This is a genomic window from Paenibacillus sp. FSL R5-0473 (assembly GCF_038004565.1).
Taxonomy (GTDB): domain Bacteria; phylum Bacillota; class Bacilli; order Paenibacillales; family Paenibacillaceae; genus Paenibacillus; species Paenibacillus amylolyticus.
Genome location: NZ_JBBORL010000001.1, coordinates 4,036,998 through 4,152,340 on the forward strand (window position 1 = coordinate 4,036,998; position 115,343 = coordinate 4,152,340).

The 115,343-nt window shown below is 43.5% G+C and carries 132 protein-coding genes, 1 pseudogene and 1 riboswitch (2 of these 134 cut by a window edge); of the genes and pseudogenes, 11 read left to right on the forward strand and 122 right to left on the reverse strand.

Annotated elements, in window-relative coordinates; genetic code table 11:
• The 5 genes from MKY28_RS17560 to MKY28_RS17580 form a co-directional block, all read right to left on the reverse strand.
• Positions 1 to 956, reverse strand: the 5' portion of a protein-coding gene (locus MKY28_RS17560; protein WP_340936485.1) for an NHL repeat-containing protein. The gene continues 511 nt to the left of window position 1, outside the view; 956 of the gene's 1,467 nt are visible here — the first part of the coding sequence; it begins with the start codon at positions 954 to 956; the stop codon falls past the left edge of the window.
• An 11-nt stretch (positions 957 to 967) separates the two neighbouring features.
• Positions 968 to 1,831 carry a carbohydrate ABC transporter permease gene (locus MKY28_RS17565; RefSeq protein ID WP_017689719.1) on the reverse strand — a complete coding sequence of 288 codons (864 nt, stop codon included), beginning with the start codon at positions 1,829 to 1,831 and terminating at the stop codon, positions 968 to 970.
• Positions 1,832 to 1,833: 2 nt separating this feature from the next.
• A complete protein-coding gene (locus MKY28_RS17570) occupies positions 1,834 to 2,745 on the reverse strand; it encodes a carbohydrate ABC transporter permease (RefSeq protein ID WP_047842211.1) in 912 nt (303 codons plus the stop codon).
• Between the two features lie 75 nt (positions 2,746 to 2,820).
• The gene (locus tag MKY28_RS17575) at positions 2,821 to 5,748 is read right to left on the reverse strand and encodes an extracellular solute-binding protein (RefSeq protein ID WP_340936486.1); all 2,928 of its coding nucleotides are present in this window, start codon (positions 5,746 to 5,748) and stop codon (positions 2,821 to 2,823) included.
• Between the two features lie 125 nt (positions 5,749 to 5,873).
• Positions 5,874 to 7,253, reverse strand: coding sequence for an ABC transporter substrate-binding protein (locus MKY28_RS17580; RefSeq protein WP_340937961.1), 1,380 nt, complete (start codon positions 7,251 to 7,253; stop codon positions 5,874 to 5,876).
• 693 nt (positions 7,254 to 7,946) lie between these two features.
• Between MKY28_RS17580 and MKY28_RS17585 the strand changes: the two genes are divergently transcribed.
• Positions 7,947 to 8,984, forward strand: a complete 1,038-nt coding sequence (locus MKY28_RS17585) for a LacI family DNA-binding transcriptional regulator (RefSeq protein ID WP_017689723.1) — start codon at positions 7,947 to 7,949, stop codon at positions 8,982 to 8,984.
• A 118-nt stretch (positions 8,985 to 9,102) separates the two neighbouring features.
• On the opposite strand, the gene MKY28_RS17590 is transcribed toward MKY28_RS17585, so the two are convergent.
• From MKY28_RS17590 to MKY28_RS17695, 22 genes are all read right to left on the reverse strand, one after another.
• Entirely contained in the window at positions 9,103 to 10,281 is a 1,179-nt protein-coding gene (locus MKY28_RS17590; RefSeq protein ID WP_340936487.1) for a DUF4272 domain-containing protein, read from the reverse strand.
• A gap of 21 nt (positions 10,282 to 10,302) precedes the next feature.
• Complete coding sequence (locus MKY28_RS17595) at positions 10,303 to 11,523, reverse strand: RtcB family protein (protein ID WP_340936488.1); 1,221 nt, start codon at positions 11,521 to 11,523, stop codon at positions 10,303 to 10,305.
• Between the two features lie 178 nt (positions 11,524 to 11,701).
• Positions 11,702 to 12,124, reverse strand: coding sequence for a hypothetical protein (locus tag MKY28_RS17600; RefSeq protein ID WP_243391476.1), 423 nt, complete (start codon positions 12,122 to 12,124; stop codon positions 11,702 to 11,704).
• Between the two features lie 108 nt (positions 12,125 to 12,232).
• Complete coding sequence (locus MKY28_RS17605; RefSeq protein WP_074094238.1) at positions 12,233 to 12,667, reverse strand: GNAT family N-acetyltransferase; 435 nt, start codon at positions 12,665 to 12,667, stop codon at positions 12,233 to 12,235.
• Positions 12,668 to 12,706: 39 nt separating this feature from the next.
• A complete protein-coding gene (locus MKY28_RS17610) occupies positions 12,707 to 13,132 on the reverse strand; it encodes a GNAT family N-acetyltransferase (RefSeq protein ID WP_340936489.1) in 426 nt (141 codons plus the stop codon).
• Between the two features lie 16 nt (positions 13,133 to 13,148).
• Complete coding sequence (gene pgsA / locus MKY28_RS17615) at positions 13,149 to 13,679, reverse strand: CDP-diacylglycerol--glycerol-3-phosphate 3-phosphatidyltransferase (RefSeq protein ID WP_315373376.1); 531 nt, start codon at positions 13,677 to 13,679, stop codon at positions 13,149 to 13,151.
• A complete protein-coding gene (locus MKY28_RS17620) occupies positions 13,679 to 14,248 on the reverse strand; it encodes a ClbS/DfsB family four-helix bundle protein (protein ID WP_340936490.1) in 570 nt (189 codons plus the stop codon). Before MKY28_RS17620 ends, pgsA begins: the two co-directional genes overlap by 1 nt.
• A 174-nt stretch (positions 14,249 to 14,422) precedes the next feature.
• Positions 14,423 to 16,348 carry an ABC transporter permease gene (locus MKY28_RS17625; protein ID WP_340936491.1) on the reverse strand — a complete coding sequence of 642 codons (1,926 nt, stop codon included), beginning with the start codon at positions 16,346 to 16,348 and terminating at the stop codon, positions 14,423 to 14,425.
• Positions 16,345 to 17,100, reverse strand: coding sequence for an ABC transporter ATP-binding protein (locus tag MKY28_RS17630; RefSeq protein ID WP_127544580.1), 756 nt, complete (start codon positions 17,098 to 17,100; stop codon positions 16,345 to 16,347). Before MKY28_RS17630 ends, MKY28_RS17625 begins: the two co-directional genes overlap by 4 nt.
• Positions 17,101 to 17,216: 116 nt before the next feature.
• On the reverse strand, positions 17,217 to 18,221 hold the full coding sequence (locus MKY28_RS17635) for a sensor histidine kinase (RefSeq protein ID WP_340936492.1): 1,005 nt from the start codon (positions 18,219 to 18,221) through the stop codon (positions 17,217 to 17,219).
• On the reverse strand, positions 18,218 to 18,907 hold the full coding sequence (locus tag MKY28_RS17640; protein ID WP_036610298.1) for a response regulator transcription factor: 690 nt from the start codon (positions 18,905 to 18,907) through the stop codon (positions 18,218 to 18,220). Before MKY28_RS17640 ends, MKY28_RS17635 begins: the two co-directional genes overlap by 4 nt.
• A 194-nt stretch (positions 18,908 to 19,101) precedes the next feature.
• On the reverse strand, positions 19,102 to 19,866 hold the full coding sequence (locus MKY28_RS17645; RefSeq protein WP_100529564.1) for an SDR family NAD(P)-dependent oxidoreductase: 765 nt from the start codon (positions 19,864 to 19,866) through the stop codon (positions 19,102 to 19,104).
• 49 nt (positions 19,867 to 19,915) lie between these two features.
• Positions 19,916 to 20,662 (reverse strand): class I SAM-dependent methyltransferase, encoded by a 747-nt coding sequence (locus tag MKY28_RS17650; RefSeq protein ID WP_445670899.1) that lies wholly within the window; start codon positions 20,660 to 20,662, stop codon positions 19,916 to 19,918.
• Positions 20,663 to 20,852: 190 nt separating this feature from the next.
• A complete protein-coding gene (locus MKY28_RS17655; RefSeq protein ID WP_036610305.1) occupies positions 20,853 to 21,236 on the reverse strand; it encodes a VOC family protein in 384 nt (127 codons plus the stop codon).
• A 175-nt stretch (positions 21,237 to 21,411) separates the two neighbouring features.
• The gene (locus MKY28_RS17660) at positions 21,412 to 21,885 is read right to left on the reverse strand and encodes a GNAT family N-acetyltransferase (RefSeq protein WP_340936495.1); all 474 of its coding nucleotides are present in this window, start codon (positions 21,883 to 21,885) and stop codon (positions 21,412 to 21,414) included.
• A gap of 4 nt (positions 21,886 to 21,889) precedes the next feature.
• Positions 21,890 to 22,498 (reverse strand): DJ-1/PfpI family protein, encoded by a 609-nt coding sequence (locus MKY28_RS17665; RefSeq protein ID WP_340936496.1) that lies wholly within the window; start codon positions 22,496 to 22,498, stop codon positions 21,890 to 21,892.
• A 60-nt stretch (positions 22,499 to 22,558) separates the two neighbouring features.
• A riboswitch (ZMP/ZTP riboswitch) is annotated at positions 22,559 to 22,640 on the reverse strand.
• Between the two features lie 50 nt (positions 22,641 to 22,690).
• Positions 22,691 to 23,206, reverse strand: a complete 516-nt coding sequence (locus MKY28_RS17670; RefSeq protein WP_340936497.1) for a GNAT family N-acetyltransferase — start codon at positions 23,204 to 23,206, stop codon at positions 22,691 to 22,693.
• Between the two features lie 35 nt (positions 23,207 to 23,241).
• A complete protein-coding gene (locus MKY28_RS17675; RefSeq protein ID WP_340936498.1) occupies positions 23,242 to 23,766 on the reverse strand; it encodes a YfiT family bacillithiol transferase in 525 nt (174 codons plus the stop codon).
• A 47-nt stretch (positions 23,767 to 23,813) separates the two neighbouring features.
• The gene (locus MKY28_RS17680) at positions 23,814 to 24,353 is read right to left on the reverse strand and encodes a GNAT family N-acetyltransferase (protein ID WP_315370630.1); all 540 of its coding nucleotides are present in this window, start codon (positions 24,351 to 24,353) and stop codon (positions 23,814 to 23,816) included.
• Between the two features lie 8 nt (positions 24,354 to 24,361).
• Positions 24,362 to 24,901 carry a hypothetical protein gene (locus MKY28_RS17685; RefSeq protein ID WP_340936499.1) on the reverse strand — a complete coding sequence of 180 codons (540 nt, stop codon included), beginning with the start codon at positions 24,899 to 24,901 and terminating at the stop codon, positions 24,362 to 24,364.
• A 97-nt stretch (positions 24,902 to 24,998) separates the two neighbouring features.
• On the reverse strand, positions 24,999 to 25,160 hold the full coding sequence (locus MKY28_RS17690; protein ID WP_340936500.1) for a hypothetical protein: 162 nt from the start codon (positions 25,158 to 25,160) through the stop codon (positions 24,999 to 25,001).
• A gap of 6 nt (positions 25,161 to 25,166) precedes the next feature.
• Positions 25,167 to 25,844, reverse strand: coding sequence for a class I SAM-dependent methyltransferase (locus tag MKY28_RS17695; protein ID WP_340936501.1), 678 nt, complete (start codon positions 25,842 to 25,844; stop codon positions 25,167 to 25,169).
• A gap of 181 nt (positions 25,845 to 26,025) precedes the next feature.
• Between MKY28_RS17695 and MKY28_RS17700 the strand changes: the two genes are divergently transcribed.
• Positions 26,026 to 26,799, forward strand: coding sequence for a sporulation protein (locus tag MKY28_RS17700; protein WP_340936502.1), 774 nt, complete (start codon positions 26,026 to 26,028; stop codon positions 26,797 to 26,799).
• A gap of 167 nt (positions 26,800 to 26,966) precedes the next feature.
• Here the strand turns inward: MKY28_RS17700 and MKY28_RS17705 are convergent, their stop codons facing one another.
• The 7 genes from MKY28_RS17705 to MKY28_RS17735 form a co-directional block, all read right to left on the reverse strand.
• Positions 26,967 to 28,934, reverse strand: a complete 1,968-nt coding sequence (locus tag MKY28_RS17705; protein ID WP_340936503.1) for a BglG family transcription antiterminator — start codon at positions 28,932 to 28,934, stop codon at positions 26,967 to 26,969.
• Positions 28,935 to 28,986: 52 nt separating this feature from the next.
• Complete coding sequence (gene mngB / locus MKY28_RS17710; protein ID WP_340936504.1) at positions 28,987 to 31,665, reverse strand: mannosylglycerate hydrolase; 2,679 nt, start codon at positions 31,663 to 31,665, stop codon at positions 28,987 to 28,989.
• A gap of 74 nt (positions 31,666 to 31,739) precedes the next feature.
• Complete coding sequence (locus tag MKY28_RS17715) at positions 31,740 to 32,858, reverse strand: PTS fructose transporter subunit IIC (protein WP_101314956.1); 1,119 nt, start codon at positions 32,856 to 32,858, stop codon at positions 31,740 to 31,742.
• A gap of 29 nt (positions 32,859 to 32,887) precedes the next feature.
• The gene (locus MKY28_RS17720; RefSeq protein ID WP_036610328.1) at positions 32,888 to 33,205 is read right to left on the reverse strand and encodes a PTS fructose transporter subunit IIB; all 318 of its coding nucleotides are present in this window, start codon (positions 33,203 to 33,205) and stop codon (positions 32,888 to 32,890) included.
• Positions 33,205 to 33,660 carry a PTS sugar transporter subunit IIA gene (locus MKY28_RS17725; RefSeq protein ID WP_101314954.1) on the reverse strand — a complete coding sequence of 152 codons (456 nt, stop codon included), beginning with the start codon at positions 33,658 to 33,660 and terminating at the stop codon, positions 33,205 to 33,207. Before MKY28_RS17725 ends, MKY28_RS17720 begins: the two co-directional genes overlap by 1 nt.
• Positions 33,661 to 33,895: 235 nt before the next feature.
• A complete protein-coding gene (locus MKY28_RS17730; RefSeq protein ID WP_340936505.1) occupies positions 33,896 to 34,180 on the reverse strand; it encodes a hypothetical protein in 285 nt (94 codons plus the stop codon).
• 27 nt (positions 34,181 to 34,207) lie between these two features.
• The gene (locus MKY28_RS17735) at positions 34,208 to 34,777 is read right to left on the reverse strand and encodes a DMP19 family protein (protein ID WP_340936506.1); all 570 of its coding nucleotides are present in this window, start codon (positions 34,775 to 34,777) and stop codon (positions 34,208 to 34,210) included.
• Between the two features lie 430 nt (positions 34,778 to 35,207).
• Here MKY28_RS17735 and MKY28_RS17740 point away from each other — a divergent pair, with 430 nt between their 5' ends.
• The gene (locus tag MKY28_RS17740) at positions 35,208 to 36,365 is read left to right on the forward strand and encodes a glycosyltransferase family 4 protein (protein ID WP_340936507.1); all 1,158 of its coding nucleotides are present in this window, start codon (positions 35,208 to 35,210) and stop codon (positions 36,363 to 36,365) included.
• A gap of 298 nt (positions 36,366 to 36,663) precedes the next feature.
• Here MKY28_RS17740 and MKY28_RS17745 read toward each other — a convergent pair whose 3' ends face one another.
• The 45 genes and pseudogenes from MKY28_RS17745 to MKY28_RS17965 all read right to left on the reverse strand — a co-directional run bounded on the left by MKY28_RS17745 (position 36,664) and on the right by MKY28_RS17965 (position 69,021).
• Positions 36,664 to 37,335 (reverse strand): DUF3298 and DUF4163 domain-containing protein, encoded by a 672-nt coding sequence (locus MKY28_RS17745; protein ID WP_340936509.1) that lies wholly within the window; start codon positions 37,333 to 37,335, stop codon positions 36,664 to 36,666.
• A complete protein-coding gene (locus MKY28_RS17750; protein ID WP_340936510.1) occupies positions 37,322 to 37,900 on the reverse strand; it encodes an NUDIX domain-containing protein in 579 nt (192 codons plus the stop codon). The genes MKY28_RS17745 and MKY28_RS17750 overlap by 14 nt, the downstream gene beginning before the upstream one ends.
• Positions 37,901 to 37,919: 19 nt before the next feature.
• The gene (locus tag MKY28_RS17755) at positions 37,920 to 38,582 is read right to left on the reverse strand and encodes an HAD family hydrolase (protein WP_340936511.1); all 663 of its coding nucleotides are present in this window, start codon (positions 38,580 to 38,582) and stop codon (positions 37,920 to 37,922) included.
• Positions 38,569 to 39,030 (reverse strand): GNAT family N-acetyltransferase, encoded by a 462-nt coding sequence (locus tag MKY28_RS17760; RefSeq protein ID WP_340936512.1) that lies wholly within the window; start codon positions 39,028 to 39,030, stop codon positions 38,569 to 38,571. The genes MKY28_RS17755 and MKY28_RS17760 overlap by 14 nt, the downstream gene beginning before the upstream one ends.
• Positions 39,031 to 39,124: 94 nt before the next feature.
• Positions 39,125 to 39,295: a YHYH domain-containing protein gene (locus tag MKY28_RS17765; RefSeq protein WP_094030640.1), complete on the reverse strand. Its 171-nt coding sequence runs from the start codon at positions 39,293 to 39,295 to the stop codon at positions 39,125 to 39,127.
• Between the two features lie 109 nt (positions 39,296 to 39,404).
• A complete protein-coding gene (locus tag MKY28_RS17770; RefSeq protein ID WP_340936513.1) occupies positions 39,405 to 40,181 on the reverse strand; it encodes a Cof-type HAD-IIB family hydrolase in 777 nt (258 codons plus the stop codon).
• A gap of 82 nt (positions 40,182 to 40,263) precedes the next feature.
• Entirely contained in the window at positions 40,264 to 41,826 is a 1,563-nt protein-coding gene (locus MKY28_RS17775; RefSeq protein ID WP_340936514.1) for a PH domain-containing protein, read from the reverse strand.
• Positions 41,823 to 42,320, reverse strand: coding sequence for a PH domain-containing protein (locus MKY28_RS17780; protein WP_340936515.1), 498 nt, complete (start codon positions 42,318 to 42,320; stop codon positions 41,823 to 41,825). Before MKY28_RS17780 ends, MKY28_RS17775 begins: the two co-directional genes overlap by 4 nt.
• Before the next feature lie 336 nt (positions 42,321 to 42,656).
• Positions 42,657 to 43,235 (reverse strand): GNAT family N-acetyltransferase, encoded by a 579-nt coding sequence (locus tag MKY28_RS17785; RefSeq protein ID WP_340936516.1) that lies wholly within the window; start codon positions 43,233 to 43,235, stop codon positions 42,657 to 42,659.
• A 27-nt stretch (positions 43,236 to 43,262) separates the two neighbouring features.
• A complete protein-coding gene (locus MKY28_RS17790; RefSeq protein WP_340936517.1) occupies positions 43,263 to 43,685 on the reverse strand; it encodes a hypothetical protein in 423 nt (140 codons plus the stop codon).
• Positions 43,686 to 43,788: 103 nt separating this feature from the next.
• A complete protein-coding gene (locus MKY28_RS17795) occupies positions 43,789 to 44,469 on the reverse strand; it encodes a zinc dependent phospholipase C family protein (RefSeq protein ID WP_340936518.1) in 681 nt (226 codons plus the stop codon).
• A gap of 137 nt (positions 44,470 to 44,606) precedes the next feature.
• Positions 44,607 to 45,386: a hypothetical protein gene (locus MKY28_RS17800; protein ID WP_340936519.1), complete on the reverse strand. Its 780-nt coding sequence runs from the start codon at positions 45,384 to 45,386 to the stop codon at positions 44,607 to 44,609.
• A 108-nt stretch (positions 45,387 to 45,494) separates the two neighbouring features.
• Positions 45,495 to 45,638 carry a hypothetical protein gene (locus tag MKY28_RS17805; protein WP_165790066.1) on the reverse strand — a complete coding sequence of 48 codons (144 nt, stop codon included), beginning with the start codon at positions 45,636 to 45,638 and terminating at the stop codon, positions 45,495 to 45,497.
• Between the two features lie 158 nt (positions 45,639 to 45,796).
• Positions 45,797 to 46,309, reverse strand: a complete 513-nt coding sequence (locus MKY28_RS17810) for a GNAT family N-acetyltransferase (RefSeq protein WP_340936520.1) — start codon at positions 46,307 to 46,309, stop codon at positions 45,797 to 45,799.
• Positions 46,290 to 47,183, reverse strand: coding sequence for a PhzF family phenazine biosynthesis protein (locus tag MKY28_RS17815; RefSeq protein ID WP_340936521.1), 894 nt, complete (start codon positions 47,181 to 47,183; stop codon positions 46,290 to 46,292). Before MKY28_RS17815 ends, MKY28_RS17810 begins: the two co-directional genes overlap by 20 nt.
• 77 nt (positions 47,184 to 47,260) lie before the next feature.
• Complete coding sequence (locus tag MKY28_RS17820) at positions 47,261 to 47,803, reverse strand: GNAT family N-acetyltransferase (protein WP_340936522.1); 543 nt, start codon at positions 47,801 to 47,803, stop codon at positions 47,261 to 47,263.
• Between the two features lie 27 nt (positions 47,804 to 47,830).
• Complete coding sequence (locus MKY28_RS17825; RefSeq protein ID WP_036610381.1) at positions 47,831 to 48,346, reverse strand: nucleoside deaminase; 516 nt, start codon at positions 48,344 to 48,346, stop codon at positions 47,831 to 47,833.
• Positions 48,347 to 48,441: 95 nt separating this feature from the next.
• Positions 48,442 to 49,011, reverse strand: coding sequence for a histidine phosphatase family protein (locus MKY28_RS17830; protein ID WP_340032266.1), 570 nt, complete (start codon positions 49,009 to 49,011; stop codon positions 48,442 to 48,444).
• Between the two features lie 247 nt (positions 49,012 to 49,258).
• Positions 49,259 to 49,516: an NUDIX domain-containing protein gene (locus MKY28_RS17835; protein WP_340032265.1), complete on the reverse strand. Its 258-nt coding sequence runs from the start codon at positions 49,514 to 49,516 to the stop codon at positions 49,259 to 49,261.
• Positions 49,517 to 49,736: 220 nt separating this feature from the next.
• Positions 49,737 to 50,471 (reverse strand): annotated as a pseudogene (locus MKY28_RS17840) (hypothetical protein); the annotation flags it as partial.
• Between the two features lie 171 nt (positions 50,472 to 50,642).
• On the reverse strand, positions 50,643 to 51,152 hold the full coding sequence (locus MKY28_RS17845; RefSeq protein WP_036610394.1) for a hypothetical protein: 510 nt from the start codon (positions 51,150 to 51,152) through the stop codon (positions 50,643 to 50,645).
• 276 nt (positions 51,153 to 51,428) lie between these two features.
• Complete coding sequence (locus MKY28_RS17850) at positions 51,429 to 51,776, reverse strand: hypothetical protein (RefSeq protein ID WP_036610397.1); 348 nt, start codon at positions 51,774 to 51,776, stop codon at positions 51,429 to 51,431.
• Positions 51,777 to 51,781: 5 nt separating this feature from the next.
• Positions 51,782 to 52,174: a hypothetical protein gene (locus tag MKY28_RS17855; RefSeq protein ID WP_036610400.1), complete on the reverse strand. Its 393-nt coding sequence runs from the start codon at positions 52,172 to 52,174 to the stop codon at positions 51,782 to 51,784.
• 33 nt (positions 52,175 to 52,207) lie between these two features.
• Positions 52,208 to 52,606, reverse strand: a complete 399-nt coding sequence (locus MKY28_RS17860) for a hypothetical protein (protein WP_076318232.1) — start codon at positions 52,604 to 52,606, stop codon at positions 52,208 to 52,210.
• Between the two features lie 15 nt (positions 52,607 to 52,621).
• Positions 52,622 to 53,032: a hypothetical protein gene (locus MKY28_RS17865; RefSeq protein WP_282318870.1), complete on the reverse strand. Its 411-nt coding sequence runs from the start codon at positions 53,030 to 53,032 to the stop codon at positions 52,622 to 52,624.
• The gene (locus MKY28_RS17870; protein ID WP_340032264.1) at positions 53,029 to 53,475 is read right to left on the reverse strand and encodes a LytTR family DNA-binding domain-containing protein; all 447 of its coding nucleotides are present in this window, start codon (positions 53,473 to 53,475) and stop codon (positions 53,029 to 53,031) included. The genes MKY28_RS17865 and MKY28_RS17870 overlap by 4 nt, the downstream gene beginning before the upstream one ends.
• Before the next feature lie 168 nt (positions 53,476 to 53,643).
• Positions 53,644 to 54,144, reverse strand: a complete 501-nt coding sequence (locus MKY28_RS17875; RefSeq protein WP_076318230.1) for a hypothetical protein — start codon at positions 54,142 to 54,144, stop codon at positions 53,644 to 53,646.
• Between the two features lie 25 nt (positions 54,145 to 54,169).
• The gene (locus MKY28_RS17880; RefSeq protein ID WP_076327140.1) at positions 54,170 to 54,673 is read right to left on the reverse strand and encodes a DUF4188 domain-containing protein; all 504 of its coding nucleotides are present in this window, start codon (positions 54,671 to 54,673) and stop codon (positions 54,170 to 54,172) included.
• A gap of 31 nt (positions 54,674 to 54,704) precedes the next feature.
• Positions 54,705 to 55,157 (reverse strand): hypothetical protein, encoded by a 453-nt coding sequence (locus tag MKY28_RS17885; RefSeq protein ID WP_076327141.1) that lies wholly within the window; start codon positions 55,155 to 55,157, stop codon positions 54,705 to 54,707.
• A 126-nt stretch (positions 55,158 to 55,283) separates the two neighbouring features.
• A complete protein-coding gene (locus MKY28_RS17890; RefSeq protein WP_338708132.1) occupies positions 55,284 to 55,928 on the reverse strand; it encodes a hypothetical protein in 645 nt (214 codons plus the stop codon).
• A 59-nt stretch (positions 55,929 to 55,987) separates the two neighbouring features.
• Positions 55,988 to 56,470 (reverse strand): hypothetical protein, encoded by a 483-nt coding sequence (locus MKY28_RS17895; RefSeq protein WP_076318226.1) that lies wholly within the window; start codon positions 56,468 to 56,470, stop codon positions 55,988 to 55,990.
• Positions 56,471 to 56,669: 199 nt separating this feature from the next.
• Entirely contained in the window at positions 56,670 to 59,384 is a 2,715-nt protein-coding gene (locus tag MKY28_RS17900; protein ID WP_339198204.1) for a YDG domain-containing protein, read from the reverse strand.
• Positions 59,385 to 59,689: 305 nt separating this feature from the next.
• Entirely contained in the window at positions 59,690 to 60,100 is a 411-nt protein-coding gene (locus tag MKY28_RS17905) for a hypothetical protein (RefSeq protein WP_339198201.1), read from the reverse strand.
• 24 nt (positions 60,101 to 60,124) lie between these two features.
• Positions 60,125 to 60,646 carry a GNAT family N-acetyltransferase gene (locus MKY28_RS17910; protein ID WP_339198198.1) on the reverse strand — a complete coding sequence of 174 codons (522 nt, stop codon included), beginning with the start codon at positions 60,644 to 60,646 and terminating at the stop codon, positions 60,125 to 60,127.
• A gap of 481 nt (positions 60,647 to 61,127) precedes the next feature.
• A complete protein-coding gene (locus MKY28_RS17915; RefSeq protein ID WP_339198195.1) occupies positions 61,128 to 61,622 on the reverse strand; it encodes a cysteine hydrolase family protein in 495 nt (164 codons plus the stop codon).
• Positions 61,623 to 61,688: 66 nt separating this feature from the next.
• Positions 61,689 to 62,399 (reverse strand): AAA family ATPase, encoded by a 711-nt coding sequence (locus MKY28_RS17920; RefSeq protein WP_339198192.1) that lies wholly within the window; start codon positions 62,397 to 62,399, stop codon positions 61,689 to 61,691.
• Between the two features lie 21 nt (positions 62,400 to 62,420).
• Positions 62,421 to 62,612 (reverse strand): Mpo1-like protein, encoded by a 192-nt coding sequence (locus MKY28_RS17925; protein WP_340937965.1) that lies wholly within the window; start codon positions 62,610 to 62,612, stop codon positions 62,421 to 62,423.
• Entirely contained in the window at positions 62,557 to 62,700 is a 144-nt protein-coding gene (locus MKY28_RS17930; RefSeq protein WP_253509539.1) for a hypothetical protein, read from the reverse strand. The genes MKY28_RS17925 and MKY28_RS17930 overlap by 56 nt, the downstream gene beginning before the upstream one ends.
• Positions 62,701 to 62,808: 108 nt before the next feature.
• Entirely contained in the window at positions 62,809 to 63,822 is a 1,014-nt protein-coding gene (locus MKY28_RS17935) for a bifunctional glycosyltransferase family 2/GtrA family protein (RefSeq protein ID WP_340936524.1), read from the reverse strand.
• Positions 63,819 to 64,832, reverse strand: coding sequence for a phosphodiester glycosidase family protein (locus MKY28_RS17940; protein WP_339198183.1), 1,014 nt, complete (start codon positions 64,830 to 64,832; stop codon positions 63,819 to 63,821). Before MKY28_RS17940 ends, MKY28_RS17935 begins: the two co-directional genes overlap by 4 nt.
• 294 nt (positions 64,833 to 65,126) lie before the next feature.
• Positions 65,127 to 66,083: a radical SAM protein gene (locus tag MKY28_RS17945; protein ID WP_339198180.1), complete on the reverse strand. Its 957-nt coding sequence runs from the start codon at positions 66,081 to 66,083 to the stop codon at positions 65,127 to 65,129.
• A 334-nt stretch (positions 66,084 to 66,417) separates the two neighbouring features.
• Positions 66,418 to 66,993: a GNAT family N-acetyltransferase gene (locus MKY28_RS17950; protein WP_340936526.1), complete on the reverse strand. Its 576-nt coding sequence runs from the start codon at positions 66,991 to 66,993 to the stop codon at positions 66,418 to 66,420.
• Between the two features lie 80 nt (positions 66,994 to 67,073).
• On the reverse strand, positions 67,074 to 67,730 hold the full coding sequence (locus tag MKY28_RS17955; RefSeq protein ID WP_339198173.1) for a pyridoxine/pyridoxamine 5'-phosphate oxidase: 657 nt from the start codon (positions 67,728 to 67,730) through the stop codon (positions 67,074 to 67,076).
• 41 nt (positions 67,731 to 67,771) lie between these two features.
• Positions 67,772 to 68,386 carry a histidine phosphatase family protein gene (locus MKY28_RS17960; RefSeq protein WP_036669442.1) on the reverse strand — a complete coding sequence of 205 codons (615 nt, stop codon included), beginning with the start codon at positions 68,384 to 68,386 and terminating at the stop codon, positions 67,772 to 67,774.
• A gap of 128 nt (positions 68,387 to 68,514) precedes the next feature.
• Complete coding sequence (locus MKY28_RS17965) at positions 68,515 to 69,021, reverse strand: DUF2569 domain-containing protein (RefSeq protein WP_036610454.1); 507 nt, start codon at positions 69,019 to 69,021, stop codon at positions 68,515 to 68,517.
• A gap of 365 nt (positions 69,022 to 69,386) precedes the next feature.
• Here MKY28_RS17965 and MKY28_RS17970 point away from each other — a divergent pair, with 365 nt between their 5' ends.
• Positions 69,387 to 70,325, forward strand: coding sequence for a hypothetical protein (locus tag MKY28_RS17970; protein ID WP_338708124.1), 939 nt, complete (start codon positions 69,387 to 69,389; stop codon positions 70,323 to 70,325).
• A gap of 19 nt (positions 70,326 to 70,344) precedes the next feature.
• Here MKY28_RS17970 and MKY28_RS17975 read toward each other — a convergent pair whose 3' ends face one another.
• From MKY28_RS17975 to MKY28_RS18015, 9 genes are all read right to left on the reverse strand, one after another.
• Positions 70,345 to 70,638, reverse strand: a complete 294-nt coding sequence (locus MKY28_RS17975) for an RNA polymerase alpha subunit C-terminal domain-containing protein (RefSeq protein ID WP_338708123.1) — start codon at positions 70,636 to 70,638, stop codon at positions 70,345 to 70,347.
• A gap of 19 nt (positions 70,639 to 70,657) precedes the next feature.
• On the reverse strand, positions 70,658 to 71,665 hold the full coding sequence (locus tag MKY28_RS17980) for a phosphotransferase (protein WP_339198169.1): 1,008 nt from the start codon (positions 71,663 to 71,665) through the stop codon (positions 70,658 to 70,660).
• A 42-nt stretch (positions 71,666 to 71,707) separates the two neighbouring features.
• Complete coding sequence (locus tag MKY28_RS17985) at positions 71,708 to 72,301, reverse strand: DUF4304 domain-containing protein (RefSeq protein WP_338708121.1); 594 nt, start codon at positions 72,299 to 72,301, stop codon at positions 71,708 to 71,710.
• A gap of 58 nt (positions 72,302 to 72,359) precedes the next feature.
• The gene (locus MKY28_RS17990; protein ID WP_036610464.1) at positions 72,360 to 72,869 is read right to left on the reverse strand and encodes a DUF4275 family protein; all 510 of its coding nucleotides are present in this window, start codon (positions 72,867 to 72,869) and stop codon (positions 72,360 to 72,362) included.
• A 48-nt stretch (positions 72,870 to 72,917) separates the two neighbouring features.
• Complete coding sequence (locus MKY28_RS17995; protein ID WP_339198165.1) at positions 72,918 to 73,457, reverse strand: NUDIX hydrolase; 540 nt, start codon at positions 73,455 to 73,457, stop codon at positions 72,918 to 72,920.
• 164 nt (positions 73,458 to 73,621) lie between these two features.
• Positions 73,622 to 74,299, reverse strand: a complete 678-nt coding sequence (locus tag MKY28_RS18000; RefSeq protein ID WP_338708119.1) for an ABC transporter ATP-binding protein — start codon at positions 74,297 to 74,299, stop codon at positions 73,622 to 73,624.
• Entirely contained in the window at positions 74,296 to 75,426 is a 1,131-nt protein-coding gene (locus MKY28_RS18005) for an ABC transporter permease (protein ID WP_338708118.1), read from the reverse strand. Before MKY28_RS18005 ends, MKY28_RS18000 begins: the two co-directional genes overlap by 4 nt.
• A 67-nt stretch (positions 75,427 to 75,493) precedes the next feature.
• Complete coding sequence (locus tag MKY28_RS18010; RefSeq protein ID WP_339198161.1) at positions 75,494 to 76,870, reverse strand: sensor histidine kinase; 1,377 nt, start codon at positions 76,868 to 76,870, stop codon at positions 75,494 to 75,496.
• Positions 76,867 to 77,544 (reverse strand): response regulator transcription factor, encoded by a 678-nt coding sequence (locus MKY28_RS18015; RefSeq protein ID WP_282322204.1) that lies wholly within the window; start codon positions 77,542 to 77,544, stop codon positions 76,867 to 76,869. The genes MKY28_RS18010 and MKY28_RS18015 overlap by 4 nt, the downstream gene beginning before the upstream one ends.
• 292 nt (positions 77,545 to 77,836) lie before the next feature.
• Between MKY28_RS18015 and MKY28_RS18020 the strand changes: the two genes are divergently transcribed.
• A complete protein-coding gene (locus tag MKY28_RS18020; protein ID WP_076252671.1) occupies positions 77,837 to 78,820 on the forward strand; it encodes a cation diffusion facilitator family transporter in 984 nt (327 codons plus the stop codon).
• A 147-nt stretch (positions 78,821 to 78,967) separates the two neighbouring features.
• Here the strand turns inward: MKY28_RS18020 and MKY28_RS18025 are convergent, their stop codons facing one another.
• The 15 genes from MKY28_RS18025 to MKY28_RS18095 form a co-directional block, all read right to left on the reverse strand.
• Positions 78,968 to 79,264: an SHOCT domain-containing protein gene (locus MKY28_RS18025; protein ID WP_340032250.1), complete on the reverse strand. Its 297-nt coding sequence runs from the start codon at positions 79,262 to 79,264 to the stop codon at positions 78,968 to 78,970.
• A 152-nt stretch (positions 79,265 to 79,416) separates the two neighbouring features.
• Positions 79,417 to 79,668, reverse strand: coding sequence for a hypothetical protein (locus MKY28_RS18030; protein ID WP_340032249.1), 252 nt, complete (start codon positions 79,666 to 79,668; stop codon positions 79,417 to 79,419).
• 13 nt (positions 79,669 to 79,681) lie between these two features.
• Complete coding sequence (locus MKY28_RS18035; RefSeq protein WP_340032247.1) at positions 79,682 to 80,722, reverse strand: hypothetical protein; 1,041 nt, start codon at positions 80,720 to 80,722, stop codon at positions 79,682 to 79,684.
• A 186-nt stretch (positions 80,723 to 80,908) separates the two neighbouring features.
• The gene (locus tag MKY28_RS18040; protein WP_340936531.1) at positions 80,909 to 83,623 is read right to left on the reverse strand and encodes an InlB B-repeat-containing protein; all 2,715 of its coding nucleotides are present in this window, start codon (positions 83,621 to 83,623) and stop codon (positions 80,909 to 80,911) included.
• 4 nt (positions 83,624 to 83,627) lie between these two features.
• Complete coding sequence (locus MKY28_RS18045; RefSeq protein ID WP_257468239.1) at positions 83,628 to 86,129, reverse strand: X2-like carbohydrate binding domain-containing protein; 2,502 nt, start codon at positions 86,127 to 86,129, stop codon at positions 83,628 to 83,630.
• A 40-nt stretch (positions 86,130 to 86,169) separates the two neighbouring features.
• Positions 86,170 to 86,568 (reverse strand): MerR family transcriptional regulator, encoded by a 399-nt coding sequence (locus MKY28_RS18050; protein ID WP_083684648.1) that lies wholly within the window; start codon positions 86,566 to 86,568, stop codon positions 86,170 to 86,172.
• Positions 86,569 to 86,826: 258 nt separating this feature from the next.
• Positions 86,827 to 87,390, reverse strand: a complete 564-nt coding sequence (locus MKY28_RS18055; RefSeq protein ID WP_340936533.1) for a MepB family protein — start codon at positions 87,388 to 87,390, stop codon at positions 86,827 to 86,829.
• Between the two features lie 71 nt (positions 87,391 to 87,461).
• Positions 87,462 to 88,325, reverse strand: a complete 864-nt coding sequence (locus MKY28_RS18060) for a phosphotransferase (protein WP_340032243.1) — start codon at positions 88,323 to 88,325, stop codon at positions 87,462 to 87,464.
• A 128-nt stretch (positions 88,326 to 88,453) separates the two neighbouring features.
• Positions 88,454 to 89,002 (reverse strand): HAD-IIIA family hydrolase, encoded by a 549-nt coding sequence (locus MKY28_RS18065; RefSeq protein ID WP_340936534.1) that lies wholly within the window; start codon positions 89,000 to 89,002, stop codon positions 88,454 to 88,456.
• Positions 89,003 to 89,040: 38 nt separating this feature from the next.
• Positions 89,041 to 89,256, reverse strand: a complete 216-nt coding sequence (locus tag MKY28_RS18070; protein ID WP_340936535.1) for a hypothetical protein — start codon at positions 89,254 to 89,256, stop codon at positions 89,041 to 89,043.
• 22 nt (positions 89,257 to 89,278) lie between these two features.
• Positions 89,279 to 89,572 carry a hypothetical protein gene (locus MKY28_RS18075; protein WP_340936537.1) on the reverse strand — a complete coding sequence of 98 codons (294 nt, stop codon included), beginning with the start codon at positions 89,570 to 89,572 and terminating at the stop codon, positions 89,279 to 89,281.
• 14 nt (positions 89,573 to 89,586) lie between these two features.
• A complete protein-coding gene (locus MKY28_RS18080; RefSeq protein ID WP_340936538.1) occupies positions 89,587 to 90,450 on the reverse strand; it encodes a DUF4085 family protein in 864 nt (287 codons plus the stop codon).
• 88 nt (positions 90,451 to 90,538) lie between these two features.
• Positions 90,539 to 90,961, reverse strand: a complete 423-nt coding sequence (locus MKY28_RS18085; RefSeq protein ID WP_340936539.1) for a hypothetical protein — start codon at positions 90,959 to 90,961, stop codon at positions 90,539 to 90,541.
• A gap of 60 nt (positions 90,962 to 91,021) precedes the next feature.
• Positions 91,022 to 91,516 carry an NUDIX hydrolase gene (locus tag MKY28_RS18090; RefSeq protein ID WP_340936540.1) on the reverse strand — a complete coding sequence of 165 codons (495 nt, stop codon included), beginning with the start codon at positions 91,514 to 91,516 and terminating at the stop codon, positions 91,022 to 91,024.
• Positions 91,517 to 91,534: 18 nt separating this feature from the next.
• A complete protein-coding gene (locus MKY28_RS18095) occupies positions 91,535 to 91,921 on the reverse strand; it encodes a winged helix-turn-helix transcriptional regulator (protein WP_340936541.1) in 387 nt (128 codons plus the stop codon).
• A gap of 246 nt (positions 91,922 to 92,167) precedes the next feature.
• Between MKY28_RS18095 and MKY28_RS18100 the strand changes: the two genes are divergently transcribed.
• Complete coding sequence (locus MKY28_RS18100) at positions 92,168 to 92,755, forward strand: NAD(P)H oxidoreductase (RefSeq protein ID WP_340936542.1); 588 nt, start codon at positions 92,168 to 92,170, stop codon at positions 92,753 to 92,755.
• Positions 92,756 to 92,884: 129 nt separating this feature from the next.
• Here the strand turns inward: MKY28_RS18100 and MKY28_RS18105 are convergent, their stop codons facing one another.
• The 6 genes from MKY28_RS18105 to MKY28_RS18130 all read right to left on the reverse strand — a co-directional run bounded on the left by MKY28_RS18105 (position 92,885) and on the right by MKY28_RS18130 (position 98,770).
• Entirely contained in the window at positions 92,885 to 93,526 is a 642-nt protein-coding gene (locus MKY28_RS18105) for a FusB/FusC family EF-G-binding protein (RefSeq protein ID WP_340936543.1), read from the reverse strand.
• A gap of 297 nt (positions 93,527 to 93,823) precedes the next feature.
• Positions 93,824 to 95,440, reverse strand: a complete 1,617-nt coding sequence (locus MKY28_RS18110) for a xylulokinase (protein WP_340937967.1) — start codon at positions 95,438 to 95,440, stop codon at positions 93,824 to 93,826.
• A 119-nt stretch (positions 95,441 to 95,559) separates the two neighbouring features.
• Positions 95,560 to 96,027: a GNAT family N-acetyltransferase gene (locus MKY28_RS18115; RefSeq protein WP_076252701.1), complete on the reverse strand. Its 468-nt coding sequence runs from the start codon at positions 96,025 to 96,027 to the stop codon at positions 95,560 to 95,562.
• Positions 96,028 to 96,069: 42 nt separating this feature from the next.
• Positions 96,070 to 96,726 (reverse strand): hypothetical protein, encoded by a 657-nt coding sequence (locus MKY28_RS18120; protein ID WP_340936544.1) that lies wholly within the window; start codon positions 96,724 to 96,726, stop codon positions 96,070 to 96,072.
• 192 nt (positions 96,727 to 96,918) lie between these two features.
• The gene (locus tag MKY28_RS18125) at positions 96,919 to 97,791 is read right to left on the reverse strand and encodes a carbohydrate ABC transporter permease (RefSeq protein WP_017689839.1); all 873 of its coding nucleotides are present in this window, start codon (positions 97,789 to 97,791) and stop codon (positions 96,919 to 96,921) included.
• A gap of 16 nt (positions 97,792 to 97,807) precedes the next feature.
• On the reverse strand, positions 97,808 to 98,770 hold the full coding sequence (locus tag MKY28_RS18130) for an ABC transporter permease (protein ID WP_372238352.1): 963 nt from the start codon (positions 98,768 to 98,770) through the stop codon (positions 97,808 to 97,810).
• A gap of 169 nt (positions 98,771 to 98,939) precedes the next feature.
• On the opposite strand from MKY28_RS18130, the gene MKY28_RS18135 reads away from it, so the two are divergent.
• The 3 genes from MKY28_RS18135 to MKY28_RS18145 all read left to right on the forward strand — a co-directional run bounded on the left by MKY28_RS18135 (position 98,940) and on the right by MKY28_RS18145 (position 104,408).
• Positions 98,940 to 100,751 carry a sensor histidine kinase gene (locus MKY28_RS18135; protein WP_340936545.1) on the forward strand — a complete coding sequence of 604 codons (1,812 nt, stop codon included), beginning with the start codon at positions 98,940 to 98,942 and terminating at the stop codon, positions 100,749 to 100,751.
• Between the two features lie 232 nt (positions 100,752 to 100,983).
• Positions 100,984 to 102,594, forward strand: a complete 1,611-nt coding sequence (locus tag MKY28_RS18140; RefSeq protein ID WP_340936546.1) for a response regulator transcription factor — start codon at positions 100,984 to 100,986, stop codon at positions 102,592 to 102,594.
• 134 nt (positions 102,595 to 102,728) lie between these two features.
• Positions 102,729 to 104,408: an ABC transporter substrate-binding protein gene (locus MKY28_RS18145; protein WP_340936548.1), complete on the forward strand. Its 1,680-nt coding sequence runs from the start codon at positions 102,729 to 102,731 to the stop codon at positions 104,406 to 104,408.
• A 163-nt stretch (positions 104,409 to 104,571) separates the two neighbouring features.
• Here MKY28_RS18145 and MKY28_RS18150 read toward each other — a convergent pair whose 3' ends face one another.
• Entirely contained in the window at positions 104,572 to 104,877 is a 306-nt protein-coding gene (locus tag MKY28_RS18150) for a hypothetical protein (RefSeq protein WP_340936549.1), read from the reverse strand.
• Positions 104,878 to 104,908: 31 nt separating this feature from the next.
• Positions 104,909 to 105,094 (reverse strand): aspartyl-phosphate phosphatase Spo0E family protein, encoded by a 186-nt coding sequence (locus MKY28_RS18155; protein ID WP_340936550.1) that lies wholly within the window; start codon positions 105,092 to 105,094, stop codon positions 104,909 to 104,911.
• A 164-nt stretch (positions 105,095 to 105,258) separates the two neighbouring features.
• On the opposite strand from MKY28_RS18155, the gene MKY28_RS18160 reads away from it, so the two are divergent.
• Entirely contained in the window at positions 105,259 to 105,513 is a 255-nt protein-coding gene (locus MKY28_RS18160) for a helix-turn-helix domain-containing protein (RefSeq protein ID WP_340936551.1), read from the forward strand.
• Positions 105,514 to 105,787: 274 nt separating this feature from the next.
• Here the strand turns inward: MKY28_RS18160 and MKY28_RS18165 are convergent, their stop codons facing one another.
• From MKY28_RS18165 to MKY28_RS18200, 8 genes are all read right to left on the reverse strand, one after another.
• Positions 105,788 to 106,552, reverse strand: coding sequence for a hypothetical protein (locus MKY28_RS18165; RefSeq protein ID WP_340936552.1), 765 nt, complete (start codon positions 106,550 to 106,552; stop codon positions 105,788 to 105,790).
• A 139-nt stretch (positions 106,553 to 106,691) separates the two neighbouring features.
• Positions 106,692 to 107,714 carry a Shedu anti-phage system protein SduA domain-containing protein gene (locus MKY28_RS18170; protein ID WP_340936553.1) on the reverse strand — a complete coding sequence of 341 codons (1,023 nt, stop codon included), beginning with the start codon at positions 107,712 to 107,714 and terminating at the stop codon, positions 106,692 to 106,694.
• A 157-nt stretch (positions 107,715 to 107,871) separates the two neighbouring features.
• Complete coding sequence (locus tag MKY28_RS18175; RefSeq protein ID WP_340936555.1) at positions 107,872 to 108,987, reverse strand: phospholipase D-like domain-containing protein; 1,116 nt, start codon at positions 108,985 to 108,987, stop codon at positions 107,872 to 107,874.
• Positions 108,988 to 109,115: 128 nt separating this feature from the next.
• The gene (locus MKY28_RS18180; protein ID WP_340936556.1) at positions 109,116 to 109,982 is read right to left on the reverse strand and encodes a hypothetical protein; all 867 of its coding nucleotides are present in this window, start codon (positions 109,980 to 109,982) and stop codon (positions 109,116 to 109,118) included.
• Between the two features lie 209 nt (positions 109,983 to 110,191).
• Positions 110,192 to 111,067: a hypothetical protein gene (locus MKY28_RS18185; RefSeq protein WP_340936557.1), complete on the reverse strand. Its 876-nt coding sequence runs from the start codon at positions 111,065 to 111,067 to the stop codon at positions 110,192 to 110,194.
• Positions 111,068 to 111,255: 188 nt separating this feature from the next.
• Positions 111,256 to 111,723, reverse strand: a complete 468-nt coding sequence (locus MKY28_RS18190) for a hypothetical protein (RefSeq protein ID WP_340936558.1) — start codon at positions 111,721 to 111,723, stop codon at positions 111,256 to 111,258.
• 250 nt (positions 111,724 to 111,973) lie between these two features.
• Positions 111,974 to 112,603, reverse strand: a complete 630-nt coding sequence (locus tag MKY28_RS18195) for an HNH endonuclease (RefSeq protein WP_340936559.1) — start codon at positions 112,601 to 112,603, stop codon at positions 111,974 to 111,976.
• Between the two features lie 162 nt (positions 112,604 to 112,765).
• Positions 112,766 to 112,939 (reverse strand): tyrosine-type recombinase/integrase, encoded by a 174-nt coding sequence (locus MKY28_RS18200; RefSeq protein WP_445670900.1) that lies wholly within the window; start codon positions 112,937 to 112,939, stop codon positions 112,766 to 112,768.
• Positions 112,940 to 113,129: 190 nt separating this feature from the next.
• Between MKY28_RS18200 and MKY28_RS18205 the strand changes: the two genes are divergently transcribed.
• Positions 113,130 to 113,510 carry a hypothetical protein gene (locus MKY28_RS18205; RefSeq protein ID WP_340389697.1) on the forward strand — a complete coding sequence of 127 codons (381 nt, stop codon included), beginning with the start codon at positions 113,130 to 113,132 and terminating at the stop codon, positions 113,508 to 113,510.
• Between the two features lie 187 nt (positions 113,511 to 113,697).
• On the opposite strand, the gene MKY28_RS18210 is transcribed toward MKY28_RS18205, so the two are convergent.
• From MKY28_RS18210 to MKY28_RS18220, 3 genes are all read right to left on the reverse strand, one after another.
• A complete protein-coding gene (locus tag MKY28_RS18210; RefSeq protein ID WP_340389695.1) occupies positions 113,698 to 114,138 on the reverse strand; it encodes a hypothetical protein in 441 nt (146 codons plus the stop codon).
• 387 nt (positions 114,139 to 114,525) lie between these two features.
• Positions 114,526 to 115,005, reverse strand: coding sequence for a hypothetical protein (locus MKY28_RS18215; RefSeq protein ID WP_340389693.1), 480 nt, complete (start codon positions 115,003 to 115,005; stop codon positions 114,526 to 114,528).
• A 72-nt stretch (positions 115,006 to 115,077) separates the two neighbouring features.
• A protein-coding gene (locus MKY28_RS18220) for a hypothetical protein (protein ID WP_339300001.1) crosses the window boundary here: on the reverse strand, positions 115,078 to 115,343 show its 3' end. Its footprint extends 694 nt past the window's final position; 266 of the gene's 960 nt are visible here — the last part of the coding sequence; its start codon lies off the right edge, out of view; it ends in the stop codon at positions 115,078 to 115,080.

Below are 115,343 nucleotides of genomic sequence, written 5' to 3' on the forward strand. Positions count from 1 at the left end.
TACGTGAACACCCGGTTCTGTGTCGCATCCAATACACTGTACATGCCGTCGCCCAGCACTTTCACATCGATCAGTTTGGATGGACCCGGATTGTTGCGGAACCGGATATCACCTTTGACGTCGTAATAACCAAACCGCTTCAGTACATCTTCACCAGACGGATTCAGCCGTTTGATCGGTTCATTTGAGCCGGGATCAATATTCGTTGCATACACAAATCCTTTGTGGTCAATATCCGCATTGGAGAACTCCGTTGGAACAAAGAGAACCATCTGTGCGCGCTGGGCTTTGGTGGATAACATGCGCCAGATATATTCGCCGTAGTCCCGCTCCACTTTGTTCGTACCGACGTATCCGATAAATTTCCCACTCTCGTCAAACTGCATAATCCCTTCGTAGACCCCCTGCGCCACAACATACACTCGGCCTACATGGTCCACCGTCAGCTTCAAAGGCTGGAACTGGAATTGGGTCGACAGGATATCCGACTCGGGCTTCGTGATGGTTTGAATCAGTGTCCCTTCTCCATCCAGGACAACCACACGACCGTTGCCTGTATCGGCGACGTATATGCGTTCTTGCTCATCCACGAACAATCCGCCCGGAAGGTTGAAGGTCTCCTTGCTACCATCCATCATGAATCCATCAATGACGCGCAGCAGCTTAAAGCCTGGGTCCAATACAACAATTCGGCTGTTGCCACTATCCAAAATATAGATCAACCCGGAAGGTGAAACATTCACATCACCAGGGTCTTTAAACTCACTAATGCCGAGATCACGGCCTGATATGGTACGCTCGGGCAGATAGGCATCTGGTGAAGGAACAGCCTCTTTCCAGTAGTTGTAGTTATAACTCTCATACGGCGCCGGGGAGGCCGCCGCAGGCACGGCATTCACCAGCAGCAGAGATACTGCCGCCAGGAGAACAAGCCATCTTTTCACTGTGCGTGCCATATCGTTCCCCCTTAATCCTTCATGCCCGAGCTCGCCATCGTCTCAATGATTCGGCTCTGAGAGAAAATAAATAGCGTGATCGGCACACTCATCAAAATCAGTGCTACCGCAGCACCCGCTCCTGCCCGGGATATTCCGCCCTGAATAATCTGCCCTGCTGCATAATGCAGGGTCTTGAGCTGTTCACTATAGATGTATCCATTGCCATCACTGCCCCATAACATCTGGAACAGCAGTATGATCAATGTCAGCCAAGCTGGTTTCACATTGGGCATGACAATGGACCAGAAGATCCGGTATTCACTGGCACCATCAATCTTGGCCGCTTCCAGCAGCGCATCCGGGATCTGCTCCATGAACTGTTTCATCAGATACAACCCGAGTGAATAGGCAAATGCCGGAATAATGACGGCCCAGTAGGTGTCGATCCATCCGAGCCATGACATGATCATATAGTTCGGAATTGCCGTTACCGCAGGTGTGAACATCAGTGACAGTACGACCACTTGGAACATGAATACTTTGCCCGGAAACTTGTGTTTGGCAAGTGGGTACGCCGCTGCGGAAGCTAGCAGTACATGGCCTACGATACCGATGCCTGTAATAAATACCGTGTTGAATATATAACGTGAGAAAGGCACCCACGAGTCACTCAGCAGGTTCAGCAGATCTGTAAAGTTGCTGAACGTCGGATTTTTGACAAACAGCGTTGGTGGAAAGGTAAAAATCTCATCCAATGGTTTAAATGCATTGTTGATCGCATAGATCAGCGGCAGCACCATGAAGGCACCAAATACGAGCAGAAGGGCAAACAGGGAGAGGCTTCCCGATAGCGAGCGATTCACCCGCTTTTTGCCTGTCGCAATTGCAGCCATAGCTATTCTCCCACCCTTCGAAGCAGTTTCTGGACCAGCAAGTTGGTGCCCACCATAATCATGAACAGCACGGTGGCAATTGCTGATGCATACCCCATCTCAAACCGCGTAGTACCAAAGTCGATCAAATGGGTCACCACAGTCTCTGCTGCATAGTTCACACTTGGGAACCCGGCCAGCGCGATCGACACATCGGCCACGGCAAACGAGGTTGTGAGCTGAATGACTGCGCCGAACATCAACTGTGGACGCATCGAAGGCAGGGTAATGTACCATAGTTCCTGCCAGCGATTTTTGATCCCATCCACCGCTCCCGCTTCGTACAATGTCCGGTCCACCGTCTGCAAACCAGCGATAAACGCAAGAAATCCGGTTCCGAGACTCAGCCATAGCTGCACGAGAATGAGAATAGGCATAATGTAGGCTTCCGTCTTCAGCCACTGGATTGGCTCCAGCAGAAAACCCCATTTGATCAACAACCCATTCGCAATGCCATAACGATCTCCCGAGAAGATCATCAGCCAGATAAAATACACATTGCCCGAGATGGAGGGCGCGTAGAAGATCAGCGTCATGAACGCTCTCCATTTCGGTGTTAACTCATTAATGATCCACGCGAAGACAAAGCAGGCAATATAACTGATCGGTCCGGTAATGATGGCAAACAGCAGCGTATTCTTGATCGCAATCAGGAATACATCATCCTCCAGAAACAGGCGAGTATAGTTCTGCCAGCCAATAAAACGCGGGAATTCCAGCATGTTAAAGTAGGTGAAGCTGAGTATGATCGAGATGACAACCGGAATCACGGTAAACATGAGGAACAGGAGCATATAAGGTGCAAGCAGAACATAGGAATGTTTGCTGGCCTTCATTTCCTGGAGCTTCCAGCTCCACCACGATTTCATGCCCATCCTTGACGCTTTCTCAGGAGGACTGTTTTGTCCGTCTCGGAGTGATATTTGTGGCACGATTAACCCTCCCTCTGCTTACGGAAGACCAAATTCATTACGTTTGACGCGAATCTCGTCCTGAATATATTGGGTATAATCCATGATGGATTCCCTGGCTTCCACTTGGCCAACAACGGTTTTGTAAAATGCATTGAATAGATGGCGGCCTGTAAAATAACCACCGGGTACTTCAGGAATGCCCTTCACCGTTTCGAATTGTGCCTTGAGATTGGCGTAATCCTCCGCAGGCCACGGCAGGGAATCCAGCGCCTTGATGTTGGCCGTTGGATAACGGGCAGCGGCACCCATCAGCCCTTCCATCTCCCGCCCGAATTCAGCTTGAATCGGTGTACTGGTCCACCACTTCATGAACTCCCACGCCGCATCCTGATCCTTGGCACCCTCCAGCATCATGACTGCGCTGCCTCCACCCGGTACGTCCCGATTCAAGGTACCATCTGCTTGAACGGTTCCCGGGACAGGAACGAATCCCCATAGTCCGCGAATCTCCGGTGCAAATACGGACAATTGGTTGTACATGGTGTAATCCGTTAGTCCGATAGGCATCTGTCCTGTCCGGAAACGGTTGGCAAAATCATATTCCCGCTCTAACTTGTAATCGGTATAGAACTCCGTCCACTGCTTGAACGTCTCAATTCCGATCCTTGAATCCAGATCCGACTCCTTGTCATCGTTACGATAGAAGGCACCGCCGTTCTGAAGCAGCATCGTGGCATACTGCGAGTTCGGCGGAATATTGACACCTTGCATATTCGCCTGGGTCACAATCGGCATACCAAATTCCATATGATTCTTGCTCAGAATCGCGAGCAGAGCTTCGACATCCTCCCAGTTCTGAGGCACTTCAAGTTCGAGTTCTTCGAGCACGTCTTTACGATAAAACAGCATGTTAAAGGTTTGTGTTTCCGGCAGGGCATATACGCCTGAATCATAGGCATACGGCACGATTGCACTTTCCCTGAACTCCCGTTCCACGGTGCTATAATCACTGAATTGCGTCAGATCTACAGCCGAGTTCCGCATCGCAAAGTTCACCGGCAGATCATTACCTATCTGCATCGCTACATCCGGTCCTTCACCAGACAAGGTCGCTGGCAGCAAGGTTCCCATATTCACCAGCTTCAGATTGACGTTAATGCCACTGTCTGGTGTGAAGGTCTTGTCAATCATCGCTTTCATCGTATTCGCCTGGTCACGTCCGCTACCAATCCAGACGGTTACCGTACGCTGATCTTCAGATGTAGCTACATTACCAATCTGGTTATAATCAATGAAGAACGAATGATAGAATATCTTCGCTTCATGACCAAGCTTGGCAAGTGGCCCCATACCTGTTCCAGGAATATCGCGGTCAATCGAAGTGACGTACAGTGCATCGATTTCAAGGGGCTGCTCTCGTGCCTGCTGCACCCATGTGCCGAGACCGCCTGTATTGGTTTTATAAGCCGCAAGCCGTCTTGGAATGGTATCTGGCTTGTCAATCATCTCGTCCAGTTGCAGCGCCATCGTCTTAATCAGTGCTTCCTGATCGCTGGACTGTCCTGACAGAAGACGAAGCTGTGCGGCCACGTCCTTGAGACGTTTACTTTCTCCGCTGAATACTTCCAGCAGGTTCGGAATCTGTTTTTCCACCCGGTAATCACGGAATTCATCAGGCTTGGTGCCTGTAATCATCAGAATACGTCGGTACATGGAGTTCAAGTTGTACAGACTGTCCTCCACATTGCGGATAAGCGGTGCGAAGTCCCCGAGGCTGTTCTCCAGCCGCAGCACATGTTTTCCTTTTTCCATGTGAAACTTGTATGCTTCCTTGCCGCCCATCACGTCAATACGATAGTCACTTTGATAACGGAAAGGTGCTTTCGCCATCTCTGCAAACGGAACTTCACCATCGATGGTCAGTTTGCGTGTAGAATAGATGCCTTTGACAAAATTCTGCTGAGCGGTAAAACCGATATGATACAGTCCACTTTCCGGCACATCCACTTCCCATTCAATCCATTGTCCTGGCAGACGCCAATTAAAGCCGCCAATCGTATTGATGCGTACCTGGGAAGCGCTATAAGGAGATACAGCAGAACTTGACCTTTCGCTGGTCGGGTATAACGTAGGTGAAGATTTGGCAATCGCGGCTTCTCCTTCAATGCGAATCAGTACATCCTTCGGCTGCCCAGAGGAGTCCGATTGTTGTGCCCCTGCAGTCTCTGTGTAAGGAACAGCTGTCTTCTCATTGAAAAGACGAATGGACCGAATCACCATGGGTTCACGCGATGATTTTAGCGTTAGCGTGTGTTCCCCTTTTTCCAAATAAAACTTGAATGGAGTCTGTTCGTACCCGTCGGAGTCCTGAAACGTTTCTTCCAGCCAGCGTGGTTGCTCCACTTGTCTCGGGCGAAGGTCATTGCCTTGGTTATCCTGTTCAACGACATCTTTCTCATTCGCCCATACCCGGTCAAACTGCAAATAGGCGGCTTCCGCAAAAGGAAGTTCACCATCAATGTACAATGCACGCTCAATGGCCGAACTCTTGCCTTCAACGGGATAATAGGTAGCGGACAGGTTATACAGCCCGGTCTCCGGCACGTTAATGGTCCAATCAACTTGTCCGGTCTCTCCGGTATGGAGAGATACACCATCCATTCCCTCATAATTAGTCAGTTTGCGGACGTCTTCACCTTCGGCTTTTATGTAATCTCCTGCTTCAATGGTGATGTCCACATTCGGCTGTGTAGCCTGATCCGTTCCGGATCGATACTGTTCGTATCCCTTTTTCTGCCGGGTCTGCTGCAAGACTGCATCCACTTCAATGGCAGGCAGACTGCCAGGTGGAATGTTTGCACTCTTTCCATCAGCGCCGGAAGTTACATATAGAATGATGCAGGCTGCCGCCACGATGATTACTGTGGACAATATCCATGTCTTACGTTGTAGAATTCCAGCCATCCTACGAGTCCTCCTCATCAAGGCTGATGCCAGCAATGCCGATTTGGTGGTTCAGGAAAAGGGGCTCCGTGCAACATTGCCGACACGAGCCCCCTGCCTGAATCGTTTGCTGGTGATAAGTGTTGTTATTGTTTGCCGAGTTTATCAATGGCGGCTTGTGCCTGTGCTTTGTATTTCTCGGCTGTTGCTGTCACGGAAGCATTGTTTTTGATGATATCGTTCACATAATCCCCGAATGGGTATCCCGTGTAGGCATCATCCAGCAAAATACGGCCCGTTCCGGCAATGTGCTCGCGAATGATCGCAATATCCTTCTCGTCGGTATAACGACTCTCCAGATAATCTTGACCTGGATACTCTTCAATCTGCGGGATGTCAAAAGTCTCTTCATAGATTTGGTAGACGATCTTTGGATCTTCCACACCTTTAGGAATGAACTTCGCTGATGCTGCGTTGTTTGCATACGTTACCTCTTTGCTACCCTGTGGCCCGTTCGGAATCGGCACAACACCAACCGCAAAGGTGAGATCGCCCAACTGCCATTCAGCAGCAGTGAAAAGAGCTACATCTCCATCTTTGAACGTATTGCTTTCCTCCCAATTGGTTTTGTCGCCGGTTTTGACCTTCACGACATTTTCCACGTTATACAGGCGTTTGACAAATTCGGCAGCTTCAATCGTTTTCGGATCGGACAATCCTTCTTTGCTATTGGTATCATCCACGATCGTTCCACCATTGGCTGCGGTAAAATGACGAACGACATCAAGCGCCCAGCCAGAAAATCCGTATACGTCAGTTTTGCCGTCGTTATTGGTATCTTTGGTTGCCTGTTTGGCGAGTTCCAAGAATTTATCCCAGTTCCATTCACCTTGGTTATACAGTTCCTGCGGATCAGGTAATGACAGTTTTTTGAACAAGTCACGGTTATAGTGAAGTCCCAGACCGATGCTGGTTGGAGATTCGAAGGCATATTCGTTGCCTGCAATGGCAGGAAATTTTGCAATCAGGTTAGCCTCTTGGTTGATGTTGTTCTCAGGTGTAGTGAATTCGGAGATGGGCAATAGTTGCCCTTTGAGGATGGCGGGTAGTGCGGATTTGTACTCCATCTGAACGATGTCGGCGAACGGTTCGCCAGCCAGTGCAGACGTTGTGAATTTGTTCATGTATTCTTCAAAAGGTACGTTAACAAACTCCAGTTTTACGTTGTATTTCTTCTCGACCTCTGCAATTTTATCAAGTCTGGCCTTATCGGAGGCCGTCTCTCCCGCCGGTTTCAAGTCCCACCAGGCCGCGACCTTGATGACACGTCCACCCAGATCAGGAACATTAACCACAGCTTCTTCCGCTTCGCCCTCTTTCTCTGTCTCAGCGACCTCGGTGCTGTTACCTGAGTTCGTTGTTCCCTCTGCTTCGGTCCCCGTCTGCGCTGTCCCCCCACCACTGCAAGCGGATACAAAAAGCATCACGGCCAATAACATCAGAGGCAGAACATTCCATCTTCTCATCATGATTTTAACAACCTCCCCGAATGTGTATACCAATCATGGTTCACCCTAAATCATTAACCCCATTCATCAACCAATCGAAAATAAACAACCACCACCATTTGTTATTTTCTTGTTTGTTTTTGACAAACAAAATTTAACACAGCAAAATGTAAGCGTCAACATTTTTATTGTTAACATTTTCTTATTTCTCTGATAAAATGCTGATTAAGCTGTAATATTCCTGTATCACAGCTTATTCAATATCCTGGACTCTAAGTACAAACATATTAAACCATGATTCTAACTTTGTTTATTTTGTTATTTTTATAAAATAACAAAATAATAATTTAGCAGACAAAATTCGTCATTCTATCTGAAAATATGCTTACCGTCACGTTGAACGTTCATCCTAAAATACTGTGCATCACTAACATTTTGAATTCTCTGTCCGTTATTAGATTAAGAGAAATACATCATGTTATACTAGGGCGTGTCTTAAATCTCACTTAAGGGCATCTTTCACCGCCTTTTCGCCCCCTGCTGCGTCACTTTCTCTTGACGTACCCCGGTACGCCTGCGAAAAAGTTCCTGGCCTGGAACGAAAATTCGGCAAAATCTGCTCCTTTCGGAGTTATAAGATACGCCCCGGGATCAGTTGGATATCGCTCCAAATAAGGAATACGGCAGAACTACGAGTGTAAGGATGGTATGATGAAGACAAAGGTAACAATTCAGGAGATTGCACATTTTACGGGTTTGTCGAAATTCGCGGTGTCACGAGCTTTGTCTGGAAAATCGGGAGTTAGCGATCAAACGAGGGATGTCATTCTCAAGGCCGCTGGCAAACTTGGATATTTCAAAGATAACAGCATGTTGTCTGGTGAACTGTATAACAGCCATGAACTTCAGGAACCAAAGAACACACGTTCAAGCGGAACGATCTTGATTTTGTTCCCCAATGTTCGGTACCAAAATCAAGACTCCGTATACTGGGGACCCGTCTTTAACGGGATCTCTTCCAAGCTGAACCAAAAAGGGATTAATATTCTGACCTTAACGGAACCCTCAGCAGATCAGCTATTTACCCTACTCAACCCGGATGCCATTCGAGGGATCATTACCGTTGGCTCTATCTCGACCCCGATTCTGCTTGAAATCAAGCGTCTTAGTATTCCGGTTGTAATGGTGGATCATCTGGACCCTGTTTTTCACAGTGACAGCATATTCACCGATAACTTCGCATCCATGCGGGAGATCATGCTCTATTTGCTCCGCAAGGGTTTCAAAACATTCCAGTTCGTTGGCAATATCGGGGATGCTCATAGCTTCTATGAACGCTGGATTGCATACACTTCTGTGCTTATGGGTCATGGGATGGAAATACATCAGATTCCCGAGCTGAGTAATCAGGCATTGGATGAGTTCCGCCAGACGTTCACTTCGGTGATCAGTGAGGATAACCTGCCTGAAGTGTTTGTATGTGCGAATGATTTCTATGGGCTATACACCATAGAAGCCCTTGAGAGTATGGGTATTCGTGTACCCGATCAGTGTGTTGTCACGGGATTTGATAATCTATACGACAATATCCCATTACTTGCCACAGTTAATGTGAACAAGGAGTTACTCGGTGCGCGTGCAGTGGATCAGATGTTATGGCGCATTGCGAATCCAGAGAGCAATGTCGAGAAAAAGTTGATTCTTGCTGATGTCATTATTCGTGAACAGTTTGGCAGACATAGTGGGTAATATGGCAGAATATCAAATACCCTTTAACCGTATTTGTGCGGCTAAAGGGGTATTTGCATTGTTGTATGTTGTGTAATGTTTATTGTTTATTTACAATAGGCCGTCACATCATCCCGTTCTACGTATCTGTACGCACATCATCCCACGCCAGATCCAGATAACAGATCAGCCAGTTCAATGCACGGTGACGTTCATAAGCCACTCCACCATTCAGGCCAGCGGGAGGTGTTTTGTCATTCACCCGACTATCCACGCACACCCAGTTATAACGGTAGATCAGATCTGCTTCATCCAGAATCTCGCTTTTGTTACGCAGAGATGCATCGGAGAGAAAGTCGGTAAAACTATCCTTCTGCTGCAAATAACCGACATCCTTCCCTACGTTACATAACTCCGTTGGTGCACCTAGTTCCTTCACATAACCAAGCGCCCACAACATTACGTGGTACGCTTCATATCCCCAAGAGAAGGAGATAATCTCCTGCTGCTCTGCTCCGTGCTGGTCGATAAACCTCTTCTCTGCGGGTGAGAAAAAGGATTCAGCCTCATACTTGTCGATCACTTCCTGAACCAGTGCTGCGGTATCATCCGCACTTTCGCCGGCTCCCAGACACTCACCCTTAAGCGCGGCAAGACATAGGGCAACCGCACGACGCGCGACTTCCTCTTTACTCCGAATCGTGGTGTGCTCGTCTCCGGCCCTTACGGGCAAGTTCGCATTATACGGAATGCCTTGTTCAGTCAACAGTTGCTCTGACCGCGCTTTACGTTGAATGCCCGACTCCGACTGCGGTCTGTTACCGTCAAGGAAACTGGTGTGCGCTGTCACCGTGTAATCCTCCACCTCAGATTCTCCATTCACATCCAGCAATAGCTGACCTTGTGCATTCAGCAGAGATCCACCTCCCCAGAAGATAACAGCATCCAGCGCATCAGCCAACCGTAATAACTCGCCGAAGAATTCTTCCGAGATATCCTCTTCCGTCTCAATACCAACCACCATGTTCAATGTGGAACATTTGATCAATACCTTTTCCTGGAGCGAAGCATTGCGCCCTTTAATCTGACCCAAAAATCCAAGCATCCCCTGAATCATTGTCGTAAATTCCTCAGGATGTGTCTGGCTGGTCATGATATTAAAGCCTTTGGTTTTCTTACTGAGCCATTTTTTCTGAGTCACTTGAATATGGGTCTTATCTTCCCGGCGTTCAATCGTACCCTCAGGATAAATGGATTGAATCAATTCAAACAGCTGATCTAGGTCAAACTGAGAGCTATATATCGCACAATTCCTCATGAAGTTCACCCTCTTTTCTAACTAATCCTTGTATGGATCGAATTCATTACCTCCGGCCATGGCGACACCAACGGGACGCAGTACATGGTTGATCTTCAACGTATTCGCATGTGCGTTCAGTACGTCTTGTAGCTTCTTGTACACATACGGACTTTCGTCTGTGCCCGCTCCCCGCAGCTCCACGCCATAGGCACGAATCGCCTCATGCATCTGTGCTTCGCTAATCTCGCCGCCCATGCGTGTGCGCAGCTTGTAATTCATTTTGCCAGCCGCCTGGGTTCGGCTCATCGTGCGCCCTGCCCCATGTACGGTGCTGCGGAATGACTCGGTATTCTCCTCGCTGTGGATCCCCTCCACAATTACCGAGATATCACCCATACTGCCTCCAACAAAACCGAGTTGCCCGGGTGCCAGTGGCGTTGCACCTTTGCGGACCACAACTACCTCTTCACCCATGTGTTGTTCCTTCCAGGCAAAGTTATGATGGTTATGTACGGCGTATTCAGCACTTGTCCCCAGAATTCCGAGCACCTGTTCAATGACATAGTCGCGTCCTGCATAGGCGTATCGGCCCGCCAAAGTCATTGCGTCCCAATACATATCACCCATTTCGCTGTTCAGGTCAAACAACGTAGGCGGTTGATCCATCGATTCGCCAGGAGCTTTGCCACTGAACTGACGTCCTGCCGCAAGGTTAAGGAACCCACTCGCCACTTTATGACCGAACCCGCGGCTGCCAAAATGATTTGCAATCCACACCTTCCCCGTTGCCTCTTCTACAAAAATATCCACGAAATGATTGCCACTGCCTACGGTTCCGAGTTGGTTGCGTGCAAGTGTCTTCAGCTTATGTTGTAATCCCGGTTCAATGGTATCAAACAGCTTCCAGCTCGCGTCGTCGAACAGCTCATGATCCACGGGTGTTGGATTGTTACGACCCACGCCGAAAGAAATGGTCGAATTGATGTCATCCATGATCGTTACAATCTGATCCCGAATATCTTCCCACATCAGATTTGTACGCACAGCCTTATTGCCACAGGCAATATCATATCCGACACCTGACGGGCTGATCATATTCCGATAAGCGACAACACCACCGATGGGTTGCGAGTAACCTTTGTGATGGTCGGCCATCAGAGCCACACCCAATACATCTCCATATTGCGAGCAAGTCACCGCCTGACTTACGGCGTTCTCCAGCGGCTCCCCCCAGACTTTAATGTTATCTACGATACGCATGATTGTGTTAACCTCCTATGTACTTTTTTTTCAAAATACATCTTTTAATTCTATACTGTTGTTCTCATTAGTTTAACAAAGATCAGCGTGACTCGAAACGTCGTCTTCCTTCAGTTCACCATTATCTGCGCATTAAAAAAAGAGAGCTAGGCTCCCTTTTCTCACGGATGGTTCCTATTCACTTCTTGCTAATCTTAAACTTGAACGCCCAAGTCGCTGTGTTACCAGAATATCGGCCTCTGTTTTCGGTCACCACCACGGAAAGTGTCTTGTTGGTTGATTTGGAGAACGAAGATAGTTTGACGTTGGTGCTTTTACTCCCGTAATCGGGAATTTTGTCCTGTTCTTCGGCGATGGCCTCCAGTTTCAACGTACCCGTGGATTTCAGGTTTAAGGTGACTGACGAACCCTCTTCCAGATCTTTGCCGTTCACACTTGCTCCGATGGCCCACTCATTACCGACAGAGTTATTCTCGACAAGCTCTGCGCTCACCAGCGTCACGGTTACCTTTACCGTTTTGGCGGCAGCATAGGAGGTTGGGGAACATACGGCGAATACCAGGCTCAGAACCATGAAAACATTTGCCCATTTTTTGAACACAAGAGTGCCTCCCTCTTATTCGTTTCTTTTATTAAGACTATGCCTTATTCGCCGTGTTCCTTAAGTAATCCTTCCACTTGTGTAAGAAATTTTCACTTGAACTGTCTGTTAAAGATGCTTTCGGTAACCCTGAACCTTCTCATCCTTGAAACCTAACTTCTCATAAAATATATGTGCTTCCTTACGCTGATCGCCAGACACCAGAATCATGTAACCACAACCCATATCTTTTGCAATCCGCTCAATCTGGAGCATTAACCTCTGCCCAATGCCCTGCCTGCGTACCTGATCCGATACAATCACATTTTCCACAACCATGAACGGTTTGCATGGACCCACCAGATCCATACACTCAATTCCCATAACGGACCCAACCAGTTTGCCATTGTAAAATGCCCCAAGCACATGATAATGGCCATTCTGCTGTATGTAATGAAACATCTTTTTCATCTGCTGTTCATTGGTAGGCATTCCCATCAACTCATTGTATAGCTGGCTTAGTGCCGGTAAATCTTCAAGTTCGATTCCTTTAATGGTAACCATGATAACCCTCCTGATTTGTCCTATTTCGCATGCTTTGTCTTAAGTGAGGTCCTTTTTAAAATAATAATGACTGTGTCCAGTCGGTGCATTCTCGATCGTTGTGATCAATTGGTAGCCATGTTTCTTGTAAAATTCCGGTGCTTGATAGGAGAAGGTGTTCAACATGACAGAATCACAAGATTTCTCTCGCGCAATTCGCTCAACTTCAAGCAACAACTGTGAACCATATCCCCGATGCCGTTGTTCAGAATCCACCCAAAGAATATCAACCTCCAGCCAGTTCCAGCAAAGTGTGCTAAGCACACCTGCAACAATCTCGCCAGTCTCATTTTTGATATTGAAATTCAGTTCTTCGTACCGATGCCTTAATTCCTCACTCACATGTGCAGCATTAAATGCGATAAGTTGCTGGCGAACATACTCTGAATCTTGCTCGGTACTTGGGGTTATATTTCCTTTAGACATCTCCTAATTACTCCTTTTATCTCAACAGTTTATAATTTACGATAATGTAATTCATTCCGGATAAGAGAGTAACGCCTGTTGCAACCCATAGTAATGCCACATCCACTCTGATATCAGTCAACAAACTAAACGGAACATTATTCAACAAAATGGCAATGATCGCTGCCACCTGAAGCACCATTTTGATCTTACCATATCGATCCGCTGCAAGAGCAATGCCCTGTTCTGTCGCTACCATTCGCAATGCAGTAATGACAATTTCACGTCCTATAATGATTACAGCAATCCATGAACTGATCATATTCTCCTGAACCATCATGATCAGCGCTACCGCAATCAACAGTTTATCCGCCAGTGGATCAAGCAACTTTCCCAGATTCGTGATCTGATTATATTTTCTCGCCACATATCCATCTAATTTATCCGTACCTGCCGCTACTGCAAATATAATTAGTGCAATCATCACGCTTTGCTGATTGAGAAAACAGATCATAAACAATGGAATCAACGCGATTCTAGCCAACGTGATTTTATTTGCCAGATTCATTAGACACCCATTCTCCCCTCATCCATGTTGGCTAATTGACCTTTTTTCCATTTACGAATTCGGGTCCGAAAAGATTTAAAAGGGGCTACCGAATTAATCTGGATCCACTTCACCATAGCCCATCCGGGCTTGGTCCCCGTCCACTGTCTTATCCCTTGTACAAATAATTCCTCTTCGCTCAGCGAGTCAATCCAGTTCTGCCATTGTTGTTCTATCTCCCGAAACAAAGAGCGCAGCTCCTCCAGCGTACACCCTGAATACTTTTCGTAAAATGATTCATTTAATGACCCTAGTTGGTTCCATTTATATCCTGGGGCCGGCATATGACATTCATGTCCCAACTGTTCATTTCGCTCCCAATCCATCACCAGGTTCATCCATCCTAACTGGTACGCGATCATCTGGGCAGGCGTCTTATCTACACCTTCAACCCACTTATCTTTGTCGCTGTTATGGATGTCATTGAATTCACCCTCAAACAATTCATAGGTGCGTCGAATCGTCTCACTTAACTCTTTCTTCGAGGCAGATAGAACTCCAGGCAAGCTACTCCACTCCTCTCGTTTCACCGTTATACATGATCAGAAGCATGGACTCTATCATCATTTCGACTCAATTCCATAATCATCCTTTTTTTCATAAAGCTATATTTATTTCTGCAAGAAAAAAGGGCAGTCTGTAAACAATACAACTGCCCTTTACTCAACCTATTTTGCTATATCAGCATACTCGTGATCCCAATTCTACAAAGCTTCCTTAATCACCCGTTTATAGTACCACACAGACAACAGACCAAAGATCGAATATAACAATGTATAGACTATCATGACAATGACCGTAGGTGTCGCCAGCTCCGTACCAAAGAAAAACCAACCTGATTTCACGGCAAAGTAACTATGACTCAACCCCACCATAAGCGGAATACCAAAGTTAAACAACTGCTTGATCTGAATTCCACGCAACAGATTGCCTTGCGTAAATCCGAGTTTTCGCAGAATGGTATAATTCCCCTTCTCCTCTTCACTCTCGTTCATTTGTTTAAAGTACAGGATACATCCCGATGTAATCAAGAACGTCAAACCAAGGAAACCAACAATGAACATAATTAAGCCCATATTATTACGTTGGTTATTTCTGAACTCAATCTGAGAGAAGCTCGGTGCTTCCAACTGTAGCTCCTTATATACGGCATATGCCTCTTCAGCCTGCCCCTCATTCAGAATACGTACACCATAGTAATCCGCCCACTCGGATTTTTGCAACTCGGGATCGAGATCCTGCCGCAACTGCTGGTATACCGTTTCATCTACTACTGCTACAGGCGTGCCCCCAGAATAGTATCCAGGAAGAACCCCCTTTTGGGTGGTTCCGATCAGTTGTTGGTCTAGCGTTCGCTTCAATCCATGCAAGACAATTGGACCTGTCTCCTGAATGGAAATCAACTGCTGAATGGCTTTTCCGTATCCCATGAAGACCGCTTCGCCTGGTTGCAGATCAATGTTATCTACCATCTTGTCACTCAACACACTACTGAACAGGTACTTTTCCGTCATGGACTCATCCATCACTTTATGAGCATCAATTTCAATATAAATGGGCTGTCTATGCTTCTCTTCATATGGAATCTGTTTGTGTTCCAAATCCGTTACAAAGCGATTTTTCACATCAACCTGAGCAAAAGAGAAATCCTCCGGCAAGCTTTCTTTCGCCTGAGCCTCTGCGGAATAATACGAAATGTAACTGAGTGACAGCATGCCAATAGCAAGCGCCGATACGGTTGTAATAATTGTAAGCAGCAATGCATTGGACTTCATGCGGAACATGATTGAAGATAAAGACAACACCTCATAAATGGATAGGTATCCGTTTTTACTTTTGCGAATCAGATTAAAGATAAAACTTACCGAACCCTTATAGAACAGGTATGTCCCCAGTATGACCGAGAAAAGAATCAGGATCATCGTATACATCAACTGCTGCATATCCATTGCCTCACCGCTGAACAGCCGTGCAGACATGAAGTATCCATACACAATCAGAGCAATGCCCAAGACGCCAACAATCATCTGTCCGACAGACATCTTCTGCACCTGCTGCTCCGAAGTGGCCGACACCCGAAAGAGTGAGAGAATGCTCTGTCTCTTGATAAAAGTGTAGTTCATCAGCATGATGAGCAGATACATGATCGTAAAAACAATCACCGTTTGCATCAGTGCCATCGGAGAGAAGTACAGTTTCGTAATCGCATCCACACCGAGAATTTTGAACAATATCATCAATACCAGCTTGGACGCAAGAAACCCAATTAACACACCAATAGCCATGGAGCCAAAATAAAGAATACTATTCTCCGCACTTAAAATGCCAAAAATCCTGCCTTTTGTCAGTCCGATCAATTGAAATAATCCAATCTCTTTGCTGCGTCGCTTAATAAAAATTGTATTGGCATATAACAGAAAAATGCCGACAATAAAGATTAATAATACCGAAGATGCGCCTATAGCCGCCGCACCTTTTGTTGAAGCAGCCACCTCATCCATGGAAGGATCATACTGTAACGTCACAAAGGAAAAATACAAGGCCACACTGAACACAAGCGCAAATACATAGAGATAATAATTCTTCAGATTTTTTCTGAGATTGCGGAAGATAATATAATTCAAGCTCATTGCTGCACACCACCCAATACGCCCTGGGTTTTGATAATATCGTTGAAGAACGATTGCCGTGACTCGTCTCCTTTATTCAACTGGGTGTAGATCTGACCATCTCGAATAAAGATCACTCTGCTGCAATAACTTGCGGCAACCGGATCATGGGTAACCATAATAATAGTCGCTTTTCGTGTGCTGTTCATATCACTTAACTTGCCGAGCAGATCCGAAGCGGACTTGGAATCCAGCGCTCCTGTCGGCTCATCCGCAAAAATGATACTCGGCTCGTGGACAAATGCTCGTGCTGCCGAAGTCCGCTGCTTCTGACCCCCTGAAATCTCAGATGGATACTTGTCTTTCAACTCATAGATTCCCAGTTCACGTGCGATCTGTTCAAACTTCTGGTGTGCCTCCTGCTTTGGAATGCTCGTAATCGAGAGCGGTAATAATACATTTTCCTTCACCGTAAGGGTATCCAGCAGATTATATTCCTGAAAAATAAAGCCCAAATGATGTTTGCGGAACTCAGCCAGCTGTTTCTCCTTCATTCCGGTGAATTCCTTGCCCTCAATATCAATCGTGCCCTGGCTCACCCGATCGATGGAGGAAAGTACATTAAGCAGCGTTGTTTTACCCGAACCCGAAGGCCCCATAATACCAACAAACTCTCCCTTGCTTACCCCAAGATCTATTCCCTTCAGCACTTCCTGTTTATTTAATTTATTACCATAGACTTTATGAATTTTTTTGGCTTCCAGTATCCACATATCCCGCTCACTCCTCTTAGATCTTCTGCAAAATGCTCGTGTCTATATCATAATCGGGATGTGCAGTGTTATCGTGTGATTCACCGAACAAAACCAAAAAGCATGTGACATTGTTGTCACACGCCTGCAAGATGCACCATGTCGTTTTTTCGCGGAAAAGTAAGTGTGACGGTTGTGCCCTCGCCAAGAGAAGATTCTACATGAATGTTCACATGAAGCGTCTGGACCACCTGACGAACCAGATACAGCCCCATCCCGGTAGCCGCTCCATCCATTCTGCCTCGGGTAGACGTAAAACCTTTATCAAATATACGCGGCAGATCTTGAGTCTCAATCCCTCGCCCGTGATCCTGAATCATGAGTATAATGTGTCCATCCTGTTCCCGACTTTCAATGAGGATGTCCGATGAATCGCTATATTTCACCGCATTGCTCAACAACTGCCGGAGGATGAAGCCTAACCATTTGCTGTCTGTGAGCACGCGCGATACCATTAAAGACACATCAAAGCCAATGCCTTTGGAGATGCACCACGATTTCAGTGCTCGTATCTCGCTATTCAATACCGGTTCAAGTTCCGTCTCTTCGATGAACAGATCATTATGCATAAACGGAATACGCTTCTGGTGAAGCTGCTGATCCAGCAACTGATGAATTCGTAACCATTCATATGTCATTTGGCTCTGTAACTTGTCATCTGGCAAGCGCTCGATCATCAGTTGCAACGCTGTCAGTGGGGTCTTCACCTCATGAATCCAGGACAACATCTCGTCCTTCTCCTGTTCCAGAGCGATAAAATGATGTGACGACTCCTTACGATACCGCTGTGTCTGGGAACTGACGGCCTCATGTACAAGCTGCTCATAAGGACTTTCGGCGATATCAAGTTCTCCCAGATCATAGGTATGATCCCAGATGCTCAATTTTTTATAGAAACGGGTCTCTTTCAGGTATCTCGCCCAGATAAAAACAAGGCATACCACTACATTCAGTCCTACGATATACACCACAGATTGGAATGGAATGGACGAGTCCAGGTAGGCCACCAATAAAATAATAAGTTGCATGCTTACCAGTAGCCATAACCAACTAGCCCTTTCTCGTATGTACTTTCCGATCATGCTTCTGCCTCTTCCGTTGCCATGTACCCCTGACCTACTTTGGTTTCAATGTAACGCTCCAAGCCGATGGGTTCAAGTTTCTTCCGTAACCGATTAACGTTAACCGTCAGCGTATTGTCACTCACGAAATGCTCATGATCCCACAAGCTCCGTATGAGGTCCTCACGGGTAACAATCTGATTTTTGTGCTCCACCAGCACTTTAAGGATAAACATCTCATTTTTCGTTAACAGGACAGATTCATCCCCGCAGGTCAGTGTATTTTTCACATACTCAATAGTGGCACCACGCCAGGTTCGAAGTTCAATATGCTCTGTATTATAGTTATACACCCTCCGCAAAGTCGCTTGGATCTTGGCAATCAATACATCGAAATGAAAAGGCTTCTGGATAAAATCGTCTGCCCCCAAATGCATGGACATAACCATATCCGCAGGATGATCCCGTGAGGACAAAAAGATAATCGGCACATTGGAGTGCGAACGAATGATCCGGCACCAATGGAACCCGTCATATTGGGGTAACTGAATATCAATAATGACCAGTTGCGGCTGAATTACGCTGTACTCCTGCAATACCTTTCCAAAATCCTGCACACCATACACATCATACGACCATTGGGACAAACGTTCCTTGATTTCACTGAATAACGATTCGTCGTCTTCAATGAGCATAATTTTAAACAAGAGATTCACCACGTTTCTGATCTTCTAAGGTTGAGGTTGAATAAGGTAATTAGACTCCGTTGTTGCAGGATCACCTTTACCGTTACGAATCGTTCTTCCGATCGCTGATTCCAGTGTACAGGGAAGTTAGGCTTATATCAAAAGGTATCCATACTTCGTAAGAAAACGAGCTGAAAGAAGTATCGTATATCATATTAGCTCTCAATAGTGTGTATAACATGGCTTGAATCACTATTTTCGTCCATCCGCTCGATCAACTGCATCGCTACGTCTCGTGGCGATCTTAATTGTCCTGCTTCATATACTTGATTGAACATACCTGCAAGAGCGAACTCCTCTGCACTTTTGCCTCGTGCAACAGCCTGCAATTCCGTATCGACCATCCCCGGATCAAAAGCAATAATCTCAACAGGGTTCTGTTGGCCCGTTTGCTCCAAAGATACGCATTGGGTGAACATGTTCATACCTGCCTTGGATGTACAGTACACTGCCATTGAAGGCGCGGGATAACTTCCCGAACCCGATGAGAGATTAACAATTTTACGTCTGGCGGACAGGTGATTTGTTTGTTGAATAAAAGATGAACTCAATATCATTGGTGCTGCAAGACTGATGTTAAGACTCTGACTTATCTCTGCCGCACTGCATTGATCTATAGGTTTTAGAGGCTCTAGCATCGCTGCATTATTAATGAGTCCAATGAATTCAGCTTCCTGAGAAGGTATTTGGTCCAATATGCGTGTAATCAAATCATCGATCCCATTCAGGTCGGCAAGATCATACTGAACATGGCGGTAACGCCCGCTCCATTCCTCGCTTGATTCCAACAGATCCGAACCGCCACGTGAAATACCGTAAACGTAATCCCCCTTAGCCAATAATAACTCTGCAAGTTGTAAACCGATCCCTTTGGATGTGCCTGTAATGATAAAGTGTCTTTTTCCTGTTTCTGTTTCCATTCTGATACCACTCCTCCTCTATTTTCAATGCATGTTTATTTCACTATTCTTACGAGTTTTTCTTTCTCCACAACGTGACCCAGAGAAAAGGTACACCAAAATACGGTTCATGTTGCTCCAGCGACTTCATTGCACGGAACTCCACACATTCAAAGCCATCTTCCAGCATGTAGCGAAGCTTCTCCTCCGTGAACGCAAGACCACCGCGCATCGACTTCTCTTGATACACCTGCCAATCATTCATAACGATCTCAGGCCCACCAATATCGCCAAAACCAGGAGCAAAACAAGTCATTCCAAAGTATCCTCCAGGCCGGAGTGCATTGTGGATCATCTCTATGTAGGGAATGCGCTGATGTGGCAACAGATGGTGCAGACAACCCGAGTCGTAGACAAGATCATATTCTTGCTCTGGGGACAATTCGAACACAGATCGACATTCAAAATGCACGTCCAGTTGCTCCTCTGCCGCCCTCTCTTTAGCCCAAGCAATAGCTGTCTCCGAAAGATCATAAGCATCTACCTGATATCCTTGGCGGGTTAAATACAACGCATTTCTGCCCGGGCCACACCCCAGTTCCAGTGCCTTGCCGCCGCTTAACACACCTGCGTTCACATGCGCTAACAGATTCTCATCCGGTTTGTTTGGGAAAAAGGGGATTGGTCTGTTCCGATCCTCATAGAAAGGTTCCCAAAACTGCTTGGCAGATCTGAAATCCGCATCGAGCATATCATATAGATCCTGTACACTTTTAATCGTCTTTTCCACAACCACATTCCTCCTTAACTGCTCCATTCAAACCTTCATTTTCGACTATTCATTCCTCGGCATTTTCGTTAAATCAGCCACACTCTATTATAACATTTTTACCCAGTAGTTCTCTATTTCTCTTGTGCTTTTCTACTCTAAAACAGAAGCTTTTCCAACAAAAAAACGACCGACATGAATGTCGATCGCTTGTAATGGTGCTGTTTTAAGTTGTAACTTACTTCGCCCGTTCCAAGACTGCAAAGTAATTCCCTTCGTTATCAGCAAAGTTGAAGACACGCCCCGTTGGCATCTCGACAATCTCTCCAACCGTTACATGTTTACCAGCCAAGTCGGCATATAACTGATCCAGATTTTCGGTGAAGAACATTAACGAAGGTGTGCCCAGATTTACACCCGCCGACATCCGCTCCACAAACTCCTTGTCATGAAGAATAATGCTCGTCTGCGAATTTGGGGTAGGCGCAATCTCAATCCATCTCATACCCTCGTCAAGGTTTACTTCATCCACAATGTGGAACCCCGCAACTTCCGTCCAAAAAGCAAGTGATTCATCTTGATTATTGACATACAACATAATCTGGCCGACTTTGCTAAACATGGATCAATCACTCCTCTGATCATCTAATCTCTCAACATCCTGCTTATCATTCCTCAAATTCCAATAGAGTATAACATGCGGGACAGCTTTTTTATCATCTTACTTTGCAAGTACATGCAACTTAAACTGAAGTACACTTTTATGCTTCCACTACAATTAGTTTTTTGAAGTTCCCTTATAATGTTTTAACAAGTGAAAGTCTATGAAACCCCGAGGTATAATAATTCATATCAACACCTTCTTTATGAAAATTCATTCGTTCATAAAATACGAGCGCTGCTTCATTTTCTTCATGATCAAGTGTGTAAAGCATGACATCACCACTGCCGAATTCAGCTATTTTTATACATATTTTTGTAATTAGTCCACGTGCTACTCCCTGTCGAAGGTGTGATTTGCATGTAACAACGCCAACGATTTCATATCGGTTAACAGTAGGCTGAAAGATATAACCAGCATGACCTATGACAACATCTGCTTCGTCAACCATGACATAATAAGCACTGATACGTTCATCCGTCATTTTTAAAAATAAATCCCAGCGCGCAGGATACTGATCGCGTATAAACGAAGGGAATTGAAAATCATGATCCGTCATCATTTTCAGCACCGCTGGCTGATCAATCGCTTGAAAAAGGCGAATAGTCATCTTTTTATCCCCTACCCTTAGTGTGCATGTAGACATCTTTTAAGTTACCAGCTTCATAATATGGATACTCTAGTTTTTGTTGAACTTGAAGGACAATCTCCGTAGACGTTAACATTTCGACCAAGTATAGTCCCAGGTCAATGGAAGCCGTAACCCCCGCACCCGTTACCGTATTACCATCACGCACTACACGCGCTGAGATTACTTCTGCACAATAAGGATTCAATAAATCATAAGCAGATGAGTTGGTAGTAGCCCTTTTTCCATTCAGGAAACCTGCTGCCCCCAACAGTAAAGCCCCGGTACAAATAGATATTTTATATGTGACATTTTCTGCTGTTCGGACCCATCGCATAAAATCCTCATCAAATCGAAGCGTTCTAGTTGAAAATCCACCAGGAAAAAATACTAGGTCAAAATCCCCTAGATGAGGTAATACTGCATCGGATTTCATTTTCAGCCCACGGTCATCCGAAATTTCCTCCTTATCTGCGCAGAATGTCCATGATACGTTTTCCTTTACTTTCAGAATCGCTAGCCAAGTCACAGCTTCATAAAATCCAGCTAAATCCATGCTTGTCATTCCATCAAATAAAACAAACGCCATTTTCATTGCCGCCACCAGTCCTTTCGTTCCCTGAATAATAAATAAAGTGTTTGATCAAAAGATCAAACACTTTGCCCAGGCGTACGACATATAATATATGTGCTCCCTCGTGGTTCACTCCACGTTTACGCCAGTCACACATAACAGATATTTACAACTAATATACATGACATCTTTCATATTGTATATATTATGAAATTATTGCGTGGCTTTTAACTTCTTCGTAAGATAAAGTACAACATCGTCGTCCATAATCGTTTCTTCACCCGGCTGAATGTAATGATCATGTTTGTGTACACCGTGGCCGTCTGGTATGTACCCGCGATGGGCATATAGAACTTGCGCTTTGCCATAATCGGCAAACACACCTACACCAATGCCTGCTACATCCGTTCGTTCCAGAATAACTTCCTCTGCTCGGTCCATCAACCGTGAACCAATACCTTGGCGCTGGAACTTCATTAGTACATTAAAATCGTTAATTTCGGGAATGCCTTGTTCCCTGAAAGACGGGTAGCCGGAATTCCACAATACATTCACGTATCCGGCAAATTCTCCATTCAACTCGGCTACCAAGGTTACGCGTTCCCCATTCTGTTGTTCAGCCAAGTAATGAAGATACTGCTCAGGGGATCTCCCCCAACCCTGCTCCTGAAACGCATTTGATATGATTACAGGATCGTTCTCATTTAATAGTCTGATATGTACACTCATTGATAATTTCTCCTCAACAAGATATTTTTTTCTAACTATATTCCCAGTCTATCCCGAAGCGATGTGATGTGAGCAACATGGTGTTTGCCGTGCCAAGCATACATGCCCAGATTGTAATCCAGTCTTGTCGTTTCTTCCGATGAAGGATGATAAAATTGTTTGGCATAATCTGCATCTGTCAGCGCGTTTAACAGAAACACCCAACGACGATGGAGGGCATCCAGAATCTGAAGCGAGAATTCGACATCCAGGTCTCTTGAATCACTCAGTTCAGCCCAGCGCTCTTCATAATAAGGCCGAATCGTTGGTGTATCCTCTGTCAGCGCCAACTTGAAACGAATCATACTGTTCATATGGCTGTCTGCCATGTGGTGAATAACCTGTTTGAGCATCCATCCACCTTCTCGATACGGTAGACTTAATTGCTCTTCACTCAATCCCTTTACCGCTTCTCGTGCGCGTTCAGGCAACTCAGCAATGTCCTGAATCCACTTCTCCCGTTGTGCCAAAGTAACTTCACCCGTGTGTACAAATGGTCCTATCGGATATCTTTCATCCATCCATTATTCCTCCTTGTTTATATGATTCAAATAACTTTAAACAGGATCTACAGGGCATATTCCATAAGCCAACAGTCTCGCATCTGTCCTTCGTGCTGCTCATGTTTCTCCAACAGCTTAATCTTTTGGAAACCACATTTCTCGTAACAGGATATCGCTCTTAAGTTCCAGGATTGAGGGTCCATAACCACTTTACGGGCTTGTTTTTCATTAATCAGATAAGCCAGCATGGATTGCATCAACTGTGTACCAATGCCTTTATTCCAGTATTCTACCTCACCAATAAACTGATCCGTTCCATAGATGATCTCATCCGTGTCTCCATAACCATACTCCGTTCGCTCTTCTTCCTCAAGCTCATAGAACTGAATGTATCCAATCGGATGTCCTCCATACTCAACGATACAACGAGTAGCACCATCTTTCTGATTGTAAAAATGCTCTCTCACCTGTTCCAGATCATGCGGCCGATCACGCCCTTCATAGTATTGAAGAACTTCCGGGTCTGACAGCCACTTCACCAGATGTTGTTCATCTTCTGTGTCCAAGAAACGTACAGTGATTTCATTCGATTCATATACATTCATCATTCTGATTACTCCTTATTGATCTCCAGATTCTCACTCGTAACCCAACTCAGATCCTTCCCTAACAAATGCTCGTTGTGAACATAATACACCACGGGATTCTCAAGAGGCTGAGTCGTTCCATCCAAAGATCTGAGCGTTAACCGCAACTTGTAGCTCCCTATCTCATCAGGTATCGCAAATCCTATCAGATTATCAGCTGATTTCATGGTCATCCCCTGCGCCTTCAGATACTTTTCCAGAATGACTTGATCAAGATAGGAGCTGCCAACAGACGAAGGCATGTACCACGCATCATCTTGTTCTTCAGCGAATGTGACCCCTTCCCATCCAGGGACAACGGGATACACCATATGCTGGTCCTTGTCTTCTCTTTTTCGCGTTATCTCTAACTCTACCTCAACTACATCCGTATCAATCTGCCTGATTGTGCCTGCCATCACAACATCCTGGGCACTCACACTTGGAATAACATAGCTGTATATGAGCAGAGTCACCAAGAGAATTATCGTTACTCCCGTAATCCAAAATATTGTACTTTTACGCATCTGTCTGATCCTCCCGTCTAATTAATCATACTTCTGGAGTAGCTCCTTCTCTGTTAAAGATTGAGTTAACCTATCCAACTCAGGGGATGCCGTCCAATCACTGGATGTATTCAATCCATGCTTGATGGTATGTATCGCTACAATAATAACTGCCGTCTTCTGTTATCATTTTATATTTTTGTTCCCCGTTCGCCATCTGCTCGAAGCTGGTTTTGACACCCATTTCACCATATTTCTGTTCTGAAAATTCTGTGTTCAATCCGCTTCAGCTCCTTATGGCCTGCCAAATATACTTGCATTCTCTTACAGCAATTCTACCATCAACCTGGTTCTCCTTCAGCTTGACTTCCAGCTGTTCCCGGTACTCAGGCTGTGTATAATCCGGGTTTCCGGGGATATCGGAGAGAAAGATGGCAAACTCTTTTTCATCCGAGAAAATCATAAGTGCCTCGTTATATTCCTCAATCTTGATCACCTTAAATGCATTTCTTTCCAAACGCTCACGTACCTTTGTTATATCCGTATGAATACCAATCATAACTCCACCCTTTTGTAGCAATCTCCCATGCTCAATAATGGAAGTTGGACCTCTGCGATCATAGATCAGACCAAATTGCTTATCTTCAAATGGCATCTTTTCTTTTGTGCTGATGCAGACAAATTCCACATTTGTTATCGTGCTTGAATGAAGACTGTTTTGGGCTATCTTTATCATCTCTTCCGAATTATCAAACCCTATAATGTGATCGGTATATTCCGACATTTTCAACGTAAACTCCCCATGTCCACAGCCTGCATCGAGCACGGATGTATATTGAGGCAGAAGCTTAATCAACCGCTCTTCAAAAATATCTTCAGCAGAGTTACCTTCCAGCGTATACAAAGCCCTACCCTTGTATCCCCCATTACGTTGTGCAATCATATCGTACCATTCCATGCTCATAGAGTTCCCCCTGACAAAAATTCCCTTTATTTAAACATTCGACATGGGTACGTCGATTCTCCTGTTTGGATATACGATATATCTTTGCTAAAATATGAAACGCTTCTCTTCCAGCTTCCGTATTAAGGTCGAAGCCGTATGTATCCCATATAATAAACCATCTAATCTGGAGGTCGAGCGCATGTCATTTTTCAAGAAAATGTTAGCCAGTGTAGGTGTTGGAGCAGCCAAAGTAAATACGGAATTGCATACACCAGAGGTCACGCCTGGAGGAATCATCTCGGGGGTTGTGTACATTGAAGGTGGAGATGTGGAACAGAACGTAGATCGAATCTATCTTTCAATCAAAACCCATTACATACGGGAGCACGATGATCGTAAATTAAAAGAAACAGCCGTTATAGCCAAATATCTGCTCACCGAAGGTTTTACATTACAGCCTGGAGCCAAATTGGAGGAAGACTTCTCATTTGACCTGCCAGAAAATCTGCCTATTACACTGCATCGTGCAGAGGTATGGGTAGAGACGGGCCTCGATATCTCAAGCGCCGTAGACCCCTCAGACCGGGACAGACTGCATGTTGTTCCTAGCAAAGACATGAACACCGTGCTCGATGCAATTGATATCCTTGGTTTCAAGCTCCGTGAAGTAACCAATGACTATGCGCCGAAGCTGGGCGGTAATCTGCCATTTGTGCAGGAATTCGAATTTGTACCAACAAACAAGTTTCGTGGGCATCTAGATGAGTTGGAAGTACTGTTCTATCCCATGGGCGATTCGCTGGAGCTGCTATTACAGATCGATCGCCGCGCTCGTGGACTCAGTGGAATATTCTCCGAAGCCATGGGTACGGATGAGAGCTTTGTCCGCCTGCATCTGTATGAAAGACATCTGGCGCGAGGGGCGCATTCTGTCGCTCAAGGACTGGAAGAAATCATTTCCAAACATATCTAATCTATAGTTTGTGTAAACGAATAAAAAACGTCCTCTATCAGACAAATCTGATGAAGGACGGTTTTTCCCTTTCGAAAAGTGGATCAGAAAAATCTGGGGTTAACAGCGATCGGAAGGTTATTCTGTCATCGGAGTGTCAGTCGAATTATCCTTAGTGAACTTATATATTAATACGCTTCGGTACTTTTTAGACTCAACGTTTCGCATACAAGTTGAGCAAAGGCATCGAAGCTGCCACAGGATCGCAGGCTTTCCAGCTGCTCCTCCTGCCGGATCAATTCTACAAACAGATCATATATCCCCATCGCCTGTTCGTAATCCTCTTTGCAGATAGATAACATAAATACAGCATGTACTTCATTCTCCTCATCCCACGGAATCGGCTTCTCAAGCAGGCATACCGATACGGTCGTACGGGTTGAACTCAGCTCCATGGGATGCGGAATCGCCATACCTCTTCCAAGCGCGGTTGAAGCCATCTTTTCCCGCTCCTGCACAGCTGGCCAGAATTGCTCCGTTACAATTCCCTTCTCCAACAGTGCTCCGCTCATCTCAGCCATAAGTGTCATTTTGTCAGGCTGATCCGACCGAAACATAAACAACTCTGGATCAAAGTAACGCAGCAATGTCATTTCCTCCTGCTCATCACTGGTTCGCACCAGATGAGTGATCGTTGCCATGTCTCGTTCCGATGGAATCGCAGCAATGACAGCCGACGGCTTGCCTTTGGACTCCCGTAACCGGATCGTAGAAATGACCAAATCTTCGGGCACACTCCCCATCTCCTCGTACTCCCGTAGCGAAACTACACGTGAGACCTCCAGCTCTGCAAATAAAGAACGCAATCTGGATTCAAGAATACGGGCTGTGCCGTATCCTGACCCACAGACCAGCAATACGGATTTCCGTTTGCGATGAGGAATCTGGTATTTACGTTCCAAAGCTGCACCAATGTGGAGAGCCAAGTAACCAATCTCGCTGTCATTGATTTCATGAGGTACGTATGTCTGTAGCTGTTTCACTGCACTGATCGTAATCTCATAGGCCAGTGGATAATATTTACGTATATGTCCCAGCAGTGGATTCCGCATATTCATGCCATGTTCCAAGCGCGTAATCATGGGTTTCAGATGCGCATACAGATCATTTGGCAAGCGGTCATCATCACGCAGATCATAGGTGTACCGATCATAGATATGACTCAGCATCTGCTGTACAGCAACATATAATGGGTCAATTTTTAGTCCATTCCAATCGGTAGCGGTCATTTTTTTGCTAACAATGTGCAGCAGCAGATAATCTCGCTCTCCAACTGGACAATGAATGGAATATAACAACTCCAGATCCTGAATAATCTGCTGCGCAAGTTGCTGATCCTGAACATTCGCCTCCACTTTCTCGAATTGCTCTAGTTCATGTCCCTGCTTAATACGTAATACCATAACAGCCAGATGCGTAATCAGATCTTTCAGGGCCACATCTGCAATACGAACATTCTGTTTGCCTACATGGCGAATGACGATCTCGCGGATGTGTGCGGGTTCGATTGGGTACAACAAACGTTCCTGTGCAACGGTCATTCCTTCGGGGCCCAGTTCTTCATCTCGCGCATCGGCGTACTCGGCAAGGCAATAGCGAAACCTTTGCTCGTCTCCGACGACCTTCACACCATGTCCTGGCTTGATCTGAAGCTGAAGTTGGTAGTTCTCCAGAATCTGACGAATGATTTTCAGATCATTGTTCATCGTTGCACGGCTTATATACAGCTGATCAGCGAGGTCTTCCATCTTGATATGACCCGGTTCACCAAGCAGCTTGAACAATTCATAACGGATACGCTCATCAGGCGAACCAGGTACTGGAGCACCTTTTTGCCCATCATCCTTCCGTTCCTCCAACAGCTCATTATACCGCTTCGCATCATGCACACGAATGGAATAACCCCGCCCACGCTTGGATTCCAGGCTCCCGCCATGCCCCGCGAGGATATGATCCAGCTTTTTCAGATCATCCCGAATAGTACGTACAGTAACTTCCAGCCTGTCTGCAAGTGCTTGGCTCGTCCAAGCCTGTTCCTGTCCTTCACCATGAATGAGGTGGAACAGCTTTTTCAACCGTTTAGTTGGAAAAATCATACCGATATCCGACCTCCCTTCTGATCAGGATTGTGTCAAACTAAAGCCCACCTTATATCGATACAAGTACCGTCATCAATTTACAATGTGCGAGTTCCGGCAAACGAACGACCTCTTCTCCATCGGTTAACCTCTGCTGAGGCTCCAGTGGTTGTTCACCAAGAGATACACGCTCTGCATGTACAGGTTGATTAAAGTGCATGTTCACGTTAGCAGACTGCGCCAAATATGGATTGAAGACACGTACAATGTAACCCTCACTCTGCTCTGCTTTCTTGAAACTGCTTAACACCACGTTGGAATCGTCGCTGAACGACATCAGGCTGTAGTCTGTATCAAGGACACGTTCCTCATCGCGGAAAGCAAAGATCAGTCGACCGTTCAAAAAGTCGCATAGCTGATAACTGCTGATCGGTGTCAAATATTCACGTGCAGCACGGGCTACATTCGCTTCGTCGAATCCAGAAGCCTGGATATGCAGGCCAAAGGTAAAGGAGAGCTCGCCAAGTAATTGCGCATCAGGTGTAGCCACAATTTTCTCACCGGAGGCCCGGCCAGGACGATACAACAGGTTTACCTTACCCATGAAACCAAAAGTACGGAACAAGGTCAGGGCAATGGTATCCATTTGCTCACCAACAATCTCATACTCACGTACACCTTCCGTCATCACAGCCATACCATGCGAACCGTTGTTCAACCCGGCATAACTCTGCATCGCTTCAATGGTGATCGGTTTCTCCTGCCATTGTTCACGCTCCCATACCTCCACTTCAGGCAATGAGGTTGGACGAGCAATGACACCGAAAGGCTGGTCTGCAATGGATAGGGCGGAAGCAATTCCTGTATCAAAAAGGACACGCAGACGGTGGCTGAACACCTCATTCTGCACCTGAACCTGGAAGCGGATCAGATTCTCTCCTTTGCGAAGAGATATCTCCACTTGCATTGGCAATGCTCCCGACGTGATGCCTGCGGCGCGCTCTTCCAGATCGTAGGGGACATCCAGCGTGAAACGCAGGGATAGTGTCTGAGATACAGACGTTTGGGTGGTCGTTGCACTCATCTGGCTACCTGCCGAAGAAACAATCAGATCCCGCTCGGGAGGAGAATAATTGTAGGAATCTCCGTCATCCCCATTATCTTCAAAGACCATTTGATCTGCATACACTTGGCCTGATCGCTTGTCCGTAATTTGCAAGGTGCCGTTTGCTTGCAGCGCAATAGTGAAATGTTCATTTTCAATCTTGTCCTCGTTACGTCGTTCAATGACAGGTGCAGCGCCCTGACTGAAATCAAAAACAATCTGGGTGTAACCCATCGCCGGGACCTCTTGCAGTTCCACCAGCAATTTGGCGCGATATACCCGTTCCGGCAGATGCACTTTGCGGCTTGGATTGAGATCGATGTGCTGTCCAAGCACATAATCGGTCTGGTCTACTTTTTCCACAATGGTGTAGGCCAGCTCGCGCCCCTTCGTATCCCGAATCACAAAGGATTCTTCCGGAATATAAGCTTCAATCTCAGTAACCCCGCCTCGCACATACGGTAGCGTGTTGAACAGGGTGAACGCAAATGTCTCCTCCTGCTGTATCGTTGAAGCAATCATCCGCATATGCAGGTCAAGCAAATTCAGTGCGATATCATAGGCCTGTTTGTAACGGAACGCAACGTCCTGATTCGTTGTATCGCTGTTACAGCCACCGATGCTGTCATGTGCCGCATTCTCAAACAACAGCTTCCAGATATCCTCCACAATACGATGCGGGTAGTCATGTCCGAGAGAATGGCTAATCGCAAGTACAGGTTCTAGCGTGTTAGCAATCAGATTCTCAATTCGGTTATTCTGTTGCTTGAGATCCGCACGGGTGGAAAAAATGGACTTGTGAATCCGCATGTGCTTGGCTTCCATTAATTCACCCCGAAGTACAGGCAGATCCTGACTATCCGCTTCGATCTCCGCCAGAAAACGTTCCGGTTCATTCATCACATATTCGCGTTCTGTATCCAGTGCATTGAACCGTTTAATCAACTCCGGCAGATTCAATCGCACAGGCGCCTGATCAAACCCATTGGGGAAATAGATATGTTTGGTGGAGGCTTTGCGTTCCAGCGCACCAATCTGTTTCTCCAAATAAGGGATCAGATCTTCTTCATTTTCCGGAATGTTACCACCGTAGTAATACCCGAATGGCATCTGTACAGCAAATACACGACTGCCATCCGACCCTTCCCACGTAAACTCGGTATGTGGATTCGTATTATCCGAGACACCACGCCAGAACAGGAAACGTTCAATGCCAAACTCCCGATAGATCTGCGGCATCTGTGCCGATTGTCCAAATGCATCCGGGACATAACCAACCTTCATCGCATGTCCGTACTTTTGTGCTGTTTTCATACCATAATACAGGTTTCGGACCATGGATTCACTGGAAATCACCAATTGATCCGTCTGTGTATACCAGGGTCCCGTCATCAGTCGTTTGGCAGAAACCAGTTGGCGGATCCGTTCCTCATCTTCGGGACACCAGCGGATGTAATCATCCAGCAGCGAGCCCTGTGCATCCAACAGGTAATATTGGAATCCATCGATATTCTCCAGTGCATCCAATACTTCCTTGACGTGTTTGACGAGATACACTTTGGAACGGGAGGTCGTAAAATACCATTCCCGGTCCCAGTGCGTATGTGGAATCACATGTACTTTGGTACGATTTCTCTCACTCATATCTCTATATCCCTCCAGGTGCTTTTTAAAGGTTGTTCAAGATACTGAAAACCGATCTTTTTGAACATGTACTTTTAGTCAAAAACGAGTTCGATTTCTTCCCCGTTTTTCTTCACTGAAGCTTCCTGAGTCTTGGCAGGCTGTTTCTCTTCTTCATCGCGGAAGTTCACCAACATGGTGCCACCCGCCACGATCAGTGCGCCGACAATGCCTCCGGCAAGGTACGCGATTGGGGTACCTACTGACACAGCTCCATATAAGCCGCCAATTGGTGGCATGATGATATGTGCTCCCAGCAGTGCAGTCAAGGCAGCGCCCGTTGCACAGGCAAACATGTTGACCAGAATCATTTTGGCAGGGTTACGCAGTGTGAACGGAATTGCACCTTCCGTGATACCGATCACACCCATAATCACTGCACCTTTTCCCGCTTCCTGATAGGTTTTGGAAAAACGTTTCTTCATCAGCAATGTTGCCAAACCATAACCAAGCGGCGGAATGCAGATGGCAATATTAATGAAAATATTCGGCAGATAGACACCGGACAGGAACAGGGCATTGCCTGCCATCCATGCCGCTTTGTTGACAGGTCCACCAAGATCGAACCCGATCATCGCTCCCAGAATAATAGCAAGTAGGACGGTATTCGTTCCGCTCTGGCTCATGTTTTGAACCCAAGCAATAAGATACTCATTCAGTGCGCCCAACGGGCCACCCAGAATGACCGCCATCAGAAATCCGGTTAAACCTACGGTAATCAGCGGTAAAATGATTAACGGTACCGAGCCAGCAGCCGGACCTGTAATCTTAACTTTGTTTTTGACCCATAAGGTGATGTATCCGGCAAAAAAACCGGAGATTAATGCGCCCAAGAAACCGGCATTGGTCTGTTGTGCCAGCACCCCGCCGATCAGACCTGCGGCCAGCGCAGGTTTGTCAGCAATGGAGTAGGCAATGTAACCGGACAGGACAATCGTCAATAATCCGATGCCGCTCCATCCTACATTTTGCACGAGATATAAAATATGCAAGAATCCGCTTCCATCTTTGTACGGATCAAGATCAGTAATACCCATTGATAGTGCGATAATTTTACAGATGGCAACGACCAGGGAACCCGCGATAATGACCGGTAGCAGATAGGAGATACCTGTCATTAGATGTGTTTTTGCTTCACCGAACCATTTTCTCATCGTACTCTCTCCTCATGTGGAAGGTGGGGTTAAGCTTGTGCGTTCACAGCCTCGACAGCTTTGGTTAATACCGCTTCTGCCTGACTTACGGCATGACCGATTTTGACACGTACGATTTTTTTATCGCCAAACCGATCCATGTCCTTCACCGTTTGATCCGCTGCAATCAGTACAAAATTCGCTGCAGCAATATCTTCTTCCGTCAGCTTATTGACTTGTCCCATGGCTCCCTGCTGTTCCACTTTGATCTCATATCCCAGTTGTTGAGCTGCTTTCTCCAATGCTTTGGCGGCCATCGGGGTATGGGCGAGACCTGCGATACATGACGTTACACCTACAATTTTCATTATGACACCAGTCCTTCCGTATATTGATGAAGCAACGTATATACATCTTCCGGCTGCACCGCTTCTACGATGGCCTCTTTGAATGAATCTTCCAGCAGTAAGGTGGCAAGTGAAGAGATGATTTGCAGATGGGATACGTCTACATGACCTTTAGGCACAAGGATGGCAAAAATAAATTTTACCGGCTTGCCGTCATGAGATTCCCAATCAATGGGCTCCCGCAATCGAATGACCATCACTGCCGGACGTGTTACAACTTCACTCTGGGTATGGGGAATCGCAAAGTGATCCTGAAGTCCGGTGGAGTAGACACGTTCGCGTTCCCACAGATCAGCCGCAAGTTGTGCACGGTTTGTAGTGATGCTGTAACGCTCTGCCTCCGCAGATATAAAATCAAATACGTCCTCTTTGCTATGCAATGTCTGATCGAGATAAATCTGATTGGTTGTAATCATGATCTCTGTCTCTCCTCCTCTCTCTATCCAAAACGATAAGCGCTTACAAGATCATTGTAACGGATTCTTCCTTGACCTTGGATCTAGAAAATTTCCCCTTCGAAGCGGAAAAACATTAGCCATAGCAAAAACCCTGAGTCTAATAGACTCAGGGCAGTTGTAAATGAGTTTCAATTGATATGCTGCAAAGGCAGCGTAAGTAAGTACAGAACATGGACTCTAAGCGGATAAAACATCAAGAACGCTGTGTCCAACGCTGCATTCCTGATCGAAGACCGTAATATGCGGCGGCTAGCAAAATAAATCCGGCAACAGCCATAATCATGGATGTTGTATCCCATTGAACACGGCTTCCAAAAGCAATCTTGGATTGCAATGGGTTACCGGAAGAAACGGTGTTCATCAGATCAGGTACGTAATTCATGGTCATGATCATGCCTTGAACAATATTCCAAGCTGCAAAACCAATGATGAATAACAAGGTAACCAAAAAGGATTCCAGCGCTAATCGTTTGTTCATGATTGTCATTTTGCCTCCTCTTCCCACTCAATTAGACAAAACGTGTTGCATCTCCTGTTTCAAACGTTCTTTATTTTCGTCCACATATTGATACAGCAGGTCAAAGCTTTCTTCGTTATCCGATTGCATGTTCAAATTCGCGGCTTCCAGTTCAATCTGCTGTAATACCTCATGAATCTGTTCCCCGTGTGTTTGCAGGCTTGTCGTGATGTCATCTTCGGACAGGCCATTCACATTATCTCGTAATTGCCCTTGGGTTACGCCGCTTTTGGACAACATCTGCTCTATCTTCTTCAGGATCACGGTATCTGCATCATTGCCGATCCGCTCCATAGCTGTTATCGTCTCACCCAGATACTGTCCGCTGGAATTCTCAAGGAAACCGGTCATCCCGTTCATGGACAGCTCGGTATCCAGATCAATGATTAGAATGATATCTCTCAATACTTGCGGAAGTTCCGGCCCACTTTCTCGAATCGTCGAAAATTCAGCCCGATAAAGGTCCATGGCAACACTCCCCACCACTTCTTCACCTGACATCTCTTCAAGCTGATCAAGTGGTAACAACTCCTGCAATTCTTCTTGTAACTTGTTCATCTTTCTCTGCCTCCTGTATCTCTCTGTCTAAATAGTTTGAACGTGTTTTTTACACTGGACCACTACGCGGTCAGAATAAACTTCCGATCGCTGTTATCCCCAGATTTTTTCAATCCCTTAATTAAAGGGTAAAATCCGGTGATAAAGGCGAAGTGTAAGCTTCCGAAGCAGCTTTCTTGCAGAAAGCTTTTAGCTCCGCTTCTTCAGTTTTTTTCTGTCCTCTCCGTTATCGTGTAAATTTCAAGTTCAACTACGCCGACACGTTATTACATCATATCAGAATACGCTATATAAGTTGAACTTATGGAAGTTGGTATAGTATATCCTTTAACAAATTTACAGGGAATACCGTCAAGTTAACGTGCACTTGACCTCTGGAAAATGTTCCGCTGTTATGATCTTGGCATCACGAGTCTTGGGAGGGGTAATGATGCGCCTGGCCTTATTCACAGACACCTATCTTCCGGAAACCAATGGTGTTGCTGGCACGCTCCACCGCTTGAGTAACCATCTGAACCGCAGAAGAATTGAACATCTGCTGTTTACTCCGAACTCCGTCATTGAAGGAAGCCATGAGACTCAAGTCCGATCGGTTGCCAACATCCCTTTTTTTCTGTATCCCGAATGCCGCATTGCTCTACCCAACAGAGCAGACACACACAAGCAACTACAAACTTTTCAACCCGATCTGTTGCATATCGCTACGCCTTTTAATATGGGGCTGCTTGGTCTGAGGTATGCGCTCAAACACCATCTTCCGCATGTTGTTTCCTACCATACCCACTTCGATCGTTATCTCGAATACTACCGGTTGAAAAGTATGATTCCTCTCTACTGGAAGTATATCCAGTGGTTCCACCGTGCCTGTGATGCAACCCTAACTCCATCGCAGGAAACGTTAAACACCCTGCAAACCCAAGGCATTCAGCGTCTGAAACTTTGGTCTCGCGGGATTGATTGCAACCTGTACTCCCCTGATAAACGCAGCTCGGATATCCGTGAACGATACCACATCACCGCTCCCCTTATTCTACTCTACGTTGGACGCATTGCCCCGGAAAAAGATATCGCTACACTCACGACTACCATGCAGCAGTTGCCCCAGGAAATGCAGTCCCGTGTACACTGGATCATCGTTGGCGACGGCCCATCTCTCCCGAAAATGCGTCTGCAATCCCCACCCAATGTCACCTTTACAGGCTATATGCATGGCGAAGAACTTGCTGTTATGTATGCTTCGGCAGATCTGTTTGTGTTTCCTTCCTCTACGGAGACATTTGGCAATGTGGTACTGGAAGCAATGGCTTCAGGACTCCCTGTGGTGGCGGCCAATGCCGGAGGTGTAAAGGATCTGATATCCCACCACCGCAACGGTGTATTATTCGAGCCAGGTCAGGCTGATGCACTGATTCGGGAGATATGTCTCTGGGGAAATCACTCGAACCAATTGAGAATGATGGGACTGGAAGGCAGAAAGCTGGCTGAGCAGCGGTCGTGGGAGCATATTTTTGATACACTGATCGGGGATTATGAGGAAGCGATAGAACATCGGAACAGACAAACAAAAGATCGAATTATTACAGCGTAGTCTGATGAAATCATCTTCTTCCAAGAACCCATAACTACCGTCACTGCCCTATGCAAAATTAAACCAGTTCGCTCGTTCAGGCTGCCATAGCATTTACACTCTGCTACGGTCAGCCTGAAACATGTTTCCGATACACTTCATAACAAAGCCTGCATCTTGGAATAGGTTGAGCTATTACACGGTATGTAGACACATAGAGCCACAGTTATTGAAATTATTTAGAGTATTTTGAATGATTGTATATATAGAAAAAGACATGATCTCATTGAACTGGATCATGCCTTTTATTGCAAACAATCTATTGGTTGAATTTATTGAACGGGACTTTGATATCTACAATCCCTTTAGCGTAGGGTGCAACCTCATAAGGATAGAATCGGATGACGATCCCTTTGTCATATAAAAAGAATTCAGTTGTTTGATCAAGCTGAAAATCATAAATATTTTCTTCAAAAATAGAAACTCCTGCATTATACATGGCTAATAGACTGTTGGAGATTGATTTCTCTACCTTCTCCATCTGAGTATCGTCTTTGACATACTCACTTAGCTTCAGTTCTTTACCTGTCCTTAAATCATAGTTATATGATTTTGTCGCATCCATTCCATGTGCTCCGCCAGTGTACACATGATCTTCATATACCACAGATAACTTTTCTTTTGCATTGTATTTTACACTGGCCATGGTAATGTAGAAATAATTTTTGTTTGATTGCTTTTCTTCTTTGTCCAGGCGAGCCGCTTTCACTGCGTGGAGTTTAAATGTCTTGTTCAGCTTATCCGTCACAGTTTTATTACCACCTGTTAGATGTATGTATGGCTGTCCTTTGTAATATTCGACCTTCGTTTTCACTGTAATCGTGCTGCCTGCCTCTACATGACTACTCGGAAGAATTATAGCAATCAGTACAGTGATCAAGAGGCAATTTATCCATCTCCATTTTTTTATTCTAGTTCTATATTTCAACATTATTGATAACCCCCTTTGGCTCAAATGATTTCGTTTCCTGCATTCTATTCCATATTACCTGTGGAGTGCCCTTTAGGTCTGTTCTGCTCTGAACGTTGCCAATCCAGATGTCTTCTGCTCCCGGGTGTTGTAAATAGTGCCTGAGCGTTGCTTTGATCAGAATAGACGAATGTAAGTCCAACACCTCATCCAGTGGTATCCAGAATAACTCTCCTTCATCCGAGGGCACAAAATGTCGATGCGTAGTCTCTCCAAAATATACAAACTGCTGCCAAATCTCACCACCGTTAACTTCCAACAGAATATATCGAAGCCGAAAGTGTTCGACATCCTCTTGCGTGAACCCGGTCTCTTCTTCAATCTCCCGATAGCTGGCGGTCAAGGGTATGTTCAGTTCCCCTTGTTCCAGATGTCCGCCAATGCCACCCCAGAATTCAAAATTAAATAGTCTGTTACCCGCCTTCTTCATCATCAGCATGTCTGAGCCATTGCTCAAAAACGCTGTAGCCATCTGTCTAATCTCCATATGTTCCTCGCTTTCCAGACTGTGATTATAGGTATTCACTTGTTTATATAACCGTCTTCTACAGCAGTTTCTTCAGCTCACTTAGATGCTCAATCGTATGTAAAGGACCCGACGTAATTCTGTCCTGCCACGGCTGGTTGACCTTCATCCAGATGGTGCTCATGCCTACGCTTGCTGCTCCTTCAATATCGTTCACGGGATGATCGCCAATGTAAATGCATTGCTCTGGTCTCAGACCGAAATGATCGAGCGCAAGCTGAAATATGCGTGGGTCCGGCTTTTTGACTCCAGCCTCTTCTGAAACAATAATATGATCGTAATCATCCCGGATACCGAGTTGATCGATTTTTCCATACTGAATATCGGTCTGCCCATTGGTGATTAACCCAGTTTGGTATTTCCCCCGCAGATGCTGAACGACTTCTCGCGCCTGTTCCATCAGAACTGAACTTCGCACATACTCTCTGCCATAGAACTCCATCAGTTCTGCATGTGGCGGATGTTCTGCCCAAGGCAGTTCATGCAACAACTCGTTGAACAGAAGGGGTTTGTTCTTATAACCATCTTCATCAAGTTCAATGATTCTTTGGAGGATATCCTCCGTGGACTCAAGATGGGCAAAATAGGTTTTAATCAAACTCCGAGTGAAGCCGTCAAAGGTCATCGTTCTGTTCAGAATTGTATTGTCCAAATCAAAAATAACGGCTTTAATATGATCCATCTTCCTTCTCCCCCAATTCCAGTACATGCGTTATCTTCTCCTTACTCGTCACTTCTCTAAATCCCAAGTCGCGATAAAAAGAGCCGGCAACCGGTTGATCCGTGTACAGAACCAGTCGAGCGTAATGATTTTCCGCTTTTTGAATAACCGCATCCATCAGCCTGCGCCCAACCCCATGTCTTCGAAATTCTCTCATCACATAAAGCCTGCGAATTCTTCCGGTATCAGTCCCTTCAGAATAAGGATCTCTGTTCAGACCGCAGATCCCAACCACCTTATCGTGCATTCTGCATTCAAAAAGCGCTTCATCTTCTTGCTCGAATGTATTGATTCCTGTCTCGTATTCATGGATTAATCGCTCGATATGTCTGAACCCCTCACTGGAGCTTTCGGCCAGCATCGCCACTAAATCGTCATGATTCCATACCGATATCTCCTGTACCTGCATGGTGTAACCGCCTCCATCATTTTAAATCAATGGTACACATGCAAACCCAACCATACATTGAATGATGGCCGGGTTTATCTTGTACAGCTCATTCTCATTTTTTCTTTTTGTGATAGTGATAACCCGTGCACAGACCCTTTTGTTTGGATTTGGCTGAACAGTTATGTCCACCGTTCTTATCCAGTCTGCCTGGATGAGCATAAGCGGAAGAGGATACACCAACAAGTACGACAAGAGACAGGATTACGATAACAACCTTTTTCATAAGTCACCCTTCGATCAACACCCTATGCTTTAGGGCTTAATACGTGCTATATCATTCTACATTATAATCCACAATTTGGATATCCTTCATCTTTTTAGCCGATCCATTCTCATAAAATCTTAAATTGCTTCAATGCATGGGTGACCCCATCTTCACTTGCCCACAGTGTGACATAATCGGCGCTTTGTTTAATTCGTTCTCCGCCATTTCCCATCGCAATTCCAATTCCCGCATACACTAATAGATCCACGTCATTCTCCCCATCGCCAAAGGCCATTGTATCCTCTCTGGATATCTTCAGGTAGTCGAGAACTTTCTCTGCGGCTATAAATTTGCTGACTTCGCTCGCTTCCAGCACATTCACTACATACGGATGGAATCTCACGAATCGTAAGGAAGGAAATCTGGATTGAAATTTCTCCGTCTCCGCTTCATCTGCATATAAACAGATGCAATATACGTCCTGTTCCAACGTGCTGATTTTCTGTGGTGAATCCATGAGTCCAAGCGTATCTCTTAAGGCGTCAGTAACACGACCATCTCCAGTACACAACCCGTTCGTCTCAAATGACTCTGTAAAATATGAAATACTGTGCCTCTGCAACTCGGCAAACTCACTAAATGTTCTAACCATCTGTGCTGAAAGTACAGACTTATGTATCACTTCATCACCTGCTTTGATCAATGCCCCATTAGCCGAAATGATTGTATCGATTCCGAGATTTCTGAATTCTTCGCATAAATTATAGGGCCTGCCTGTGACGAGTACAACTTGAACGCCTTTACGAATCAATTCCCGGATCGACTCAGCAGTACGCGGTGATAAACTCCGATCTATTTCGCTCAGCAATGTACCGTCCACATCAAAGAACACAGCTTTAATCAAATTGTTCTTCCTCCTCTGTCTTCAATTAAAAAGAGCAAGTACAGAATAACCTTGTTTGGTCTTCCTGCACTTGCTCTTGTGATTAACGGGTCTGAACATCTTGGGTACGTCCCATGTACCATGATTGAAATGATTTCGCCGTATCCAGGGAAATGTCATGTGCCCGATGATGCAGTACTGGTTTGGCGCGGTTTACCGTATGAATGGAAGCCACACCGAACCAACGCTGTAACACATTACGGGTGATCTGCACTTCGATGACTTTCTCACGTTTGGAGATGAAGAGGGTTGACGTGAGCGCACCGGTTCGAAGTTGAATGAAATTCTGATGCAGAATGTATCGGGTATGGAAAAAGTCCATCACTCTGCATGTTGCAATCCACACGAGCAGAATCGCGGAAATCATCCACCAGGCATGTTTCTGCCCAAACACCAATGGTTTGAAATACCACAATAAACCCGTAATCATGATCCATCCCCAACTTGGTTTGAGCAGGCGCAGCCATAGTGATATTCGTGGAAGTTTTTCCATCTCTTGCGTAACCCGATAGGATGGCAGGATCTCCTCAATCAGGGTATAGGCTTGCTTCACAGGCAAGAAGGGATAGAGCGAGTTCACTTCCTGCTCGGATTCTCCCAGACTACCTGCAGTGGTCAGTTCTACTTCCGCCAGTCCAAGCAGCCTTTTCATTGGCGACTGTGTAATTTTGACGGCCTGGACTCGCTCTTTCAGGATTGAAAATGACGTTTGCTCCATCATGCCCTTCGAGATATAGATCCGCTTGGCATCCGAGGTGATCTGGAAATTGCCATACTTTACGAAGGTTCTGACTATGCCCAGAGCAATAGATATGATCAATAAAACTATAATCATCAAACCGGCAATCCACCAGGAATCAAGCCAGGTTAATAACAAACTTTCCGTTACTTCTTCATCAGGGAAGAAGTCCTTCACCCAGGAATAGAGCGTAGCCAGGACCGGAATCAGTACGAGAAAGCTGAGCGAGGTAAAGGATGCTTTGAAAATGTCCTTGCGGGTGGAATGATAATGAACAACCCGTTCCTGTTTTTCTTTTGCAGGCAGAGACATGACTTCATCAGTTATAAAAGGTTCAGATTGCGCCTCTCTCTCTTCCATAACCTGAACTGCATCCAACGTATCATGTTCCTCTGTTGCTCCTACTGTTTCTGCTTCTTCAGCCATATGACCTGCTACAATTTTCTCCAGCTGTTCCGCTTCGGAAAGTGAAACAACGTGTAACTGAAAGGTAGCATCTTCTCCCTTAATTCCGGTCTCAAATCGAATCGACGTCACCCTGAATAACCGATGAAACAACGTTGTATGACGATTCACATTCTGGACCTTCGTATAAGGTATCGTTCTTCGAGTACGGTTAAACACACCACTATAGATATGAAAGGCTGTATCGTCTGCTGCATAACGCGAGGTGAACCACTTCAGGATCATGGACAGGATGCTAAGGGAGACACCTACATAAAAAGCGATTCTTCCATAGAATATCCATTGGGACTCCGAGCCCTGACGGAAAACAAACAAAAAAAGGACGATGGCAAACCAATTCTTTACCCGTTTCCACAAGCTCCACAGCATGGTTAATGGATGATGTCGCTTCATATCGATCATTCATCCACCTCATTAATTCGCGCATAGGACGCAATCTGATGACGGAGTGCAAGTGCGACTTCCTCTGGCAATGCCGGGATTTCATGCGATGAACCCATCGTGCCAACCGATACGGAATAGAGTCCGTATTTTCGCATTAAAGGTCCCTGATTTGTTGTAACCGATTGCACTTTCGCCATGGGGATGATCTGATGTACCTTAGTTAGCGCCCCGCGCTTCAGTTGCAGGAACTCCTCATTCACATCATAGTACCAATGCTTGTATAACCATGAAGGCTGGATGAAAATATCCCACACCGCATAGAGCACCGATACGGCCGTAACGCCCCACAAAATCCAACCAATCCACGTCTTCCATCCATAGATGGAGTCGAGTATTAACAGTACGGCAAGGATCAGGAAACCTATTACATTCCATATGATGGCGCTAATTCTCCACAAGTTTACCGCGTGAGGGGACAGCCGTTGTTTGGGTGTATTCCACTGTATTGACATATGTTCACTCCTTTTTTCCTCGGGTACATAAAAACACACATGATACAATGTACGAACAATCGTCCACGATCGATGCAAAAAGATAAAGAGATGACCCCTATACAATACAGGTCGTCATCTCTTTTGTTCATTTCATTTTACTTTAGTGCATGTTCAAAAAGACTGGTTTTCAGTACCGAGAAGATGGGATGAAGCTAGAAATGGAGTAGCGGAGCGTAGGGAAAACTACGTGAGCAACTACAATCTTTCCTCAGGAAACATACTTCGTAAGCCTCCCGCTTATTTCGGCTGAATTCCATATTCGATGCTGATGATGCCACTAGGCATCCTTCGTAATCAAAAGCGGGCTTTTTGAACAACCTCTATAAAATCCTGTACTTCACACAGCCAAACCATATGATCTGTTCCTTCGCCCCAATAGTTGTTCGCCACCACATAGGGTTCACCGAATTTGCGTTGCCACTTCTTCTGTGCGATCTGGTAACCGCTATCCAGACAGAATTGCTGAATTCCCAGCCGTTGCAGTTCAGTAACCAGTGCGAGAATGAGCGCCGAACCAACCCCCTGACCTTGAACATGGGACAACACGTACAGGCTACCCAGTTCTCCGATCTCGTTCAGCCGGCCTTCTGTACATTCTCGAATCTCCTTACCACACGGTCCAAACGAGATTGTCCCTACAATAACATCTCCCATTTTGGCGACGAGGAAAAACACACTTGGTTCTATGTTGTCCTTTGCTTGCAATGCCATGTGAATCATCGCTTTTTTCTGTGTTATTTCATCCTGAATATCATCCAGAAGCGAGCCTATTCCCTCCTGATCAAATGCTGCGGGAATGGTTGTCTCGAACACCTGATACACTCCATCTGCATCCGATTGTTTCAAAGGTTCAATGGTGATTTTGTCATCCACAGGTTCTTCTCCGTTCCATATACCTTCTTAATCTATACGTCGCTGAATCAGTCTTCTTAGTTGATTCGAATCCTCAAGAGGAATGCTATATCCAGTGTTCGTGTCTTCAAGGTTTACTAACAGGCCTTGCATCTTGGGATCCATTCCTAATGAAAAATCATACCGTGTTATCGAGCTGTCCGCATTTGTTATGCTCATCTTGTACTGCGTACCATAATCAATAATACCCGGCATACGCTCTGCCTTATGTATGGCCTCCATCATGATTCGAATCTCGTCAGATCGATCAAACACAACATCTTGGCATGGTTCCAAAGTGAGGTTTGGATTACAGGTTAAGGTGATCAATAGAGGAAGCCCCTCTTCCACGTTCGATTCATTCGGTTTACTGCACCCTGCAATGAACGTGGCAATGACAAATACGAGCAACACGCCTACATATTTCACCATACTGCGTGCCTCCCTGACTTAGTATTAAATAAACTAGTAATGAGTAGAGAAGTAATAAATACAGTATATAATGAAATGACTCAACTGCACTAACTATCTATATTCATATCAAATTACGTAACTCCGGGTCCCATGAAGACAACAAAGCGATCAGTCGTTCTACGGTCTCTTCCACAAATACCTGAACTCTCTCACCCGTGATGAACTCAGGAGTAATTCCCGGTTCTTCCCCATTAAGAAAAGAAAACGTGTGGTCCCGCCAGCGCACAATCTCATCAGCAGTTAAACGACCCGTCATGTCATAACCTGGTGAACTGTTGAGCACCTGCCATACCTCTTCGCTCCAACTCGAACCTTGATAGAGATTAAAATCGATCTGGTCCGTCTCCTGGTAATATAAACGCGCTAGTTCATCCTTCGATCTGCTACTGCCTGTATGTTGATCTACCTTGTTGACCCGTTCGACGAATTCGGGATGCACACTACGGAACCAGTAATAATCTGTTAGCACATGCATAAAGTATCCTCGCACAAACCACTTCCATCCTTCATCGGTAAGTTGTTGCATATAGAATGAGTAAAGATCCTTCAATTCACCAACGTAATCTCCATCATCTTTTGGGTTGAAATGGGTGTATTCCTTATCATCTCTGGTTGTACCTTCGCGCATATGTATGGAATCTGGGGCGATATTCCCCAGATAGAATGAACCTCGATCAGCCTGAATTTGCAGCGAGTCTGCAATCAGATTAGCAATATTGAGATGAACCATAGGTAACGGCATAGAGTTAATCTCCTTTTATCGGGAAGTATTCTACTATACTTAGTAAAAAGAAACGATATAACCTACTGGTGCAACGCAGATCACTAGAATAGTGAGACTTCGCTAGGTTCCACCTTTTTTTCACCGTAGATGCGTGATTATCCCTGAATTCTCTCCACTTGCATGCGGTCAAACAGCTGCTCCAGATCCGTATGGTACTCCGGGTGCTCCTTCACAAGCAGACTAATGTATTCAGATCCACATTCATAGAATACTAGACGATTATACGGAGCAGTATCTCCAAAATGGTTGCTTTCCTGCCCAAATTTTACCCGAATCAGATTCTCAATATAACGCGCGTAACCCTCGTTCCACTCCAACCAGCTCCAGTACTCGGCTTGTTCTTCATTTAATGAACGGAACAGTGCCTTTCTAGCTGTCTGTACTTGTGTCAGGTCTTTACTCTTCAAAGCAGACAACAATGAGTTAATTCGTTCCACAACAACTTCATTTTCATACGGAAACTCATAATCCAGTTCCCATGTTACACGCTTCAGTTGGTCCATTTTATGCTTAATCTGAAGACGGTTGACGATCCGTTCATCATATTTCTCATATACATAACAATGAACATATTCGTGGAACAGATAAACTTTCTGCTCCAGATCTTTGAACGCTGTATCCGTTACAATCGCACACATTCGTCCGTTCATATGATGCACCGGCATCGCAGCAAGGCATTCATCTGGAATATATAAATCGTCCGGTACCGTCTTCACCCACTCATATTGCTGCGTTTTGGACGAATAATCATAGATATATAATAAAGCTTCATAGGCTACAACCACTGGATAATGTTCTGCAAACAAAGGATGTAGGCTAACCAAGTCTTTCTGAAGCTCGTTTAACTCGTTAATTTGCTCTAAAAAAGCATCCATATTCATGAACCTCTCTTTACTGGATTGATGCGTTAATCATACTAGAATAGGAAAGATAAAACACTGAGAGAAAAATGATAATTCTGTTCGAATGTGATGTGGTGAACGTTAGAACCGCTCTCCGCGTTTCTCATACAGGTAGATATCCAGTGCCTGAATCCCACGCCGGGCCAGCTTAATAAACAGGATCAGCGCATACACGCCCAGTCCGTATAACAGTACATTAATCAACATTAGAAATATCGTAATCATAATTGTTATTCCTCCTAATGAACCTATTAAAATACCACTCCCTATTCTAGCATATTTTGCCTCATTTAACTTTTCTGGTAGATGTAAGGGGCATTTAGCGTGCTTATCGGTTAAAATAAAAAATCTACCACTCAACTCAGGGAGTGGTAGATCCATGATCAAATCTGATATTTATAGATTCTTGTCTCTTCATCATCAAGCAAATATCCTTTACCGATATAGGCCCAGTTATTTTTTTCATAATAATCAGTCAGATCAGTACATAAATACAGCTTGTCATACCCTTTTGCTTTCACCTCATTTAATGCATGGGTCTGAAGTTGTCCACCCAGATTCTGGCCCCGATATTCTGGATCAACATGAAGACATGCAAACCAGGGAAAGAGATCCTGCCTGCTATTCAGATCACTTCGCAACAAAGCGTACCCACCGATAATTCGGTCTCCGTCCAACATCACATAAAATCTTGGCACATCACTCTCTGTATCCACAGAACGCTCTATACAATCCCGATAGAAATGGAAGCTTGATTCCGAGCCCCATTGTTTCCAGAAATACTGTACTGCTTCTTGCATCACGTCCGGCTTCTGCCGAATATCAATAATTTGCAAAATGTTAATCTCCCTTCGCGCTTTTTGCTTTCGTATATGATCAAATGTCCAATTCAACATTCAGTTCACGCACAAAAGCAGCTGTCCCCTTCATTCTGACATCCATATCCTCACCATCCCGAATCACACTCACTTGAACCTTTCCATCTCTTCCAATCTCATGCCCTTGCTCTATCACAAACTGTACCTCATCAATCTCCGGTTTCACATAGGTTAAATAATAAGCACCCATCACCCCGGAGGCTGTTCCAGTCACTGGATCTTCCGTCGTACCAGAGTAAGGTGATGAAAAATGTCTGGCATGCATCATCGCATCGGAATCACGAGTTTCGAAACAAAAGGGATGTAGGGAAGCTTTGGGATTCTCAATTAAAATCCCTGGGAACAGGGAAGAATCCGGTTTCATTTTCATAAAAGAGTTCAGTCCACGAATCGGGATTAATAACGTCCAGGCTCCTGTACTTCCATAAACGATTGGCGTAGAAAGGTCAACATCATCCAGAGTGAGATTGATGGCGCTTACCAGCTTCTCGATATCCCCCTGGAATGGTATAAACTGCGGCTGATCCTGTTTCATTTCCATGTAAATGGTGTCGGCATTGCGCTCAAATCGTATGGGTAATGTACCTACATTGGTTTCAATCGTGATTAACTCTTTGTCACTCAACATCCCACGCGTCTTCAAACCATACAGTGATGCCATTGTGGCATGACCACACAGATTAATCTCATGCCCCGGTGTAAAATAACGTAGTCTGACGTCAGCTACTTCAGAGTTCAACACAAATACCGTCTCATTAAAACCAACCTTATAAGCGATCTGCTGCATCTCCGTCTCACTGAAATGATCAGCATCAAAAACCACTCCTGCCGGGTTACCTTGACCGGGAACGGTAGAGAAAGCATCATAATGATAAACCGTAATTCTCCCCATGGTTATAACCACCTTTGCCCTAATTTACGAGAAACACAACAGAACCAACGTAGTCATCTGACTTCCTCCCCTACCTATTAGACTCGCTTAAACTCTCTATCCAAAATGGAGTAAAAATACTGGTCTGTCCACTGATTGTTCCACCATAGTTCTTCCTGGTAGACGGCCTCCCGTGTCATACCCACATGCTGCATCAGTGCTGCTGAGCGAACGTTTTGTGAATTGCACATACCGACGACCTTATGAGCTTGTAACTCTTGAAACGCAAATTGTAACAAAAGATGTGTAGCCTCGCTCCCATACCCGTTGCCTGCGTATTCCGAAAGCACACCGTATCCAAGTTCCCAGCTTTTTCGGTAATCCACATAACTCCACATCTGAACAATACCAATGGGTGTATCTTCCGGATCATTCAAGCGGCGTATAACAAAATCATAGGCATACGGTTTCTCATCTGCGACAGCAAAATGGCTGCCATATTTCTCACGGACCTTTTCCTCATCCGTTTCAACAGTTTCCTCAAAGCTCCATATATTTGTGTCACATTCAAGTTGACATATGAAGTCGAGGTCCTGCTCTGTGACTGTTGTTATTCTTACCTTCTCTCCCACGAATTCCATGTGTATTCATCCCCTTTATAAAAAAGATCATTGCTTCGGAATCTCCCACTCTGTATTAAGCACACCTCTACCAATATTCCATTTGGCGAGCAAAGCTCTCTGTCTGTTTTCCAGATCAAGATAGGGTGCTGCAACACAGGATAACGTGTCAAACATATGGATAAAATGAGGCCCTTCCTTGAAACGTCGAAGCCCGCCATATTCTTCATCATCCGCTGCCCATACAATCTTTTTAATACCCGACATTAATATGGTACAAGAGCACATAGGACAAGGTTCACAGGTAGTATAAAGCGTCAAGTCTTTCTTCTTCGAGAATTTCTTCTTCTCTACATCCAGCAAATGTTTTCCTGCCCGACGAATGGCATCCACCTCAGCATGTGCGGTGGGGTCGCAATCCGAGAAAACTCGGTTCCTGCCTTTACTCACGACAATCCCATCCACATCCACGATTATCGCACCAATCGGATACGTTCCTTCAATAAGTGATTGTTCTGCTTCTTCCAGAGCCAAAGTTAAATATTCATAATCCGATAACTTCATTTGAAAGTCCCCCTAAGTACAGTTATAGACCACCTACAAAACAGACTCCTTGTGCAATGTGTAATAGAAGAGATTGACGGAATCACCTTTAATCGTTAAACGTTTCGGATTGTGTACTGCCCTGCTTCACCAAGAAAATCACTTTTGGTTAACCCTTCTTCTCCGAGTAACATCCTGTAGTTCGATATCGTACCATCATGGGAAATGATAAACGTATTGCCGCTCTGTTGCCTGCACCATTCAAGAAGCTGTTCAGCTAATTTCTTGAATCGATGTGCATCCATCTGATTAATACTCTCTTCCCAACAATCCAAACCCAAATCAAGCATTCTTATGTCAGTATACTGATGGCTGAGTTCTTCCTTGGAATAGATCTGATCACAGACGAAAGGAACAAACTCTGGATTCTGAGGAAACATTCTTGGGCCAACCAGTGGGCTGAAGAACGCAAGATTTTTGTTAGGGGTTAGGAGTTGTGCTGTTTCAATAGTACGTTTCGTTGGACTAACCAAAATGACGTCTTCAGGCGCAAAAACCACTTGTTTACGCAACGCTATAACCTGACTTTTCCCCAATTCAGTGAGGCCCGGATGCTGACAATTTAATTGATTTGGGTAATCCATCAAGTGTTCGCCATGACCATGACGAATAAATGTAATGTCCATAGGCACCTATTCCTCTATTTCTGAATGAAGTGTTTGATGCCTTTTGCATCAAGAAGTTAGTCAGTTCCTTTTTCAAAAACACAGGATATACTTCCATCCGCTCCAGTTCGTCCAAGGAAAACCATTGGAAAGTTAACTTACCGTTATCTTCTAAACCTTTGAATTCAGTTTCACTATATAGCTTATGGGCTTCCGGCAATTTGATGAGATAATAAAAGCCAACTTCATGATACTTCAGGCCATCATATTAAAAGAAATCTTCACTAACATATGCGAGCCTTTCCGCACCTACATGAACACCCAGTTCCTCCATCATTTCTCGTACAATAGCCGCTTCTGTTGTCTCGTTTAATTTCACCCGACCTCCGGGCAGATTCCAGAAATCATCCTGTTCAGTCGTATGCAAAAGAACTCTTCCCGCATCCATCACAATACCTGCCACACGGAAGTTGAATTTGTTGTTATTTTGTTCATACGATACATTATTATTATCTGCAGTGGTCATCTCGCTGACCATCCATCAGCAAATCCGTCCATGAATCCCATGATGAATGAGGGAATGATAAGTACGAGCAATAAAATTAAACTGGCTATGCCCCATCTAAGAATTACTTTCCGTTTGCTTCGAACACCTATAATAATTAAGATTGCGGTTATTGCAATTAAGGCTACTCCATAAAATGTCATAAAACTGACCTCCGGTATGTATTCGTATTTCATTAAGGTTACTGCAGAATCTTTTCTAGTTTGTGCCTACAAGCCTCGCGGTCATAATCCGAATTATCCAGCCATACCTTATCCATCTGAAGTAACCCATAGATTTTGGACTCCAGCTTCTTTCTTTCCTGCAAAACCTGTAACGTACCCTTAACACCCTGATAACCCTGTGCCTGCCCCAAACCCTGGTTCGTATAATAATTAATGAATCCCTCTGACCATTCTTTTGGTCTTTCACTGACTGCCTTATCAAATGTATAGGATATATCTTTCTGGTCGATATAGATGAGAAGCGGGTTCAGAGCATGAATGATACGCCCCAGTTCCAATACATACTGCACGTTCTGCTCTTTGGATTGATTGCATTTTACGAGACCCATGGTTAGTGGATTCTGGATAAAACAACACTCAAATATCGTGATGCAGTCATCATTCGTGCTTAACACGTTTTGGGTGAAATCTTGCCACTTCCCGGTGATCAGCTTAACATTTTGCTCAAAAGGAATTTCGTAAATATCGCGGCTGAAAATATCCTGTACAATGTGATCGGGAATCTCTATTCCCCATTGCTCTTTCATCTTACGGTATGGAATCAGGAAACCTTGATCATGAGCAGTCGCATTGCTTTCCAGAATCTCTCTGTATTCTTCATGTGTTTTCAATAAAGCCTCGAAGTCTCCAGCATAATAAAAAGATACGCCCTCGTAATCAGCCGGGTGATCCAGGTTCCCTTCTTGAAATAGTTGTACCTCCTTGCCTTATCCTATCAAAATTTCGGATACCATTTTGGCAACCGTTGACTTGCCTGAACCCGGTAATCCTTCAATGAGTATTAATCGCCTATCCATCATTACATCATCCTTTAGGTTGTATAAAATTTTCAGCTCCATGATCAAGACAGTGTTCTACTGTGCTTAATCAATGTCTGCAAAAATCCATTGCGCGTTATCGCCATCTTCTTTCTTTTTCCAAAACACCATCGTATTGCTATACTCTTCGTCGTTCTCATTTAACTCATTAACTATCACCACTGCCTGATAGAGTTTCCTTTGCTCCTGTATAGTGATATCGCTCATGGAAGTAACCTTGAGAACTTTGTATCTTCCCATACCTGATATAGGAGATTCAGGATCAATCAAACTCATATATGCTATTTCATCCTTTTCGTATAAATAACGTATACGGGCATTCATAAGTTTGACGATTTCCAATTTGTCACCGGTATAGTTTGTTTCATCGAGATACTCTGGTGGGATGTCTTCCTTCTCATGGGATGTCGATATTTCTTCATCCTGTTGTGTCTCTTTTGCTGTGACACTTTGAGCCAAGGAATCTATTGATTGTTGTGCATCTTCAGTGTTTTCCTGGTTCTGACAGGCCACCAGAAGTAGTAATAATAATGAAACTACGTTTAACTTTTTCATAGTCAGCCCTCCATTCAATCATGGATAATACTCCCCTCGTAAAGACCTTAAATGCCTTTAATTTAAAATAGAGACTTCCTATGTATGTAAAATTCTCTCTCAAGGTACATCATAACCCATAATGTGGAATTTGCGAATAAACGAAGTTAACCATCTCTGTTTCTATAGCATTTCGCGCAAAAAACCACGCTTCTCTGCACGAGTTATATCATGCAAAGCGCGTGGTTATCAGCAGAACTTTCATTCAACTTTTGTAACTGTCCACAATCAATCTAGCTACCTACTAAATAGCATATTCATTATGCCGACCGCTTCAATCTGGATCTCTTTTTCTTCATTATCCAAGAAAAGGTAACTATATGTTGAAAAGATTCCCATATGCAGTATATGTCCACCTTTATAATGAAGCGTCTTTTCCTCACCGTCGATCGTCTGCGTAAACGTCCTGCCTTCATTCACATCATACGAAGAATGGATGTCATGTTCACTTGCGAGCCACGCAACAAAATCTTCTTCGTTTGGATTGGTCATTACTAGAATAACGAGCAGAACAACAAGAACAACAATGCCCTTTCTTAGTCCTGCGCCCTTCTTGCCACCATGCTGTGTGTATTCACGCTCCATCCCGTTCACCCCGTTTCTTGAACAGAAATCTCTACGTTCTTTGCCAAAACCCAACCACTCAATCCATACGAGGATGAGATCACCATATACTTGTATTTCTCCTCGATCAGCCGGATTTGCAATTCGTCATAGGAATCATAACTGACAGGCCAAGCTTGACCCTTCCCTGACTCTAACAACTCTCGATTATAAGGGATAAAATGCTCTATTTCCCACTCATCCAGATCCAAAATAATGCTGCCATGCAGCGGTGTATCAAACGCATGGGCCATTACACCAGAGAATAAAACATCCATATTTTTCGGCACATCATGACTTGAACGAGTACGCATCCTAATTCTTTTGTTCTCTAAATCAACTTCGTAACTTAATATGATGTTGTCATGCAAACTTGGCATAGTCCCCCTCCTTCCATACCTTATAAATCCGAATCAAACACCATAATATTGTTTATAGTGTGAGACCCATTCCGCGTTGGAGAAATCAACAAAGTCATACGGCTCGCACTGTTTAAGGTAAAGCAACTCCTTGTGCGCCTGTTCCCCATCCATATTTTCCAGATAAAATAAAGTCTGCTCATGTCCCGCACCACATAATAACTGCACATCAATATAACTGCCCGTATCCTGATTCTTTCGTTTGGCTTTCCAGATCAGCGTGGTGTCCTCCACATTTCCAATACAGAATAACATGATGCACAATAGTCTCAGAACCTCGTTATCCTCTGACTTCCGGTTCTCAATCTCTTGCTGAAGCAGCTGTCGGATGGCCTCCCGGTGTACCTCATCAGGTTCCAATCCGTACAACTGCAACAGTTCTTCCTCGTTCATACGTGTACTCCCTACCTACTTGAGAATGTTATTTAACTCTTCCGCTTTTTTCCTGCTATCTATTCTAGCATAAAAATAAAAAGCGATGACGTGTAGCACGATAGATAATAACCACATGCCGGGGAACCAGGGAGCGATGAATTGGAACATGTCTACCGAGAATAACCATACCATCGCCATGCCTCCTGCAATATTGAATGTGGAAGAAATGACGATATTCCATACCGGTTTTAACGTAAAATAGTTCCACAGTATGTTATACATCATTCCAAACAACAAAGCTGCAATAAAAGCAATACCCGCTATGTTCCATAAATAGGACATCTGAATGGGCAGATCACCAAAGAATATTGTAGCCAAGAGTGTGATCCATAGCGTCATTATAGTGAATACTTGAAAAAAAGAATTTCTAAGTTGAGTAATCATGATAATTTCCCCCTAAAGTTTTTAATATAAAATCGGCTGACGAAGTAACTGGAGCTATCGCTCAGGTCTACCTTAATTCGAGCTTGGTCTGTTGCAGAGAATGCGGTGATGTACCGCGTATTGATGATCGTTTGATTATTTATTTTTACAAAATGAAGGTCATCCAGATCCTCTTCTACAAATTTCAGACGTTTATGAAGCAAGTACCTCTCACCTGAGATCACCCGGACACAGCACATCCGATCCTCTGATTCAAAGGCAACCACCGAGCTCAACTGGATCTGTATATTGCGATTATTCTTGGCATGGATGACCGTTAATTGAGTTTCCGATTCACAGATTGCCTTCTGAATACGGTCCCACTTCGACTTCTCCGCAGGATGGGTTATGACCTTGGCTACCCTTTTATCAATTGCTGTGTCCTCTTCAAAAATGACTTTCATGTGTTGCCCCTCCTCTCACAACTCATATTACAAGCATAGTTACGGCAATCCCACTGTATTGCGTTTTGTTGCATGATTTTGCAAGTTTGTTGCATCGGTACTGCATAGATACTAAAAAGAACCACTCCATGGGAGCAGTTCTTTTTATAAGGAGGTGCTACGTTAACCTTACTCAATCTCCAGATACATATCCCGATTTTGCAGGATCATCTCATTCATATGTTTAATAGCTGCTTGCGCCACGGTCTGATAGGTGTCATATAACACCTCTGTTCTCTGAAGCAAGATTGGGTCCTTATCCAGATCTGTTGCCAGCACCTCAAGCCACTCTTCACCCACTTTATTTTTGTCCGTAATGAGACTTTCAATCTGTTCAAGTACATTAACCATCTCATCTAAATGAAAAAAGTGCATCCCATTTTTTATTCCATTCCAGCTTTTGATCTCAATGATGTTATATGCCGAAAACCAATAAAATTCTGCCAGACTTTTCGTGTGATTATGATAGGAATAGAACAGAAATAAAGCTTGTTGCCCTTCGTGTAACATTCGGTATATCTCTGATTTGGCTGCCATATCTCTGCCCCGTACTGATACAAGCATTGGTTCAATACACAGCCAGCTCAGTTGCTTTGAATATATATCTTCTGGTCGAAGTTTAGCCTTCATAACATGCTCCTTTCTTTTTACCTATTTAAGGATTCTCTGGTACTTCCACGGCCGGGTCATTCTCTCCGCCCATTCTGCGTCTGGATGTCTCCATTTTCCCTGTCGAAGGCACATGGTCAGAAGCTTTAGCTAATCCGAATTTGGGCATGTTGGCGTATATGGTCTCGAAGGAACCCGACTGAGCCTTGTATGTTTCATGATATATCCCTACTGTTCCGTCAGTACCAATGGATCGGTTGAATTTTTTCCAAGCTTCCAAGTGTAGTCCACCTCGTGCGTATTTCTCCAATTCATCGTAAGAGCGCCAGTATTGTAGTAGCGTCACCCCACGCCTGCTTATAAAATACTCTGTACTCAGAAATCCGGTCTCCGGATTCATATACAGCTCTTTAATCATCGGGCCCATGGACTTAAAGACAGGCAACCATTTGTGTATAGCCCACAGACGATTAATCCTCATTCCGATGATAAAAACAACAAATTCTCCCTCAATCTCAGCGGAGTATCTTCCCTTATGTATGTTCGCCACGTAATCTCTCCTTCTCTCAAAACATTCGATTTCATCGGATCTGGACGACCCTGCCTATCCGCTCATAGGCATTCAAGGGAAACTCAAAACTCCACCGTTTGTGATATTCCTCCAGTCCCATTTCCTTCAATTTGCTTAATTCTCTGTAAAATAGCTTAGTCAACTTGACCAAGGATAACTCCTCAGACATAAGCAATCGCCCCTCTGTAACGGCTTCCGTGCTAAAGTTATCACTCATCTCATACATCATGAATTGAACGATTACCTGCGAACGTTTCTTGATCCAGAAGCGATATTCTCCAGGTTCGGTCTGCATGGTCATGGTTACCTCCGTGGCTCCTTTGTGCAATGCAACGAATTGACGTGTTATCTCATCCACCGCATCCGACAAAAAAGAAACCGGAATCTCAATCTGTTCTCCCTGATCAGGTTGAACCAGGATATCCAGCCATCCGTGCGGTTCAAGCGTCATAACGATGTCCATAGTCATCCTCCTTTATGCAATTCTGTGAAGCAGAATAATTGGAAACCCATTTTCAGATATAACCGCTGTGCCGCAATATTCCCTTCATTTACAGCTAAAATAATCTCATTAATCTTGGGATGCAACTCACAAACGCATTTGTGCAGTGCCTTCATTGCTGCGTAAATCTTCATACACATTCCAACTTGTATACAATTCTTTTAGCGCTAACGCCGTTTTATGTATGAACTCTTCCATAGCTTCCATGGATAACATATTTAAATCACCCAAAGGTTCGTTGTCAGGGTTAACTAAAAACTCAAGTTTCTCTTCTCTATACTGGTACACCTCAGATTCCAGCAATCCGCCTAAATCAAATGCTCTTCCCACATTCAGCTCATTTAACCAATCGTTGGCCCTATTCCAATTCCGTAAAATCATAAACTCCAGCTTTGTGACATCCTGTGTATACACACTTCTTCCGTTGGGATGGACTTCATATGCAGGATAGATATCGAATGTCCACGCGCGATCCGTATAGATATGGGCGATGTAACCGCACAGATATTGCAGGAATTTGGGATCACTATAAGCTAACTTCTTGTTGGATTCAAAAAATCCTTTAAGTTCTTCGTCTGTTGCGAATCTTCCTGCCTCTGGCATGAGGTGGGTTCTTGCCTTTTCTGTACGAAGATTAGTTCTTACATGGATCGAATCAGGAGCAAGGCTTCCCAATAACAATTCAGGGGATGGCTCGGATATCAATTCGGATGCAATTGCAAAATGTACCATCGGCCAAGGCAATGTAAAAACTCCTTTCTTTAGTCAATTGGTCTTAAAAGAGTTAAATTTCATATCCCAAAATGCACAATGCTTTTCCCATTTATCTCAGCATACTTTGCCATGTTCGCAAGCTTATGTAATTCGTTGATTAATTCAACTTTGTTGTACACGAGTTTCTCGTAGTAGCCCTTCCGTTCTTCTCCATCAAAACAGTAACTCCCTGTCAGAACAATCGGATCCGCCGCATGGCTGAATAGATCAATCCAGGCCTGAAGCAGTTGATGAAACTTCAACAAAACATCCTGCTCTTTAATCACGGTTATTCCATAGTTGTTCAGTCCACTACATCTCATACACGTAGATGGATTCCATGTATCCAACCAGCAAAGGGAATCATAGATGTACGCAATGAATTCGTCTTCCAAGGTCGCATGATTCTTTGTGGTTAATCCACTTCCATGTATTCTCCCTTGTGAATCCCATGAGTAGGAGGTATGAATATTCCCGTCTACTTGCGATTTGTTTTCAATAACAAAATGATGCTTTGGCATGCCTACATTTGTCCCCTTTACACGCTCACTTTCATTCAATCCTCTTAATTCATCATAACCCATGTATTGGTAAATGCGAAGTTGTTTTGAATCTAAAAATCAAAAAGCCTCCACAGTCTTATTCGACAGTGGAGACTCTATTTGCTTCTACACTTTCATCAGAAAAGTCACTAATGAAAATGGTCTTCAAACATAAACATCACGGTGTAGCAGTAATCTCCCCTGTACCAACTATCTGCATTGCTGGGGCAACATAATTTCCTGCATCATTTCCTGTAAGAGTGTAATTAATCGTTATTACTTTATTGGTTCCTACAGCTGCATTGTTGTAAGTGGCTACGGCGATTACCTGTACGTCATCCCCAGGGATAATGTTAGATAATGCACCTGGTGTTACATTTGCAATAAGAGTTCCGTCATACACTTTGGAGAGTATTAATGTCGGAGACGAGATCATCAATTGCTTTCTAGTTATTACACCATTCACTGCAATTTCATCTGGTGCAGTATAGTTTGTTCCATCATTACCAGATAAAATATACGATACGGTTATCTTTTTATTTGTTCCTACATTTTCATTATCATAGACTCCTGAAGCACTTACCGTTACGTCATCCCCAGGACAAATACCTTGTTTATTTTCTCCACAAGATCCTACTCTAGAACCTGCTATTGCAGTTGTTGCAAAGGTTCCATCATACACTTTGAAAGTGGTGATTAGGTCTATGATCGTCCCCGTATCTGCACTAGATTGTACATAAGCAGTGTAGTTCGTATTATTAACCGGAGCAATATATTTGCCACTATCCATACCAGCTAATCTGTAAACCACAGATACAAGCGCCGCTTTAGGCGGGGAAGTTGTATCATATACCGCCTCAGCACTCACCGTCACATCCTCACCTGGAACAACCCCAACTAAGGAACCTGCAGATACGACTACCGATGAATCTCCATCTGTATTCTCAATAACAGTCAACAATGGCTCCCCGATCGTCAACTGTGCGGCTGTAATAACTCCTGTCTGGATTGTATAGTTTGCAGGCGTAATATACTTGGACGCCTCTGGTCCGCTCAACGTATAAACTACAGTGATTGTTTTACCTGTGCCTATTATTGCATCATTGTAGGTGGCTGCTGCACTTACGGTTACATGGTCTCCAGCAGCAACCCCGGTTAGTGAATCTGCTATTACTGTAGCCGAAGACGTTCCATCGTACATTTTCTCGGTTGAGAGTACTGGAGCCGAAACGGTTAACTGATTTGTACCAATAACGATCTCTGCCGAAGCCATCGATATATTGTTCGCGAGATCAACGGCATATAAGACATACGTGCCTGACACTAAACCCGCTGTACTCATTGTCGTATCTACGTTTGCTGTCACCGACTGCTTCTTGCCAAACAACCCTGCAACAGATTGGTTTAGACTCGTGATTGTTTTTGGTGTTGCGGAAGGAACCAAATACAGATACCCATTTTCATTGCTTCTACCCACCACAGGATCTCCACCTGCAATATGACCACTCGTTACATTGGACAGAGTAGGAGCGATTGTATCCGTTCCTCCAGTGGAAGGTGAAGTCACAGGAGCAGTTGGAGTAGCTGGAGTCACTGTATTTATGACTTTATCCAACAGTCGAATTGTAGTTTCAAAAGTCGTACCACCTTTAGCAACGGAACTCAGCGTCACCTTTTCAATAGTACCCGTGCCTAGAATTTTAGCGACTGCATCTAAGAAAAGGTTTACAATCGTTGCATCCGTGCCTAAGTTAAGAGTCGTCCCCGTTGCTGTAACTGCTACGATAACGTCCTTAATACGGCCTTCAGGAATATCCACCTGAACCCCACTGCCTTTAATGATTAAGGAATCAAATGTTCCTTTCAAACCTACTTTTGAACCCGCAGGTAACCGCTCGGATAATGTAATCTTGCCGAAGCCATTCCCCGTAATATCCGTTTCTTGTAGCGTAGCAGGGGAGTGAATGGTTACTTCTCCAACTGTCGTTGAACCTTCTACAATAATGAGAACGGGTCCTTTTTTCTTATCAACAATAAGGGTAGATGTTACGGTATTTTTTAAATAGATGGTACTAACGCCCCCACCCTCTACCCGTGTCACACCTTTAATCGTAACATTCGTAAGGTGTACATCTCCTTCTTGGATACCTTCACTAAATAATAGGTTTCCTTTGATGATCATATTCTTCAATGTAACCCCAGCCGTGCTAATGAGCACATCCCCATCAATGGTCTGCGTCCCCGCCTCAGGGCCATATGTTCCAGCTAAGCTGTAATCCGTTGCTCTTGCATTCACTGAACGATCCAGCGCAACGACTGCTTCAGCACGAGTGATCGGTTTATTCGGATTGAAGTTATTATCGTAGCCCTGTAAAATCCCTTTAGCCACTATAGCATCTACCGAATTTTTAGCCCATAAGGCTATCATATTGGAATCCGTAAAGTGATTTCCAGTACTAGCTTCATTCGATAGATCCAGAAGATCATTGATAATAACTGCAACTTCTTGTCTAGTAATGGGTTTATTGGCACCGATTGTACCGTCCCTATAACCCTTTATGTATCCAGCTTTTACAGCTTTGGAAACCTCAGCATATGCCCAGTTAGATGAAGTAACATCCTTGAAGGATACAGATGCTGTTTCAGTAAATCCATATGAACGATTAACCAATGAGAAAAACTCTGCTCTTGTTATGGTATTGTTCGGTTTAAAGCTGCCATCTTCATAACCATGAATAAAACCTTTGTCGATCCATTTCGTAATTTGGCTTTCTGCCCAGTTTCCCTCGATGTCTGATGCCGAAGATTCGGCGGCACCCAATACTACATTAAACGATGAAAACAACATAACTGTAATCAATAGAGTGGTCACAAGCTTTTTAGCACAATTCATGATATTAGTCCTCTCACTCATAGTATGATTACTGGATCTTACTCGCTCAACTTATCACAAAGATCAGCAATAGTATACATAAAATACTGACCATGAAATATGGCTACAAAACCCAGTCTGTTAAAGAGTTTAGAGCCCAACTTTCGGTGCATACAGTATACATTTTTTCTACTCCTCCCTATCACATCAGAACTGAAATATAACAAAAAAAAGGACACCTCGTTGTCGTATCCATAGGTATCCTCGTTTATTAAATTAGGTAGTAAACTAAAATGCTGAATCACTAGTTTCCTCAATTCTCACATTCATAAAATCCTTCGTCTACTCAGAAACGCTGTTCCTTCTTCTCGGTACATCTCTATAGATTCATTGGTCACATGATCATGCCTCAATGCTCCCATATAATCTGTTCCAGGTTTGTTCGATCTATAATCTGAATCAATCGTGTAAATATTGAAGTGCACCTCATCTTCATCCTCTGACACATCTGTTTTATCAAAAAGTGAAATCACTTCATCTTTACCAAGATACCTAAATGGAGAATCCTGACGCTCTATAATATAAAATGGATATGTGAGGTTTTCTATCTGAATGAATTCATGGTATGCCTTAAGCTCATCAGGTATGAGATCCATGTACTGTCTAGCTACATCTTCTGCCTGAAATACACCTGAAATCCACTTCAAACTCCCCTTGGTTGCTACGATAATGAACAAACTAATCACCTTCTAATTTAAATATTATTTCTCTCTTTCACGCACAAAAGTCTGAGACAAAATCCGGTGACTGCCAGCGATATTGTCAATTTCAATATTATATGCAGACTCAGTATATTCAATCTGATGTTGCTCATAATACTTTTTCCAGAACGAAACTGCTGCCGCATTATTAGCAAGCTGTTCCACTTTAAATGTACCCTCAAATTGAGCAAAAACCAAGTCAGCCGCTTGGGCTGCCAGCCCCTGTCCGCGATATTTTTTGACCAAGAACAGCTCCTGCACGGTATAATCCACTTCTTCCGGCACATATGGAGGTGAGCACACCAGTACGAATCCAATAACCTTCCCTTCATACTGAATCAAAAACGGATGTAATTCATCGCGTTCCAGATATAGATAGGTGTTCGTTGGATCATATTTCCCCTCTTCAAGTAGATCCTCGCCAGAAAATTCGGACAGATCATATAAGTACAAGTTGTACAGGTTGAGGAACAATTCCTTTTGTTCTGCCAAAATACTCGTAATTTGTACATTCATCTTCATTGCATATCTCCCTTAGTTAATGAGTTGGTTAGTGGTCCATACATGACATTACCGATGTCCACAACGAGTTTGCTGTGCCCTGTTCTCAATATATTCTTTCAACCACAGCAGATATAGGCAAAGTTTGGTTTAAACCATGGAGTAACCTTACTTTCACAGTGGACATGAACATTTGGACAAAAAAAGACTCCCTAAAGAGTCCGATTATTGGTCTTGTCTTTATTTTTCACCAAATATCCATTAGCACTTAGCTAATAATTATCGAATTATATAGGTTCAACTAAACTTTTTACATAAAAACGGAGAGGACAGAAATAACCTGAAGAAGCGGAGCGTTCGCCTGAAAGCTTTCTGAAAGAAAGCTGCATCGGAAGCATACGCTAGCACCGGATTTCCCCCTTTAAAAAGGGAATCAAAAAAATCTGGGGATAACAGCGATCGGAAGGTTGTTCTGTCATTGGAGTGCTCAGTGTAAACCTCTTTAGTTGAACTTATATAGATAATCAACCACAGGATATGAGATCACATTGCGATCTCTGTACATTGAAGCCACCGCTTCGGGATGGGTGCTAAGAATTCCATTTTGCAACATCACCGGACGGAAACCTCGCTCCATCGCTCCGTTGTAGGTGAATAGAACACATTCCTCTGCGGCAAAACCGGCGATGATCACCAATTCAACTCCATGACTCTTCAACACCTGCTCCAAGTCAGTTTGCCAGAAGGCATTGGAGGCTTCCTTGGTAACGGTGAGATCCTTCTCATTCACATCCACCTCGGGAATGATGCGATACTCATCTGACGGTGCCTCCTCCATGCCCTCCACATCCTGCACGTGAACGACCGTATGATCATTCGAGCGCAGCACATTAGCCACATGGTTAATGTACTCGCAGGCATGGTCTATCGAAGTCTGATCCATCTTTTTCCGCACAATACTCTCCTGCATATCAACAATAAGCAAACCTACTTTCATCCAATCTCTCCTCATAAATAAATTTCACGCCCATGGTTGAGTAACTTCCCTTGTTAAACTGAGAACTTAATCTTTAAATAATTCATTCAGCATCCGGTCGCGGTTCTCCAGAAAGCTGCGGGTAATCTGATAGTGATCGGTATCCTCATAGGCTACCTCTTGAATCTGGCTATCGTCAAAACTTAAAATCTCTGCCCCCGGATATCCTAGCAAAATGGGTGAATGCGTCGCAATAATAAATTGCGAAGTGCTCGACAGATCATGAAGGATACGCAATAAGGAGAGCTGCCTAGCTGGAGATAAAGCGGCTTCGGGCTCGTCGAGCAGATAGATGCCTTTGGAACTGAAGCGGTTGACGAACAGACTGAGAAAAGACTCCCCATGTGATTGTTCATGTAATGAACGCCCGCCATAATATTGAAGCGACTCCGGCATCGCATCCACATGTGATGCAAACTGATAGAAAGATTCAGAGCGCATGAAAAAGCCATTCGTTATTTTGGGCAACCATGCCAGTCTGAGATAATTCCCGAGCGAGGATTCCGATGCATATGTCTCATAGGCATTATTCCTGCCGCCCCCTGCGGTATTGAATCCACATTGATGAGCGATGCCTTCGAGCAGCGTAGATTTCCCAGAACCATTTTCACCTACAAAAAAAGTAACGTTATTCCTGAGTTCCAACCGTTCCAAGGACCGGATCGCGGGGATGTCAAAAGGGTATTGGTCTCGATTCTCGATCTTGGCCGACAGGAGTTCCACACTTCGAAGATACATAATCATCCTCCCATATTTATTTTATATAAGTCCAACTAAAGAATATTTACAATTATGAGGATAACGAAAAGCTGCGGGTTTATTGCCTTCATAATAGAAGTGCCCCATCCAGGATAAAGCGTAATGGATGACAGCGAGTAGGAGCGTGACTTTGATATCAATAAACAAAAAAATCCATGCCACAAACGCCGACAAAAACGCGAAGTAATGCAAAATGCGGTTTTTCCGATCCTGATGCTCCTGAAGGTAATAACGCGAGTCCTTGCGCACACGATTCAACATCAGCCCACATCCATTTCACATAAAATAAGGCTCCTTATTTCCCACTCCATCGTAACCTATTTCGGGGTACATATGAAACCGTTTCAACCCAAAAAGAGCAAGCCATAGGCTTACTCTCTCTTCAGAGTTAATAGACAAATCTACGCTGTGCCCAATAGCTAAACAGGAAGATGGATACCTCGGTCAGCAGCTTGGCTGCGAGCAGCGGGATAATTAATTTTTCATTATAAAAATACAATAAACCGTAGTTTAATAACAGCACCAGTAGGACAAGTGAGAAATATTTGGGCAATGACTGCCGAACCTTAGAGGTTCGTCCAGCGGGAAATACGTACTTCCGATTAATCGTATAGTTGAAGATGGAGCTGCACAGCCTTGCTGCGACAACCGATAGAAACAGATTATGCGTCAAATACTGGATGACGAACAGTAATCCAAAATCAATCAGTGCCGATAGCACCGAAGATGTGCTGAACATCAGGATTGGCATATAGATCCGGAACGAATCAACCAACGGGCGGAAATGGGAGGACTCATTGTGATCCAGATACACCGTATCAATAAACTCCTCCGTAATCTCATACCCTTCCTTGTGTGCCGTTAATAACATGTTCATCTCATATTCAAACCGATCCCCAGGAATCTGGTTCAGCCAATCCAGCATGGAGTAAGGAAAACCACGTAGACCCGTCTGTGTATCATATACCTGGGTACCTGTTGTGAGGGAAAAGACCGCCCTTGTGACTGTATTGCCAAACCGGCTACGTGCTGGAATTTTACCACTGAAGCGACGGCTGCCGAGTACAATTCCTGGTGTCGGCTGTGCGAGTAGCACTTCGAAGATACGCTTAATATCATGTGGCAGATGCTGTCCGTCACTATCTGCGCACACTATACCGCCCTGAGGTCCATACTCCTTAATATACTGAAAGCCCGTCTTCAAGGCCCTGCCCTTACCCAGATTGACGGGATGTGTCAGGACTGTACAGCCGTAGGCTTCTGCCGTTTCAAAAATCCCATGGTACCCTGGGCCACTGCCATCATCCAAAATCACAATGGGACCAAGTTTAAATGTTTGCAGTTGCAAAACGAGATTCAGTAAACGTACATCGGGTTCATATGATGGAATTAATATCGTCATGATCCTTGTCCCTCCGTCAGATATAAAATGTCACTTACGCCACGTTCCTGGTTACGCCCCAGCGGATTATTGACAACTCTGCCCATAAAATACATTGTGGATGAACCGCCGCCGTCCAGATTGTAGGCTTCGGTTGCTCCGAGGCCTTTCATGACATCGGCGAGTTCTGCCAAGCTCATGCCACGGCTGTTGTTCTGCCGTCCGTCCACCACCACGAAGACATAATGATTCGGAGCAATCATGCCGATCGCAGTTCTTGGATTCGCATCCTGGATGGAGCGGTTGCCAAAGTTGTTATCGATTTTCACACTGCTAAAATCACTGACGATCTCGCCATTTTGAATCAGAATGGGCCCAAAGGATAGTGTATTGGTTGCACCTTCGGCCAGCAGTTCCGAGGAAGAAATTTCATTTTCGTTATATGTTTTCATCGTACCGTCGTTGAACAGGGCAAGTGCATCCCGCGTTGGACTGTCTCGGTACAACGTTCCATTTCGGATAATGACACCATCGTCGCGGAATCCATAGTAATCACCGTTAATGGCAAAGATCGCATTGTTGACTGCAGCAATCTCTGATGTATTTTCGGTAATATTCGTTCCAAAGCTGTTATCCGCCAGTGCAGTTCGCAGACTGCTTGCATCCGTCAGCTGAACATCAGCGACATAATACGTAATCTGATCCGAGCCTGAACCCGTCTGTACCTTTTCAATACTGACCTTCATATCATCACTCGAATAATTCCAATCATCTGACGTTGCATTCACTTCAGTTGTGGTGGTCGAAGTATTGTTGGAATCATTGGTGTTGCCTGTTATTGGCGTTCCTGTGTTCTCATCTGCTACAACTACCTGCACATGCCTTATCAGGTAACGGTCAGCCAGGCTGTATAGGGTTCCACCTACCGCAAGCACGATGACAAGTGTGATGATAAGCCATCTGCGCTTTCTTGGAGAGATCGGCCTTTTATGTGGTTCTTTCCGGGTTGGTTTCTCATCAATCTTCATCATGTGAAGCTCACCTCTTCATCTAAGTTCTTAAAGCCATATTAGGCCGGGTAGCTTAAATGAATCTGAAACCATATCAATTGAACTAAAGAATATTCATACTGACACTACGATGACAGAACAACCTTCCAATCGCTGTTATTGTGTAACTGAATAGTTCAATAAAAATAGGTGATCCGTTTTCCCATTGAGGAAACCAGATCACCTTGATTTCAGTCTATATAACCCTAAATGTCACTGTTATCGTGTACATATTCGTTCAACATACATATCACATATCTTCAACAGGTCTTCCTCTTATGCGTCTGCAAAAAGAGCATCGTATGCGGGACAAGGTCGCTTTTCCAAAAATTCCGTTAACGCCGGGTGCTGCTGCGCATAGATATCCTTCAACGACGTTCCAGTATAGATGTTGCCAATCACGACAGGATGGCATAACTCACAGATGAGAATATCCCCGTTACCGTGCAAGTGCAGCTGTTTCGTGCCATCCACACAATTAGAGAAATACACACCAGGTTGTTCGTGCAAATTCAACTGTTCAGCAAACCGATCCATACAGGTAAAATAGAGCGTTGTATCTGGCTTTTTATTTTTAATTAATTCCGTAACAGATCGAACAAGGGACTCTCTCGATACAATCTGACTCCAATCCGTATGCGGCATCTTAATACTGTTCTGGATCTCATGGATGCGCACCCCCAGGTCATACACCTTATCGCTAATGGCCTGCATGTTCGCTTGGTTCCCTTCAAACAGTAACGTTTCCAGCACCGTCTCCAGACCGGCTTCCGTACACAAACGGATATTCTGCTCCAACCTTGCATACATGCGAGGATGCACACGGTAGTACGCAGCATACGACTCCGCATCCGTATAATTGAACGAGATATGAATGTTAGACAAGCCTGCATCACGCAACGCGATGATTCGTTCTTCAGTCAGCAAACTAGCATTACTGTTCAATTGTGTATCGATGCCATGTGCCGTACAGTACGTCACAATCTCCAGGCAATCCTGGTATTTCAGAGTAACTTCTCCCCCTGACAATCGCACTCGCTTGAGACGAGGAAGCTCACTAATAATACGGATAACTTCCTGACTATCGATGCATGCTCCATCATCCCGATTGTAGGCACAGCAGTAGTCGCATTTATAATTGCAGTTCGATGTCACTCCCACTTCAAGCCCTTCCAGCTCATATACGCCGGGTGTCTCCAGTTCGAGTGATTTATATCTGTTTTTGGTCGTCAATTCGTTGTACCTCCTGGTTTCTTCATTCAATCCACGTTTGGATAACTTGAAGATTATAGCGGATAACAACAAGTTCACGATATGATATTATGTACGTTGCTTGCTGAAAACAAAAATAAAACCCATTTCCTCAACGATCGGGAATGGGCCAAAGCTTGGCATATGATTATTGAATTAGACAATATTCAATACGATACCTTGAACTCTTGATGCAGCAATTCAAGCTGTTTCTTACTTCTGCTTTTATTGTGTACCACTGATAAATTCAGGATTATAGGGAATCCAAGGCTCGTCAGCATGATAAATGTCACACGACTTTTAAATAACACGTTCTTTATTTAACACGAGTATAGAAGTCTTCTTTTACGATAGCATACATCTTCAGATCCTGAAGCTCATTTTTCACCTTCATGTATTTCCTCAGCACACCTTCGAATTGCATGCCTGCTTTCTCCATGACCTTGGCAGAACCTGTGTTTTCCACTAAACATCTGGCCTGGATTCGCTCGAGCCCCATTTCGTCAAATCCAAATCGGATGATTCGTTTCACTACTTCAGTCATGTAGCCTTGATTCCAATATTGATCAGATAACACATATCCCAGCTCAACTCTCCTGTTATCGCTATCACACCCTAGATAGTTACAACTACCGATCAGCCTCTTGGTGTGTTTATCTTCAATCCCCCATGGGCCTATTAGATCCGTCTCATAGCGACTCATGACAAAATCTAAAAAAGCTTTGGTGTCTTCTTTGCTCTGATGCGCGTCCCAGGTGGTGAACTCCGATACAGCAGGTACAACGCAATAACTATACATATCATCCAGATCATCATAGGTAAGAGGCCGGAGTAACGTCCGTTCGGTTTCCAACACGGGAAATGGTTCGAAGAAACTTTCAATCGTTTTCATTGACTCACCCTCCTGAGATTAGTAGGACAAAGAAACACTCAGCAATTCGGTCCATATTGCCTAACTCATCTGTTGTACAATCAAGGCCATAATCTGAGTGTCTTCCACTGCCCATCTTGCATCACATATTGGACTCGCACATGCTTACGCTCCGAATCTCCCTGCCAAAACTCCACCTCTTGTGCATTCACGGCATATAATCTCCACTGAGGTGTAACGACACCGGGGTCACGACTTATCTTTTCTTTCTGAGCTTCGATGGAACGATCCAGCAGTTCCTCACGATCCAAAACCTCACTCTGATGCCCTGTCATAGCAACTGCTCTTGCTCCAGCTGAACGTTTGCGGAAATCATCAGCGCCCGCTTCATCTCCCCGATCCTCCGCAATTCCCCTTATCCGAATCTGTCTTCCAAGTGAAGGCCAGTAGAATGTCAGGGCCACATGAGAGTTCTCCTTCAACTGCTGGCCTTTTCGACTCTCCGAACTGGAGGCAAAATAAAACGTTTCGTCGATTACGTTCTTCAAAATCAACACCCGCGCATCAGGATAACCGTCTTGATCCACGGTGGATATTGTCATAGCATGAGGTTCTTTCACTTCGTTCTCAACCGCCAATCTCAACCACTCCAAAAATAACTTCCCCGGCTGCTCCGGCAACTGCCCCGTATCCCACGTTGGAAATGGGCCGGATAAAGATTTTAAACGTTGCAACAGTTCAATTGGTTTATCGCTCATGTCATCGCCTCCATCTTCTCTTTAATCTATCATGAATACAACTAATGTAGATGACTTAACACATTTGCACTGCTAAGTTTCCAACCATGCATTCCCTTTTCAACGGTATGTACACTGGTGTTGTCCATGGGATAAAAGCTGGACTTATTGCTCCATTCCCTCTTCTCAAGCAGATAATACAGGATGTTAATCACTCCGCCGTGAGTAATTAATAGAACATTGGACTTGACTGTTTGGTCCTCTATATCTCTAAGAAGATTCTCGAAAGATATGCTTATCCGGTTATAAAAATCCCCTGGACTTTCTCCTCCTGGAAAAGGCGAATCCATCTCAAGGGTGTTGAAATAAATCCCTGGGTAATGCTCTTCAGCATCCTTATGGAGCATGCCTGCCAAATCTCCGTTATTCATCTCCCGCCAATCTTTCATTAAGCTAGCCTGCATGTTTAATTGTTTCTCAATTTCCCGTGTAGTCTGCACTGCACGAGGAAGATCACTGCTAATAATCGTATGTATGTTGTACTCCTCAGCGTAACGATGCAAATGCTCTCCCAGTTTCTTTGATTGAATATGACCCTGTTCCATAAGTCCACGATCGCTCCATCCGCCTCGATACCCTTCCTCATCCATCCCATGCCTTACCAGATAAATCTTCAAGATCTCTCCTCCTTTTCACTTCTATAATGAACAATGTACCTTTACACTGTATGACTAGCCCGGCATATATACAATAAACCCGACCTCAGATAGCTTCTATCCAAGATCGGGCATTTCCTGCTTACCATTTATCTTACAAATGTGTTATGAACTCGCTCGGATTTGATAAAATAAGGAATCCAAATGGCACAAGTGATGACAGATTTAGCAATTTCTCTGATCGAGCTTCCATCTTCCAATTCTTTTGCTAACGGAATCTGGAGCAATAATAGGTAATCAATAATACCTACAATCAGACTGAGACCATAGAAGATGATCATCAGACGGGGTAATATTGCTTTCTTGCTATAAAACACAAAAATTGTATATACACTGAATAATAAAAACAGCGTATTGTACACCATCTCAAAAATAAGTACTGGACCCCATAATGGGTGATAATAGTCTGATTGTTTGGAAGTTAGCATTTCCCAAGTCTCAGTTGTGAATGTGGGTATTATCTGCTGAAATAATTGCACTGCAAGTAGAATTACCGTAACAAATAATCCAATCTGGATGAGAATCAGCCAACCACCCAATCCCGACACACCTAGTGGACGGTAGTCTGTTTTTTGCTCTTCAATATGTGGTTCCACCTCGTAACACTTCCTTATGCAGTTTTGTTTTTCTGAGATGAGTCTTCCTCGTAATAGTCATAATGCAAATCGAATCTACGGGTGCTTCTATCCCTTTACTTCACGTGCGTTGTATGTATTTTCACACTCTTCTTATAGCGATCTCTCCGTCCTCCTCTCATATAGAATTTTACACAACTTCCTTATTGTACTACGAGTGTCAAGGACGAAGCAGCATTTTCAAAAGATCTTACTCATACGTTGCAAAAGCCATAGAAGACCTTCGCTATACTTCCGCCATGTTCAGTTTAGTACGTGAACGTCATAATCCTCTTATACAGATGCAGATGGTGACTCTGCATTTGACTACAAAGGAGGATATGGATATGCCCAATCCTAAAGTAAAACTTTTGCCTTTTGCCGACATTTCAAATTATGTCGAGGACTTCGATATCGTTTCCACCCAGTGGGGCGGTGATGGCCTTGTCTATGTGTTGTTGATGAATCAGATCCCCGAGAGAGAGCGAGGTATGTTCGTCCAAAGTAAATTGAAGCAAAGCTATACGTACAAAGTGCTTATTGTGACAGATCAAACTATTGAGGAAGTTGTCATCTGGGGGCAGACGTTCAATTATCATTACGTACAACCATTACATGATCATCTGCTGCTCGTCGGAGCACGGTGTGCGAATTACGGAAATGAACAATTTGATTTGAACGCCAAAGTGTGTGATTTAGACGGAAATACAATTCGCGAGTTTCTGTTGGGAGACGGTATCCAAAGTGTACAGGTCACAGAGCAGGGAACAATCTGGACCAGTTACTTTGATGAAGGGGTATTTGGTAACTACGGATGGGCCGATCCAATTGGATCAAACGGTCTGTTGGCCTGGGATGAGCACGGTAATAAAGTGTACGAAAACAGCGCAGCTGACATTGCAGATTGTTACGCACTCAATGTGGTGAATGAGAAGCAGATCTGGTTCTACTTCTATACCGATTTTGAACTCGGTTGTATCTCAGGGGGAACCAGTGAACCTAACGTAACATTTATGAATCCAAACATCTCCGGTTCCTCTGGCCTCAGTACGGATGGTTATCATTTCTTGTTCGATGCCGGGTACGGTAAACATGGTACGTTTGTGCTTAAGAAAATGGAGAAACCCAGTAGATTGAACAAGGGGCAGAAGATTGTTTTGTTAAATGAGGAAGATCAGCCCTTCAAGCAGGCACGGCAGGATTTTCGCCAACATCGTCTGCTACTCAGTGAAGGTAACTTCTTGTATCGGGTAACGATGGAGGAGATTACTTCCGTCTTGGATTAGAGGAAAGGGGTGAAGAGGGTTATTTCTTAAAAGACAATCCCTCTTCTTCCAATGCATTTCGAAGTTTAGGCATGGCAGATGGCCCGATTCCGTGCAGCTTCAGGATTTCTTTCTCCGTGTACTCGGCAAGTTGCAGTAGTGTTGTTATGCCTTCATTCTCCAAGGCACGTCCGGCGGGAGCTGACAGCAAAGCTAGAAATCCTTCTGTCGGTTTACGTTCAGCTTCGCACGTTGGACAGGTTGGGCAATCACTTTTTTTATAATACAAATGTCCTTGTTCGCACGTCCTGAGTGTTCCTTTACCGTTTGCCATATGGGCATCCCCTCCTGGATTAAGTATTCAACCAGTTCTTTATATCTGAAATCATATACTCGTATTGTTTCAAAGCCTCTAAAGTCCTAATGACTTGGGATGTTCCTACTAGCTGTTCCTCTATGTCCGTACATTCAATCCACAGTGACCGTTTAAGACTATACTCGAGCCAGTCCAACTTTCCAGCAAAACCAATATCCAGAACCACTTCCCAATTGGCTGTTAGACTCCCCACTCGCTTCTTATATCCACTTATAAAAGCCAAGAACTTTTCCTCGTTTATACTTCCAGCGCTATCTACTGACCAATACACAGCTGTTTCTACCAGATCATGCATCGGATTAATATAACCTGCCGATTCCCAATCTATAATAATAGGTATGTCTTGTCTCCACATCACATTCTTAGGTTCCAGATCTCTGTGACTAATAACATTATTGGATGCTAACATTGAAGATGAATTCTTAGCTTTCATGCTCCACTCATACAGCTTATCCATATTGGAATCCAAAATCTTAATCCATTCCGAATTCTCATTTCTTCCTTTGTTCAGATAAAACAGCCAATCTATTTTTTTAGAATTAGTCGCCTGTGAACTATCCAATTCTAGTTGTCTAAAATCCGTTTTATGGATATCTGCAAGAATCGTTCCCATCAGAGAACTGTTATTGATAGTAACTTCATCTTGTTTCAAACATTGACCCTCAATCCAATCAAATATTAGATAGAATTGATTATCAATGTTATGTATAGAAGCACCCTTTAACCTTTTTGCAGGTTGAGCATGGATATGTTCAGCTGCCACGCTTGCGATTTTTTCTGAATCAATATAATTTTGCACAGCAGCAGGTCGTATCATGATCTGGGGATTCAATGCCTTAACTGCATAATTAGCTTGCGTCGTTTGAATGGCGTACATTCGATGAAGAAGTCCACCTGAAATCGGTTTGGGCGAACTGATCAATTCACCAAGCTGTAATTCATTACACAGTTTCTCAAAATTTAAATTATATTGAGTATCGTTCATATGTTATCCCCTCTCATTTTGGCTATTTGTCTGGAGCAAAGCTTATAATCCGTACTCGGCAAAAACGGCTGCATATTTCTTTTCTAATATCGTCCAGCGCTTTTCGGCTCCGTATTTGGCGTACAGTTGCTGTAAATAATGCTTGGCTTCTTCCGTATTGCCGGCTTTTAGCAGGAAGCGGAAGGTTACTTCGCTTAAATATAGCGCTGTCTTGTCCATATAATAATGGACTATATCTTTGGCCCCTGTTAGCGAGTGTAAGAATGACATACCCTCTTCCAAATGTGACACCAGTTCTTTCGATAAAGCGTCTGGATCGATATCAGGCGTTAAGGTATAGTGGGCCGGAGCGGAAGGGGCTATTTCTCTGATTCGGCAGGTAAAATGAGATGTGAACTCCAATATGTCTCCATTCAATCCAACGGAATGCAACTCCGCAAGTTCGGTGGAATGAACACCACAATTAACATAAAACTGGACTTGTCTACTGGTGTTATACTTTGCTCTTTGAATGTTGAACTTATATGCGAGGTTTCCATCCGCTTTGTAGAAATTCAGATTTTTCTTCGAATAGCCGTGTTTGGCAAATACGGGTTTGACGTCTGTTTTGATGATCTTCTTAAAAAGTTCCTGCATTGATATCACTCCCAAGGCAAAGTTTATTTAATTCGTTGTTACCCTTTTTTGTTCAGAATCATGCTTGTTCTATTTTATAAAAATAAGGGCCACACATGGATTCGTGCGTATACACGTACGTCCATGTAAACGCTCGGTCGAAGATATAGATATCCTGCTCCGAATCAAAATCCGCTGCAATGACCCGATTCGCGTTTTCGTATAAAAGCACCCAACCACCACTTTCATACATCACATATACTTCATCTTTCGGCTCGGCATCGAAAGCATCTCGTGCTTCATCATGTGTCAGACATTTCTGTTGTTCATAACTGAACATATGCCACTTGTACTGGCTATAATGGATAGACTCTTTGACCACATCATCGATATTATTGGAAAATACGCTGTCCCATTTCTGTACAATCTCTTCGGATTCGTCGTACAGTTCGGACACAATAACTCCCTTATCCTGCAAGTTCTTCTTGAATATATATTCCTGATGGATACGCTCAATCCCCCAATATGCTCGGTTCAGTTCCATTTCGGGTAATGCATCCAGCAGCTCGTTAATTTTATCTCGAATCATCATTACCTCCGTAAGTTATCTGGAATTAGAATACCTAACCATTGCCTCTCACTGTTTCGCTTCATCTCGCAGTACATAAGCCAGTTTGTACATCTCCGCAATGTCCTGCCTGTTCTGTTCCTGGAATCTTCGGATCGCTTCATCAATCTCAACCACTTCCACCGCAACCACCTGCTCGCCATCTTCCGGATTCAGTGGATCACCGACAAGTTCAACATCTCCATATCCGATGATTCGTACAAAATGGGGATGCGGAATATGCGGCCGATACGGTTCCAAAGCACTGGATGTGCAATAGAATTGACCAAAGATCTGATAGGACCGCATTTCTGCCCCAAGTTCCTCCATCAGTTCACGCTTCAGTCCATCCATGTAATGCTCACCTGCTTCAAGCGTACCCCCAGGCAGCTCCCAGGCTCCATTATCCAGTTGAAAGACAACACATTGATCCCCGACAAATGGAATGATGCTAATATTGCTCACCAGATTTTCATCCACGATATCGTTAAATCTGAACTCCGCCTCAATAATTCCCCAATGAATCGACGTACTCAGCGCCGGAAATAGTTCCGCACTCAAGCTACTCATCCGCACCCGATCCTCTCTATCTAATTCCACTATTCTTCCAATTATAGTCGAAAACACAGAAAGAAGGCCACCTTCCCACCGGGGAATACGTGACCCTCTTCTTACGCTCTCTGCCCTTAAGCCTTGAATCAGTGTTCTCTCCAGACTCTCAGACCATTCTCCTTCTAATGCTGCACCAGTTTCCCATTTTCCAAAAAAAGAACCCGGCTACAGAGCGGCAAAATCCGCTCATCATGCGTAACCATCACTGCACTCTTGCCCTGCTCTTTCACGAGCCGTGCAATCATGCCGACAATATCCAGTCCACGTTCCGCATCCAGACTGGCTGTTGGTTCATCCGCGAGCAGGACAGCCGGATCGTTCATCAACGCCCTTGCAATGGCGACCCGCTGACGTTCCCCGCCAGACAGCTTCTCCGCATATGCCTTCCTCCGATGGGTCAACCCCACCGTATCCAGCAGCTCATCCACTCGCTTCTCCGCCTTATTTTTATCCGTTCCGGCGAGCTTTGCGACCACCATGAGTTGTTCTTCTACTTTCAGATATGGAATGAGGTTGGCACTTTGAAATATAAAACCCAGCTGCTGTAATCGCACATCGGATATATCCTGTTTGCTTTTGCCCATAATAGAAGCCCCGTCCAGCAAAACCTGTCCTTCCGTTGGTTCAAGAAGTGCGCCAGCAATGGACAGGAATGTACTTTTGCCCGAGCCGGAAGGCCCCATTACGGCCACAAGTTCCCCTTCGGCAACCTCAAGGTCCAGTTTGTCCAGAATCGTGCGTTTGCTGCCGCCATCTTCAAAGGTCTGTGTAATTCCCTGTAATACCAATCGGTTTCTCATGCTGCTGTCCTCCCAATCGCATCAAGTGCATCAATTTTGGTAACCTTCCACACCGAGAATAACGAACCCGCCACAGACATGAGTATGAATAACACACAGGTCAGAGCAAGGGTGGACAAGCCTAATTGAAACGGCATCGATGCAGGAAGAATGGACTCGAACAGTCGAACCAATAGTACGCTAATGACCAGACTGCCAACCGACAGAACCAAGACTTGTAACGAAACACTACCCGCCAGATAAGCATTCCGCGTTCCTATGGCTTTTAATATCCCGAACTGACTTGTTTTCTGAATTGTGATGACATAGAAGAATACCGCAAGCACAAACGCCGAGATGACATATAGAAAAGCGATCATCATGAGCAACGATCCCTGCTCTTCCTTATAACCAGGAATGGCCGATACGGCATCCGACTTTGTGATGACTTCCGTATTAGGCATTGCAGCACTCAGGCGGTCTACCTGATCGCCCCCACCCTTAATCGCAATGGCATTGTACACCGGAGCATGAGCATTGGTGTCTGCTGAACCTTGCGAAGTTCGTGAACTTCCCTGAAGTGCGAGCCATTCCTGTGCATTCAAGAACACTACTGGGGAGTGACTGAAAGACTCATTTTGTACAAATCCACCAACGGTCCACTCCGTTCCCGAAGCTTGATCGACCAAGACGGTGCCAATTGTGACACCAGATTCAGACAACTTTTGGTCCACCACAACCTGCCCTTTTGTCTGATCCGTAATCGGAGACCCTTCAGTCACCGTTGGAGCAAGCCAGCCCTCCGGATTAACCATGAACAGCGTGACATCGATCTTTTTTGTGTCGCCGGTTGGACTGACGGTTGTCATTTTCACACCGAGTGGCTCAGCGTTCTCTTGCCCCACCACGGAGCGAGCTTGATTAAGTTGATCCTGATCCACTTGTGACCGGGTGAACCGATGATTCGAATCCTGCTCCAGCACAAAGTGGGTTGCTGCCATATTTTTGACCGAAGCTGCGTTATCATACGCCAGCCCCTGTGCAAGACCTGTAACAAACAGTACCAGAAATGAAACCAGCACCATGATTGTAGCAATTAAGGCATAGCGCCCTTTGGCATACCTCATTTCCCGAATAGCCAAGTACATGTTCTGTGACCTCCCTCTTGATAATCCAAGTATAGGAGGCGAAAATGAACGGCAAATGAATAACAGATTACATCTGCGGAAGTGTCACCGTAAAGACCGTACCCTCAGGCGAACTGGAAACCTCGATCGTACCGTCATGAATTCGGATAATTTTCTGCACAATGGCAAGTCCAAGCCCGGTTCGTCCAGAAGAACGTTCCCGCGCACGATCCACCCGATAGAATCGATCGAACAGGAAAGGCAGATGCTCCGCAGCAATCCCGTCTCCTGTATCCCGAATCTGAATCACACACTGGTTATCCGTCTGCTCGGCGTGAATCTCGATGCTTCTTCCCTGCGGTAGATGATTTACCGCATTGCCCAGTAGATTCATCCAAACTTGCATGAGCAGCACTTCATTACCGACTAGCTGGATGGATTCGGGCACCGAAATCCGAAGCAGCAGTTCTTTTTCTTCCAATTGCCATTGCAGCACCTGAACGGCTTGCCGGAATTGATCTCGCAGAGAGAACTTTACTTTGCTCAGATCTTCGTTGCCTTGTTCTAGGGAGGACAGGAGTAGCAGTTGTTTGCTGAGCAAAGAGAGATGACGGCTCTCCTCCTCAATGATTGATGCATAGTGCTCTCTTTCCTGTTCAGGCAGATCCCGATCCGCCACCAATTGGGCAAAACCCTGAATCGAGGTCAACGGCGATTGGATCTCATGGGATACGTTGGATACAAACTGCTGCCGAGCCTGATCTACCCTTTCCAATTCACGACTCATGGTCATGAAATGCTGGGCCAGCTGTCCAATCTCATCCCGCCGTGCGGTAGGCAATTTCAGATTATATTTTCCTTGCGCAATCCGTTTGGTTGCCTCGGACAGACGTTCAATCGGATTGACCAGATAGCGGGTACTGATCAGAAAGATCAGGATACTAATACCTATCGTCAATGCTCCAATCAGCGCAAAAAAGATCCGCAGCTCACCGAATTGCAGAATTACATCCGGACGCATAAAGAGAGCGTAATTTGCATTGCCTAGCTGTAGATGAACACCCACGGTATTGCTTAATTGATTATCGAAGAATCCGGTAATGAACGGTTTGCTTGGAAACTGGGCGACGCCATGGTATACCTCACCCCGCAGCACCAGATCTACAGCTTGCTTATTCAGATCTTTCTCACGGAATTCGCGGCCATAGAATTGGTTGTTGCCTTTTCCATCCGTTACATAGATTTCGTACCCGAGTGCGGCGGCATTGTTCAAATACTGCTCCATCGTGCCGGGTTGCTGTTCCACAAATTGCTTCATATGCGTCGCGATGCCCACCAGCTTCTCATCATTAAAATCCTTGAGCTTTGTATGATAGTAGATGTTGGACAAAAGAAAACCAAGCATGCCGCTGACCATAATCACGGCAATTGTAATGAGGAATACCCGGACGTACAAGGTCCTCAAGGTGCTTTCACCTCCATCTTGTAACCGATGCCCCGCACAGTCTGGATGATGAAATCGTCCGTATAATCGGCAAAACGATCACGCAGCCGCTTGATGTGCACATCAACGGTACGGTCATCTCCTTCGTAATCTGCTCCCCAAACGAGCCGAATGAGCTCATCCCGCGAGAACAACCGCCCTGGAAACTGGGCAAGCTGTGAGAGTAATTCAAATTCTTTCATCGGTAAAAAGAGAATGGATTGCCCATCGGTAACCTCCACATTGTTTCGGTCAATGACGATCCGGTTCATACGGATAATATCGCTGGATGTGCGATGGTACCGACGAAATAACGCCTTTACCCGGTAGACTAATTCTTCCGGTTCAAATGGCTTGGTCACATATTCATCTGTTCCTTTCAAATAACCATCTCTCTTGTCAGATAGCTGATCTCGTGCCGTCAGCAACATAATTGGAATATCGTAGTGCTGCCGAATGTAATCACATAACTCCAGTCCGTCCATGCCGGGCATCATCACATCGAGGATCGCCAGATCGATCGGCGTTTCTTGCATCAGTTTGACCGCTGCCAATCCATCCTGCGCTTCATGGACCCGGTATCCTTCCTTGGTCATGACATGCCGCAGGAGTGCTCGAATATTGGCATCATCGTCTGCCAGCAGCAGATGTTTCATAAGGTTGTCCGCCCTTCTATGTAACGAGTACATCTCACTTTGATCCTGCACAGATGGTAGCATAAAAGCAATCTCATTCGCCAGTACACATTCCCGGAAACACCGCGGCCATGTTTACATTTCCATGAATCTGGTTGACACTATTATGAGGCGCAACTATAATAAAACCATAACATATGAACAAACGCTCATATATTCATTTGTTAGTGGTTAACCATCGCTAAGGATCAATTATATCCACACTAGAAACCATATTACATAACGGAGCAAGGCTCCAAAGGAGAGGATTTATATGTCCGGACATCATCACGATCAGAACCATGGGCACGATCATGGACACAACCACGCTCATACTACCAATAACAAGAAAGTCCTGTTGTTTTCCTTCATTATTATTACCATCTATATGATCGTTGAAGCCATTGGTGGATTCATCACCAACAGTCTAGCGCTCATCTCGGATGCAGGTCATATGTTGTCCGATTCCATTGCGCTCGGGATCGCTTTGCTGGCGTTCACCTTTGGTGAAAAAGCGGTGAATACTGGCAAAACGTACGGATACAGAAGATTTGAAATTTTGGCCGCTACGTTAAACGGAATTACGTTAATCGCCATTGCACTCTACATTTTCTACGAAGCGATTGGGCGTTTTATCAACCCGCCAGAAGTCGCAACCGTAGGCATGTTAATCATCAGCGTCATTGGATTGCTCATCAATATTCTGGTGGCCTGGATCATGATGCGTGGTAGCGATACAGAGAATAACCTGAATATGCGCGGGGCTTATCTCCATGTCATCAGTGACATGCTGGGATCGGTTGGGGCCATCGCGGCAGCCCTGCTCATGATGTTCTTTGGCTGGGGTTGGGCCGATCCACTTGCGAGTGTAATTGTCGCGGCACTGGTATTGCGTAGTGGGTTCTATGTCACCAAATCATCCCTGCATATCTTGATGGAAGGCACTCCAGCCAATGTGGATGTGAATGAACTGGTGCAAACCATCAAACAAGTCGATGGTGTCAAAGGTGTACATGATGTGCATGTCTGGTCCATTACCAGTAACTTGAACGCGCTGACCGCTCATATCGTGGTGGATGGAACGATGGATGTTTATGCATCCGAGATCCTGGTTCAGAAGATTGAACATATGCTGGAACATAAAGAAATCAAACATGTGACGCTCCAAGTGGAGTCCGAAAAACATCTGCATGACACCTCGGTACTATGTACTGTCAAAGGCGACGCACCAGATGCCCATGCGCATCATCACCATTGAGATGGGTAACAAATATTAGTTGCTTCTAAATGAAAACAGGGCAGATTCTCCGGTGAAGGGAACGCCCTGTTTTTATTTTCCTAAGTCCAGCTTTTTGGTATGAGTAGAAAACAGAATAGCCTTTACCTAACCGTAGCGGCCTCTGGACTACTTGTATCTGGAGAGTAACTTCTCTTTCTTCTGATCGAATTCATATTCTGATATGATATTTTTCTCTTTTAAGTCACCTAGCTGAAGCAGTTGTTCATGAACATTTACAGGGGTCTTTTTTCTCTTGCTTGATACGATCAAAGCTAGGATTGAGAAAAGCAGACCATACAGTCCACCCAGAAGTCCCAAAACTGCCGCTACCTCCGCACCTTCTTGCGAACCATCTAAAAAAACTGCTATTAACAAAAAATTAAGTACGTACCAAATAAGACTGACGATCGATAATGCTTTCAAGATTATTCCTCCTAAAGGTTATGTATGTTTCTATCAAAATCAGGAAAGGCAGGTCAGAACACTAAATATTAACCTCGTCCCAGTTCACTATGACGTATCCAAGTTGAAACAGCAGGATAACAATATAAATGATGTTGATTCCCAAACTGGTCTTAACTTTCTTGATCTGATCCAAGAAATCTTCTTTGTTCATTTTTCCGCGTTCCAGCTTGGACTTCATCCAAGCCTTTCTCAATTCCTAGCTTAAAGCTTACATTCACACTCAAGGTCAAAACGACTAAACCAAAACCTATAAAACTTAAATACGGTGTGAATTTGTTGCTTCGCATGTGCTCTTCCCTTCCGGCAATCTCCATTTGTCTAGTGACTGTTTCATTCAAGATTGCAAATTCACTGTAGCCCAAATACTCAATCTCATTAATCTCCGCCACCACCACAAGATGAACAGCTGGATGAGCTGCAAGAAGAATCGGAAGATGATCCCGAGGATGATCCAGATCCTCCCGAGGAACTACTGCTGTCGGTACATTGATCCGCATAACAGCTGGAACTGCTCGTGCAGCCACTGCTTGACGAGGAACCATAGGCTGCCTTTTCCTGTGGAAGAATTTCCTGCTCCAGCCGGCCCATGTGTAGCCCATATGTCGCCACGTTATGCATGGAGTAATACACCATGGCGCTAGCCATGACGAGAGCTACATCGCTACTTCCGGAAGACGCTGGAGATAGCTCGTCTTTACTTAGAGTTGCGCATCTACGTAGTTGATCAATCAAGTAGATAATCACCTGAGCAGCTTCAGGATCCTCCTGCATGCGTCTGGCATGAAACAGTTCATTTACCAGTTCGAATTGATCTCCCTGTGCGATCAGCTTCTGTACATCACTGGATAATGGGTAAGTGAAAAAATCACCCCAGATTGCAGCACTGTAGGGGGTGAACTCAAATAATTGACAGTACACCCAGTCAAACCATGCACGTGCTCCTGGCGTTTCGCGGCGGGTGATTGCCGGCTCATGGTGTACCGTGGAACCCATTAATTCTGCACAAAAATCAGCGTAAGATTTCGTAAACATCAGCATCTCATGCCACAAATCATCAACTTCATCACTGAACATGGGCACCTGCTTAAGTAATGAAGCCATAATGAAATATCGCTTAAGTTCTATCAATTTCCACCGATACTCCAGCGTTTTCATGTGAGGATATTCCTGTTGAATTCGGATCTTGAGTTTGTTGGCAAAATGCTTATTGTAACTCTTCTCCAATTGAAGAATGGTTTGCTGATAGGAGACTTCTTCTCGAAGTCCAAGATTCAATGGTGCTTTTTTTCGTCTGTACGTAACTTTCATCTGTTTTCTGCGTCTTCCTGCTGCTGGACGGAAAATCTTGAGCTTACGTCGAACCAAATAGGCTGTTACAACTAATAAAACTGCTGCAAGGTAGTAGTAGGTCGGCATAATAAAAACCGCTCCTCTCCGTGATCTTCTCTATGTAGGGTTAAACTATCATTAGTATATATAACAATACCGATATTTTAAAGAGCCCTAGCATGTATGTTCCCTGCTCATCATCAATTAACAACAAAAAAACCAGGCTCTATTAAAAACATAGAGCCTAGTTTTGTACATCAGTAAATTATCCCATCAGTCATTCGGGTTATCAATTAGATTGGTCTCTATCAAAAACCTTTGCACTATTGCTGCAGTTTCACCTCGGGTAAGGTTCTTTGTAGGCATCAAGCCTTCATTCGATCCTTCTACAAGTCTGTTCTTCACAGCTGCAGCCATGGCCTGCTTTGCCCATAATGCAACCATTGTTTGGTCTGCGAATGGAGAAAGCAGAGAGTCTGGAGAGGCTCCGTCAGCTGCTATACCCGCCAGTCTCATCGCCCGGTTTATGATCACCAATGCTTCCTGCCGAGTAATAGCTTGGTTAGGAGCAAAGGTCCGGTTCTCATAGCCTTCAATCAAGCCATACTCCACAGCCTTAGCGATAGAGCCTGCGTACCAATCACTGGACAAGACATCATTGAATGCACTCTCGGTGCCAGTGTCAGACAAGCCCAACGCACGAACCATAATGGCTGTAAGTTCTGCTCTAGTGATGACAGCATTCGGTTCATAATGATTCTCATCTTTACCTTTGATAATCAATCGGGAAGCCATATCATTAACGGCCTGCTTTGACCAGTGACTTTCCACATCCGCAAAGGTCTTTGGATTCCAGATCAGGAAGTAATCGCTGTTGGTGAGACTGTTCACGGTCGCATAATTCTTCCCTTCACGAGTCGTGAGATAGGTTGGTACGTGGCGTACACGGCCATCTGAATTCAGCACGGCTGCCGTCGTCACCTTGCTCACATCGATACCAGCGGGAAGCGGAATTTCACGTTCCACGTAGCTGCTAAACTGCTCAACAGCTACTATTTTACCATTGTAAGAAGCTGTTACATTAAAAGTGACCGGCGGGGCTGCAACCTCAAAGCCTCCTTGCGCAGAAGCAGTCTTGGCGAGAACAGCTGTATCCTCATCGCTCTTAGCAATCTCCACCTGAACGACAATGTCAGAAAGTTTAACTTGTTCGCCCAGTTTAGAGGAAATATCATCGATGTTAATTTGCCCAGCAGGCAGCTTATAGGTACCGTTTGTCGTTTGTACCTCCAAGATCGATTGTTTAATTTCCATACTTTTCACTGCTTCACCGGTCAAAACCACTAATACTTTGTCTGTTTTGGCGGTCACAGGAATGACCACGGTGGATTTGTCAGCAGCCTTCTTAAGTTGATCAGCTAGTTTGAATGAATCAATTGTAGCCTTCAGCACCGATTTTCCGTTCTCTATAGCCGTCGATCCTGTAGCAATTTGGTCTTTCACAATACCGTCAACAATGACTTGAAAACCGACTGGTTTATCGTCGGACGACGTACTTGGAACGGATGGCATGCCAGAGTTATTTGAGTTATTTGAGTTGTTCGAATTGTTCGAACCATTGCTTGTCCACTTCGCATACAATGTCATATCCGAGGTGACTATATCCGTTGCATAGTTCCAAGCATTTGTACCCGCTGCTTCTTGGTACCAACCTGCAAATGTGTAACCGGCTCTCGTCGGTGCTGTCGGAGCACTGATTGTCGTGCCACTATTCACATTGGAGATACTGGAAACCTCGCTACCTCCCTGCGAGTTAAATGTAACCATATGTTGCACTGGTCCCTCGATTACGGTTACCTTGCCAGGGGTAAGCGTTTTGTTCATCTCTATCCCTGATTCATCCATGATGGAGAATAGAGCGGAATCTTCTGTCTGCACTGTCAGCGCCTTCTCGCCTAACACTGCCTCGCTCTTCACTTTGAAGCTAACAGTAAACATTCTCTCTCCGGCAAGGATCGGTGTATCTCCCCCATCATTATCTACCCATACTGTTTTGAGCCAGCCTGCATCGTTATCGTAATTGGAGTCGAAGTAATCTCCAACGTTTCCCGTAACTCCCGTTACTTCCAAATCTTCTGTGTCAAAATCAAGCTGTACGCTATAGGCTGCTATTCCATAAGTTAAGTCGGTCACTGTGACTGGTACGTCCACCGTGGAGCCAGGCATTCCGCTCACCGAGCCAACCTGAATCTGCACCGCGTGCCGCGTCCATTTCGCATACAACATCATATCAGACGTTACCGCGTCTTCTTCAAAGTTCCATGCATCCGCAACGGACGCATCCTTGTACCAGCCTGCAAACGAGTAGCCCGCCTTCGTCGGCGCTGGAGGAGCACTGATCGTCTTGCCGCTGTCCACGTTGGTCACACTCTCTACAACACTGCCTCCCTGTGAGTCGAATGTCACAGTATGCTTAATCGTACTTTTTGTCTTTACCGTTACCTTCCCAGACTCAACTGAGGTGGAAGCGAGTTCATCACCCTCGTAGAGGTCATGTTTTATCACATTAAAATCCCAGTCTCCAGGCTCTGCAGAGTCCGTGATTTTGAAATGAAGAGTGAATGCCTTTGTATCTGCTTCTGTAATGAATACTGGATTAGCCTTGATATTGATCGTCCCATTACTAGAAAAATCCGATTCAAAACCCCCTTCATCAGAAATGACCCCCAACTCATCTGTCACTTCATTTCCAGGTACCAACGCCAACGTAGATTCATCAAATCCAATCGAAATGTCATAGTGATTGATCAGATCCTCCGGTGTCAAATGTACCGAAATGTCAACGAAATCTCCAGGATATCCTTGTTCGCTGCTTACCTTAATCGAGTTTGAAGCTACATCTGAACTAGATTCGGCATAACCCATTGTTCCAAAAGTTAAAAATACAACGACCGCCATCATTATTGAAATCCATTTTTTCCAAGCCATCATATCAACCCTTTCCTATGGCGATGGCAAGAATCGCTTTGACATCCTCATCGTCCCATTTCCCATCACCATTCATATCAAGCGCGTGCAATTGCTCCGGCGTAAGTGTAATCTTGCCTTTCATGTATTTGGTTAACAAAAGTGCATCAGCAGCAGTCACTTTACCGTCGCCATCTGCATCTCCCATGACAAACACCGTGTATTGTGCAGTATACGTTACATTAGCTGTTACTGTGGATGTACCTACTTCATGACTACTAAGCTTAGTGATGCCACCATCGCTGCTCCATCCTGCAAAATGGTACCCCTTAGCAGGCGTGACTGTAGGCACGTTTACTGGATGTCCGCCAATCTCTACCTGCTCGCTCGTGCCGTCGATTGTCCCATGCTCTCCTTGTAAGTAGCTAACCGTCACGACCTTTGGTGTAGTGTTATTAATTGTAACTACCAGCTTCTGTGTAGCCCCTGTACTAAAGGTAAAGTTCAGGTCTATTGTTCCTTCTGCTTGTTTGACCAAATACTCCTTACGGATCGTCACAGTACCCGCAACCATCTTGTAATCGCTGTCCAATACGAGCTTCTCGGCTCCATTTTCAATTCCAGTGAATTCATTCCCATTTAAGACGACTTCTGTTTCAATATCCTTGTAATCTGCAGATGAACTGTTTTTGTCAAAAGAAGCGGTTGTAGGATCGATCGTGCTGTTCATAACCGATTTCCGCAAAATAAGTCCATCCAAACCTATCACTACATCCTCGCTTCCGCTTGAGATGCTGCCGCGCAGATCAACCTTTGTCCCGCTTATTTGCTTGGTCCAAGTGATACCATCCGGTGAAGTAAGCAGGACTCCAGAGTTACCAGTAGCCTTAAATCCATTCATGTCATAATGTATACCTTGAAGCACATTATTTACCGTACTCGTTACAGTACTCCAGTTTTCCCCGTTGGAAGAAGTGATGATTTTTCCACTTGGTCCAACGGCAATAAACAAACCGTTACCGTATGCGATATCATATATATACCTTGAAGAGTCACTCGGTTGTTCCTTCCATGTAACCCCATCAGGCGATGTCACAACTGTACTCCCGCCTACGGCAACATATAAACCATTTCCATAACTAATGTCAGTAAGCGGAACTGACACTCCACTTGTTCGGCTCGTCCAAGTTTCACCATCCGGTGAAGTCATTATTTTGCCAAAAGCCCCTACAGTCACATATTGATGATCACCATATACGCTATCCAAGAGTGTCCCTTCATCTAATAATTGCTCTGTCCAAGATACTCCGTTAGATGAGGTCATAATAAGCCCAGTATTGGAGAGTCCGGAAAGTTCTTTATACCCTACGGCTATGAATTTGCCGTTACCATAGCTAACACTACTGATATAATCTCGTTTATACGGAAAAACTGCCTTTTTTCGGTTTACCCAATTTTGTCCATCTTCAGATGTGTAAATTGCACCTATCAGACTCGTCGATCCTATCATTTCATAACCAGCTGCAACAAATATGCCATTGCCATAAGTCAGGCTTTCAAGACCTGCAGCTGTTCCCCTCAACTGATCTGTCCAAGTCATTCCATTATTAGAGGTTAAGATCACACCACTGTAACCAACAGCAAAAATGAGACCATCCCTAGCAAAAACACCATTAAGATCCTTTATAGTACCTGTGGTTTGAACTGTCCAGTTCGTTCCGTTAGCTGAGGTCACAATGGTGCCTCCTCCACCGACTGCTACATATAAGTTATTAAGGTTGTCATAAGTCACTGTGTTAAACGTGACCGTGGAATTGCTGATTGCGGTTGTCCAACTGTTACCATCACTGGATGTGGCAATCAAACCACCTTGACCAACAGCTACAAATTTGTTATTGCCATAAGTTACTCCATTAAACATATAGGTATTGTTGACTGTTGCTGTGCTCCAAGTAGTTCCATCGGCAGATTGGATCACAGATCCTCTTTGCCCGACACCAACAAACTTATTCTTGCCGTAAGTAACACCCATATGATATGTACTGGTTACTGGCTGCCCCGTCCAAGTTATCCCGTCTGTGGATGTCATAACAATTCCATTGGCCCCTACTGCTACGAACTTCCCGTTGGCAAATACAACGCTAGTTATAGCGTAAGAGGTGATATTCTGTCTCTGAATTTTCCATTGAGTTTCACCGTCTACTAGGGTTACTATCAAACCACTTGATCCAACTGCGACAAATCTGCCATTACCGTAGATGATACTTGCTAGATTGGAATTCACTGCTTGTGGATGGTCCGAGACTATCCAATTCTTACTATCAGTGGAAGTGATAATTACTTGATTTCGTCCCACAGCGACAAATTTATTGTTGCCATAGGCTACAGCACTAATCGAATTAGCCGTAGGGAATGGACTCACCTGTTCCCATTCGCCAGAAACAGCTTGCGCAGAATTTTGTGTCATGAATGCCACCATTATCAAAAATGCCAGCATAATCACTAGCCCTCGTTTGAAAGATGCCATCTTTTTGCCCCCTATGCTCCCCTTCAAATCATGTTCCTCCTCATTTACATTTAAAATTTGAAACTTCACGTGAATTATAACAAACGATTCTGAACCGATTCTGAACATGCGTTTTTTGTTTTCCCAGCCGAAAATGCCAAAAAACGCCATACAATTCATAATTATGGCGCTTATATTCGTGAAGGATCGCTTTCCGTTGTGGAATCGTTGAATCCCCGTCCAGTGCCAGACTAACCATCTGTTTCAGTGTAGATACTTTCATACCCGTTGCCCTGAAACAGGACATCAGTCTCATCCAATCCAGATGTTCTTCCTCGAACATCCGATTTCTATGTTGATCCCGTTGAATGTAAGGGAGCATTCCCTCCTTCTCGTAGTAACGAATTTTATGTGCAGGACAACCCAGCTGCTCCGAAGCTTCTTTTATCGAGAAAGCCATACTGCTGACTCCACCTTTATATTCATTTTTGGATGCATTTGGCCGGTTTTTTTACATCCTAAGGCTTAATGTTCACATTAAGGCAAGCACAAATTTCAAAAAAATCAACTGAACTGACGTTCACTATTCTAACAAATGGAGGACATAACACATGCTTCAGTACTGGGAAATAACGATTAGAGGAGATATGACGAAAAGATCGGTGACAAGCTGATATTCAGAGGAGAAGAGTTTGGAGATGCTGGGCTACTTTATCACTTACTTCAATCGTTTGGTGCCATAAAGTACCCGGGCTTGATCACAGTTCAATGGTTCGGTAAAAGGTACTTCCAAGAAGTATTCCAGCTGCCATTGCTGCGTTTTTAGAGCCTGTTTACTTGTTGGTTTGTCCCAAGGCGGATATACACGTATTGCGCGCTTGCCACCTTTGCCTTGATCCGATAGGATATCTCGCTGTAACAATACATGCTTCGGAAATACAAATTGCCCAAAGTGGCTGCCTGTGTGCGTACTAATGACATACACATCTGCTGGATCTGATCCATCATATGGCTGTGTCGTTCCATCCTCACTCCGCTGCCATAGGGTAACAAATTGTCCGATCTTGGTTGGCGTGGTTTTGGCGACGCGAAATCGAATGGAGAGAGCATTTATGGTGAACACATATGCACCATATTCAGCATTTTGTGTTTCTTCATGTGGTTGTGAGCATACAAAGCCACACTTGTCATAGATAAGTTCTTTACTGGCAAGTAAGTCGCCATGAAGCATCTCGGAGGTCGTCCAAGAATTCGGACGATTCAAAAACCTTTTGTTATCCAACTTGTGATATCTCTCCTGTCTTGTATAGTCTGAACTAAGGCACTTGCGATAGCTGTAAAAAGTTTGTTAGTTCAAAGTTCCTGACATAATCGCTTCCATTCATGCCAAGCCTTCAAATACTCAGGCAGATCATCAGGATGATGCTTGTTACTCAGCCCAATTCGGCAATATAGATGGACCAGAGCTTCCTCTATCAATCTGGATTTATCCATATCTACTTGCTCTAAAAGTTCGAACGTAGCAAATAATGTTTCGGTGTTGATATCATCCGGCGAAGAGCTAAAAGCATACAAGAAATCATAGAGGATAGGTCCAACCATTGGAGATGGGTCAATAACGCCGATGAGTTCATTTTGATCATATACAAAATTATGAACCCCCGTATCGCCATGTAAAAGAAACTTTTCTTCTTCCTCATGAAAAAGACGATCCACTTTGGATTGAACCAGATTATAATCATCTGTCGTTAAAACACTTCCGATATTCATCTTTGCTTCATGAATACTAATCTGATTGAATTCTTTCCATGTCCTCTGTGGGAACTCTATTCTGCCCCATGATTTCGTATCTGTAGAACGCACATATGTATTGAATAACTCTTTCACCAGACGAGTTAACCAGTCTCTCTTCAGGCCCCGGTTGAAATGGGTCGTACCTTCCATATACGTATAAATGAAATAAGTGTTATCCGGATCCGTCAACAAAACTTCAGGCAGTAACGAAGAATTCTTATACGTATCCAAAAACTTCTGGGCGATGTGAATCTGTTCGGGTTCATCTGATTTCAAAATATAGTGCTTATTCAGACTTGTACTCAACCGATAAATACGTCCAGCTGTGGTACCTGACAAACTTTGAATTTCAGATATTTCTTCGTTGATAGAATGCATCTTGAATAAGTCATTGATCTCATTAATCGTTGGATTAATTAACATATGGTTCTCCTCATAATAACTAGGATCTGAATTCATTTGGTGAACATAAGATGTGTTTGAATTCCAGTTGCACAGTGGGTTGAATTATCTTTCAAAATGGGCTCGTTCTTCTTGGTTGGAGCTAAAAATTATTCTCTGAATTCTCTTCCATGAATGATCCATTGTACGGCATCCCAAATATCCTCTGCGATATAATCAGGTTCGGTCTCCGTCCATTTGTCTCTGAATTTGGTTAATGAAGATTCTCCCCAGCCTGTTCTCACCATGATCTTGGTCGCTCCTACGGCATGGGCAGCAAGCATGTCTGTATCTCCTACATCTCCAATAACGATACATTTGGATAAATCCAAACCGAGTTCCTCTGATGCCTGTAATAACATTCCGGGTTTAGGCTTTCTGCAACTGCATTCTTGCTCATGCGGACATATATAGGAGTGATCGAATCCATACTCACGAAATTGCTCTTCAAAATCCTCAACACTTGCTTCTCCACGTGAGATTCGATATTGATTCGTAAAAGCCAGCAACATAATTCCTTCTCGCTTCAAACGAGTAATTGCTTCTTGAGCATTGGGGTATAATCTGAAATCTCTCGGATGAATAAAATGACCTGTACCACCGATTGTCCCATCTCTGTCTATAAAAACAGCTTGTACGTTTCCCTGTGGTTTCATCATGGTCTGTTCCCTTCTTAGAAAAATTTCAAGTCGTTCATCTATACTTTTTCGTCAATAATATGCTTGCTACCATCTTGCTGCTTATGGTGTTGCAATTTTTTAATTTCAGTTTTCAGATAGTGTACTTCTTTGATTAATACATCCAGCTTTTTCGAAGTTTTGGATGAATCTATCGCATAACGTACAATTGCAGCAAAGATAAGAACGATAATTAAACTTATAATTGAGATCACTACAGTCCAGATAAATTCCAAAATGGTGTTCAACTCCTTGCTGTCAAAATAATATGTTATAAACCTCTTCTGAAAACCAAAACCATATGATCCCTAATATAACCATTATGGTGCCTAGTACTTTTAATATTATTTCGATATGTTTAGGGATATCACTATTAGGTGGGTTATCTTCAAACTCGTAATTCGGTTTAATTTTTCGATATCTCATCAGAACAAATATTTTGTATAGAAAATCAGGAAAGAAGTAACATGCAATGCCCACGACAAATACGGGAATAGATAAATAACCAAAGGTACTGGTGGTCCATTCCATCTCTATTCCCTCCATATTCATCCTCTTGGCCTCTCTCATTCTTCCTCTACGAGAATATCAGCACAGCGAACAATTAATTCAGGCATATTCTCTCCCTCAAATAAAACATGAAGCTCATATCCGTTATCGATCCGATACAGCTCTTGATACAGCAAGTAACTGCCTACAATCCCACCGTCTTGCTTGATGATTTCGGGTGCAACCAGCGTAAGTTTATTTATGTTTGTGAAGCCCCCACGGGTGTCAAAACGAATGACCACCTCATCACCCGTCAGCAGTTCTGTCACTGTACAATCATGGTATTGAATCCGCCCATGTATTTCATCGGAAATATCCTGTGCCATCATCACTTCTCTAAATTCTTTCGATATGCGTTCCATTTCTCTTCTATTCTCTGCACTCTGTTTATTCAGCTGGAGCATAACTTCTCTCGTGCAATAACCCAACGTAAATACACGAATATCCGCAATTTGTTCAACGATTTCCTGTGGCAAATTCTCCGCCTTGTATTGAAAATTCCACTCCATCGATTCTTTGTACTCTTCCTTACATTTCTTCTCATCAAAAGGAGGGCGCACATCATATTCTGCAATGAGTTTCTTGATATGCGCTCGTTCTTCCGGAGGCATATGATAAATGATCTGATCCTCTTCTGTCACTTCTTCGCCACTGAAAGCTTTGTCTACGCGAGTAAGTACTTGACCATCATGCTCAAGCATGAAACGTGGGTCCAAGTTATATAACTCTCGCTCCTGCTTCACATGCGCTCTTTCCTTTCTTTTATACAGCCTTAAAAATAGATTTTCATCGAACTCGTTAGCCCCGTTATGTACTCTTAAACCAAAATGAAGATGTGTCTGCTGACAAAGCTCATACCATTCTTTCGTTAGATATCTCATATGCATCTCTCCTGTTGATTTTTAGAATCTACTTTGTTATTGAAGCATAGACCTTTTTAATTTGTGACGAGAATTAAGCTGCACCTCCTCAACGATTCCTTATACTCAACAGACGTACTGGTCTACCCCAAGGTTTGAAAAAATTGTGTTTGATCTCTTTGTCGTTTCGCGCGGCCCATTCATGCACAGCTTCTACGCCTGCGGACTCCTGACCTCGTTGAAAATAAAAACATAGATCCATCGGCACTAACCTTTTACCATAGAGTTTGATGCCAATCCGTCTGTAATTCATATAAATACACTCAATCTGAGATGCATCATATCTCTGGTTTTTCGTAGAGATCACATGATCGCTCTCCAGCGTAATACTGGGTTTAGTGAAAAATAAACGCCAGATGAGGAAAACGATATAACCCAGAATATAGGTCAATATAACGATCAGCGAGTACTTCAGAATACCATTTTTATCGTAAATACCATCCCTGAAAAGTATAGCTTCAATGACCAACATACATAGTAGGCTCAACCATACTCTTGGATAAATCGTCTTGTATGTGATGAGTTCCACCTCTTAATCATTCTCTCCATTAATCCGAAGCCACTCAGAAGGAGCTTTTCTGGCAAAATACTTTTCAACAAAACCCAAAATGTTATCAATCCCCGGCAATGCCGCATTTTCTTTGGCTTCGTCAAACGTCATCCATTGGTACTCGGTATGTTCATGATTTAACCGGACAACCTGGATTTCATCCACGTATCCTACGAATACGGGAGCGGTATAGATATACTCCCCCATGGGTGAATAATATTGTTCGAATTGATTGGCAGAATACAACCGGACTTCTGTAATGCCTGTTTCCTCGTGAACTTCTCTAAGTGCAGCTTCCCATGCCTTCTCGCCCTGCTCTATACCGCCGCCAACATAACACCATTCATTATGCAGCATACGACCAGCCCGCTTCAGCATCAGTACACGGTATTGATCGAGGCTCTTCTTCAACAGAACTACAGCCACACCTTCACAACGAATGGGAACTGCCTGTTTCACGTGCTCTGTACCATCCATCTTTTCGTGCCCCTCTCTTCAACTTTCCTGAGAATCGAAGTCCTCCATAACTTTAAATTTATCCCCGTGGATTTTGTCCAGATGCTCTTCTCCCCAATAACATAAATGGTCCAAGGCAGGCTTGAGTCCCCAGCCGTAGTCCGTTAACTCATATTCCACTTTGGGAGGAACCTCCGAATATACCTTGCGCTGTATGATCTCATCCTTTTCAAGTCCTCTGAGCTGTGTTGTCAGCATCTTCTGTGTAATGTCCGGTATTAACCGCCGAAGCTCCGACGTGCGTTTCCGTCCTGTCATTAAATGATAAATAATCAAAGGCTTCCACTTCCCACCCATTACTTCCAAGGCCGCTTCCACGCCAACTTTATATTTTTTTGGAGTACTCGTTTCTCCATGTTCTGTCATTTTTGAACCCCTCCATAATGAGACTGTATCCCAAGTGAAATATAAACTTTTTGCTGCTCTTCTTTCTATTATTTAAGCCCATTTCGAGGCATCCATTTAGAGTACTTTAATGTTCCTATGGCACTTCATTCTTCCTATAGAACATCAAAGTGCGTACTTCCAGATGTTTTCATACCTGTTTATAATAGCATCAGCCACTGATTTATGGCTACAAGACTGCAATCCAGAAAGGTAGTGAAAGATAAGATGAACGTACTCGTTGTAGTATCCCACCCAAGAAAAGACTCCTTGACCTTTCAGGTAGCTCAACGTTTTGCACAGGGTCTTACTGATGCCGGTCACGGTTATGAGATATTGGATTTGCATGGGATTGGCTTCGACCCAATTCTCCGAGAGATGGATGAACCAGACTATACCCAAGAAAATCAGGTATTCTCGCCTGAGGTTGAGACGGAGATGGAGCGGTTGAAGAAACACGATGCTGTGGCTTTTGTGTTTCCTCTCTGGTGGTGGCATCTGCCAGCCATGTTGAAAGGTTATGTGGATCGTGTCATGAACAACGGATTTGCCTACGGCGCGAACAAACTCTCTCATCAGCAGATATTGTGGATCGCTCTTTCGGGTGTGACGGAAGAACAGATGCAGAAGCGCAACTATGGTCAATCGATCGCCAATCTGCTCAATGTGGGGATTGCCGATTATTGCGGCGTGTCCCAATCGAGGGTTGAGTTTATATATGAAACGTTGGAATCCAAGCCTGAGCATTATGAGACACTGCTGAACCATGCACATCACTTGGGACTGAACTATGCCAACGATATTCCGACTTCATGATCGTATGAGAAAAAAGGTGTGAACCTAATATGAATTCTGAAGTTTAGTGGTACGTTCAATAGCGGATTACTATACTTGAACACGGCAAAAAGGTCGCTCCGAAGAGCGACCCTGCCTGTGTGTCTTGCATTATTTTACTGTCGAGAGAAGAAACTTCTCCAGCATAGTGATATCGGTAATACTATGGTTGCAAGCTGTGTTATCCATGCATACGTACTGGGCCACGGAAGAAATGTTGTCCGGCGTATAACTCTTGGTTTTCACGTTGAAAAATCCGAGCTCCTGATGGCGATGACAGAACATGCAATACCCTTTCTTGTTCGTGGCTGTAAGCCGTCCCTCAATTCCGAGGAATCTGCCTTCATGCGGATACACGATGAACAAGCGATCGGTAGCAATGTCGGTCCATCTCAGATAAGTTGTACGTGCGTAATCGATGGATTCCAGATCCGGCACTTTGAGCTTCTTTACCTTGGGAAACAGCTTCTGAATTTGTTTCGCGGATACTTGCGGAAATGGAATCAGATATGCTTCCAGCTGGTTCAGATACGTCTGCAATTCATGTGTCGTCTCATACGTGGATAACTGCTCCAGCAGTTGCTTCTGCTCCGAAGTGAGTTCATCGAAGATGCTCACCGCATTTGTGCCGACCGTATAACGGACGGTTTCCAATACTTTGGGATCCACAACCGAGCGTAGCGTTTTGAGCAGGAAATCAGCTTGTTTTTGAATATAATTAAATTGATGATTCTGAATAAATGGTGTTTGCATGGCGTTCAGCCCCTTATTTTTATTGGAAGAACAAATAAGGTGCAAAGCCTGCGGGATGTAACATTATGTTGATGTTGATTCCAGGGCAAACAATCTCATTTTTGTCGCGCCCTACACAAAGTCCGCCCCTATTCAGGCTTTGCGTAAGGCTTTCTAGCGAACGAGCAATCCGGCATTATCCATATTGCCACGTCATAACCCCCAATACGATAGATATATCGAAATTATAACAGGGCATCATAGTGTAGGCAACGGGCTTCGTTCCAATTTCCTCTGTTCAAGAAATATGATTACATCTCAGGCTTTCTTCCCATTCTCCACGAAATGATCTACCGCTGACTGCTCAATGGCCAGTCCTTCCGTGTAACGCTCCATGAACAAGGCAAATCCATTCACATCCGTGCTATTTGGAGAAACCTCTTGTCCTTCTGCATCAATAAACACCTTGGTAGTAAGGTACTCCGCCAAACCCTCGTGCTGCTGCTTATTAACCATGTAGGAAGCCAAAATAGCCATTCCCCATGCGCCACCTTCACCAGCGGTAGACATGACCGACACGGGAATATTCAGTGCGGATGCGCACATTTTTTGAGCGACTCGTGGGGTTTTGAACAATCCGCCATGCGCCCAAATGTGCTCAATCGTTACGTGCTCCTTCTGTGTGAGAATATCCAGCCCGAGCCTTAGTGCAGCAAACGCAGCAAACAGATGGACTCTCATAAAGTTTGCCAGGTTGAAGCGGCTCTCTGGAGAACGTACGAACAACGGACGACCTTTTGCAATTCCTGTAATGTTCTCGCCTGAATAGTAGCCATAGCTCAGTAAACCACCGCCATCAGCGTCAGCTTTCAGTGCTTCATTGAACAACACACTGAATAACTGGTTCATATCGGGCTTCTGTCCCATCGCCTCATAAAACTCACGGAACAAGTCGACCCAGGCATTAATATCGCTGGAGCAGTTATTCGCAAGAACCATAGCCACAGGATTGCCATCAGGTGTAGTCACGATGTCAATCTCAGGGTATACCGTAGATAGGTTTTTATCTAATACAATCATGGCAAAAATCGATGTACCTACGGAAATGTTACCCGTACGTTTTTGGACGCTATTCGTAGCAACCATGCCTGTTCCAGCATCGCCTTCCGGAGGGCAAAGTGGAATATTGGATTCCAGATTACCTGATGGATCTAACAGTCGGGCACCAGCTTCACTAAGATATCCGGCATGTTCACCGGCAGTGTACACTTTAGGTAAAATATCTTTAAGATTCCACGTGTAGCCTTTGTCGGCAATTATATCGTCAAACTTCTTCAACATATCTTCATGGTATCCCAGTGTGGATTCATCAATTGGGAACATACCTGAGGCATCCCCTATACCAATAGCTTTACTGCCAGTCAACAGCCGATGTATGTAACCTGATAGTGTCGTAATATAATTGATGTTCGTAACATGCTCTTCTCCGTTCAAAATCGCTTGATACAAATGTGCGATGCTCCAGCGCTCTGGAATTTTAAACTGGAATTTCTCGGTTAGCTCTGATGCAGCCTTCCCCGTTGTGGCATTGCGCCATGTACGAAACGGAACCAATAACTCCCCTGTTTGATCGAGCGCAATGTAACCCTGCATCATAGCAGAACATCCGATTGAGCCAATTTTTTGTATCGTTACACCATAATTTGTTTCAATCTCTTGCTTTAATTGATGATAGGTTTGTTGCAACCCATGAGTCATTTCATCCATAGGGTAAGTCCAGTAACCACCAATCAATTGATTTTCCCACTCATAACTGCTGGAACAGATGGTATTAAAATGGTGATCCATGAGTACAGCTTTGATGCGTGTGGATCCAAATTCAATGCCTAGCGAAGTTTCTCCCCTGACTATTGCTTGTTTCAAGTTTTGATCCATCATCGTATTCATCCTCTCTGAATTTGAAATAGCTCGATTCGGGAATAGGTGATTTGAATAGCCCAAATCAAGGTGTAAATTTCATGAAGAAAGAGCAGGATTGGAGCTGTAACGGACAATTACAAAGTTAATACCGCCTGTACTTCACCACATGCCAATATTTCACCGGTTTGAATAAAACCAAGAGAGTCATAAATTTTCTTCGCAACTACATTTTCAGGTTTGTAGGTGAGTTCTACAACTTTGGCTTTTCCACGTGGAAAAGTTCTCGCATACTCAATTGCTTTTACTACCATTTCTTTACCATATCCCTTACCTTGGTATCGCTGGTCAATCATCATCTTGAAGATGCCATAACTGCTATAATCAAAATTGCCATCCCCGTCATCATAGTACATCGAAATAAAACCTACCATATTGTCTTCCTTATAGACTGCAAAAGTAATAATAATCTGCCCCTCATCTGAGGCAACGTACGCTTCAGCAAGTGCATGTTGGTTCGAGGATATGAATCTTTGTTGGTCTGGAGTGACTTTAAGTTCAATACATTCGATAAAATTATCCCAAGTTATTCTTCTAAATTCCATTTTGAATTCCCTCCCGCACTTATCATCATTACTATTTTCTTCCTATTTTGTTGCACTAATATAGCTCAATTTAAAAATACGATCATACATATATGTGTAAGAATCGTAATACTCAAGCGCCTTTTTTCTCTCTTCGTGGAAAGACTTTAATCTTTCCTTGTCCCCGGTATTAACATAGGCTATTAACTCAGTACTCGCTTTTTTATATGATTCCACACTATAACCCGCATCAGAAAAATCAAAGGAATTATAGTCTTGTACTGGAGTAAACACCTCTGGACGGATCCAGCCCTTAGATTCGGCTTCCTTTATTAACTGTTGTAATCTGGAGATGTCAACTTGCTCTTCTAATATCACTTTACTAAGAACATCAACCACTTCTTGCTCGATCTTGTTGAATTTGCTTGTAAATTCATGATTGGAAAGATGCATCTCTATTAAATTTTTAGTGTAATGAGAATAACTATTCACTAGATTAAGCTTGGAATTCTTATACTCTACCGCAAATCTTGCATCACGAAGAACACTGGCCGGGATATAAGCATGATTTTCAATTATTTTGACTTCTGTCCCTGCCCTGGTCTTTAGTTCTTTTCCATTCAAAAATATACTTATCTTCTGTGGTGCGCTTGTCGCTGCAAAAGCAAGAGAAGCGCTTACTAACGACAAAGCAAGAGTAACGATTATCATTTTTTTCACTTCGTACACACCCTCTGATATGAATAATAAAGATAACTTTCAATCAGCTATTATCGTACCATTTTATTCAAATAAAGGTAATACACTACATATATGCAACGTTCTTTATCCATACACAAAAAGAAGCCACCTCCCTGGCCTTCCCCAGTTCAGTGACTCCATTTCACAACCCTATTCATTTCCTACATTCAACTACTCTTTCACAGCACCAACCACGATCCCAGTAACAAAGTACCGTTGCAGGAACGGATACACAAGCAGGATCGGCAGCGCGCTGATAAAGATCTGCGAAGCCCGAATGGTCCGTTGGGACAGGTTCTTCACCGCTTCTGGATCAAGCTTCGACATATCGGCCTGCACGATGATCGTCTGCATGAATGTCGCGAGTGGCAGTTTTTCCGCATCACGGATGTAGATGATTCCGTCGAAATACGCATTCCAATGCCCAACCATCATGAAGAGCGAAACCGTTGCAATAACGGGTACCGAGACAGGCAGATAGATTTTGATAAACGTCTTAAAGTGCCCTGCGCCATCGATAAATGCCGCTTCTTCCAGATCCTTCGGAACGGTACGGAAGAAATTCAGCAACAGAATGATGTTAAACACTGCAACCAATCCTGGCAAGATCAAGGCCAGCAATGTGTTCATCAGTCCCAGCTTCAGAATCAGGATATACCCCGGAATGAGGCCACCGCTGAACAGCATCGTGATGACAAAATACCACAGATAAATGTTACGTGCGCGGAATACACGCGTCTCCTTGGAAAGCGCATAGGCTGCAATCGTATTAACGATTAACGCAAGTCCTGTACCCAGTACTGTCCGCTCCACAGATACCCATAAGGAGGAGAGGAAGTTGGTATTGGCAAATGTCTTCGCATACGCCTCCAGTGTAAATCCAATCGGCCAGAACGTTACGAGACCAGCATTTGCAGGTGCAGATGCGCTAAGTGACACCATGAGCAAGTGATACAAAGGCAGCAAGCAGAGCAGTGAAAGGATGGTCAGTAACACATTGTTGAATATGCTGAATATGCGGTAAGGCATCGTTTTATGGTACATTCGTTTGTCATCCTTTCTAGAAAATTCGATATCCGGCGAATCGGTAAGCCAGTCGGTACGAGATCACAATCAGGATCAGGCTGATGACCGATTTGAACAGATTCACAGCGGTAGCGAAACTGAACTGCCCACTAAGCAGACCTTCTCTATACACAAACGTATCGATAATATCTCCTTGTTGGTAAATCAATGGACTATATAAGTTAAAGATCTGGTCAAAGTTGGCGTTAAGCACATTACCCAGTGCCAGCGTTGCGATTACGATCCCAATGGGAATCAGTGCCGGGATGGTAATATACATCGTTTGCTTCCAGCGTCCCGCTCCATCCACTTCAGCTGCTTCATAAAGTGCAGGGTTAATGCCGGACAGTGCCGCTAGGAAGATAATTGTGTTGAAACCAAACTCTTTCCAGACATCACTCGCAATAATCGTGAATCGGAACCAACTCCCATCCCCCAGGAAGAAGATCGGTTTGATGCCGAATACCGAAACCAGGAACTGATTGACAATACCCGTCTGGGCCAGAATGTCGATCAGAATGCCTGATAGCGTAACCCAGGACAGAAAGTGAGGAAGATACACGAGCGTTTGAATCGTTCTTTTCAGCGCCATCTTCCGTACCTCATTAAGTAATAAGGCGAATACAAACGGAATAATCAGGTTCATGACAATCTTGGAACAGGCAAAGAACAACGTGTTCCACGTAATTTGCAGGAAATAATCATTTTCCCACATGTACCTGAAGTGTTTCAGTCCTACCCATTCGGAATTGAAAAATCCCAGTGCAGGTTTATAATCTTGAAATGCCATCAAAATCCCGGACATCGGAATGTATGAAAATATAAAGACCATAATGGCCGCCGGCAACACCATAAAGTGCAGAATCCATGGCTGTTTGTAGCGTTTTTTTCTCTTTTTATCCAGCTTGTTCCCAACGTTTGCCTGCGGGATCCGCTTACCCTCCAATTTAGCCTCCATAGCGCTTCTCCTGTTCCCAAAAAAAGTTTTTGTGTGTGATCGGGTTCTCTGATATAAATAGTATCAAGCCATTCTGAGGTCTGCTATATAACATTGTTAGGCTTGATAGTGTTTTGTTAGGGTATCATCAGAAGAGGTAGTTTACACACGAATTAGAAGGAGACTTTTCATGTATATATGGAAGCGCTTAATGCCTTTTCAAGGTAAAACCAGATCCCCATTCAGTCTTTTTGCCAAAATAAACTTGTTAATTGTGGTCTTGTTCATCCCCATTCTAATCATGTACACCTACTCGAATAACGTCACCTATGATGTCGTCAGCAAAGAACTGCAGATCTCCAACACCAAACAGCTCACGTTTCTGTCCAGTCAGATCGACTCCCGTATCAATCAGATGATGGATTTCAGCCTGATTCTCTCCCGAGACCCCAATGTCAGAGCATTCAACGGCCTTAACATGTGGGATGATCGGTATGACCGGATGCAGACCCGTTATGTGATACAAGAGAAGATGACGCTGCAAACCGGCGTTACGGATATATGGCCCACCCGATATGCGGTGCATTCACAGCAGAATGAGGATGTCATCGCCAACTACAATCGAACCACAGGATATGATGAAGAGTATCTGAAAAAAAATATGAGCGGACGATGGACCTATGGGGATCAAGGAGCCGTATCAGAGGATGAACTAAATTCCTTCTATTGGTTCTATACGGATTCCTTGGCACAGCCGGGGATGCTCACGGGAAGTAATCTGGTGATTGAAGCCAGCTTCAGCTACGAGAACATTCAAAATATGCTGGATACGTATAAAGCGGGCGGACAAGGCGATCCTTTCTTGTATCACAAAGGAAATTCACCCATTCTGAATCGCAGCGCGGACAAGCAGTTGTCCGCAGAACTCATTCAGTATCTGGACACGCATTCTCCGGAAGATACTACACAGGATGTCGTAGAGCTGAACGGTAAGAACTATCTGGTTAGTTCCGTGAAGTCCACTTATCTGGATTGGCATCTGGTGGACGTGATTCCACTGTATCAGATTTTGAAACCTATCTCGCTGAGTCAGAATCTGTTCTACACCTGTATGATTTTGCTGCTGGTGGTGGGTATCTCTGCGTCAATCCTGCTGTACCGAAATGTTCAATATCCGATCAAAAAGCTGATCAAAGGCTTACGCCGCGTCGAGCAAGGGGATTATTCTGTGCGACTGCATAGCAAAAACCAGAATGAGTTCTCATTCCTGTTCCGCCGATTCAACGATATGTCCCATCAGATTCAGGATCTGATCGAGAATGTGTTCCATGAGAAAATTAGAGCCAGGGAAGCTACGCTGAAGCAATTACAAGCGCAGATCAATCCGCATTTCCTATATAATTGTCTTGGTTATATCATTAACATGGCCCAGATGAAAGACGAACAAGCCGTGGTGTCCATGGCGCATAACCTAAGTGCGTATTATCGCTACACCACCCGTATGGAACGGGAGACGTCGTCACTACAAGAAGAGATCAAACTGCTCATCAACTATCTGGATATCCAGAAGCTGCGCAATGGTCGTATTGAGTATCACATCGATATCCCTGAGGATATGCTTGCCCAGTCGGTGCCACGATTAATGCTTCAACCGATGGTTGAGAATTCCGTCATTCACGGCGTGGCGAAGTCCTATTCATCCGGGGAAATCCGAATTACCGGGGAGCGCTTGAACGGTTTTGGCAGAATATACATCGACGACGATGGTCCTGGCTTAAGCCCGGAACAGTACGAAGCGCTGAACTTGAAGATGCAGGAACCACTACAAGAAGAAATGGGCTGCGGCCTTTGGAATACGCACCAACGAATCACGCACCTGTTCGGCAGTCACTCCTACCTCCTATTCGGCCCATCCCCACTTGGCGGATTCCGAACCGAAATCATCTGGGAGATACCAAAAGAGGATGCAAATTCCGATAAAGGTAATACCGATACGAATTAATATTGATACTAACGATAAGTTGATATTTGATTTTTGAACGAACCATTTACACGTGAACGCAGAGGACAGAAAAAACCTGAAGAAGCAAAGCGTTCGCCTTTCAAGCACCATTTTAACCTTATAATCATTTAATTCAGAAAATGGGGCTTGAACAGCGATCGTAAGGTTGTTCTGTCATCGGAGTGGCAAGTGTAAATATACCTTTAGTTCAACCACCAAGGGAGACATTATAATGCACATGATGATCGTAGACGATGAAGCACACTGGGTCGATAACCTGTCCATGACCAAGCCCTGGCACACGCTGGGGATCGAACATGTGCATAAAGCATACTCGGCACACGAAGCACTACAAATGATCGACACCCACCCCATCGATATCGTGATCTCGGACATTCAGATGCCTGAAATGACAGGTATTGAACTGATCGAACGCATCCGCATCCGGGACAAAAAAATAAAATGTATTCTGTTATCCGGGTATTCCGAATTCGATTACGCCAAAAAAGCCATCCAGTTTGAGGCCGTAGACTATCTGCTGAAGCCGCCGACAGACGAGGAATTAATGGGTGCTGTCCAGAAGGCCATCGATCAATTGAACAACGAATGGGAAATGGTCAGTTCACTGACACGAACGCAGTTTACCTTGCGAGAGAATCTCCCCCATTTGCGGGGACGACTGCTCCTGGGGGCTTTGCAGGGACAACGAATCGCTGCTGCGGAATGGGAGCGGAAGCTCGCTAATTACAATCTCCCCTTTCATACCGGGGATGCCGCGTTAATGCTGGTACGTCTGGAAGAAGAATTCGGACACTATGACAGCAATGATCAGACCCTGATCGAATATGCGATCATCAATATGGCGGAAGAGATTATGGGTGAGTTTATGGAAGTGTGGGGCGTCAAGGAGGAGCACGGATATCTCGTGTTTTTACTTCAGTTTAAAGATCGGAAAGGCGATATTGGCAAAGAAACCATGCTGGAGAAGCTATCAATTCAGCTTCAATCCAAAGTAAAACAGTTTCTGAAAGGCTCCCTCTCCATCGTTATCACCGAGTGGTTCACCTTTCCGGATCAGCTTTACGATCGTTTCCGTCAGGCCTCGGCCTATTTCCGGCAGATCGTTGGAGACGAACGCGAATTTGTCATGCGTGTCAGCGATGTCGAGACACCTGCGGCACAAGGTCCCTTGGATGTACTGTACACCCCGCCCACCTTTATTAGTTTGCTAGAGAGCGGACAGTGGGATGCAGCGGAAGAGAAAATACGCGCGGTCTGCGCTGAACTGGATGAGAAATGGTCGGAATCATGGGAGCACTGTATGGAGGCAGGTTTTCTTATTACGGCTTCATTCACCAATATTGCCCACCGGAACAAGCTGACTCTGACCACTTTAATGGGAAACGATGTCGAGGATTTGCAAAGTGGGGAAGTTTTCGCTACCATCAGCAAACTTCGGAAATGGTCGCTCAGTGTGCTTGGCAAACTCAAGGAAGGCACGTCCAACGAGATCAAAGACATCCGTTCCGAGTATGTGAAGAAGATTCAGGATTTTACAGATAAGAACCTGCATCTGGATGTGTCTTTGCGTGTGCTCGCTGACCATGTCAATCTGCACCCGACCCATTTGTCCAAGATCTATAAGATCGAAACGGGCGAAGGCATCAGTGATTATATCTCGCGCCTGCGCATGGATCGGGCCTGTCACAAGCTGGTCACGACCACCAAAAAAGTGTACGAAATCAGCATGGAGATTGGTTATATGGACCCGGCTTATTTTATCAAAGTGTTCAAGCGTCAATTCGGCGTTACGCCGCAAGAATACAGAGACCAGCATAAATAACATGACTGAAAACCGATCTTTTTGAACATTCACTAATAGAGTCCTATCGAAACTAACAAACTCATATAGATGCACTCCCGCACAAATTGGTACAGTTACACTGTAAAGATCATACACCGTAGGGGGATTGAACAATGATCAAATTCAAAAAAACATGGTGGTCACTGCTCATGGTTATCGCGCTCATCACGATCACTGCGTGCGGCAGTGGCGAGACAGGCAGTGACAATGGTAATAATACGCCGGGAACTGTCGGCTCAGCTGAAGCAGAAGCTGCTTTTGCTAAAGGAAAATATGACCCACCCATCGAGTTCAGTTCGGTATTGATGCCGAAGAAATACGTGCAAGGAGATACCAAAGAAAATAACGTGCACGATCGCTGGATGCTCGAAACGCTGGGTATGAAACATAAAGATACTTGGTATCCGGCCAATGACGATCAATACAGACAAAAGCTGCAACTGGCTATCGCCTCTGGCGAGAAGCTGCCTGATTTCGTCACCGTACCCACCAATGCGGTACTGACCAATCAGCTGATCGACTCCGGTCAATTCATCGCCATTGATGAGTTGTTCGACAAGTACGCGAGTCAGACCCTGAAAGATCATGCAGCAGCACATCCTGAACTGTGGTATCCGTTCACCAAGGACGGCAAGAAATACAACATGCCGATCATGGAGTACACCGATAACGACGATACACTGCTCTGGCTCCGCGAGGACTGGATGGAGAAGCTGAACCTGGAAGCTCCGAAAACCATTGCAGACCTTGAGAACATCATGGACAAATTCAAAAACGAGAACCCGGACGGTCTGTCTCCAGACAAAGTATTCCCGCTGGCGATCTCGCTGAAAAATAACACCAACACCTGGATGGGCCAGCTCGACTGGTTGTTCGGTGCATACGGCACAATCGAGGAGCAATGGAACAAAGACGCAAACGGCAATCTCGAGTACGGCTCCGTTAACCCGGGTGCCAAACAAGCCCTTGCAAAGCTGGCTGAATGGATGGATAAAGGTTATATCCATGCTGACTCCGCTCTGTGGGACGAAGGCAAATCCGCTGAAAGCTGGACAGCCGGCAAAGCGGGCATTCTGCCTGGCGCAAACTGGGTACCGGACTGGCCTGCACCTGACCTGCTGAAGAACGTACCTGGCTCAAAGTATAAAGCTTACCCTGTCCCAGCTGGCCCAGACGGCAAGATCGGTACGAAGTGGCAGAACTCTGGTGTCAATGCAAGTATCATGATCAACAAGGATGCCAAGCATCCAGAAGCCATCTTCCTGTACTACAACTACTTGCTCGATAACTTGGCTAACCCGGCTGCGGGCAGTGAGTATGAATACGGCTTCGCCAAAGGTTACGACTGGGATATCATTGACGGACAACCGACCAGTGACAAAGAGAAGATCAAAGACTTCTCCAACGAATTCCCTTTCCTGACCGGCCCAGCACGTATCCCGGATCTGTACATGAAAACCCTCGTGAAGCTGGCCAACGGCGAGAAGCCTGAAACACCTTACGAGAAACAAATGGCTGAATTCCGTAAACCGGAAAACTGGTATGCTGGTAAAGTCGTGATGTCCCAGATCGACGTCCGTAAACAAAACTATTTCACTGGCGCTGCAACACCAACCATGGTATCCAAATGGAACCTGCTCCGTCAGTCCGAGATGGAAACCTTCAACAAAATCATCTACGGCAATTTGCCAATCGATGCCTTTGACCAATTCGTCGCCAACTGGAAATCCAATGGCGGAGATCAGATCACGCAAGAAGTGAATGATTGGTTCAAGTCGGTAAGTGCGAAGTAAGGTTCTGATGTTGTGAAAAGTAAAGCATTAAAACCCGAGCCGAAGCGGTTATTCACGCTTCGGTTCGGGTTTTTAAGTGAAGATCAGGGTCGCTCCCCCATGACATATGGATTCGCGTTAGTAGATCAAGCCCACCACCGCTAAACTCGTCTATGACCTGGCGTTAGTCAGATTCATAGCCTTTTTCCTCCGGCATCGACTGGCACAGCAAGGATACTGTCAGCTGAATTCCATCTCGCAACCCCTGCATGTACAACCGTTCATTCTCTATGCCTTTGCTAACAATGTAACGATTCTCCCATTTAGCATACTCAGGTGTCAACTCGATATCCTTGCCAGCAAACAAAGCTTCAAACGCTTCGTCTGTTTTCCCACGTACATGACTCAGTTCAGGCTCATGCTCAATCCGGGCAGTCACCTCATCCAGCCTTGCTTGAATCGCTCGTTGCATCCACGGTGGAAAATCCATTGCATCTCCTCCCCTATATGTACCGTACTCATCACCGTACCACTCGATTATTCTTCGCCCTCATTTCACTAACTCGTGCCACCAGTTCGTCCACCTTTCGGCTCTGCTCCTGAACCTCAGGGTTCTCCCACAACGGAATCGCTTGCTTCAAGGATGCCTCACCAAGCTGATTAAGCTTGCGCCGTTCCTCTTCCAATAAGTCAAGCAACCGGCTCATACATCCACCTCTCTGATGGGTCTAAACTGCGCCATGTCTTGTTAATGCTAGACTTGAGCAGTCATTTTTAATGCGATTATCGGTTTATTTTATTTTAATTCGATATACGCATTAAAACAACCATTATTTCTCATACAATTTGGTTGAAATGAGGGGTGTACATAATGAAGCATAGACAAGAACCACCTGGCGACAAAAATATTATCGGCTCCCGAGTCGTAGCTATTCGTAAAAGTAAAGGCATCAAACAACGAGAATTCCTAGCCAGATTGCAAACACTTGGTTTGGATATCAGCCAGACCAGTCTTTCGCGTCTGGAGGGGCAGTATCGTCTGGTTCAAGATTATGAAGTGGTTGTAATTGCAAAAGCTTTGGAGGTTTCTGTGGGGTATTTGCTTGTGGAAGAAACTGAACAATGAGAAACTAGACTAAGGCCACCTTTTAACGTCGCCAGATTACTTACGCTTTTGATGGTTGTTGGAATATTAATATAGCGCCTTGACCATCACTTACAATTTATTTTATTAAATAAGCCTTTATATACAATTTACAATATCGCTACATTGATTTATTCGTTTCCAAATAGACATTACTTCTCACTGGTCCTAGACTAGAGCAAACAGAAACAAAAAAACAACCCGAAGGGTGATGTTCAGCTCTGATAATTGAATTTGATGTGCCTACTACTTTTTTTTACTTACAAAAACTTAAAATATATCTAACAACACTGTTAACTAAATCTCTCGAAAATTTTGCTAAATTTTTCTCAGCATCAGAATCAAAGTGAGAGTCACTGTGCTGGTTACGATAATTAGATAGAGAATTTGTTATCGTTGTTATTAAATTAATTAATTGTTCTGGGACATTTTCATTATTAGATTTTAAGTTTTGTAGTATATATGCCTTCACTTCTTTTGCTAGTGGATTTAGTTCATCTATTTTCGTTTTACTCGGAATATTCAGTCTAACGAAAGCTTTAAAAAAGCCTTCAAGACATGTATAACAAAGTGTAATTGCATAATTATAATTCTCTTCTTCTACAGCTTTATCAATTTTCTCAAGATAATCTTGAAGTTTTTTTGAATTCCACATCTCCACATTCACTGTAGGGCTAGGAACAATTATATGTAAATCTAAATTAGCATCCATAAAGTTCTCTAGCTCTTTTACCTTAAGGTTACTTGGATCGATCTCTTTGAAAAGTGCTATGAAACGTCTATATGCTTTCGTTCTAGTAACTTCATCAAAATCATTAAGAATATCTTTATAGAAATCCCTCCTTGTTGTGCTCTTTCCACTTCTTTGTCTGTCCTCAATAAAATCTTTATAACTTAAAAGGTCATAAGAAAACTCCCTACAAACATTTAGAAACTGTGATCCGCTATAATATGTTCCTGATTCCCTATCTTCTAGTATTTCGAGTAACCTATTATATGCATTAGTCCAATTAAAAGACATAAGATTTCTCCTTAATATTTATTTTGGCATTTCAAATAACGCTCCCGTATTCACGACCCAGTATATGCTGGGTGTCCGGCCAATGCCGGACCAAGGACGAATGTCCGCAACGTGAATATTATGTTAGGCTAAGTCTTCTTCAATTAATTATATTGTTATATAATTTCATTGAATTCTGTAATATTTCATCAAATGTCATTACTCTTACTTTCCCTTGGTTATTTATATTAAATCGACGTAATTTCTTTTTTTGTCTTTCTGTAAGCGTAGACATCATGCCTAGAATTAATATACCTGATGGAGAACTTATTGACGGCATGTGATTATTAGCATAAGCAATGTTTGTTTCCACCCATTCTTGAAAATCTATTACCTGTCCAAGCGCATGTGAGAACAAAGAAGTAAAATCATTTGACTTTGTGAAAATTGGAGTACTAGGTTTCTCAATTTCCACTAGCACATATTCATCGTTGTATTTTCTAATCACAAAATCTGTTATGTAGTCAGAACCAAGCCTTTGTTTAGGAATTATTTCTTTTGCCAAAGGATCTATCAATACAGGGTGCTTAAATAAATATCTTTGACAGTCTTCTTCAGATGAAGTTGGATTTTGAATTATTGTTTGATAATTTTCAATAACTTTTTTATTTATTTTAATTGAATTCTCTCTAAATGCTTCGAAAATAAATGATGCAAGAGAATGATCATTTACTTCATAACTTGTGATTTCTTGCTGGAACATAAAATTTATTATTATTCCAAATAAACGTCTATTAGTTAGGCTTTCAGACACTAGTTCATGTAATTTTTCAGTAGCTAGCTTTGCAACTTCATCATCTATTACCGGTACCAATAGTAATGGATGATCTTTATTCACCAAAGGGATTTCTTTAACTTTCTTTTGTGTAGCAAAATATAAAGTCTCAAGGATTGCAGTAGGCAATATTTTACCAGGAGTTTGATTAATTGTTTCTCCTAAAATTTGAATTCCCGTAGTGCCTAAAAATAAAAACATTCGTGACGCATAGTATGGGAATACGTGCTTCTCGTTCGTACCTCCATCTTTCTCTACTAAATATCTTTTCAATTTAGCTAAATTCTCTTCTGTTGGCGAAGTTTTTAATTCATTCATTTCTTTTATTATGGCTTCCCAGTAAGTCATATGTTACCTCCGTTTATAAGATTTCACCTAACGTTCCTGTATTCACGACCCGACGTATGTCCAGCGTATGTCAGACCTAGGATGAATGTCCGCAGCGTGAATATTATGTTAGACGATGGTGCTAGCTTCCTTGAAACTGCTATTAAATTTATTCCATTTAAGTATTATCAATGTTTTTATTAACTACATGCTCTGATAATTCTATTAAATGCATTAAAATATTCTCCAGATATTGAATAGTTGATTGAAGCAATTCTCTGAATTCATGTATTTCCATTCCTGCTTCAGTACATAAATCACAAAGTATATCCCTTGCATCATCTGCCGCTTTATCAGCGTAAAAATCAAGTTGTTCATCAAATGCCACTGCACTATATTCTTCTAAACAATCTTGTGTTGTTTTCTCAAGATCAAAATTAATATATTGATAAAAACCTGTATCAATATCAATTATCTCGATCATTCTTCTAATATCTATAAATGAAAGTAACTCTTGAATTCCTTCTAATTGTTCAAATAAAATTTCATTATTTACTTCAAGTTCTTCTAAAAGCCCTGAAATTTCTTCAAGCTCATATACATCATGCAACAATTCAAGTTGATCATCATAAGAGAAAGAAGTTTCATCATCAATAAATACATATGCATTATCACGTTCATAAAATAATGTAGAAGTATAGTACTCATAATGATTGTTTAACCTAGACACTATACTAGCAATAAACAAACGTAATCGAAAATAATTATCTTCAAAATACGGAATCGAGTTTGCTTTGAGATCTTTAAAAACTTCTTCAAACAACTTATGAATAAATAATTTATCTCTGATAATTACGCCTGTTTCATAATTTTTGCTACTTTCGTTTGAAAAGTTAGCTGATCCAATATATGCAATATTTTCCGTTGCAATTATTTTTGCGTGATTATTGAAATTAAAAAATGGAATAATGTTATTGAAATTATTAGGATTCAATTTATTTATATAAGCATTGATATTTATCCTTGCCGTTCTTCTAAGATATTCCCCTTTTTCTCCAGTAGAATACCATTCAAATCTGGATGGAATATTTGTAATAAATTCAATTTCCGTGTCTTCTTTCAACTTGCTAAGTTCTTCAAACAACTTATCGTCTGTGACACTTTTAGAAATATTGTAAGTTACAATTTTAATAATTTGTGCATTTGGAAAGTCCTCTAATATTTCTTGATAACCCAACTCATTTTCGGAGAGGATGAAAGTTCCTCCCCCTTGAAAATCTAAGATTTTTTTCATTTACTCACCCTTTCTTTTAGCAATTTCGCCTAACGTTTCTGTATTCACGACCCGACGCATATCGGGTGTCCGGCGAATGCAAGTCCAAGGACGAATGTCCGTAGTGTGAATATTATGTTATGCGAAATTTACTTCTTGCCCTCTTTTGCCTCTATGGCTTTTTCAAAACTCGAAGCGATTAATTCTAAAACTTCTCCAAACTCTTCAGACGATTCCTCAAAAGCTGCATTTAAATCCTTCATTCCAAATTCCATTTGAAATTTCACTTTTTCAAATTGATTAAACATAACAGCGTATTGATTTTTTTGTAATTCTAAAACTTGTTCTGCATATTTATGTCTAAAAAAACTTGTTAAAAAGATTAACGATAAACTTAATAAGACAAGATAAGTTCCTGCGGAGCTATATTGGTCACCAAGAATTGAAATATACACATTCTCAGGTATGAATGGAGAAACTAACACAAGCAATAAACCAACAAGTGAAAATATCCATTCTAAACGATTTGCCCTTTTACCTTCACTTGAAGGATCAAGAGACTTCAGATCCTTTATGAGATTATTAATAAAGTCGCTTGATATTTGAATGTCTTTACTTATTTCCTTTATGTTTTCAGCAGGCTTCATTGCTTTTTTTACGTTCCTCTTTTTCAAATTAAAAATAGGTTGCTGATCTACCAGCTTCCCGTAAAACTTTCTACGAGTGTTAACTAATTCTCGCTTTCCATCCTGTATACTTTCCATTGCATCTTCAACCATTGAATCAATTACACTTACATAATCGTTTATAGCATCATTCGCCCCATCCTTCTTTATTTTGTTTATCTTATTTTTACCATCTTGTAGTACGCTTATAAAATCAATGACTGCAAAAATCAGAGTAGCTATTGAATAGCCAAAAACAATTTCTGGTCTTATACCAACAAAAAGCGAAATAAAAATAATTAAGATGAACGACAGCGACAAGACTAGATATAAATTATAAGTTTTTTTCATATCTTCTCCTTTAGTAGATTTCACATAACTTTTGGCATTCCTGATGTTCAAGCAGCTTAAGTGACCATAGGGAACGGGTCGTCAGAATTAGCTGGTTAAATGTATCGCCTGACTTCACTTCTCTGATATCAACGATCAAGGGCGAATGCCCGCAGTAGGAATACCTTGTTAAGTGATGTAATTGTCGTCTCTGAAATATCAACAAATCATTACGATTCTGTTTTATTAAGCGATGCTACAAGGGCACATCTAGTTTTATGATCTGTTAATTCATATGCTTCATATTTTTTTGTTAGTGAACCATCCTTAAAATACATAACTTTTGACTCAAGTTTATCTATTAAATCTGCTCCTTTGTCTAGTACTGTTTTAAATTCTTTATCAATCTCTATAATATAAGTAGAATATGGTTTAGCAATCTCGAAAAAAGAAATTGGATCGAAGAAAGTATCTCTTCGAATTCGTTGTTCTTTGTCAGAAGGAATTAATGCATAATCAACTCGAAATACTTTCGAAAATCCTTCAATCTTTGAAATAATTAATTCATAATCGTATTCGTCTTCTATATGAAAGTTCTTATCCTGGTAATATAAATTCAACAAAAACAAAGCCGCTAATCCATTTATTAGATTCTCTATATTTGCTTCTTTGAAATACTTGATTCTATCATGCTTAATCAAGTTGTATGAATGATGCCATTTCCAAATTTCTTTCTCTTGTCCTTTGATTTTAATCGTTTCTCTTCTAAAAGGCATGTGTTTACTATCAAAGGTATTTTCCTCTAAATTCTCAAATATACAAGATACATGCTTAGATTTCAGATCATAAATCCGATCAAGTTCGCTGATATATTCATGGAAATTCACATGAGATCTTATCTTACCTTTTTTATCTTTATACTTAACTTTCTCTTTCTTACAAAGCTCTTTCGAGATATTCTCACACTCAGAAACAGTGCGTAATATTAAATCAGCAATTTTAATCGAATATGTTTTTAATTGTCTTTTATCAATTGAAATATAGTAACTGATTTCCATGAATTCACTTTCGAGTTTCTTATAGATCGGCCAAAATAAATTACTCATTATTAGCTCCTTAGTTCTTTTATTTCTACAATTATTTCACTCAACGTTCCTGTATTCACGACTCGACGTATGTCGGGTGTCTGGCGACTGCCGGACCAAGGGCGTATGCCCGCAGCGTGAATATGATGTTATAGGATGTCAGCAGCTTCTTCGAATCACTTATCCCTCTTGTTCCATTCCCCTTTATATCAACTATATTTTTCTTTTAATATTTCTATATATTGAAGTGGGATTTCTGTAATTTTCAAGATGTCTGATACTTCAAATCCCAGTTTTAAAGCCCTTCTTGCAGTCTTCAAATTATGCTTTACTTTAATCATCCGATCTTTAAGTAATACGTCTCCAAAATCCAAGTAATCATCAGCGATCTCACCGTTCAAAAAGAACTCTATATCATAAGTTCCTATTTGCTCTTCAATGTAAAAGATATTAATCGAGCAAAATACCACGGCTTCTGTAGTATTAAAACTATATTTTAGGTATATGGCACGCTCTTCAAGACTTATAAATACATCATATAACTTTCCCATAAAAGTATCATGATAATCGCTTTTGTTCTCGTCACGCCACTTCCTATAGGTTCGCCAGTAATTTTCTTTCATGCGTTTCATCGCACCATGCTTACTGTCCCATTCAAGTAGAATGTCTTTATTCACTCAATCACTTCTCCTCATAAAAATATGTCAAATAAAACAAGTTCTATTTGTGTGCTTGCTGATTTCCTATAACGTTGTTGTCACGAGCCCTCACTGGCTTAAGGGGCGCCAGGACCGGGTCCAACGGACTTAGCCAGTGCAGGGTTGTCTGCTGATTCCACTTCCTCGAAAAGCTTCTGCAGAGCAAGGGCCGTCAGAAAAGCCGCGTGAATACATTGTTATGGGATGTCAGTATTTTCTTGGAATTTACCTAAGATTTCTTGCAAATTTTATTATTATGGTAGTTAATATATTCGTTTGAAATAATATGGAATTCATTAATAGCTAATTTCTCAATTTCTATTTCTATTGCACCGTAATCTAATAACACATGGTGATTCGGGCACAAAACAATAATGTTTTCTGCAACATCCGGGCCAAAGTGTGGTGAACCAAGAGGTTTTATATGATGTGCTTCTGAATATTTCTTTTCTTGGGTGATCATTATTGTTTCCCCACATATTTGGCATCTATTATGATAAAGCTGCTTTATATTTCTAGCGAGTTCTGTGTCACGAAGTGTTCTGTACACTGTGGTTCTTTGTCTAACTGTTTCAGGGATATCATCATTGTTGTCTGAAGCAATCATTGACGGTTCTTTAATTTCCCTTAACCCCCAGAAACCTTCTCCTAATCCAGATACGGAATAAAAGATATCTTCAATTGTTTCAGATACACTATCAGAAGAATAGCTTTGAATTGTTCTTTGAATAATTTGCTTCCAGCTTTTCGGTACTACTCCATTTCTTTTTTTATAAATATTTTCGTAGATTTGGGGATATTTACCCATACTTCCCAAGTCTTTTAATGCATTTTTTACATCTTCGAGCCACATGTTCATACTTTTATCTCCTTTACTTTGCGCTGATTTCCTATAACATCTAATCTATGTACTTCGTAAATACCACACATCCTATCAGATATCTGAACTACGTATATGATAACCTATGCGGTGATATTTGCGAAGAAAAAATTGGTGAAAAAGGGAGATATATCAGGATACTCAATCTCCCATGTCCATACGATCCAATGGACTTTGAATGCGTTGAATATTTTTCGTACTAATATGCGTATATCGCTGAGTTGTTCTTATACTCGTATGACCGAATAGTAGCTCCTGAAAGTATCGTAGATCTATCCCGTTTTCCAGCAACTGAGTGGTGAAAGAGTGTCTCAACGCTTGGCCCGGAAAAATAGGTCAGAAACAATACGGCATTATGTTTAAGGTTGGTTACCTTACTACCATTTCAGCGGGGAGGAAACAATCCCCTTACAAATAACGGAAAATACTGTTAGAATAAAACGGGTAATGAAGTTGTTTTAATGCAACGGTACTGTTATTAGTACAACATAAGGATGGGGGTTATTTGATTAACAAGAAGCTAATAATTAGCGTTGTCACACTTTGTATTCTAATATTATTGGGTTTTCTCAGGTGGGACAATCTTGAGTCCAGCGCAGACTTTCATTATAAGTATGATCGATGGGCAGGTCAGAAATGGGTAGATTTCTATCCGCCGCTAGCTGCTTCATCCAACAGCATGGAGTTTCCACTTATATATAGGGATGAAATAAATCAAAATGATATAGATAAATATTTAGGAAAACAAGCTCTCTCTGGAGAGTTAGTGAATAAGTGGATTGAACGAACAAAGTTAACGGATGGATATATAGGTCTATTATTATTGAATATTCTAGTGGTCATTTACAGTTCTATTAAATTATTTATTTTGAGAGACAAAAAATAGGATGATCTTGATCCCCCTTCAATATGCCGAGGCACACGTTGCCAAAGGGCATACTAACACAAAGGCAGCCGTCCCACATAAGGAACTGCTGCCTTTACTCTTTATAATTTTCCCCACTTATAATATCAATGATGTATAGAAGTTATCCGCGAGCCATTGCAATGCTTTGAATATCTATATTCAGCGTTTAGTCTTCTAAACATACAAATTCCATCCCACAACAAAAGCAGCCAAGATGAAAGCCGAGATGCCAGACATAATGTACATCACCTTTTGCTTTTTGCTGTAAGTGTTCTTCCGCAGTTTGTAAATAAGCAAGCCAAGATACGCCACTGCTAGAACCACATAAAGAGTTAAACATTAAATTGATCCGTAGCGAAGAATAAGCTGGATAATTTTGAAACCTCAACTTCATGATGAAAAGATTAAGAAGGAGTACTGCACCTGCAAAATGAACTGCAAGATGATATTTATAAAAATTGGTTGGAGGATTATCACGGTAACGTAATTTGTACAGGAGCATCTGAATTAAGCAGCCGATCAAAGCACATAAACTGAAAACGATAGCTAGCACAACAGGAATAACAGAAATCTTAATTAAATTCACTTTTAAATTTAATACAGGCAAGAAATCAATATAAGTGGTAACAGAAATTTTCTCGGCAACATTATAAAAACTATTTAACTCATTTTTTGTGTATGTGTGTATGGTAAGAAATAAGCAGGATCGTTGCAGGTATTCTGATCTTTAGGCGCTAATTGAAACGAGCCGCAGAACGTAGCCCAATAGTTCTACTAGCTGAGGAAATTTGATATAAAAGGAGAAGATGAGTATCACTTCATTTCTAAAAATGATTTACTCAAGAATGATGATATTCAGGAATATTTATGGAAATAATGGAGATGGAGCAGTACGAACAACAGTCCCCTTGAAGGTCATTGCTGATTCAATTGGCGAAACGAGCGTACTACTCAACGATTGATAAAACTCAACGTCTCATCTCCTCTTACCAATCTATTGCACTTGTTTATCAAGGCTCACATTAAATGATGCTGTTATAGGTTTTTGTCTATAATCATTTGGTATAACTGCAATCTCCACAGTTAGATTTATAGATTCAGGTAGATTAATCTGATTTATATTCTCACTCGCAATTAAGTAATAATGTTTCTCATCTAATTCTATCAAACCTCCACCTGTTGGGCCAGAAGTTGTAATTAAATTTCCGTCATTATAAAGCTTACAAGAAATATTATACTCTTCTAAACTGAATCCTCTCACTTCATATCCGACCTTTATTTGTCCTTCGGTGTACTCAGCGTTTCGTAAATTAATCGTACCCCCATCAACCATTTTTGTTTGAATTTCAATATTGGCTTCGGGAATCTCTGGTTTTTTCAATAAATAACCCACTTTAAAATACCAAATAGCACCCAATACAACTGCAACAAGTATAATAATAGCAATAACATACTTCTTTTCTTTTTTATTCACAATTCTTACTCCTTACATCTTATATAATTAAAGATGAGACCATAAAATAATTTATGGCCTCATAATAACATATTAAAGATCGAATGAGAAATACGGTGTTGGTTTTTCTGTTTCATAAGTACTTTCAGAAGATATCCTTAAAGAAGGACCACCAGGAATTGTTATTGAAGGAGCTACATTAAGTGAACTGACTTTATGCTTATAATATCCATGAATCCCAACTGCTATATCATTGGTGTTCCCTTTTTGTGCTCCATAACTCATGTAGCCTCTAATATTATTTACTAAGTAATTAAGAGATGTAGTTGGGAGTTTAAATGTAACTGCTGTCCCACCCG

Bases quoted from the DNA above. Each gene is read 5' to 3' on its own strand.
- MKY28_RS17565 (WP_017689719.1), bottom strand. From the start codon at position 1,831: ATGGCTGCAATTGCGACAGGCAAAAAGCGGGTGAATCGCTCGCTATCG.
- MKY28_RS17570 (WP_047842211.1), bottom strand. From the start codon at position 2,745: ATGGGCATGAAATCGTGGTGGAGCTGGAAGCTCCAGGAAATGAAGGCC.
- MKY28_RS17575 (WP_340936486.1), bottom strand. From the start codon at position 5,748: ATGGCTGGAATTCTACAACGTAAGACATGGATATTGTCCACAGTAATC.
- MKY28_RS17580 (WP_340937961.1), bottom strand. From the start codon at position 7,253: ATGAGAAGATGGAATGTTCTGCCTCTGATGTTATTGGCCGTGATGCTT.
- MKY28_RS17585 (WP_017689723.1), top strand. From the start codon at position 7,947: ATGAAGACAAAGGTAACAATTCAGGAGATTGCACATTTTACGGGTTTG.
- MKY28_RS17590 (WP_340936487.1), bottom strand. From the start codon at position 10,281: ATGAGGAATTGTGCGATATATAGCTCTCAGTTTGACCTAGATCAGCTG.
- MKY28_RS17595 (WP_340936488.1), bottom strand. From the start codon at position 11,523: ATGCGTATCGTAGATAACATTAAAGTCTGGGGGGAGCCGCTGGAGAAC.
- MKY28_RS17605 (WP_074094238.1), bottom strand. From the start codon at position 12,667: ATGGTTACCATTAAAGGAATCGAACTTGAAGATTTACCGGCACTAAGC.
- MKY28_RS17610 (WP_340936489.1), bottom strand. From the start codon at position 13,132: ATGTCTAAAGGAAATATAACCCCAAGTACCGAGCAAGATTCAGAGTAT.
- pgsA (WP_315373376.1), bottom strand. From the start codon at position 13,679: ATGAATCTGGCAAATAAAATCACGTTGGCTAGAATCGCGTTGATTCCA.
- MKY28_RS17625 (WP_340936491.1), bottom strand. From the start codon at position 16,348: ATGAGCTTGAATTATATTATCTTCCGCAATCTCAGAAAAAATCTGAAG.
- MKY28_RS17630 (WP_127544580.1), bottom strand. From the start codon at position 17,100: ATGTGGATACTGGAAGCCAAAAAAATTCATAAAGTCTATGGTAATAAA.
- MKY28_RS17635 (WP_340936492.1), bottom strand. From the start codon at position 18,221: ATGATCGGAAAGTACATACGAGAAAGGGCTAGTTGGTTATGGCTACTG.
- MKY28_RS17645 (WP_100529564.1), bottom strand. From the start codon at position 19,866: ATGGAAACAGAAACAGGAAAAAGACACTTTATCATTACAGGCACATCC.
- MKY28_RS17650 (WP_445670899.1), bottom strand. From the start codon at position 20,662: ATGGAGCAGTTAAGGAGGAATGTGGTTGTGGAAAAGACGATTAAAAGT.
- MKY28_RS17655 (WP_036610305.1), bottom strand. From the start codon at position 21,236: ATGTTTAGCAAAGTCGGCCAGATTATGTTGTATGTCAATAATCAAGAT.
- MKY28_RS17660 (WP_340936495.1), bottom strand. From the start codon at position 21,885: ATGACTATTCGCCTTTTTCAAGCGATTGATCAGCCAGCGGTGCTGAAA.
- MKY28_RS17665 (WP_340936496.1), bottom strand. From the start codon at position 22,498: ATGAAAATGGCGTTTGTTTTATTTGATGGAATGACAAGCATGGATTTA.
- MKY28_RS17670 (WP_340936497.1), bottom strand. From the start codon at position 23,206: ATGAGTGTACATATCAGACTATTAAATGAGAACGATCCTGTAATCATA.
- MKY28_RS17675 (WP_340936498.1), bottom strand. From the start codon at position 23,766: ATGGATGAAAGATATCCGATAGGACCATTTGTACACACGGGTGAAGTT.
- MKY28_RS17680 (WP_315370630.1), bottom strand. From the start codon at position 24,353: ATGAATGTATATGAATCGAATGAAATCACTGTACGTTTCTTGGACACA.
- MKY28_RS17685 (WP_340936499.1), bottom strand. From the start codon at position 24,901: ATGCGTAAAAGTACAATATTTTGGATTACGGGAGTAACGATAATTCTC.
- MKY28_RS17695 (WP_340936501.1), bottom strand. From the start codon at position 25,844: ATGAGCATGGAATGGTACGATATGATTGCACAACGTAATGGGGGATAC.
- MKY28_RS17700 (WP_340936502.1), top strand. From the start codon at position 26,026: ATGTCATTTTTCAAGAAAATGTTAGCCAGTGTAGGTGTTGGAGCAGCC.
- MKY28_RS17705 (WP_340936503.1), bottom strand. From the start codon at position 28,934: ATGATTTTTCCAACTAAACGGTTGAAAAAGCTGTTCCACCTCATTCAT.
- mngB (WP_340936504.1), bottom strand. From the start codon at position 31,665: ATGAGTGAGAGAAATCGTACCAAAGTACATGTGATTCCACATACGCAC.
- MKY28_RS17715 (WP_101314956.1), bottom strand. From the start codon at position 32,858: ATGAGAAAATGGTTCGGTGAAGCAAAAACACATCTAATGACAGGTATC.
- MKY28_RS17720 (WP_036610328.1), bottom strand. From the start codon at position 33,205: ATGAAAATTGTAGGTGTAACGTCATGTATCGCAGGTCTCGCCCATACC.
- MKY28_RS17725 (WP_101314954.1), bottom strand. From the start codon at position 33,660: ATGATTACAACCAATCAGATTTATCTCGATCAGACATTGCATAGCAAA.
- MKY28_RS17730 (WP_340936505.1), bottom strand. From the start codon at position 34,180: ATGAACAAACGATTAGCGCTGGAATCCTTTTTGGTTACCTTGTTATTC.
- MKY28_RS17735 (WP_340936506.1), bottom strand. From the start codon at position 34,777: ATGAACAAGTTACAAGAAGAATTGCAGGAGTTGTTACCACTTGATCAG.
- MKY28_RS17740 (WP_340936507.1), top strand. From the start codon at position 35,208: ATGCGCCTGGCCTTATTCACAGACACCTATCTTCCGGAAACCAATGGT.
- MKY28_RS17745 (WP_340936509.1), bottom strand. From the start codon at position 37,335: ATGTTGAAATATAGAACTAGAATAAAAAAATGGAGATGGATAAATTGC.
- MKY28_RS17755 (WP_340936511.1), bottom strand. From the start codon at position 38,582: ATGGATCATATTAAAGCCGTTATTTTTGATTTGGACAATACAATTCTG.
- MKY28_RS17760 (WP_340936512.1), bottom strand. From the start codon at position 39,030: ATGCAGGTACAGGAGATATCGGTATGGAATCATGACGATTTAGTGGCG.
- MKY28_RS17765 (WP_094030640.1), bottom strand. From the start codon at position 39,295: ATGAAAAAGGTTGTTATCGTAATCCTGTCTCTTGTCGTACTTGTTGGT.
- MKY28_RS17775 (WP_340936514.1), bottom strand. From the start codon at position 41,826: ATGATCGATATGAAGCGACATCATCCATTAACCATGCTGTGGAGCTTG.
- MKY28_RS17780 (WP_340936515.1), bottom strand. From the start codon at position 42,320: ATGTCAATACAGTGGAATACACCCAAACAACGGCTGTCCCCTCACGCG.
- MKY28_RS17790 (WP_340936517.1), bottom strand. From the start codon at position 43,685: ATGGTGAAATATGTAGGCGTGTTGCTCGTATTTGTCATTGCCACGTTC.
- MKY28_RS17795 (WP_340936518.1), bottom strand. From the start codon at position 44,469: ATGCCGTTACCTATGGTTCATCTCAATATTGCTAATCTGATTGCAGAC.
- MKY28_RS17800 (WP_340936519.1), bottom strand. From the start codon at position 45,386: ATGGATGCTTTTTTAGAGCAAATTAACGAGTTAAACGAGCTTCAGAAA.
- MKY28_RS17805 (WP_165790066.1), bottom strand. From the start codon at position 45,638: ATGATTACGATATTTCTAATGTTGATTAATGTACTGTTATACGGACTG.
- MKY28_RS17810 (WP_340936520.1), bottom strand. From the start codon at position 46,309: ATGTTGAATTGGACATTTGATCATATACGAAAGCAAAAAGCGCGAAGG.
- MKY28_RS17815 (WP_340936521.1), bottom strand. From the start codon at position 47,183: ATGGGGAGAATTACGGTTTATCATTATGATGCTTTCTCTACCGTTCCC.
- MKY28_RS17820 (WP_340936522.1), bottom strand. From the start codon at position 47,803: ATGGAATTCGTGGGAGAGAAGGTAAGAATAACAACAGTCACAGAGCAG.
- MKY28_RS17825 (WP_036610381.1), bottom strand. From the start codon at position 48,346: ATGAAGTTATCGGATTATGAATATTTAACTTTGGCTCTGGAAGAAGCA.
- MKY28_RS17830 (WP_340032266.1), bottom strand. From the start codon at position 49,011: ATGGACATTACATTTATTCGTCATGGTCATGGCGAACACTTGATGGAT.
- MKY28_RS17835 (WP_340032265.1), bottom strand. From the start codon at position 49,516: ATGACCACTGCAGATAATAATAATGTATCGTATGAACAAAATAACAAC.
- MKY28_RS17845 (WP_036610394.1), bottom strand. From the start codon at position 51,152: ATGAAAAAGTTAAACGTAGTTTCATTATTATTACTACTTCTGGTGGCC.
- MKY28_RS17850 (WP_036610397.1), bottom strand. From the start codon at position 51,776: ATGGAGCGTGAATACACACAGCATGGTGGCAAGAAGGGCGCAGGACTA.
- MKY28_RS17855 (WP_036610400.1), bottom strand. From the start codon at position 52,174: ATGCCAAGTTTGCATGACAACATCATATTAAGTTACGAAGTTGATTTA.
- MKY28_RS17860 (WP_076318232.1), bottom strand. From the start codon at position 52,606: ATGAACGAGGAAGAACTGTTGCAGTTGTACGGATTGGAACCTGATGAG.
- MKY28_RS17865 (WP_282318870.1), bottom strand. From the start codon at position 53,032: ATGATTACTCAACTTAGAAATTCTTTTTTTCAAGTATTCACTATAATG.
- MKY28_RS17870 (WP_340032264.1), bottom strand. From the start codon at position 53,475: ATGAAAGTCATTTTTGAAGAGGACACAGCAATTGATAAAAGGGTAGCC.
- MKY28_RS17875 (WP_076318230.1), bottom strand. From the start codon at position 54,144: ATGAAGGCTAAACTTCGACCAGAAGATATATATTCAAAGCAACTGAGC.
- MKY28_RS17885 (WP_076327141.1), bottom strand. From the start codon at position 55,157: ATGGACATCGTTATGACGCTTGAACCGCACGGATGGCTGGATATCCTG.
- MKY28_RS17890 (WP_338708132.1), bottom strand. From the start codon at position 55,928: ATGGTACATTTTGCAATTGCATCCGAATTGATATCCGAGCCATCCCCT.
- MKY28_RS17895 (WP_076318226.1), bottom strand. From the start codon at position 56,470: ATGCCAAAGCATCATTTTGTTATTGAAAACAAATCGCAAGTAGACGGG.
- MKY28_RS17900 (WP_339198204.1), bottom strand. From the start codon at position 59,384: ATGAATTGTGCTAAAAAGCTTGTGACCACTCTATTGATTACAGTTATG.
- MKY28_RS17910 (WP_339198198.1), bottom strand. From the start codon at position 60,646: ATGAAGATGAATGTACAAATTACGAGTATTTTGGCAGAACAAAAGGAA.
- MKY28_RS17915 (WP_339198195.1), bottom strand. From the start codon at position 61,622: ATGAAAGTAGGTTTGCTTATTGTTGATATGCAGGAGAGTATTGTGCGG.
- MKY28_RS17920 (WP_339198192.1), bottom strand. From the start codon at position 62,399: ATGTATCTTCGAAGTGTGGAACTCCTGTCGGCCAAGATCGAGAATCGA.
- MKY28_RS17935 (WP_340936524.1), bottom strand. From the start codon at position 63,822: ATGACGATATTAATTCCATCATATGAACCCGATGTACGTTTACTGAAT.
- MKY28_RS17940 (WP_339198183.1), bottom strand. From the start codon at position 64,832: ATGATGAAGATTGATGAGAAACCAACCCGGAAAGAACCACATAAAAGG.
- MKY28_RS17950 (WP_340936526.1), bottom strand. From the start codon at position 66,993: ATGAAAACGATTGAAAGTTTCTTCGAACCATTTCCCGTGTTGGAAACC.
- MKY28_RS17955 (WP_339198173.1), bottom strand. From the start codon at position 67,730: ATGAGCGATAAACCAATTGAACTGTTGCAACGTTTAAAATCTTTATCC.
- MKY28_RS17970 (WP_338708124.1), top strand. From the start codon at position 69,387: ATGCCCAATCCTAAAGTAAAACTTTTGCCTTTTGCCGACATTTCAAAT.
- MKY28_RS17975 (WP_338708123.1), bottom strand. From the start codon at position 70,638: ATGGCAAACGGTAAAGGAACACTCAGGACGTGCGAACAAGGACATTTG.
- MKY28_RS17980 (WP_339198169.1), bottom strand. From the start codon at position 71,665: ATGAACGATACTCAATATAATTTAAATTTTGAGAAACTGTGTAATGAA.
- MKY28_RS17985 (WP_338708121.1), bottom strand. From the start codon at position 72,301: ATGCAGGAACTTTTTAAGAAGATCATCAAAACAGACGTCAAACCCGTA.
- MKY28_RS17990 (WP_036610464.1), bottom strand. From the start codon at position 72,869: ATGATTCGAGATAAAATTAACGAGCTGCTGGATGCATTACCCGAAATG.
- MKY28_RS17995 (WP_339198165.1), bottom strand. From the start codon at position 73,457: ATGAGTAGCTTGAGTGCGGAACTATTTCCGGCGCTGAGTACGTCGATT.
- MKY28_RS18000 (WP_338708119.1), bottom strand. From the start codon at position 74,299: ATGAGAAACCGATTGGTATTACAGGGAATTACACAGACCTTTGAAGAT.
- MKY28_RS18005 (WP_338708118.1), bottom strand. From the start codon at position 75,426: ATGTACTTGGCTATTCGGGAAATGAGGTATGCCAAAGGGCGCTATGCC.
- MKY28_RS18015 (WP_282322204.1), bottom strand. From the start codon at position 77,544: ATGAAACATCTGCTGCTGGCAGACGATGATGCCAATATTCGAGCACTC.
- MKY28_RS18020 (WP_076252671.1), top strand. From the start codon at position 77,837: ATGTCCGGACATCATCACGATCAGAACCATGGGCACGATCATGGACAC.
- MKY28_RS18035 (WP_340032247.1), bottom strand. From the start codon at position 80,722: ATGCCGACCTACTACTACCTTGCAGCAGTTTTATTAGTTGTAACAGCC.
- MKY28_RS18040 (WP_340936531.1), bottom strand. From the start codon at position 83,623: ATGGCTTGGAAAAAATGGATTTCAATAATGATGGCGGTCGTTGTATTT.
- MKY28_RS18045 (WP_257468239.1), bottom strand. From the start codon at position 86,129: ATGGCATCTTTCAAACGAGGGCTAGTGATTATGCTGGCATTTTTGATA.
- MKY28_RS18050 (WP_083684648.1), bottom strand. From the start codon at position 86,568: ATGGCTTTCTCGATAAAAGAAGCTTCGGAGCAGCTGGGTTGTCCTGCA.
- MKY28_RS18060 (WP_340032243.1), bottom strand. From the start codon at position 88,325: ATGTTAATTAATCCAACGATTAATGAGATCAATGACTTATTCAAGATG.
- MKY28_RS18065 (WP_340936534.1), bottom strand. From the start codon at position 89,002: ATGATGAAACCACAGGGAAACGTACAAGCTGTTTTTATAGACAGAGAT.
- MKY28_RS18075 (WP_340936537.1), bottom strand. From the start codon at position 89,572: ATGAATATGGAGGGAATAGAGATGGAATGGACCACCAGTACCTTTGGT.
- MKY28_RS18080 (WP_340936538.1), bottom strand. From the start codon at position 90,450: ATGAGATATCTAACGAAAGAATGGTATGAGCTTTGTCAGCAGACACAT.
- MKY28_RS18085 (WP_340936539.1), bottom strand. From the start codon at position 90,961: ATGTTGGTCATTGAAGCTATACTTTTCAGGGATGGTATTTACGATAAA.
- MKY28_RS18090 (WP_340936540.1), bottom strand. From the start codon at position 91,516: ATGGATGGTACAGAGCACGTGAAACAGGCAGTTCCCATTCGTTGTGAA.
- MKY28_RS18095 (WP_340936541.1), bottom strand. From the start codon at position 91,921: ATGACAGAACATGGAGAAACGAGTACTCCAAAAAAATATAAAGTTGGC.
- MKY28_RS18100 (WP_340936542.1), top strand. From the start codon at position 92,168: ATGAACGTACTCGTTGTAGTATCCCACCCAAGAAAAGACTCCTTGACC.
- MKY28_RS18105 (WP_340936543.1), bottom strand. From the start codon at position 93,526: ATGCAAACACCATTTATTCAGAATCATCAATTTAATTATATTCAAAAA.
- MKY28_RS18110 (WP_340937967.1), bottom strand. From the start codon at position 95,440: ATGGATCAAAACTTGAAACAAGCAATAGTCAGGGGAGAAACTTCGCTA.
- MKY28_RS18115 (WP_076252701.1), bottom strand. From the start codon at position 96,027: ATGGAATTTAGAAGAATAACTTGGGATAATTTTATCGAATGTATTGAA.
- MKY28_RS18125 (WP_017689839.1), bottom strand. From the start codon at position 97,791: ATGTACCATAAAACGATGCCTTACCGCATATTCAGCATATTCAACAAT.
- MKY28_RS18130 (WP_372238352.1), bottom strand. From the start codon at position 98,770: ATGGAGGCTAAATTGGAGGGTAAGCGGATCCCGCAGGCAAACGTTGGG.
- MKY28_RS18135 (WP_340936545.1), top strand. From the start codon at position 98,940: ATGTATATATGGAAGCGCTTAATGCCTTTTCAAGGTAAAACCAGATCC.
- MKY28_RS18140 (WP_340936546.1), top strand. From the start codon at position 100,984: ATGCACATGATGATCGTAGACGATGAAGCACACTGGGTCGATAACCTG.
- MKY28_RS18145 (WP_340936548.1), top strand. From the start codon at position 102,729: ATGATCAAATTCAAAAAAACATGGTGGTCACTGCTCATGGTTATCGCG.
- MKY28_RS18150 (WP_340936549.1), bottom strand. From the start codon at position 104,877: ATGGATTTTCCACCGTGGATGCAACGAGCGATTCAAGCAAGGCTGGAT.
- MKY28_RS18155 (WP_340936550.1), bottom strand. From the start codon at position 105,094: ATGAGCCGGTTGCTTGACTTATTGGAAGAGGAACGGCGCAAGCTTAAT.
- MKY28_RS18160 (WP_340936551.1), top strand. From the start codon at position 105,259: ATGAAGCATAGACAAGAACCACCTGGCGACAAAAATATTATCGGCTCC.
- MKY28_RS18165 (WP_340936552.1), bottom strand. From the start codon at position 106,552: ATGTCTTTTAATTGGACTAATGCATATAATAGGTTACTCGAAATACTA.
- MKY28_RS18170 (WP_340936553.1), bottom strand. From the start codon at position 107,714: ATGACTTACTGGGAAGCCATAATAAAAGAAATGAATGAATTAAAAACT.
- MKY28_RS18175 (WP_340936555.1), bottom strand. From the start codon at position 108,987: ATGAAAAAAATCTTAGATTTTCAAGGGGGAGGAACTTTCATCCTCTCC.
- MKY28_RS18180 (WP_340936556.1), bottom strand. From the start codon at position 109,982: ATGAAAAAAACTTATAATTTATATCTAGTCTTGTCGCTGTCGTTCATC.
- MKY28_RS18185 (WP_340936557.1), bottom strand. From the start codon at position 111,067: ATGAGTAATTTATTTTGGCCGATCTATAAGAAACTCGAAAGTGAATTC.
- MKY28_RS18195 (WP_340936559.1), bottom strand. From the start codon at position 112,603: ATGAACATGTGGCTCGAAGATGTAAAAAATGCATTAAAAGACTTGGGA.